This is a genomic window from Flavobacterium filum DSM 17961 (genome assembly GCF_000425465.1).
GTDB classification, from domain to species: domain Bacteria; phylum Bacteroidota; class Bacteroidia; order Flavobacteriales; family Flavobacteriaceae; genus Flavobacterium; species Flavobacterium filum.
In genome coordinates this window covers 57,672-173,014 of the sequence record NZ_AUDM01000008.1, presented here as the reverse complement: position 1 = coordinate 173,014, position 115,343 = coordinate 57,672, and the positions used below count along the sequence as shown (strand labels likewise).

At 31.7% G+C, this 115,343-nt stretch carries 106 protein-coding genes and 5 tRNA genes (2 of these 111 cut by a window edge); 36 read left to right on the top strand and 75 right to left on the bottom strand.

Going from position 1 to position 115,343, the window contains the following annotated elements:
- The 4 genes from htpG to H601_RS0106140 all read left to right on the top strand — a co-directional run.
- Positions 1-1,640: the 3' portion of a molecular chaperone HtpG gene (gene htpG, locus H601_RS0106155; RefSeq protein ID WP_026710689.1), read on the top strand. The gene continues 247 nt to the left of window position 1, outside the view; the window shows 1,640 of its 1,887 coding nt (coding positions 248-1,887); the start codon falls outside the window, past its left edge; it ends in the stop codon at positions 1,638-1,640.
- Between the two features lie 153 nt (positions 1,641-1,793).
- Complete coding sequence (locus tag H601_RS0106150) at positions 1,794-2,132, top strand: DUF2085 domain-containing protein (RefSeq protein ID WP_026710688.1); 339 nt, start codon at positions 1,794-1,796, stop codon at positions 2,130-2,132.
- 10 nt (positions 2,133-2,142) lie between these two features.
- Complete coding sequence (locus tag H601_RS0106145) at positions 2,143-2,364, top strand: hypothetical protein (protein WP_026710687.1); 222 nt, start codon at positions 2,143-2,145, stop codon at positions 2,362-2,364.
- Between the two features lie 141 nt (positions 2,365-2,505).
- Positions 2,506-2,895 (top strand): DUF2721 domain-containing protein, encoded by a 390-nt coding sequence (locus tag H601_RS0106140; RefSeq protein ID WP_026710686.1) that lies wholly within the window; start codon positions 2,506-2,508, stop codon positions 2,893-2,895.
- On the opposite strand, the gene H601_RS0106135 is transcribed toward H601_RS0106140, so the two are convergent.
- From H601_RS0106135 to H601_RS15350, 4 genes are read right to left on the bottom strand one after another with little or no spacing between them, the layout of a single operon-like run.
- Complete coding sequence (locus H601_RS0106135) at positions 2,892-3,854, bottom strand: sodium-dependent bicarbonate transport family permease (RefSeq protein ID WP_026710685.1); 963 nt, start codon at positions 3,852-3,854, stop codon at positions 2,892-2,894. The genes H601_RS0106140 and H601_RS0106135 overlap by 4 nt on opposite strands.
- Positions 3,851-4,900 (bottom strand): L-threonylcarbamoyladenylate synthase, encoded by a 1,050-nt coding sequence (locus H601_RS15355; RefSeq protein WP_051220677.1) that lies wholly within the window; start codon positions 4,898-4,900, stop codon positions 3,851-3,853. Before H601_RS15355 ends, H601_RS0106135 begins: the two co-directional genes overlap by 4 nt.
- On the bottom strand, positions 4,851-5,690 hold the full coding sequence (locus H601_RS0106125) for a DUF6671 family protein (protein ID WP_026710684.1): 840 nt from the start codon (positions 5,688-5,690) through the stop codon (positions 4,851-4,853). Before H601_RS0106125 ends, H601_RS15355 begins: the two co-directional genes overlap by 50 nt.
- A complete protein-coding gene (locus H601_RS15350) occupies positions 5,671-5,979 on the bottom strand; it encodes a hypothetical protein (RefSeq protein ID WP_035655604.1) in 309 nt (102 codons plus the stop codon). Before H601_RS15350 ends, H601_RS0106125 begins: the two co-directional genes overlap by 20 nt.
- 253 nt (positions 5,980-6,232) lie before the next feature.
- Between H601_RS15350 and H601_RS0106105 the strand changes: the two genes are divergently transcribed.
- Complete coding sequence (locus H601_RS0106105) at positions 6,233-7,147, top strand: LysR family transcriptional regulator (RefSeq protein WP_026710683.1); 915 nt, start codon at positions 6,233-6,235, stop codon at positions 7,145-7,147.
- Here H601_RS0106105 and H601_RS0106100 read toward each other — a convergent pair whose 3' ends face one another.
- The gene (locus H601_RS0106100) at positions 7,148-7,741 is read right to left on the bottom strand and encodes a murein L,D-transpeptidase catalytic domain-containing protein (RefSeq protein WP_026710682.1); all 594 of its coding nucleotides are present in this window, start codon (positions 7,739-7,741) and stop codon (positions 7,148-7,150) included.
- Positions 7,742-7,871: 130 nt separating this feature from the next.
- Here H601_RS0106100 and H601_RS0106095 point away from each other — a divergent pair, with 130 nt between their 5' ends.
- From H601_RS0106095 to H601_RS0106035, 13 genes are all read left to right on the top strand, one after another.
- Positions 7,872-8,771, top strand: a complete 900-nt coding sequence (locus H601_RS0106095; protein ID WP_026710681.1) for an EamA family transporter — start codon at positions 7,872-7,874, stop codon at positions 8,769-8,771.
- Between the two features lie 72 nt (positions 8,772-8,843).
- Positions 8,844-9,206 (top strand): DoxX family protein, encoded by a 363-nt coding sequence (locus H601_RS0106090; RefSeq protein WP_026710680.1) that lies wholly within the window; start codon positions 8,844-8,846, stop codon positions 9,204-9,206.
- Positions 9,207-9,223: 17 nt separating this feature from the next.
- Complete coding sequence (gene aqpZ / locus H601_RS0106085) at positions 9,224-9,934, top strand: aquaporin Z (RefSeq protein WP_026710679.1); 711 nt, start codon at positions 9,224-9,226, stop codon at positions 9,932-9,934.
- 66 nt (positions 9,935-10,000) lie between these two features.
- Entirely contained in the window at positions 10,001-10,603 is a 603-nt protein-coding gene (locus H601_RS0106080; protein WP_026710678.1) for an alpha-ketoglutarate-dependent dioxygenase AlkB family protein, read from the top strand.
- A gap of 3 nt (positions 10,604-10,606) precedes the next feature.
- On the top strand, positions 10,607-10,906 hold the full coding sequence (locus tag H601_RS0106075) for a hypothetical protein (RefSeq protein WP_026710677.1): 300 nt from the start codon (positions 10,607-10,609) through the stop codon (positions 10,904-10,906).
- A gap of 4 nt (positions 10,907-10,910) precedes the next feature.
- On the top strand, positions 10,911-11,450 hold the full coding sequence (locus H601_RS0106070) for a DUF1003 domain-containing protein (RefSeq protein WP_026710676.1): 540 nt from the start codon (positions 10,911-10,913) through the stop codon (positions 11,448-11,450).
- 21 nt (positions 11,451-11,471) lie between these two features.
- A complete protein-coding gene (locus tag H601_RS0106065; RefSeq protein ID WP_026710675.1) occupies positions 11,472-12,299 on the top strand; it encodes a sterol desaturase family protein in 828 nt (275 codons plus the stop codon).
- 96 nt (positions 12,300-12,395) lie between these two features.
- Complete coding sequence (locus tag H601_RS0106060; RefSeq protein WP_026710674.1) at positions 12,396-12,671, top strand: TIGR03643 family protein; 276 nt, start codon at positions 12,396-12,398, stop codon at positions 12,669-12,671.
- 68 nt (positions 12,672-12,739) lie between these two features.
- On the top strand, positions 12,740-13,018 hold the full coding sequence (locus H601_RS0106055; RefSeq protein WP_035655602.1) for a TIGR03643 family protein: 279 nt from the start codon (positions 12,740-12,742) through the stop codon (positions 13,016-13,018).
- Between the two features lie 62 nt (positions 13,019-13,080).
- Positions 13,081-14,469 (top strand): alpha/beta hydrolase family protein, encoded by a 1,389-nt coding sequence (locus H601_RS0106050; RefSeq protein ID WP_026710672.1) that lies wholly within the window; start codon positions 13,081-13,083, stop codon positions 14,467-14,469.
- A 104-nt stretch (positions 14,470-14,573) separates the two neighbouring features.
- Positions 14,574-16,433 (top strand): M61 family metallopeptidase, encoded by a 1,860-nt coding sequence (locus H601_RS0106045; protein WP_026710671.1) that lies wholly within the window; start codon positions 14,574-14,576, stop codon positions 16,431-16,433.
- A 234-nt stretch (positions 16,434-16,667) separates the two neighbouring features.
- Entirely contained in the window at positions 16,668-17,969 is a 1,302-nt protein-coding gene (locus tag H601_RS0106040) for a DUF819 family protein (protein ID WP_026710670.1), read from the top strand.
- Positions 17,970-17,992: 23 nt separating this feature from the next.
- Complete coding sequence (locus tag H601_RS0106035) at positions 17,993-18,706, top strand: DUF4369 domain-containing protein (protein ID WP_026710669.1); 714 nt, start codon at positions 17,993-17,995, stop codon at positions 18,704-18,706.
- 112 nt (positions 18,707-18,818) lie between these two features.
- Here H601_RS0106035 and H601_RS0106030 read toward each other — a convergent pair.
- The 6 genes from H601_RS0106030 to idi all read right to left on the bottom strand — a co-directional run bounded on the left by H601_RS0106030 (position 18,819) and on the right by idi (position 21,971).
- Positions 18,819-18,892: transfer RNA gene (locus H601_RS0106030), tRNA-Thr, on the bottom strand.
- A gap of 79 nt (positions 18,893-18,971) precedes the next feature.
- Positions 18,972-19,238, bottom strand: a complete 267-nt coding sequence (locus H601_RS0106025) for a hypothetical protein (RefSeq protein ID WP_026710668.1) — start codon at positions 19,236-19,238, stop codon at positions 18,972-18,974.
- A gap of 238 nt (positions 19,239-19,476) precedes the next feature.
- Positions 19,477-20,442, bottom strand: coding sequence for a type I phosphomannose isomerase catalytic subunit (locus H601_RS0106020; protein WP_026710667.1), 966 nt, complete (start codon positions 20,440-20,442; stop codon positions 19,477-19,479).
- 105 nt (positions 20,443-20,547) lie between these two features.
- Positions 20,548-21,000, bottom strand: a complete 453-nt coding sequence (locus tag H601_RS0106015) for a peroxiredoxin (protein WP_026710666.1) — start codon at positions 20,998-21,000, stop codon at positions 20,548-20,550.
- A gap of 1 nt (position 21,001) precedes the next feature.
- Positions 21,002-21,412, bottom strand: coding sequence for a 6-pyruvoyl trahydropterin synthase family protein (locus tag H601_RS0106010; RefSeq protein ID WP_026710665.1), 411 nt, complete (start codon positions 21,410-21,412; stop codon positions 21,002-21,004).
- 31 nt (positions 21,413-21,443) lie between these two features.
- Positions 21,444-21,971, bottom strand: a complete 528-nt coding sequence (idi, locus tag H601_RS0106005; RefSeq protein WP_026710664.1) for an isopentenyl-diphosphate Delta-isomerase — start codon at positions 21,969-21,971, stop codon at positions 21,444-21,446.
- Positions 21,972-22,244: 273 nt separating this feature from the next.
- On the opposite strand from idi, the gene H601_RS0106000 reads away from it, so the two are divergent.
- Complete coding sequence (locus H601_RS0106000) at positions 22,245-23,657, top strand: AAA family ATPase (RefSeq protein ID WP_026710663.1); 1,413 nt, start codon at positions 22,245-22,247, stop codon at positions 23,655-23,657.
- 49 nt (positions 23,658-23,706) lie between these two features.
- Here the strand turns inward: H601_RS0106000 and H601_RS0105995 are convergent, their stop codons facing one another.
- From H601_RS0105995 to H601_RS0105980, 4 genes are read right to left on the bottom strand one after another with little or no spacing between them, the layout of a single operon-like run.
- Positions 23,707-25,269, bottom strand: a complete 1,563-nt coding sequence (locus H601_RS0105995; RefSeq protein WP_026710662.1) for an NAD(P)/FAD-dependent oxidoreductase — start codon at positions 25,267-25,269, stop codon at positions 23,707-23,709.
- Between the two features lie 10 nt (positions 25,270-25,279).
- Positions 25,280-25,546: a type II toxin-antitoxin system RelE family toxin gene (locus H601_RS0105990; RefSeq protein WP_026710661.1), complete on the bottom strand. Its 267-nt coding sequence runs from the start codon at positions 25,544-25,546 to the stop codon at positions 25,280-25,282.
- On the bottom strand, positions 25,546-25,794 hold the full coding sequence (locus H601_RS0105985; protein WP_026710660.1) for a hypothetical protein: 249 nt from the start codon (positions 25,792-25,794) through the stop codon (positions 25,546-25,548). The genes H601_RS0105990 and H601_RS0105985 overlap by 1 nt, the downstream gene beginning before the upstream one ends.
- Positions 25,795-25,841: 47 nt before the next feature.
- Positions 25,842-26,894: a DUF2891 domain-containing protein gene (locus tag H601_RS0105980; protein ID WP_026710659.1), complete on the bottom strand. Its 1,053-nt coding sequence runs from the start codon at positions 26,892-26,894 to the stop codon at positions 25,842-25,844.
- Between the two features lie 28 nt (positions 26,895-26,922).
- Between H601_RS0105980 and H601_RS0105975 the strand changes: the two genes are divergently transcribed.
- Positions 26,923-27,159 carry a hypothetical protein gene (locus H601_RS0105975; protein WP_026710658.1) on the top strand — a complete coding sequence of 79 codons (237 nt, stop codon included), beginning with the start codon at positions 26,923-26,925 and terminating at the stop codon, positions 27,157-27,159.
- A 63-nt stretch (positions 27,160-27,222) separates the two neighbouring features.
- Here H601_RS0105975 and recQ read toward each other — a convergent pair whose 3' ends face one another.
- A complete protein-coding gene (gene recQ / locus H601_RS0105970) occupies positions 27,223-29,418 on the bottom strand; it encodes a DNA helicase RecQ (protein ID WP_026710657.1) in 2,196 nt (731 codons plus the stop codon).
- Positions 29,419-29,503: 85 nt separating this feature from the next.
- Between recQ and H601_RS0105965 the strand changes: the two genes are divergently transcribed.
- From H601_RS0105965 to lptB, 4 genes are all read left to right on the top strand, one after another.
- The gene (locus tag H601_RS0105965) at positions 29,504-30,469 is read left to right on the top strand and encodes a KpsF/GutQ family sugar-phosphate isomerase (RefSeq protein ID WP_026710656.1); all 966 of its coding nucleotides are present in this window, start codon (positions 29,504-29,506) and stop codon (positions 30,467-30,469) included.
- Entirely contained in the window at positions 30,469-31,284 is an 816-nt protein-coding gene (gene tatC, locus H601_RS0105960) for a twin-arginine translocase subunit TatC (protein WP_026710655.1), read from the top strand. Before H601_RS0105965 ends, tatC begins: the two co-directional genes overlap by 1 nt.
- Positions 31,285-31,290: 6 nt before the next feature.
- Positions 31,291-31,632, top strand: coding sequence for a carboxymuconolactone decarboxylase family protein (locus H601_RS0105955; protein WP_026710654.1), 342 nt, complete (start codon positions 31,291-31,293; stop codon positions 31,630-31,632).
- Positions 31,633-31,899: 267 nt separating this feature from the next.
- Positions 31,900-32,640 (top strand): LPS export ABC transporter ATP-binding protein, encoded by a 741-nt coding sequence (gene lptB / locus H601_RS0105950; RefSeq protein WP_026710653.1) that lies wholly within the window; start codon positions 31,900-31,902, stop codon positions 32,638-32,640.
- A 3-nt stretch (positions 32,641-32,643) separates the two neighbouring features.
- Here lptB and H601_RS0105945 read toward each other — a convergent pair whose 3' ends face one another.
- Together H601_RS0105945 and H601_RS0105940 are read right to left on the bottom strand one after the other, a co-directional pair.
- A complete protein-coding gene (locus H601_RS0105945) occupies positions 32,644-33,501 on the bottom strand; it encodes a glycoside hydrolase family 25 protein (protein WP_026710652.1) in 858 nt (285 codons plus the stop codon).
- A 21-nt stretch (positions 33,502-33,522) separates the two neighbouring features.
- Positions 33,523-34,254, bottom strand: coding sequence for a CDP-alcohol phosphatidyltransferase family protein (locus H601_RS0105940; protein ID WP_026710651.1), 732 nt, complete (start codon positions 34,252-34,254; stop codon positions 33,523-33,525).
- Positions 34,255-34,432: 178 nt separating this feature from the next.
- Between H601_RS0105940 and H601_RS0105935 the strand changes: the two genes are divergently transcribed.
- Together H601_RS0105935 and H601_RS0105930 are read left to right on the top strand one after the other, a co-directional pair.
- A complete protein-coding gene (locus tag H601_RS0105935) occupies positions 34,433-35,500 on the top strand; it encodes a putative type IX sorting system protein PorV2 (RefSeq protein WP_483788261.1) in 1,068 nt (355 codons plus the stop codon).
- Between the two features lie 4 nt (positions 35,501-35,504).
- A complete protein-coding gene (locus H601_RS0105930; RefSeq protein WP_026710649.1) occupies positions 35,505-36,644 on the top strand; it encodes a lipoprotein N-acyltransferase Lnb domain-containing protein in 1,140 nt (379 codons plus the stop codon).
- Here the strand turns inward: H601_RS0105930 and H601_RS0105925 are convergent.
- The 7 genes from H601_RS0105925 to H601_RS0105895 form a co-directional block, all read right to left on the bottom strand.
- Positions 36,612-38,006: a sugar transferase gene (locus H601_RS0105925; protein ID WP_026710648.1), complete on the bottom strand. Its 1,395-nt coding sequence runs from the start codon at positions 38,004-38,006 to the stop codon at positions 36,612-36,614. The two genes, H601_RS0105930 and H601_RS0105925, sit on opposite strands and share 33 nt — an antisense overlap.
- Before the next feature lie 62 nt (positions 38,007-38,068).
- Positions 38,069-39,079 (bottom strand): glycosyltransferase family 4 protein, encoded by a 1,011-nt coding sequence (locus H601_RS0105920; RefSeq protein WP_026710647.1) that lies wholly within the window; start codon positions 39,077-39,079, stop codon positions 38,069-38,071.
- Entirely contained in the window at positions 39,051-40,388 is a 1,338-nt protein-coding gene (locus tag H601_RS0105915; RefSeq protein ID WP_026710646.1) for an O-antigen ligase family protein, read from the bottom strand. The genes H601_RS0105920 and H601_RS0105915 overlap by 29 nt, the downstream gene beginning before the upstream one ends.
- Positions 40,389-40,410: 22 nt before the next feature.
- Positions 40,411-41,229 carry a class I SAM-dependent methyltransferase gene (locus tag H601_RS0105910; protein WP_026710645.1) on the bottom strand — a complete coding sequence of 273 codons (819 nt, stop codon included), beginning with the start codon at positions 41,227-41,229 and terminating at the stop codon, positions 40,411-40,413.
- A gap of 30 nt (positions 41,230-41,259) precedes the next feature.
- Positions 41,260-42,300 carry a glycosyltransferase gene (locus tag H601_RS0105905; protein ID WP_169628254.1) on the bottom strand — a complete coding sequence of 347 codons (1,041 nt, stop codon included), beginning with the start codon at positions 42,298-42,300 and terminating at the stop codon, positions 41,260-41,262.
- A 62-nt stretch (positions 42,301-42,362) separates the two neighbouring features.
- On the bottom strand, positions 42,363-43,403 hold the full coding sequence (locus tag H601_RS0105900) for a glycosyltransferase family 4 protein (protein ID WP_026710643.1): 1,041 nt from the start codon (positions 43,401-43,403) through the stop codon (positions 42,363-42,365).
- Between the two features lie 102 nt (positions 43,404-43,505).
- Positions 43,506-44,810, bottom strand: coding sequence for a glycosyltransferase family 2 protein (locus H601_RS0105895; RefSeq protein WP_245571618.1), 1,305 nt, complete (start codon positions 44,808-44,810; stop codon positions 43,506-43,508).
- Between the two features lie 281 nt (positions 44,811-45,091).
- Here H601_RS0105895 and H601_RS0105890 point away from each other — a divergent pair, with 281 nt between their 5' ends.
- The 4 genes from H601_RS0105890 to H601_RS15335 all read left to right on the top strand — a co-directional run bounded on the left by H601_RS0105890 (position 45,092) and on the right by H601_RS15335 (position 49,066).
- Positions 45,092-46,234: a hypothetical protein gene (locus H601_RS0105890; RefSeq protein ID WP_026710641.1), complete on the top strand. Its 1,143-nt coding sequence runs from the start codon at positions 45,092-45,094 to the stop codon at positions 46,232-46,234.
- Positions 46,235-46,247: 13 nt separating this feature from the next.
- A complete protein-coding gene (locus H601_RS16105; protein WP_051220675.1) occupies positions 46,248-47,213 on the top strand; it encodes a glycosyltransferase family 2 protein in 966 nt (321 codons plus the stop codon).
- A 714-nt stretch (positions 47,214-47,927) separates the two neighbouring features.
- A complete protein-coding gene (locus H601_RS16890; protein WP_051220674.1) occupies positions 47,928-48,425 on the top strand; it encodes an acyltransferase in 498 nt (165 codons plus the stop codon).
- 14 nt (positions 48,426-48,439) lie between these two features.
- Complete coding sequence (locus H601_RS15335) at positions 48,440-49,066, top strand: class I SAM-dependent methyltransferase (RefSeq protein ID WP_051220673.1); 627 nt, start codon at positions 48,440-48,442, stop codon at positions 49,064-49,066.
- Between the two features lie 8 nt (positions 49,067-49,074).
- Here H601_RS15335 and H601_RS16100 read toward each other — a convergent pair whose 3' ends face one another.
- The 45 genes from H601_RS16100 to H601_RS0105645 form a co-directional block, all read right to left on the bottom strand.
- On the bottom strand, positions 49,075-50,121 hold the full coding sequence (locus H601_RS16100; RefSeq protein ID WP_026710639.1) for an exostosin domain-containing protein: 1,047 nt from the start codon (positions 50,119-50,121) through the stop codon (positions 49,075-49,077).
- Positions 50,122-50,144: 23 nt separating this feature from the next.
- Positions 50,145-51,326: a glycosyltransferase family 4 protein gene (locus H601_RS0105860; RefSeq protein WP_026710638.1), complete on the bottom strand. Its 1,182-nt coding sequence runs from the start codon at positions 51,324-51,326 to the stop codon at positions 50,145-50,147.
- Positions 51,319-52,491, bottom strand: a complete 1,173-nt coding sequence (locus H601_RS0105855) for a glycosyltransferase family 4 protein (protein ID WP_026710637.1) — start codon at positions 52,489-52,491, stop codon at positions 51,319-51,321. Before H601_RS0105855 ends, H601_RS0105860 begins: the two co-directional genes overlap by 8 nt.
- The gene (locus H601_RS0105850) at positions 52,488-53,867 is read right to left on the bottom strand and encodes an asparagine synthase-related protein (RefSeq protein WP_026710636.1); all 1,380 of its coding nucleotides are present in this window, start codon (positions 53,865-53,867) and stop codon (positions 52,488-52,490) included. The genes H601_RS0105855 and H601_RS0105850 overlap by 4 nt, the downstream gene beginning before the upstream one ends.
- Before the next feature lie 11 nt (positions 53,868-53,878).
- Positions 53,879-54,997 carry a glycosyltransferase gene (locus H601_RS15325; protein ID WP_169628253.1) on the bottom strand — a complete coding sequence of 373 codons (1,119 nt, stop codon included), beginning with the start codon at positions 54,995-54,997 and terminating at the stop codon, positions 53,879-53,881.
- Between the two features lie 4 nt (positions 54,998-55,001).
- A complete protein-coding gene (gene asnB / locus H601_RS0105840; RefSeq protein ID WP_026710635.1) occupies positions 55,002-56,834 on the bottom strand; it encodes an asparagine synthase (glutamine-hydrolyzing) in 1,833 nt (610 codons plus the stop codon).
- The gene (locus H601_RS0105835; protein ID WP_026710634.1) at positions 56,834-57,583 is read right to left on the bottom strand and encodes a class I SAM-dependent methyltransferase; all 750 of its coding nucleotides are present in this window, start codon (positions 57,581-57,583) and stop codon (positions 56,834-56,836) included. Before H601_RS0105835 ends, asnB begins: the two co-directional genes overlap by 1 nt.
- A 27-nt stretch (positions 57,584-57,610) precedes the next feature.
- Positions 57,611-59,035: a lipopolysaccharide biosynthesis protein gene (locus H601_RS0105830; protein WP_026710633.1), complete on the bottom strand. Its 1,425-nt coding sequence runs from the start codon at positions 59,033-59,035 to the stop codon at positions 57,611-57,613.
- A gap of 12 nt (positions 59,036-59,047) precedes the next feature.
- Complete coding sequence (locus H601_RS0105825; RefSeq protein ID WP_026710632.1) at positions 59,048-60,271, bottom strand: glycosyltransferase; 1,224 nt, start codon at positions 60,269-60,271, stop codon at positions 59,048-59,050.
- Between the two features lies 1 nt (position 60,272).
- The gene (locus H601_RS16095) at positions 60,273-61,214 is read right to left on the bottom strand and encodes a glycosyltransferase family 2 protein (protein WP_026710631.1); all 942 of its coding nucleotides are present in this window, start codon (positions 61,212-61,214) and stop codon (positions 60,273-60,275) included.
- A complete protein-coding gene (locus tag H601_RS16090) occupies positions 61,207-62,178 on the bottom strand; it encodes a glycosyltransferase family 2 protein (RefSeq protein WP_026710630.1) in 972 nt (323 codons plus the stop codon). The genes H601_RS16095 and H601_RS16090 overlap by 8 nt, the downstream gene beginning before the upstream one ends.
- A complete protein-coding gene (locus H601_RS0105810) occupies positions 62,179-62,844 on the bottom strand; it encodes a class I SAM-dependent methyltransferase (RefSeq protein WP_026710629.1) in 666 nt (221 codons plus the stop codon).
- Positions 62,841-64,085 carry an ABC transporter ATP-binding protein gene (locus tag H601_RS0105805; protein WP_026710628.1) on the bottom strand — a complete coding sequence of 415 codons (1,245 nt, stop codon included), beginning with the start codon at positions 64,083-64,085 and terminating at the stop codon, positions 62,841-62,843. The genes H601_RS0105810 and H601_RS0105805 overlap by 4 nt, the downstream gene beginning before the upstream one ends.
- Positions 64,086-64,098: 13 nt before the next feature.
- Positions 64,099-64,965: an ABC transporter permease gene (locus H601_RS0105800; protein ID WP_026710627.1), complete on the bottom strand. Its 867-nt coding sequence runs from the start codon at positions 64,963-64,965 to the stop codon at positions 64,099-64,101.
- Positions 64,966-65,111: 146 nt separating this feature from the next.
- Positions 65,112-65,462, bottom strand: coding sequence for a hypothetical protein (locus H601_RS0105795; protein ID WP_026710626.1), 351 nt, complete (start codon positions 65,460-65,462; stop codon positions 65,112-65,114).
- A 230-nt stretch (positions 65,463-65,692) separates the two neighbouring features.
- A complete protein-coding gene (locus H601_RS0105790; RefSeq protein ID WP_026710625.1) occupies positions 65,693-66,004 on the bottom strand; it encodes a DUF3467 domain-containing protein in 312 nt (103 codons plus the stop codon).
- A gap of 4 nt (positions 66,005-66,008) precedes the next feature.
- The gene (rpoC, locus tag H601_RS0105785) at positions 66,009-70,316 is read right to left on the bottom strand and encodes a DNA-directed RNA polymerase subunit beta' (RefSeq protein WP_026710624.1); all 4,308 of its coding nucleotides are present in this window, start codon (positions 70,314-70,316) and stop codon (positions 66,009-66,011) included.
- Between the two features lie 81 nt (positions 70,317-70,397).
- The gene (rpoB, locus tag H601_RS0105780) at positions 70,398-74,210 is read right to left on the bottom strand and encodes a DNA-directed RNA polymerase subunit beta (RefSeq protein ID WP_026710623.1); all 3,813 of its coding nucleotides are present in this window, start codon (positions 74,208-74,210) and stop codon (positions 70,398-70,400) included.
- Positions 74,211-74,473: 263 nt separating this feature from the next.
- Complete coding sequence (gene rplL / locus H601_RS0105775) at positions 74,474-74,851, bottom strand: 50S ribosomal protein L7/L12 (protein ID WP_026710622.1); 378 nt, start codon at positions 74,849-74,851, stop codon at positions 74,474-74,476.
- 62 nt (positions 74,852-74,913) lie between these two features.
- Positions 74,914-75,429, bottom strand: coding sequence for a 50S ribosomal protein L10 (gene rplJ, locus H601_RS0105770; RefSeq protein ID WP_026710621.1), 516 nt, complete (start codon positions 75,427-75,429; stop codon positions 74,914-74,916).
- A gap of 22 nt (positions 75,430-75,451) precedes the next feature.
- Entirely contained in the window at positions 75,452-76,141 is a 690-nt protein-coding gene (gene rplA, locus H601_RS0105765; RefSeq protein WP_026710620.1) for a 50S ribosomal protein L1, read from the bottom strand.
- 13 nt (positions 76,142-76,154) lie between these two features.
- Positions 76,155-76,592 carry a 50S ribosomal protein L11 gene (gene rplK, locus H601_RS0105760; RefSeq protein WP_026710619.1) on the bottom strand — a complete coding sequence of 146 codons (438 nt, stop codon included), beginning with the start codon at positions 76,590-76,592 and terminating at the stop codon, positions 76,155-76,157.
- 65 nt (positions 76,593-76,657) lie between these two features.
- Entirely contained in the window at positions 76,658-77,209 is a 552-nt protein-coding gene (gene nusG / locus H601_RS0105755; RefSeq protein WP_026710618.1) for a transcription termination/antitermination protein NusG, read from the bottom strand.
- 7 nt (positions 77,210-77,216) lie between these two features.
- Entirely contained in the window at positions 77,217-77,414 is a 198-nt protein-coding gene (secE, locus tag H601_RS0105750) for a preprotein translocase subunit SecE (RefSeq protein WP_026710617.1), read from the bottom strand.
- 15 nt (positions 77,415-77,429) lie between these two features.
- Positions 77,430-77,500, bottom strand: a tRNA-Trp gene (locus tag H601_RS0105745).
- 54 nt (positions 77,501-77,554) lie between these two features.
- Positions 77,555-78,742, bottom strand: coding sequence for an elongation factor Tu (gene tuf / locus H601_RS0105740; protein ID WP_026710616.1), 1,188 nt, complete (start codon positions 78,740-78,742; stop codon positions 77,555-77,557).
- Positions 78,743-78,796: 54 nt separating this feature from the next.
- Positions 78,797-78,868, bottom strand: a tRNA-Thr gene (locus tag H601_RS0105735).
- 29 nt (positions 78,869-78,897) lie between these two features.
- Positions 78,898-78,978, bottom strand: a tRNA-Tyr gene (locus H601_RS0105730).
- 84 nt (positions 78,979-79,062) lie between these two features.
- Positions 79,063-79,136 (bottom strand) — tRNA-Thr (locus H601_RS0105725).
- A gap of 92 nt (positions 79,137-79,228) precedes the next feature.
- Positions 79,229-79,531, bottom strand: a complete 303-nt coding sequence (gene hpf / locus H601_RS0105720; RefSeq protein WP_026710615.1) for a ribosome hibernation-promoting factor, HPF/YfiA family — start codon at positions 79,529-79,531, stop codon at positions 79,229-79,231.
- A gap of 29 nt (positions 79,532-79,560) precedes the next feature.
- Positions 79,561-80,457: a tyrosine-type recombinase/integrase gene (locus H601_RS0105715; protein ID WP_026710614.1), complete on the bottom strand. Its 897-nt coding sequence runs from the start codon at positions 80,455-80,457 to the stop codon at positions 79,561-79,563.
- A 71-nt stretch (positions 80,458-80,528) separates the two neighbouring features.
- Complete coding sequence (gene rpsU / locus H601_RS0105710) at positions 80,529-80,723, bottom strand: 30S ribosomal protein S21 (protein WP_026710613.1); 195 nt, start codon at positions 80,721-80,723, stop codon at positions 80,529-80,531.
- A 73-nt stretch (positions 80,724-80,796) separates the two neighbouring features.
- Positions 80,797-81,966, bottom strand: coding sequence for an acyl-CoA dehydrogenase family protein (locus H601_RS0105705; RefSeq protein ID WP_026710612.1), 1,170 nt, complete (start codon positions 81,964-81,966; stop codon positions 80,797-80,799).
- A 31-nt stretch (positions 81,967-81,997) separates the two neighbouring features.
- On the bottom strand, positions 81,998-82,864 hold the full coding sequence (locus H601_RS0105700; protein WP_026710611.1) for a ComEA family DNA-binding protein: 867 nt from the start codon (positions 82,862-82,864) through the stop codon (positions 81,998-82,000).
- 16 nt (positions 82,865-82,880) lie between these two features.
- On the bottom strand, positions 82,881-84,377 hold the full coding sequence (locus H601_RS0105695; RefSeq protein WP_026710610.1) for an alanine/glycine:cation symporter family protein: 1,497 nt from the start codon (positions 84,375-84,377) through the stop codon (positions 82,881-82,883).
- A gap of 79 nt (positions 84,378-84,456) precedes the next feature.
- Entirely contained in the window at positions 84,457-84,678 is a 222-nt protein-coding gene (locus tag H601_RS0105690) for a PspC family transcriptional regulator (RefSeq protein WP_026710609.1), read from the bottom strand.
- 5 nt (positions 84,679-84,683) lie between these two features.
- Positions 84,684-85,064, bottom strand: a complete 381-nt coding sequence (locus H601_RS0105685; protein ID WP_026710608.1) for a hypothetical protein — start codon at positions 85,062-85,064, stop codon at positions 84,684-84,686.
- A 45-nt stretch (positions 85,065-85,109) separates the two neighbouring features.
- Positions 85,110-86,387, bottom strand: a complete 1,278-nt coding sequence (locus H601_RS0105680) for a DUF2851 family protein (RefSeq protein ID WP_026710607.1) — start codon at positions 86,385-86,387, stop codon at positions 85,110-85,112.
- Between the two features lie 79 nt (positions 86,388-86,466).
- Positions 86,467-87,828, bottom strand: a complete 1,362-nt coding sequence (locus tag H601_RS0105675) for a pyridoxal-phosphate dependent enzyme (protein ID WP_026710606.1) — start codon at positions 87,826-87,828, stop codon at positions 86,467-86,469.
- A gap of 37 nt (positions 87,829-87,865) precedes the next feature.
- On the bottom strand, positions 87,866-89,881 hold the full coding sequence (locus tag H601_RS0105670) for a putative porin (RefSeq protein WP_026710605.1): 2,016 nt from the start codon (positions 89,879-89,881) through the stop codon (positions 87,866-87,868).
- A 106-nt stretch (positions 89,882-89,987) separates the two neighbouring features.
- The gene (locus H601_RS16085) at positions 89,988-92,918 is read right to left on the bottom strand and encodes a S8 family serine peptidase (protein WP_051220671.1); all 2,931 of its coding nucleotides are present in this window, start codon (positions 92,916-92,918) and stop codon (positions 89,988-89,990) included.
- Between the two features lie 121 nt (positions 92,919-93,039).
- The gene (locus tag H601_RS0105660; RefSeq protein WP_026710604.1) at positions 93,040-93,894 is read right to left on the bottom strand and encodes a hypothetical protein; all 855 of its coding nucleotides are present in this window, start codon (positions 93,892-93,894) and stop codon (positions 93,040-93,042) included.
- 45 nt (positions 93,895-93,939) lie between these two features.
- On the bottom strand, positions 93,940-94,791 hold the full coding sequence (locus tag H601_RS0105655) for a hypothetical protein (RefSeq protein ID WP_026710603.1): 852 nt from the start codon (positions 94,789-94,791) through the stop codon (positions 93,940-93,942).
- Positions 94,792-94,803: 12 nt separating this feature from the next.
- Positions 94,804-96,492 (bottom strand): SusD/RagB family nutrient-binding outer membrane lipoprotein, encoded by a 1,689-nt coding sequence (locus H601_RS16080; RefSeq protein ID WP_169628252.1) that lies wholly within the window; start codon positions 96,490-96,492, stop codon positions 94,804-94,806.
- A gap of 12 nt (positions 96,493-96,504) precedes the next feature.
- Entirely contained in the window at positions 96,505-99,687 is a 3,183-nt protein-coding gene (locus tag H601_RS0105645; RefSeq protein ID WP_026710602.1) for a SusC/RagA family TonB-linked outer membrane protein, read from the bottom strand.
- Positions 99,688-99,877: 190 nt separating this feature from the next.
- On the opposite strand from H601_RS0105645, the gene H601_RS0105640 reads away from it, so the two are divergent.
- A complete protein-coding gene (locus tag H601_RS0105640; RefSeq protein WP_026710601.1) occupies positions 99,878-100,477 on the top strand; it encodes a ribonuclease HII in 600 nt (199 codons plus the stop codon).
- Here the strand turns inward: H601_RS0105640 and lipB are convergent.
- A complete protein-coding gene (gene lipB, locus H601_RS0105635) occupies positions 100,472-101,179 on the bottom strand; it encodes a lipoyl(octanoyl) transferase LipB (protein WP_026710600.1) in 708 nt (235 codons plus the stop codon). The genes H601_RS0105640 and lipB overlap by 6 nt on opposite strands.
- A gap of 160 nt (positions 101,180-101,339) precedes the next feature.
- On the opposite strand from lipB, the gene lysS reads away from it, so the two are divergent.
- From lysS to H601_RS0105620, 3 genes are all read left to right on the top strand, one after another.
- Positions 101,340-103,028, top strand: coding sequence for a lysine--tRNA ligase (gene lysS / locus H601_RS0105630; protein WP_026710599.1), 1,689 nt, complete (start codon positions 101,340-101,342; stop codon positions 103,026-103,028).
- A gap of 111 nt (positions 103,029-103,139) precedes the next feature.
- Positions 103,140-103,601 (top strand): hypothetical protein, encoded by a 462-nt coding sequence (locus H601_RS0105625; protein ID WP_026710598.1) that lies wholly within the window; start codon positions 103,140-103,142, stop codon positions 103,599-103,601.
- A gap of 80 nt (positions 103,602-103,681) precedes the next feature.
- Positions 103,682-104,053, top strand: coding sequence for a hypothetical protein (locus tag H601_RS0105620; protein ID WP_156900351.1), 372 nt, complete (start codon positions 103,682-103,684; stop codon positions 104,051-104,053).
- 33 nt (positions 104,054-104,086) lie between these two features.
- On the opposite strand, the gene hemL is transcribed toward H601_RS0105620, so the two are convergent.
- The 4 genes from hemL to H601_RS0105600 all read right to left on the bottom strand — a co-directional run bounded on the left by hemL (position 104,087) and on the right by H601_RS0105600 (position 109,041).
- On the bottom strand, positions 104,087-105,376 hold the full coding sequence (hemL, locus tag H601_RS0105615; protein WP_026710596.1) for a glutamate-1-semialdehyde 2,1-aminomutase: 1,290 nt from the start codon (positions 105,374-105,376) through the stop codon (positions 104,087-104,089).
- Positions 105,377-105,383: 7 nt separating this feature from the next.
- Positions 105,384-106,250 (bottom strand): glucosaminidase domain-containing protein, encoded by an 867-nt coding sequence (locus H601_RS0105610; protein WP_026710595.1) that lies wholly within the window; start codon positions 106,248-106,250, stop codon positions 105,384-105,386.
- The gene (locus H601_RS0105605) at positions 106,243-107,151 is read right to left on the bottom strand and encodes a 1-aminocyclopropane-1-carboxylate deaminase/D-cysteine desulfhydrase (RefSeq protein WP_051220669.1); all 909 of its coding nucleotides are present in this window, start codon (positions 107,149-107,151) and stop codon (positions 106,243-106,245) included. Before H601_RS0105605 ends, H601_RS0105610 begins: the two co-directional genes overlap by 8 nt.
- Before the next feature lie 66 nt (positions 107,152-107,217).
- The gene (locus H601_RS0105600; protein WP_026710593.1) at positions 107,218-109,041 is read right to left on the bottom strand and encodes a T9SS sorting signal type C domain-containing protein; all 1,824 of its coding nucleotides are present in this window, start codon (positions 109,039-109,041) and stop codon (positions 107,218-107,220) included.
- A 241-nt stretch (positions 109,042-109,282) separates the two neighbouring features.
- On the opposite strand from H601_RS0105600, the gene H601_RS0105595 reads away from it, so the two are divergent.
- Together H601_RS0105595 and H601_RS0105590 are read left to right on the top strand one after the other, a co-directional pair.
- Positions 109,283-113,782 (top strand): choice-of-anchor L domain-containing protein, encoded by a 4,500-nt coding sequence (locus tag H601_RS0105595; RefSeq protein WP_026710592.1) that lies wholly within the window; start codon positions 109,283-109,285, stop codon positions 113,780-113,782.
- Between the two features lie 174 nt (positions 113,783-113,956).
- Positions 113,957-115,343, top strand: partial view of a T9SS type A sorting domain-containing protein gene (locus H601_RS0105590; protein WP_026710591.1) — the 5' end (the start) only. The gene runs 3,278 nt beyond the window's last position; the window shows 1,387 of its 4,665 coding nt (coding positions 1-1,387); the start codon lies at positions 113,957-113,959; the stop codon falls past the right edge of the window.

Sequence of the window (115,343 nt, the reverse complement as noted above, 5' to 3'; positions counted from 1 at the left end):
CCGAAGAAGTGGAGAAATACATTAACCAAGTTGCTTTTTCAGGTGCCGAAGAATTTTTGGAAAAATATAAAGATTCTGCCAAAGATTCAGGCATTATTGGTCATTTTGGTTTAGGTTTTTATTCGGCTTTCATGGTAGCTTCCAAAGTGGAAATCATTACCAAATCGTATAAAGACAAACCGGCCGCTCATTGGACATGTGACGGAAGTCCTGAATTTACATTAGTTCCACATGACAAAACCGAAAGAGGAACAGAAATCATTCTTCACATTGCAGAAGATTCATTAGAGTTTTTAGAAGACTTTAAAATTCGTGAATTGTTGAAAAAATATAACAAATTCATGCCGGTGCCCATTAAATTTGGAACTAAAAAAGAAACGTTACCATTACCGGAAGGTTCTGCAGAAGATGCTAAACCGGAAGAAATTGAAGTTGACAACATCATCAACAACCCCACTCCGGCTTGGACAAAAGCTCCAACAGAATTAAAAGATGAAGATTACAAAGACTTCTATCGCGAATTGTATCCAATGCAATTTGAAGACCCGTTGTTCAGTATTCACTTAAACGTGGATTATCCGTTTAATTTGACAGGAATTTTATATTTCCCAAAAATGTCGGCCGATTTACAAATTCAAAAAGACAAAATTCAATTGTACCAAAATCAGGTTTTTGTAACCGATAATGTGGAAGGAATTGTTCCTGAATTTTTGGTAATGCTTCGTGGTGTAATTGATTCACCTGATATTCCGTTGAATGTGTCGCGTTCCTATTTGCAATCGGATGGTAATGTGAAAAAGATTTCCAACTACATCACTCGAAAAGTAGCCGATAAATTGAAATCATTATTCAACGAAAACCGTGAAGATTTTGAACAAAAATGGAACGACATCAAAATCGTTTTGGAATACGGAATGCTTTCGGAACCTAAATTCTATGAAAAAGCAGGCGATTTTGTGTTGTATCCCACCGTTGACGAGAAGTATTTCACCTTAACTGAGTTAAAGGATAAAATCAGTGCCAATCAAACCGATAAAAACGGAAAATTGGTGGTGTTATATGCTTCTAACAAAGAAGCACAACACAGTTACATCGACATTGCTAAAGAAAAAGGCTATGAAGTATTGTTGTTAGACAGCCCGATTGTATCGCATTTGATTCAAAAACTAGAAGCTGACAATGAAAACTTGACTTTTGTGCGTGTCGATTCGGATCACCTTGACAAATTGATTCAGAAAGAAGATACTCAGATTTCAAAATTATCGGAAGAAGAATCAACCAAATTGAAAACGGTTTTAGAAGAATTAGTACCAAAAGCAACTTATACCGTTCAACTAGAAGCAATGGACAGCAATGCCGCACCCTTCATGATTACCCAACCGGAATTCATGCGACGTATGAAAGAAATGAGTCAAACCGGCGGTGGCGGTATGTTTGGTATGGGTAATTTTCCGGAAATGTATAATTTAGTAGTGAATACTAATTCTAATTTAGCCACAACAATTTTATCAACCGAAGACAAATCAGCTCAAGAACATTTGGTAAAACAAGCGATGGACTTAGCCAAAATCTCGCAAGGATTATTGAAAGGCGAAGAATTGACAGCTTTTGTGAAGAGAAGTTTTGAGATGATTAAGTAAGAAAAAAGAATATAGAGAATAGAGAAAAGACCTGTGAGTGGAAACTTGCAGGTTTTTTTTGATCAAAGGCAAAAGCTTTTTGAATTTTTTAATGAATTATAAATACTTCATTGTTAATTGTAATTTTTATATATTAGCTAAAATTTATGCATTTTGAATACAAAAATACATTTAACCTATTGTCATCGAAAACCGGAACGTTCCTTTTTTTGGAAAGGAAAACAATTTCCTGTTTGTGCCAGATGTACCGGAATTCACATAGGTTATTTATCAATGCCAATTTTTTTATTTGGATTTTTAACGTTCAATTTTTGGATATCGATATTAATGATGATTCCTACTTATTTGGATGGTACAATTCAAGCAATTTACAACAGAGAAAGTAATAATTTCATTCGAGTTACCTCCGGATTTATTGCTGGTGTAGGCTCAATGTCATTAATTTCAATTGTTGGGAAAAAAATTGGCGATTACATTTTACTAATCATTTAAACTATATATTATGTCAGAAAATCAACAAAATCAATCAGATCAAAATCAAGACAAGTTAAACACCGGACTTACCGTTTTATCTTTTTGTATCCCACTTGCTGGAGCAATTATTTATTTTATGAAAAAGAAAGATGAACCAAAATCTGCTCAAACGGCTTGTTATGCAGCACTTATTGGTATGGGCGTATCTTTAGTATTAAATATTGCTTTACGCGTAATGGGAGGAGTATAATAGTACAATATTACCCAACCAAAATAAATGAAGTCATTGTCAAAGTATGTATTTTTGACAATGATTTTTTTTAAATTATTATTCTTTGAATTTTGAATAATGTTTAACAACTTTTGAACTTGAAACCTGAAACCAAAGAAAATGACCCTTACCATCGACACTCCAGCCCTACTTTTTTCTGCCACTTCTTTGATTTTATTGGCCTATACCAATCGGTTTTTGACCATTGCTCAGATTGTAAGAGGTTTAAAAAAGACATACGACGAAAAAGAGAACAAAAGCATCTTGATTGAAATTGCCAATTTAAATCTGAGATTAACGTTGATTCGCTATATGCAATTGGCCGGTGTGCTCAGCTTATTTCTTTCTGTTTTTGCGATGTTGATGCTCTTTTTTGAATACCAATTACCGGGCATTATTCTTTTCGGAGGAAGTTTACTGATGTTACTTATTTCCCTTGGCATTTCTTTTTGGGAAATTAGCATTTCTGTTAAAGCATTACGTGTTCATTTAAAGGATTTGGTGGATTAAAACGCTTCAATAACTACCAGATAAATTGGCATTCCAATTGTGATATTAAAAGGAAAAGTAACCGCTAAAGCCATCGGTACAAAAAGTCCGGGATTCGCTTTTGGAACAGCAATTTTCATGGCAGCGGGCACGGCTATATAAGAAGCACTTGCTGCTAAAACGGCAAACATAAATCGGTCACCAACTGAAGAGGTTACAAATCCACTCAAAATAGCAACTAAAGTACCATTAAACAAAGGAATTAAAATAGCGAACAAGGCTGTAAACCATCCGCCTTTTAGAAAGTCAGAGATCTTCTTTCCGCAGACGATTCCCATATCAAGAAGAAAAATAGCCAAAAAACCTTTGAAAATATCTGTTGTAAAAGGTTTAATGCCCATTGCTTCTTTATCACTGGCTAAAAATCCAATGAGTAAACTTCCGATGATTAAAAAAACACTACCATTTGAAAATGAATGCTTAACAATGGAAAATAAATTCCCGTTACACGATTCTTTTGAGCCAAACAAGCGAATTAAAATTACACCAATAATAATGGCTGGAGCTTCCATCAAAGCCATCACGGCTACCATGTGACCATTGAACGTAAGGTTTTGAATTTCTAAAAATGAAACTGCAGTTACAAACGTTACAGCACTAACAGAACCATAAGCAGCCGCAATTGCTCCAGAATTTTCAATAGATAATTTCTTTTTGAGAATGAAAAAAGTATAAAGCGGAATTAATATCGCAACAAAAATTCCGAAAAGTAAAGACCACAAAATTGAAACATTCAATTCGCTATGCACCAATTCCTGACCTCCCTTAAACCCTATAGAAAACAATAAATAAAGTGAAATAAATTTTGAGGAGTTCTGTGGAATTTCCAAATCGCTTTTGAACTTTACCGCCAAAACACCTAATACAAAAAACAATAATGCAGGGTTGGTTAAGTTTTCGATTAATAAATTTAGATTCATTCAGAAAAAATATTAGTTGATGTGTAATTCATTTCGCTCCAACAAGCTCTTGATAAGCGATCATTTATCGATTTCCCAATACCAGAATCCGGAAATTTTTGAGCTATAATAAGTTCTAAGCCCATTTCATCCAATTGATGCATGTGAGCGTATAAATTTTTAGCCGCCTCAAAAACATCTCCATTTTCTGATAAGTTCTTAGCAATGTATCGTGAATCTGGCAAATTTTCATTCCCAAAAATAAGTAAGCCAATTTTAGAACCCAGCATTTCATTTGCTCTTTTAAGAGGTTGCTCACTCATTATCATTTTTGTTTTTGGAGCATAATGTTTGTGCAACATTCCGGGAGCTTTGGGCTGATTTTCATCTACATTTAAAAGTTCTACTTCACCAACTACAGACTCAATCATCTCTTTAGAAATAACTCCTAATCGATATAAAATAACTTTTCCATTTTCAAAACCAACGATTGTTGATTCAATTCCTTTTTCGCACTCACCTCCATCCAATACAACGTTTAACTCTTTTTTAAAATAATTCGCCACATGTTGTGCAGAAGTTGGACTAATTGAACCAAAAGGATTTGCACTTGGTGCAGCCAAAGGAAAACCAACCCGTTTAATCAATTCTAAAGTCATTTTATGATTCGGCATTCTAACTGCTACCGTCTTTTTTCCGGCTGTAATACAATCTAAAATGGTGCTCTTTTTTTCTAAAATTAAAGTTAGCGGTCCAGGCCAAAATTTTTCTGCTAATGTATAAGCAATTGGCGGAATATTCTCAGCCACTTCTTCCATCGAATCAATTGAAGCAACATGTACAATCAACGGATTAAAAGCCGGTCGTTTTTTGATTTCGAAGATTTTTTTTACGGCATTTTCATTGTAAATGTTGGCCGCTAAACCATAAACAGTTTCAGTGGGAATAGCCACCGGATCACCTTTTTTTAAATACCAAGTTGCTTTAGCAAGTGATGTTGTTATTAATTTTTTTTCTTTAGGGATTGCAGTATTGGCAATATTCAGGAGATTCAAAATTTTTTCCATGTGGATATTCTTTTATGGTTGTGTGGGCACATTTTTTACATTCATATCGAAAAGCTAGTGTGGATGATGTAGGCGAATGACACCATTCGCAACGTAAACCTTTAATTACTTCTTCTACATCATAGCCGGGTGTTTGACAATTAGGACAAAATGAATTGATTTTTTCTAGTAGTTTTTCTGCTGCCTTTTTAATCACATTCATTCGTGTTGGATTACGATGGGCTCGCATATCTGTTTCCACAAATACACTCCCAAAATGACTCTTTAAAGCGAGAAAATGAGTCATCAAATGTTCCCAAGTGTCAATATCTTTAATAACAGTAGAAAAATTCTTTTCAGCATCTTTCAAGATTAAGCCGTGAGATGGAAACATAGCTTTTTTGGCAAATTCTTCCAAATTTCCCCATGAAGAAATGGTTTCTGCATTGAAATTTGTTTCTAAACTTATTTCACGAGCAACTATTTCTAAATTGTTTATTTTGTCAATTAAAACTAATAATTCATCATCAGCATGAGCGAGAAACAAGGTAGGATGAGGACCAAAAGAACCTTCAGAAGCAATACCTAAATCATAATCGTATTGATTCATTGCTCTAAGGCATTTATCTTTTACCGTTTCATAAGCCGATTTTTGCCGATTAATTTCTCCCGAAAACGTACCAAATTGATCTGAGTCAAAATCTGTTGGAACAAAAATTTGAACACCCAATTGTTCAACTATTGGTTCAATGACTTTCTCTTTTTGATGCTTTGTTGCAATGATTAATTTTCTATCTTGAAACCAATTCATTTTGTTGGTTTTTTGCTTTGCAAACCACTTCTACTTTAGCTGAAATAGAAATTGAGATTTCGTTTTTGTCCATGGCATTAAAAAAATGCTCAACATCCGCCATTGAATGTTTTAATTGAGAAATTCTAGTTTTGGAATGCGGTAAATCTTTTCCAAATCGTTCAGCAGCACTAAACAATTCTAATTCATGATAACTGATTTTGTATTTTACCAAATTCAATAAAACTGATTTAGCATCTTCAGGTAAAAAATTACCATTAATCAAATCGAATGTTAACTCCTTTTTCATATCAATTTACTTTTAGATTTAATTCTTTTAATAATAATAAGGTCACTAAAATCGCAATTCCGGTACTCATTTTAAATTCAATATTTTCATAATTTACAATTGTCAAACAGAAGCTTGTGAGTAACCAAACAAAACACAAAAACAACCAAAATTTGTAATATTTCTTAACCATGATTTTATTTTTTTGCAAAGTTTTAAAATTAATTCCATATATTTTTATTTATATTTGTAATGCAATGCATAAAAAATATTTATGAATTATACTTTACATCAATTGATTATCTTTTTGAAAATCGTAGAAACAAAAAGTATTACGAAAGCTTCAGAAGTATTACACCTCACTCAACCTGCTGTTTCCATTCAGTTGAAAAAATTTCAAGATCAATTTGACATTCCGCTAACAGAAGTAATTGGTCGTCAATTGTATGTTACCGATTTTGGTAAAGAAATTGCAGAAACCGCAGAAAAAATTGTACATCAAGTTCAAGAAATAAATTACAAAACATTAGCCTATAAAGGTCAGCTTTCCGGAAGGTTAAAAATTTCTGTAGTTTCAACCGGAAAATATGTAATTCCTTACTTTATTGCTGATTTTTTAAAAGAAAATAAAGCAGTTGAATTAGAATTAGATGTAACGAACAAAGCTAAAGTAATTGAAAGTTTGCAAAGTAATGAAGTTGACTTTGCTTTGGTTTCCTTACTACCAGATAATTTAGAAATTGATAAAATTGATTTGATGGAAAACAAATTATACTTTGTAGGAAATAATGAATTTATTTATTCCAATGAAAAAAATGATAAATCCATTCTTCAAGATATCCCGATTATTTACCGTGAAAAAGGTTCAGGCACTCGCCAAGTGATGGAAAGATTTTTGGAACACAATAAACTTCAATTGACTAAAAAAATGGAATTAACATCAAATGAAGCGGTGAAACAAGCTTTAATAGCCGGATTAGGATGTTCAATTATGCCGCTAATCGGTATCAAAAATGAATTAAACAATGGCGATTTACACATTATTCCCATCAAAGGTTTGCCACTAAAATCGACTTGGCAACTCATTTGGATGAAACAAAAAAATCTTTCTCCGGTTGCCAAAGCATTTACAAATTATTTGACAATTCACAAGAATCAAATCATTCAGGAGAAATTTTCATGGATGTAATTATTCCACAATCCACAACAATACCGGTTTTTCAACTTGTTTTAATTTTTCATCTAAAACAACCATAAATTCATCGGAAACGGCAGGACAGCCCCAACTCAACGGTGAATATCTCGGATAAATTTCTTCGTCTGAAACAGCAGACCATGAATGTAAAACTACTACTCTATTTACAGCATTATTGTTGGAATTTTCTAGACCATGTAACCAATATTTCACATTTATTCCCCACGAACTATAATCGCGTTTACCCACTTTAAATTTTCCTTTCATGGAACAATGACTGTTGAACTTATTGCTGAATTTCGTTTTTTTATATTTTTCTGGATTAACTTCAAAAACATCACAAGCCCCGTGGGTTACCAATTTTTGATGCATAATTTTTTTTGTTTTGAAATCATACACAAAAAATCGGTTTTTACCGGAATGGACACTCATGTCAATTAAAAAATAAAAATCCTCATTAAACTTGTTTTCTTGGCAAAAAATAAGTGCTTCTTTATGAACGGAATTATAATCTCTTTCATGCTCTATTGACTGAGAATAATTGCATTTGAGTAAAACAAAAAAAATGAGTAAAAAAGTATTATTCATGAAGAGTTTTTTTTATTAACACAAAAAACTATTAAATCGTATATTGAAAAGAATAAATCCAACTGACTTACTACTGATAACTGTTAACTGACAACTTTTAACTATCTTTGCCGGCTTTTAAAAATAAATTATGTTTGGAAATCGAGTATTGAAAGGAGTGTTTTTAGTTGGATTGGGTGCAACAAGTTATGGTATGCTGGCCACGTTTGTTAAATTGGCTTATCAGGAGAATTTTACCACCGCTGAAGTGACGACTGCACAATTTGTCTTAGGAATTTTGGGTGTATTACTTATTAATTCATTTCAACGAATTCAACATAAAAACATAGCTATAAAAGCAACCACCAAAAATATTTTTCAACTCATGCTTGCCGGGACTTCGCTAGGAATGACAAGTGTTTTTTATTATTTATGCGTCCGTTTTATTGATGTTTCTATTGCCATTGTTCTATTAATGCAAACCGTTTGGATGGGCGTTTTGTTGGAAATGATTTTAGATAAAAAACTCCCATCTACTCAAAAAATTATTTCAGTATTTATTGTATTAATAGGAACTGCTTTGGCAACGAACCTATTAAAAAACGAAATAGAATTGGATTGGCGTGGCATTTTTTGGGGAATGTTGGCCGCAACATCCTTCACAACAACAATGTTTACGGCTAATCGAGTTGCACTTGGTATTTCTTCCGCTCAACGTAGTTTATATATGTTATTGGGTGGAGCTTTGATTGTTTTTGGTTTTTCTTTAGCTACACAAAACACGCCTTTTAATTTTGATATTTTCTTAAAATGGGGAATTGTATTAGCTCTATTTGGTACGATAATTCCACCTATGTTATTGAATGCCGGTTTTCCTTTGACCGGAATTGGACTAGGTAGTATTGTATCTTCTTTAGAATTACCCGTTTCTGTTTTAATGGCCTATTTTTTACTGAATGAACAAGTAAATTCATGGCAATGGTTGGGTATAATCTTGATTATTGTAGCCATTATCATTATGAACATTAATTTAAAATTGAAAAAAAATTAATAGAATTATTTCTACATTGTTAATTTATTAACATTTTTTTTATAAATTCGTGGCAGTCATAACGATTGTTCTATGGATTTACCTTGGCATTTGTATTGTATGGCGGTTATTTACTTCATAGCCGGATGTAACCATTTTAGAAATCCTAAACTTTACATAAAAATTATTCCTGAATATTTTCCCAATCGAAAATTACTGAATATCCTTTCCGGTTTAATCGAAATTATTTTAGCGATTTTATTGTGTATTCCACAATTTACTTGCTATGCATCTTGGGGAATCATTTTACTTTTACTTGCTGTTTTTCCCGCCAATCTTAATATGTATCAACATAAAAAAGCTTCACTTGGTTTGCCAAAGTGGGTTTTGCTTTTGCGTTTACCTTTTCAATTGTTATTGATTTTTTGGGCTTATCTGTATACAACTATTCATTAATCTAACCTTACTATAACATGAAAAAACTATTTGCAGAATTTTTTGGAACCTATTGGTTGGTTTTTGGCGGATGCGGAAGTGCACTTTTTGCAGCCGGAATTCCAAATTTAGGTATTGGCTTTGCCGGAGTTTCACTAGCTTTCGGTTTGACTGTTTTAACAATGGCCTACGCTGTTGGACACATTTCGGGCGGACATTTTAATCCGGCAGTTTCGTTTGGACTTTGGGCCGGAGGAAGATTTGACGCTAAAGATTTGATTTCGTATATTATTTCTCAATGTATTGGTGCTTTGGCCGCTACAGCAACGCTTTATTTTATTTTAAATGGTCAAGATAATTTTCTAGGAATAGACAATACACAAGCAGGAGCTTTTGCCTCCAATGGATATGGAGCTTTTTCACCATCCGGTTATTCAATGAGTGCCGCTTTTGTAGCCGAATTTATTTTAACCATGTTTTTTCTTTTGGTTATTTTGGGGGCAACTGATAAATTCGCCAACGGAAAATTTGCCGGAATTGCCATTGGATTAGCCTTAACCTTGATTCATTTAATCAGTATTCCAATTACGAATACATCTGTAAATCCTGCACGTTCAACGTCGCAAGCTATTTTTACAGGTGGAGAACCGTTAATGCAGCTTTGGCTATTTTGGGCTGCTCCTATATTGGGTGCTATTGCAGCCGGAATTATTTATAAAAAAGTATTACAAAACCACGAAAACGAATAAATTTCAACCATAAGTATTCTTAAAAGCGATGGATTTTTCTATCGCTTTTTTTTTTAAATTTACAAAATGAACACACTTTTTTCAAAAGAAATTCTTCATTTCAATCTTCCTGATGCTGATATAACTTATTATCCGGGATTTTTTGATTTAGAAAAAGCAAACGAATTGTTTTTCAAACTCAAAACAGAAATTCCTTGGCAGCAAGATGATATTACCGTTTTCGGAAAAACCTATGCTCAACCGAGATTAACCGCTTTGTTTGGCAATGAAGGAAAACCATATTCCTATTCAAACATCGTCATGCATCCACACAAATGGAATCCATTGTTGATGTTTATAAAAAATGAACTGGAAGAAATTTGCCAAGAACAATTTACTACCGTTTTATTAAATTTATACCGAGACGGAAAAGACAGTAACGGTTGGCATTCTGATAATGAAAAAGAGTTAGGACAAAATCCGGTTATTGCATCTGTAAGTTTTGGTGCGGAACGAAGTTTTCATTTACAACATAATACCCTCAAAGAAGCTAAACTTAAAATTAATTTAGAACACGGAAGTTTATTGATAATGAAAGGAAAAACACAACATTTTTGGAAACATCAAATTCCGAAAACAGCCAAACCTATTGGAGAACGAATCAATCTAACCTTTCGAGTAATTAAATAAAAAATGGCAAATAATACCTCACAACACAATTTAGGAACAGCAGCAAATCTTCTTGGATTTTGTCTTTTTGTCATAACTTCGCTTCATATTTCTGATAAGATTGAATCAAAATTAATAAATCAACTCACTGCAATTATTGCCATTGTGTTGACAATTTCTTGTATTTTTTCATTTATATCAATACGTTCAAAAAAAGATAAAATTGAAGAAAAGCTAGAAACAATAGCCAATTATTTATTTTTAACTTCATTAATAGGTATTCTCATTATTATCCTATTAATTACCTTCAACCTAATTAACTAAAATCATGAGTAAAGATATTTCAAACCTTTTAGAAGCAGAGAAGGAACAATTAAAAAAACTGCAAAAAATAGTACAGAAGACAATTGATGATGAGAATTTAATTCTTGAAAATCTACTGCATCCGCCAACTGAAATCTTAAGTAAAGGTCAAAAAATTTCTGATAAAGTTGCCAATTTTGGTGGAAGTTGGATTTTCATCATTTCATTCATGAGCTTTTTAATAATTTGGATTATTATTAATTATTTCTTGCCAGAAAAAGACAAATTTGATCCTTATCCTTTTATTTTGATGAATCTTATTTTATCTTGTATAGCTGCACTCCAAGCTCCAATTATTATGATGAGTCAAAATAGAGTGGAAGAAAAAGACCGAAAAAGAAGTGAAAATGATTATATGATTAATTTAAAATCAGAAATTGAAGTTCGAGCGTTACATGATAAAATTGACTTACTTTTGGAAGAACAGATTAAATTGCTTTTTGAAAGTCAAGCCAAACAATTAGAATTGCTAAAATCAATAGAGCAAAAATTAAACGCAAAATAAACATTAAAAAAACAATACGTTTTGGAAACAATTATCAACTATTTCGAAACCATTCCTTCTCTTCATCGCGGATTAATTTTGGTTGGCGGAATAACTCTTTTTTGGCTTATTGAAAATGCTTTTCCGCTTTTCAAATTTAATTACAATAAAATCCAGCATGCAGGAATCAATATTTTTTTCACCATAACCACGATTGTAGTGAATTTTGTTATGGCATTTATATTGTTGTTAGCCGCCGATTTTTCTATTCAACAAAATTTTGGTTTACTGCAATGGTTGCCACAAATGAATATATGGATTTATACGCTTGTAGGATTGTTACTTTTGGATTTTATTGGGGCGTATTTGGTTCATTTAGTTGAACACAAAGTAACTTTTTTATGGCGTTTCCATCTCATTCACCATACCGATACATGGATTGACACCACTTCTGCCAACAGACATCATCCTGGCGAAAGTGTCGTTCGATTCCTTTTTACTGTTCTCGGTGTTTTGATTGTAGGAAGCCCAATGTGGATGGTTTTCCTTTATCAATCCTTATCCGTAGTGTTTTCGCAATTCAATCATGCCAATATTCCATTGCCCAAAAAACTAGATAAATTTTTGAGTTATTTTATCATTTCGCCTGATATGCACAAAGTTCATCATCATTACAAACTTCCCTATACTGATAGTAATTACGGAAATATTTTCTCGGTTTGGGATAGAATTTTTGGCACATATTCATATTTAGATAGAGAAAAAATCGTTTATGGAGTGGATACGCACATGGATCCAAAAGAAAACAATGCTCTTTCTAATTTGCTAAAAATTCCCTTTCAAAAATATCGTTCTCCTGAAAATGAATAAAAATTTTTAGGACAATGAAAAAGTGATTTATTTTTTTAGTAATATTGGTTAAAAATCTGAGAAACGTATCATAAATTAATTTGTGCTTTTGAACTAATGAAAAAAAGTAAAAGAGTAGAACTGACAAGCGAAGAAATCGATCGCGTTGTCAGTATGGCTCAAGAGGAAAGAAAACCTTTTGAAGTACTAAAAGTGGAATTCGGTATTTCTGAAAATGAAGTGACTGAAATAATGCGTAAAAGGCTTTCCAAAGATAATTTTGAACTTTGGAAAAAGAAAGTAACGGCAAGCAAACCCAAGCCTAAACCGATTGTAGATGATTTTGATGATGATTTAGACAGTAAATATTACATCAAAAATAAATTTGATTAAGTTTAATTTAACTCTTGTTCAGCAAGAGTTTTTTTATTTTATAATTTAATTTGTTTCAAATTTTAAGTATGAAGAACTTTTCTGATGAAGCGATAGACCGAATCATAGAAATGGCGTGGGAAGACAGAACTCCGTTTGAAGCCATTGCCTTTCAGTTCCAACTTTCTGAACAGGAAACAATTGAACTCATGCGGCGAGAAATGAAGCCCTCCAGTTTCAGAATGTGGCGTGAACGAGTACAAGGCAGAAAAACCAAACATTCCAAACTAAGAGAAGATGAAGTAGGTCGTTTTAAATGCACGCTACAAAGACAAATTACCCATAATAAAATTTCAAAAAGAAGATAAATTTTACACTCTTTTTAGGTTGATATTTTGTATATTTCGTGAAAATTTATAGCAACTTATTCATGAAAAATTTTTATTCATTTATTCTTTTTTTTGCTACTATCCTTTCCTATTCGCAAGAAGTTACCGGTGACTGGTATGGAAATTTATCAGCCATGGGAAGCGAAATAGGTTTCGTTTTTCAAATCACCAAAAACGGAGACACATTTAGCGGAACGATGAGTGTACCCCAACAAAATGCGAATGGAATTCCACTTTCTTCAGTAACGTTTAATGATAACACATTAATAATAAAATTTGATCCTGCGGGATTAAATTATAGTGGCAAACTAAACAATCGTCAAATCGATGGAACATTTTCTCAAAACGGCATGACCTTTCCTTTGGCTTTGACCCGAGAAAAACCGGAAGCTAAAAAAATAAATCGGCCACAAGAACCTAAAGCACCTTTTCCCTATGAATCGGAAGAGGTAACATTTGAAAACAGTTTAGAAAAAATTACGCTTGCCGGTACATTCACCTATCCAAAAACAAAAAACTTTCCCGTAGTAATTCTCATTTCCGGGAGTGGTCAACAAGACAGAAATGCAGAAATTTTTGGTCATAAACCCTTTTGGGTAATAGCCGATTATTTGTCTCGAAACGGAGTCGGCGTGTTGCGATTAGATGATCGTGGAGTCGGAAAATCCGGTGGCGATCCGAGTACCTCAACTAGTTTAAACTTCGCCTCTGATACTGAAGCGGCATTTCAGTTTTTGAAAAAAAATCCAATAGTTAATGCAAAGAAAATTGGGTTAATCGGACATAGCGAAGGAGGAATGATTGCTCCAATTGTTGCTGCCAAAAATCCATCATTTCAATTTATTGTTTTGTTGGCAGCCCCTGGCATTCCATGTGATGAATTGCTGTTAGAACAATCTTATCTTATCGGAAAATCATCCGGAATGAACGAAACTGAATTATTGGAAACCAAAAAAATCAATCAACAAATTTATACAGTTGTAAAAAGTGAGAAAAGTAATGACGTAGCTTTGGCTGAATTAGAAAGCATCTTTTTTGACATGTATAAAGATGATACTGCTTTTAATACCTTAGAAGAAAAAGACAAAAAAACAGTTGTTCAACAACAAATTAGTCCCTTACTCATACCGTGGTATCGTTATTTTATTCGATATCGTCCAGAGGTAAATTTGGAAAAAATTACCTGTCCGGTTTTGGTTTTAAACGGAGAAAAAGATCTTCAAGTTCCGCCACAAACCAATGTTGAAGGTATAAAAAAAGCGTTATTAAAAGCCAAAAACAAATCGGTAACCACAAAAGTATATCCTAATTTAAATCATTTATTTCAAGAATGTAAAACCGGAAGCGTTGAAGAATATGGCACAATAGAACAAACGTTTTCACCACAAGTTTTACAAGACATAAAAGACTGGATCATAAAGCTTCAATAACTAAAATCATATTCATTTCTTAAAACACTTTTTTATAAGGTGTTTTTTTTTGTTATTTGTAACAAAATAATTCACACGCTACTAATACAGCAAAAAAATAATTCATGAAAAAAACATTTTTCGCCCTAGTTCTTTCGAGCACCTTCTTTTTGATTGGAAATACTGAAGCTACTGCTCAAAACAAAAAAAACGAAGTAAAAGTTAGTTTAGATTTAGTCAACATTAATAATGATCGTGTTTCGGTAACGGTGATACCACCGGTTATTAAAACGAATGAAACAGTATTCTTTTTGCCCAAAATTATTCCGGGAACGTATTCAGAAGACGATTACGGAAGATATATTGATAATTTAAAAGCCTATGATGCTAAAGGAAATGAATTGGCTGTTGCAAAAATGGATGAAAATTCATGGTTGATTAAGGAGTCTAAAAAATTGGCAAAAGTGACCTATTTAGTCAATGATACGTATGATTCTGAATCAGGGACTCAATTTGGTCAAGGCGATATCTTTTCTCCAGCCGGAACAAACATTGCAGAGAATGACAATTTTGTGATTAATACGCATGCTTTTATTGGCTACTTTAAAGATTTAAAAGAATTATCTTATCATCTAACTATATCAAAACCGGCACATTTATATGGTGCCTCGGCTATGAATGATTTGGATAGTAGCAATACAGTTGATGTATTTACAGCTTCTCGTTATGCTGAAATAGTGGACAATCCGATTTTATACAGCAAAACACCAAGTGCTTCGTTTATGGTTGAAGACATGGAAGTGATTATTATTGTTCATTCTCCATCCGGACAATACAAAGCAGAAGATTTCAAGCCTATGATGGAAACAATGATGGCTGCTCAAAAGAAATTTTTAGGAAAAATCAATGCAAACAAAAAATATGCAATTCTATTATATCTTTCAGATTACGAAAAACAAGATGCAAAAGGATTTGGAGCTTTAGAACACAATACGTCAACAGTGGTTGTTTTTCCGGAAGCAATGCCGGCTGAACAATTGTCACAAAGCATGGTTGATGTGGTTTCGCACGAGTTTTTCCACATTGTTACACCTTTGAGTATTCATTCAAAAGAAATTCACTTTTTTGACTTTAATTCACCTAAAATGTCGCAACATTTATGGATGTATGAAGGAATCACAGAATATTTTGCCAATTTATTTCAAGTAAATCAAGGACTTATTGATGAAGATGAATTTTTTGAGAGAATGGCAGGTAAAATAACCAATTCAAAACGATATGATGACAACATGCCGTTTACCAAAATGAGTGCCGAAGTACTAAAAAAAGAATACAAAGATGCTTATTTGAATGTATATGAAAAAGGTGCTTTAATTGGCATGTGCTTAGACATTGAATTGCGTAAACTTAGTAACGGAAAATCAGGTATTTTGGATTTAATGGGTAAACTTTCAAAAGAATATGGTAGTTCAAAACCTTTTGAAGACAGTGAATTATTTGCAAAAATTGTAAGTTTAACCCATCCTGAAATTAAAACATTTTTAGACACTTATGTTTCGGGAAGTACTCCATTAAATTATGAAGATTATTTTGCCATTATGGGAGTTAGCAAAACCAAGAAACAAATTCCCGGAAATGTATTCTTAAAAGGGCAGTCACCCTACATTACTGTGAATCCAACTACCAAAGAAATCATTATTTTACCCGGAATTGAACTAAATGCATTCATGAAATCAATGCAGCTTCAAGGTGGTGATATTATTGTTTCCATAAACGATACCAACTATAATTTGGACAATATTTATGACATGATTGTAGGCAGCATGTCATGGCAAGAAAACGACCCGGTAACGTTTGTAGTAAAAAGAGAGAACAAAGAATTGACGTTAAAAGGAAAAGTGACTATTCCGATGGATGAAATTGATGGGTATCAATCTACAGATGAAACTAAAAAAGCACTACGTGATGCTTGGTTGAAAGGATAATACAAACAAAAACTTCTATATGAATCCCTGAATCGAAAGGTTCAGGGATTTTTTTTGATGAACACAGATTTACAAAATACAAGAAATAATGAGAAATATTGAATTTTACAAATTTCTACAATCTGTGTTCTTTCAATTCAATTTGAAATTTTAGGGTATCTTTTTAGCAAACTAACCCAAAAAAACAAGTTGAAATTTTCAAAAAATCCCTATTTTGCAACCAAATTGAAAAACATGAAGCAAGCACCTTATTTTACTGATGATACCATCGTTTTTGGATTATTACTATTCCTATTGGCATTTGTATTTTATACTGCCTCTATAAAAGAGGGTTTTTGGAAAAAGTTTTATGTTATTTTCCCTTCGTTATTAATGTGTTATTTGTTGCCTTCTATTTTCAGTTCATTAAACATTATTGCACCAGAGTGGATAGAAATTGGTGAAAACGGTGAAGAAATAACTAAAAAATCTTCTATCTATTTTGTTTCCAGTCGTTTTTTATTGCCGGCAGCGTTGGTTTTAATGACCTTAAGTATTGATTTAAAAGCCATGTTTAAATTGGGACCAAAAGCATTAATTATGTTTTTTACCGGAACCATAGGAGTAATCATTGGAGGACCAATTGCAATATTAATTGTTTCCATCTTCTCACCGGAAACAGTTGGCGGAGCTGATTTTGATGCCGTTTGGAGAGGTCTTTCTACCATAGCCGGAAGCTGGATTGGTGGTGGAGCTAATCAAGCTGCCATGTTGGAAGTTTTTAAATACAACCAAGAAAAATATGGTGCAATGGTTTTGGTTGATATTGTTGTGGCCAATATTTGGATGGCCTTTTTACTTTTTGGAATCGGACGAAAAGAAAAAATTGACCATTGGTTAAAAGCCGATAATAGTTCAATTGAAGAATTAAAAACAAAAGTTTCCAATTACGCTGCAAGTGTTTCGCGTAATCCAAGTTTAACTGATTTAATGATAATTTTAGGAATTGCTTTCACAGCGGTTGGCCTTTCACATTGGGGTAGTAATTCTATTTCTGATGCATTGAAAGCTAATTTTGAAGCAGTAAATGATCCTACAACATTTGTATCTACTTTTGGTGACCGTTTCTTTTGGATGGTTACATTTGCAACTTTTATCGGAATAGCACTTTCTTATACCAAACTTAAAGAATATGAAGGAGCCGGTGCAAGTAAGATTGGAAGTGTTTTTATTTACATTTTAGTCGCTTCTATCGGAATGAAAATGGACTTAGGTTCCGTTTTAAGCAATCCGGGATTGTTAATTGTTGGACTCATTTGGATGGCAATTCACGTAATTTTATTGATTATTGTAGCTAAAATAATTAAAGCTCCCTTTTTCTTCTTAGCTGTAGGAAGTAAAGCCAATATTGGTGGAGCTGCTTCTGCCCCAATTGTTGCCAGTGCATTTCATCCTTCTTTAGCTAGTGTTGGCGTTTTATTAGCCGTATTTGGCTATGTAATTGGAACGTATGGAGCATTATTATCCGCTTATTTAATGGAAATTGTAGCACCTTAAAACTTTAGAATTTATAAATTAACATGAAAAAACTAGTTGTATTACTCTCTGCAGTAGGAATTTTATTGGCCTGTCAAAACAAAGAAAACAAAGAAGGAAATTTACATCTTTCCGGAAATATCAAAGGATTAAAACAAGGTAAACTTTATATTCAAAAACTTCAAGATACAATTCTAACCGTTATTGATTCCATAGAATTTGATGGAAAATCAACCTTTGAAAGTCATTTAACAATTGAATCGCCTGAAATGTTGTATTTATTTTTGGATAGAGGACAAACCAATTCGATTGACAACAATTTAAGCATTTTTGCAGAACCCGGAAAAATGACTATCGACACAGATTTAGAATCTTTTTTTGCAAACGCAAAAATAAAAGGTTCAAAAAATCATGAATTATTTGAGCAATTTAAAAGCATCAATACTCGATTTAACAATCAACAATTAGAGTTGTTGGAACTTGAATTAAATGCCAAGAAAAACAACAATGCAAATCAAATGGACAGTATTCTAAAAGAAAAAGATAAAATTCTTAAACGAAAATATTTATACGCTATCAATTTCGCTTTGACGCAAAAAGACTATGAAGTGAGTCCGTATATTGCCCTTTCAGAATTTTATGATGCTCAATTAAAATATTTGGATACGATTCAAAAATCGGTTTCGCCAAAAGTAGCGAAATCCAAATATGGCAAAATGTTAGAAGATTTTATTGCAGAACGAAAAAAATCAGAATAAATGATATGTATTCATTTAATAAAAGAGAAAGCGATTTGTTTTCTCTTTTTTTATAAAATTTCAAATTAAAACAAAAAAAGGATAACCTTTCGATTATCCTTTTAAAAAATTGAGCCGATAGAGGGACTCGAACCCACGACCTGCTGATTACAAATCAGCTGCTCTAGCCAGCTGAGCTACACCGGCGTCTCAATGTGAGTGCAAATATAATTTTGAAAATGAATATTCCAAAACAAAAAAGCACTTTTTTTATCAAAAAATTCGATTAAAGTGCGTTAACTTTTTCAACTAACTGAATAGCAGCCGCTTCTAAATCTTTCTCTACTTGTTTTAAATGAGCTTTTCTGTTTTCTACTTTTTTGTCGTTTACTTTTACGATTAATGAATCAAAAGTAGCGATAGCCTCATCAATCAACGCATTTGATTGTTCTGTTGGCTTTCCGGTTGTAGTCATCTCATGGATATAAACTGCCTCAATAATATCTCCCATCACAAAGTTGATGTCCTTTTTCAGATTTTTAATACTTGCCATTTTTTATTTAATTTTAATTGCGGTGCAAAATTACACAAAATTTTATTAATTGACACAAATTACATGAATTAGCAGGAATTTTATACTTCACTAATTCGTGAGATTAGTGAAATTCGTGGCGAAATTGGATGAAAACTAATTGAGATATTTTGTTAGCCACTAATTACACGAATTTGCACGAATTAAAAATTTGACTAATTGGTGTAAATTATTGAAATTCGTGTTGAAAAAAATTAAACTAAACCGTAATTTCTAATAGTGTTGCTGTTCCTTTTATTACAAAAGTAGTCAGTACAGCCGGAAGTAAAATCGTATCACCGGTTTGATACGTATATTTTTCATCGTTCAAAAACAACTCAAAACTACCCTCTGTGCACATGAATACCATAAATGAATCATCGTTTTTTTCAATCAACAATTCACCATTTAGCGGAATAATATTGGTTTTAAAGAATGGGCAATCTACTAGTGAAGTGCTTTTGTTTTCAGTTGACTTGTATTCTTTTTTAGCAAAAGTTGTTTTATAATTGATTGCATCCAAAGCCAATTCTGTATGCAATTCGCGTTCGTTTCCATTAGCATCTACCCTATCCCAATCAAAAATTCGATACGTAATATCGCTGGTTTGTTGAATTTCGGCAATCACGATTCCGGCTCCAATAGCATGAATGGTTCCGGTTTCTAAAAAGAAAACATCTCCTTTTTTGACAGGAACTTCATTCAATAGTGAAATAAGCTTTTTATTTTCAATATGATGCAAATATTCCTCTCGAGAAGTATCTTCTTTAAAACCAACAATCAAACGGGCATTTTCATCCGCTTGCATGACATACCACATTTCAGTTTTACCAAACGAATTATGACGTGCTTTAGCCAATTCATCATTCGGATGCAACTGAATTGATAAATCCTCACGAGCATCCAAATATTTAAAGAGTAATGGAAACTGCTTTCCAAATCGAGCATAAACCGTTTTGCCAAGCATTTCTACCGGATACAAATCAATCAATTCATTTAAACTTTTTCCAAGGAAAATTCCATGATTTACTATACTAACATCGTTAGAAACCGTTGAAATTTCCCAACTTTCCCCAGTAATTTCAGAAGAAATTGGTTTATTCAAATAGGTTTTTAATTTGGTTCCACCCCAAATGCGTTCTTTTAGAATGGGTTCAAATTGAAAAGGATATAAATTCATTTGTATTATTTTGATGCAAAAGTAAACTTAATTAAATTGTAATGTCTTTTTATTCCTTGAATTGCAATTGTGATTCGTTAAAATACTTCAATATATAGACTAATGGAAAGATTATTTTTTCTTCAGCATTTCTAAAGCTTTTGTAATATGTGCTTTGGCCGTTACACTATCAAATATCATTTTTATAATTCCTTGCTCATTGATAACATAAGTTGATCTTCCGGGTAATAACCCAAAAAAATCATTTGGAACTCCAAAAAGATTTCTAATTTTTTTATTCGTATCAGAAAGCAAAATAAAAGGCAAATTAAATTTCTTTTTAAAACTCAAGTGAGACGCAGTGCTGTCAGAGCTTACACCTATAACTTCTGCCCCAAGTTCTTTAAAATCTTGATAACTATCCCTAAAACCACATGCTTGTGCGGTACATCCGGGTGTGTCATCTTTTGGATAAAAATACAGTACTATCCATTGTTTGCCAAGGTAATCCTGACTTTTAAACTCGTTGCCGTTTGTATCAACGGAAATGAAATTTGGTACTTTATCCCCTACTTTTAAAGCCATCTTAATTTCCTTTATAGGTGACAAAATTTCGTGGAGTTTCGTATAAAACCACCTCCAAATCAAGAGCATTTTTAATGTGCTTTCGCAACTTTTGCCAAATTACCACGGCAATATTTTCAGCCGTTGGATTCAAATCGGCAAAATCCGGAACATCCAAATTGAGATTTTTATGGTCAAACGCATTTTCAATGTGTTCCTTGATTAAATCGGACAGAATTTTTACATCCATCACAAAACCGGTTTCTTGATCAATTTCGCCGGTTACACTTACGATCAATTCATAATTGTGGCCGTGATAGTTGGGATTGTTGCATTTTCCAAAAACCAAATCGTTTTTTTCCATGGACCAGTCCTTTCTATACAATCGGTGAGCGGCATTAAAGTGTGCTTTTCTGGAAACGGTTACTTTCATGGTAAATGGGTTAATGGTGATGGGTAATTGGCTATAATTTATGTTCTTCAAGGAAATGATAAAACTCGTCAAAAATGATTTTAAACCAAACGGTGTAATTTTCCGATTGGGTTTGAATATCGTCTCTAATGGCTTCTATACTCATCCATTTCCAACTTTCTACCTCATCAAGATTGATGTTTGGTTTATTATTATAATAACCAATCATCACATGATCCAATTCATGTTCGGTTAAACCGTTGTCAAAAGGAGCTTTGTAGATAAAATGAAACAGTTCTTTCAATTCGGTTGAAAAACCCATTTCTTCCTGCAATCTTCGGGTTCCGGCTTGAATATTGGTCTCGCCTTCCCGCTGGTGGCTGCAACAGGTATTGGTCCACAATAATGGTGAATGGTATTTGTGATGAGCCCGTTGTTGCAACATCACTTCATTTTTATCATTCAAAATAAAGACGGAAAAAGCACGATGAAGCACAGCTTTTTCATGAGCTTCGAGTTTTTCCATTAACCCAATTTGCTCGTCGTTTTCGTTTACTAAAATTACTTTTTCTTCTGTCATAGCTGTTTTATAGCTCATCAAAGGTAAGAAAAAGTTCTTTTTTATTTTGATTTATATGGATTTGTGAAAAGTTTAACGGGTGTTGAATGCCCTAAAAAATTATATTTAAAAATAAAATAGAAACAGACAAAAACCCAATAAAATCAATATATAATTATATTTATAAATAGCTATAAGTATAAATAAAAAGAAAGTTATAGCTAAATATAAAATTATAAATAGCTATAAATAATAAATTTTATATATTTGTAGCTAGTTATAAAGTGTTAAAACATGATAATTGGAAGGGAAAGAGAAGTTGAGATACTTCAAAAAAAATTCACATCTGAAAAATCAGAATTTGTTGCTGTTTACGGAAGAAGAAGAGTCGGTAAAACCTTCTTAATTCGATCTTATTTTGAAAACAAATTCACTTTACAATTAACCGGATTAGCGAATGCCAACTTACAAGAGCAGTTAATCAATTTTCAAATTGCTATACAAGAGCAACATCCTTTTATAGCAGGCCAAAATGTTACTTCATGGATGGAAGCTTTTTTGCAAATAAAACAATGCATTGAACATTCTAAACAAAAGAAAAAAATAATTTTTATTGATGAATTGCCTTGGTTTGATACGCCAAAATCAAATTTTATAGCTGCTTTAGAACACTTTTGGAACAGTTGGGCATCAGCCAGAAAAGATATACTTTTAATTGTTTGTGGTTCGGCCGCTTCATGGATGATAAACAAACTCATCAACAACAAGAAAGGACTACACAATCGTGTGACACAACGCATCAAAATTGACCCTTTTACATTGAATGAATGCCAACAATTTGTACAAAAAAGAAAAATAAACTTATCTCAATACCAATTAATCCAACTTTATATGGTTTTAGGTGGAATTCCTTTTTATTGGGAAGCCATTGAAAAAGGCAAAAGTGCGGCTCAAATTATTGATGATTTATGTTTTTCAAAAAACGGTTTACTTCAAAATGAATTTGAAAAATTATATCAATCCTTATTTACAAAAGCTGAACGTCATGAATTAATTATTGAAGCTTTAGCTAAAAAAGGTCGAGGACTTACGAGAGAAGAACTCATTGAAGCTACAAAAATGAACAATGGAGGCACATTTACCACTTTATTAAACGAGTTAGAAGTTAGTGGCTTTTTACGAAAATATGTCCCTTTTGGTAAAAAATCAAGAAACAGTTTATACCAATTAACTGATTTTTTCTCTTTGTTTTATTTAAGATTCATGAAAAACATACAGCCATCAAACGAACAACAATGGCTAAAAATAATTGACAATCCGAAATACAGAGCTTGGAGTGGTTATGCATTTGAACAAGTTTGCCTTACTCATGTTTATCAAATTAAAAAGGCATTGGGAATAAACGGAATTGAATCGCATAATTATGCTTGGAAAAGCAAAGAATCTGATCAAGGAGCACAAATTGACCTCGTTATCGATAGAAGAGATGATGTTGTGACCGTTTGTGAAATGAAATTTTCCATCCATCCGTTTACGATTGATAAAAAATACGATGCTGAACTCCGCAATAAAATTGGAGTTTTTAAATATGAAACTAAAACCAGAAAAGCAGTTTATTTAACGCTCATTACCACTTTTGGTCTGACAGAAAATATGTATTCCGGAAACATTCAAAACGACCTAAATATGGCTGTATTATTCGAATAATACAATTTATAAATAGCTATAAGCATATTTAAATATAAGTTATAGCTAATTATAAACTCATACTTTCCTTTATTTTTAGGGCACATTTCTCTCCATCAATGGCAGCAGAAACAATTCCGCCAGCAAACCCTGCTCCTTCTCCACACGGATACAATCCTTTGATTTGAAGATGCTCTAGGGTTTGAGCATCACGTGGAATTCGAACCGGTGAAGATGTTCTGCTTTCGGGTGCGTGCAAAATGGCTTCATTGGTTAAATAACCTTTCATCGATTTGCCGAATTGTTGAAAACCTTCACGCATAATTTGAGTAAGAAATCCCGGAAAAACCTGACCCAGTTCCACCGATGTCGTTCCCGGTACATAAGATGTTTTTGGAATGGAAGCGGAAACTTTATTTTGCGTAAAATCAATCATTCGTTGAGCAGGAACTTTTTGCGTCTCTCCTGCCAAATGCCATGCTTTTTGTTCAATGGCTTTTTGAAATTCCATTCCGGCAAGAGGACCGAATTTAGCAAAAGGTTTAAAATCTTCTAGTTTCAATTCTACGACAATACCTGAATTGGCAGTGGCTTGATCTCTTTTGGAAGGCGACCAACCGTTCGTTACCACTTCACCCGGACTCGTGGCACACGGTGCAATCACTCCTCCCGGACACATACAAAACGAATACATGCCTCGACCGTTCACTTGCTTCACGATAGAATACGGAGCCGGTGGCAAATATTCTCCTCTAAAATCGCAACTGTACTGTATCGAATCAATTAATTCTTGTGGATGTTCTGCACGAACGCCTAACGCAAAAGGTTTGGCTTCGATGAGGATTTTTTTTCTATCTAATAATTCAAAAATATCACGAGCTGAATGTCCGGTTGCTAAAATGACTTTATTAGCGGAAATTGTTTCACCTTTTTGGGTTACAATTCCTTGAATTTCATTGTTTTTAATGACAAAATCGGTTACTCTGGTTTCAAACAAAACTTGTCCGCCACATTCGATGATTTTTTCACGAATATCTTGAATAATTTGAGGTAACTTATTGGTTCCTATATGCGGATGAGCTTCGACTAGAATATCCGGAGAAGCTCCAAATCCGACTAATAATTGTAAAATTCTATCCACATCACCACGTTTTTTGGAACGCGTGTACAATTTTCCATCGGAATAAGTTCCTGCTCCGCCTTCGCCAAAACAGTAATTAGAATCTTCGTTTACGATATGATCACGATTTATTGCCTTTAAATCACGACGACGACCACGAACATTTTTTCCCCGTTCGATAACAATAGGTTTTAAACCTAGTTCAATGAGCTGAAGAGCAGCGAAAAGTCCCGCAGGTCCGGCACCAATAACGATTACTTCTTTTTGATTGGAAACATTTGGGTAATTGGGCAATTCAATTTTTTGTTCAGTAAAAGATTCTCCTTGAAAGAAAATCATCAATTTCAAATTGATTTTGATTGCTTTTTGACGAGCATCAATCGAACGTTTAAGAATAGAAATATGCTGCACTTCTGATACTGAAGTCCGAATCATTTTTGCCACATGATCTTTGAGTAAAAAATCATTGGCAGCAACTTCGGGTGACACTTGAATAAGTAGTTCTTTGGGCATATAGAAATTATTAAGGGAAAAGTTTATAGATATCTTCTCGCTTTACAAATCTAGCAAATTGAATTATTTTTCCATCATAATAAAACCCCAAACGGTATTTTCCGATTCGTAAACGATAAGCTTCTGAGTGACCTTTCAATTTTTTTACTTGAAGTATATCTTCTAAACTGTGTGCATTTTTAAAACTAGAAATCTGATGAACTATTTCGTTTTTAACCTTCGCATCATTTAATTTCTGAATATCTTTTAAAAATTGTTTCAAATAAACAACTTCCATTATTGTAGTGCTTTAAAAATTTCATCCTCAGAAACAACATCTTCACGATCTGCTTCTTGCATCAATAACAACAATCCTAAATCTTCTTTCTCTTCATCTGACAATTTAGAAAAGCGTTCAAGCTCTTTATTTTTAATATATGTTTGAATAGCTTTCTCCATTAATGCTTTTACACTTATATCTTCAAAAACAGAAATAAATTTTAATTTAGTTAAAGTTTTTTGGTCTAAATCAATAAGCTTTCTCATGTTATATTTTTTTTTACAAATATATACAATATATACCAAACACAAAATTATTCTTTTTCCTCAAATGCTTTCAACACAAACGAAGCCAACCAATGCTCGCCTTCATAATTTCCATCTACTATAGAAGGAAGTGAAAAAGTAAGGTGTTTTTCTGCCAATGGTTTTAGATGAGAAAAGTGTTTTGGATACAATTTAATTATATGATAAAAATTCCAAGCACGACTAAAATTTAATCCGTCTAAATGCACCAAATGACCATCTGTTCTGTCGGAAACTCGGGCAACTTCCCAAGTGAAATCTTTCTTAAAAATGTTGTTATTAAACTTTTTTAACCAAGATAAAAATTCTTTTTCGGATAAAATTCTACTCATTATTCCGATTTCTTCCATGCATGGCGAAAGAAAATCGGTGCCGCTGGGCTCCCAATTTAACGGACAATTTTCATCTGATAAAAATAATCGTTTAGCATTTTCGATTATCAAATTTTGAAAATTATAATTGTTTGAATAAACCGCATAATCCCAAGCAAATGTGAGTCCGAATGCTGTGTTATTGTGCGTTCCTGCTCGAACAGGATAAAGCAACTTTGGAAGAAAATCATGATAACGTTGAACAATCAAATCAGACAATGGTTTGAGATTCTGTGCTAATTCTTTGGCAAAAGGTTCTTGACTAATTTCTAATTCTAATTGCAATTTTAATAACCAATTCCAACCATAGGTTCGTTCAAACGATTTTTCGTGATTTTTAGAAAAATAGGCAACTTCAACTTGAATGTTTTCTTTCGACAAATTGGTTTTTAACTTTTGAATAATTTCATTTTTATTAGCCAAATCAGGAAAATGATTTAGCAAATACATCAAGCTCCAATGACCATGCACAGACGAATGCCAATCGAAACAACCATAAAAAGCAGGATGCAATTGTGCGGGTGATTGAATTTCGGTAGCATTCAACAGCAATTGATTTAATTTATTTGGATATTCTTGTTGCAAACACTTTAGCGGAAGTGTAGCTAAATGATTGGCTTGTTGTAAAGAAAGTTGTTGAGCAATTATTCCATTAGAAAATAAAAGTAAGCCAAAGAAGAAGTTTTTCATAAAATGAATTTATTTTTGCACTAAAAAAATGTCAAGAAAGATAAAATTAATTTGGGATTTTAGAGGTCCGGCTTCGGCAAAAACGGCAGAACATCATGAAATTCATTTAAAAGAATTCATCATTGCAGAAAATCTTCCTTTAAACATTACCGGTTTTGAAGTATACAACGAAATGCAAGCCATTGCTTTTATGGTGGTAACCGATGAAAACATGATTGCTGTTCGCGATGCTTTGAAACCTCATCGAGGGGAATTGTACGAATAGTTCTCAGTCGCAGTTCACAGTCGCAGTTCACAGATTACTGTGACTGAAAACTGCGACTGAATACTAATTCGCCACTTCACTAATAAATTTAATTCGCATTAAACGAAGTTCTTCAATATCATAATCGCCATCAAATTCTTTTAGAGCATCTTCAATTTTATCAGTTTCGGAATCCATAAAATACTCATGAATTTCCTCTTGTTGATCATCATCTAAAATTTCATCTATCCAATACTTAATATTCAATTTAGTGCCGGAATAGACAATTTGTTCCATTTCTTTCAGAAGGGTATCCATCGTAAATCCTTTTGCTTTGGCTATATCTTCAAGCGAAAGTTTTCTATCAATATTTTGAATGATATACAATTTATTAGCAGAATTTGCTCCGGTAGATTTTACTACTAAATCATCAGGTCTAATGATATCGTTTTCTTCGACATATCGAGCAATCAATTCAATAAAAGGTTTACCATACTTCTTAGCTTTTCCTTCACCAACCCCATGCACATTACTTAATTCATCGAGAGAAATTGGATATTTCAAGGCCATATCTTCCAATGAAGGATCTTGAAAAACCACAAACGGAGGAACTCCTATTTTTTTAGCTTCTTTTTTACGTAAATCTTTGAGCATCGCCATCAATGCTTCATCTGCCGTTCCTGATGATTTTGAAGCCGTGATGATTGCTTCATCTTCTTCTTCACTGTATTCATGATCTTCTGTAACCGTGAATGAAGTTGGATTTTTTAAATATGCAATTCCTTCATCAGCAATTTTCAATATACCATACGTCTCAATATCTTTTTTCAACAATCCGGCCACTAAAACTTGGCGTATTAAAGCCATCCAGTAACGTTCATCTTTATCGCTACCGCATCCAAAAAAATCTTGCGTATCGGTACGATGAGCTTTGATAACTGCATTAATTTTACCCATTAAGGTAAATACGATTTCTTTTGACTTATATAAATGTTTAGTATCGCGAACTACTTCAAGTAGTTTTACAACATTATCTTTGGCTTCTGATTTTGGTTTAGGATTTCGAACATTATCATCCATATCGCCGCCTTCACCGGTTTCATTATCAAATTCTTCCCCAAAATAATGCAATAAAAATTTACGTCGGGACATAGAAGTTTCTGCATAAGCCACTACTTCTTGTAACAATGCAAAACCAATTTCTTGTTCTGCCACCGGCTTTCCGGACATAAATTTCTCTAATTTTTCTACATCTTTATAGGAATAATACGCCAAACAATGACCTTCTCCTCCATCTCTTCCGGCACGACCAGTTTCTTGATAATAACTTTCAAGTGATTTTGGAATATCATGATGAATTACAAAACGAACGTCCGGTTTATCAATTCCCATTCCGAAAGCAATTGTTGCCACAACGACCTCAACATCTTCCATTAAGAACATATCCTGGTGTTTAGCACGTGTTTTAGCATCTAAACCGGCATGATAAGGAACAGCACTAATACCGTTTACTTGAAGAACTTGTGAAATTTCTTCTACTTTTTTACGACTTAAACAGTAAATAATACCTGATTTCCCTTTGTTTTGTTTGATAAACTTAATGATATCCGTTTCAACATTTTTAGTTTTCGGACGTACTTCATAAAACAAATTCGGGCGATTGAAAGATGCTTTAAATGTTTTAGCATCTGACATATCCAGATTTTTTAAAATATCTTCTTGCACTTTAGGTGTAGCCGTTGCGGTTAAACCAATCACAGGAACATTACCTAAATGTTTGATGATATTTTTTAAATTTCGATATTCCGGACGAAAATCATGCCCCCATTCAGAGATACAGTGGGCTTCATCAATAGCAATAAAAGAAATAGAAACTGATTTGAGAAAATCGACATATTCTTCTTTTGCGAGTGATTCAGGAGCCACATATAGCAACTTTGTAATTCCGGAAGTAATATCTTTTTTTACTTGATTAATTTCTGTTTTAGTAAGTGATGAATTCAATACATGAGCAATTCCCTCCTCTGAGGAAACACTTCTGATAGCATCAACTTGATTTTTCATTAAAGCAATTAAAGGAGATACTACGATTGCCGTTCCATCTTGAATTAAAGCAGGGAGTTGGTAGCACATTGATTTTCCACCCCCGGTCGGCATGATTACAAAAGTATTTTCTTTGTTTAAAATACTGGTAATAACCTTTTCTTGGAGACCTTTGAACTGATCAAAGCCAAAATACTTTTTTAATTCCTTATGAATATCAATTTCGTTGGGATTCATTCTTATGTATGGGTATTTTATTTTAAATTTGCATCCATAAAGATACAACTTTCTTTTATTCGTACAAATTTAAATTTATTCTGTTTTGATAAACAACGAAAAAATTTTATCCATCGCCAGAGAAACCATTATAACAGAGAGCAAAGCCATCACACAAATGGCTGATTTGTTAACCGATGATTTTGCAAAATGTGTTCAATTGATTCATCAATCAAAAGGTCGATTAGTGGTTACCGGTATTGGGAAAAGTGCCATAATTGCTCAGAAAATCGTTGCCACGTTAAATTCTACCGGAACTCCATCTTTGTTTCTGCATGCTTCAGAGGCAGTTCATGGTGATTTAGGAATGGTTCAACCAGACGATATTGTTATTTGTATTTCTAAGAGCGGAAACAGTCCGGAAATTAAAATTCTAGTCCCAATTTTAAATCGGTTTGGTAATACGTTAATTGCTATGACCGGAAATTTAACTTCCTTTTTAGCTAAAAACGCTCAATTTGTTTTAGATACAACGGTTGAAAAAGAAGCTTGTCCGAATAATTTAGCCCCAACAAACAGCACTACAGCACAATTAGTAATGGGAGATTGTTTAGCGGTTTGTTTAATGGAATTAAAAGATTTCAAAAGTGAAGATTTTGCCAAATACCATCCTGGTGGTGCATTAGGCAAAAAATTATTACTTCGCGTAAAAGACATGTTGGATGAAACAAAAAAGCCAAGTGTTTCTCCAGAAAGCAACATTCAGTCTGTCATTTTTGAAATTTCAGAAAAGCGACTGGGTGTGACTGCTGTTGTTGAAGATGAAAAAATTATTGGAATTATTACCGATGGTGATATTAGAAGAATGTTGAGTAAAACAGAAACTATTACCGGAATTACCGCCAAAGATATTATGACTAAAAACCCTAAAATGGTTGAACCTAATAGCATGGTGGTTGAAGCTTTAAATATAATGGAAGACTTTTCTATTACGCAATTAATTGTTTCTGAAAACAACCATTATAAAGGAGTAATTCATTTACATGACATTTTAAAAGAAGGCATTGTATAATGGCAAAAAGCAATTTAAAAGAAATGTCATTTTTAGACCATCTGGAGGAACTGAGATGGTTATTAGTAAGAAGTACAATCGTGATACTGGTTTTGGCTACCGGATCTTTTTTTGTTAGCGATTTTATTTTTGACCACATCCTTTTTGGACCGAAAAGTCCGGATTTTATTACTTATCGTTTTTTTTGTGATATAACTCAATTTTTTGGATTTCAAGATTCATCTATTTGTGATGTAAAAATGCCATTCATTATTCAAAACACGGATATGGGCGGTCAGATATCCTTTTTAATTTGGACCTGTATTACAACCGGATTCATTATTGGTTTCCCGTTTATTTTATGGGAAGTTTGGAAATTTATCAGTCCGGCGTTGTATGAAAATGAAAAAAAATACGCCAAGTTATTTATTTTCGTTTCTTCATTGCTTTTCTTTATAGGTGTTTTATTTGGTTATTACATTATAACACCATTATCGGTTTACTTTTTTGGTTCCTTTAGTGCAAGTACTGAAATTGTAAATGAATTTAATTTAGATTCCTACACCGGAATGATAAAAACTTCAGTTATTGCCAGTGGTTTGTTATTTGAATTGCCGATAATCGTATATTTCTTAAGTAAATTAGGATTGATAACGCCAACATTTATGCGTAAATATCGAAAAATTGCGTTGATAATTGTGTTGATTTTATCTGCCATTATTACTCCTCCGGATGTAATTAGCCAAGTAATCGTTTCTATTCCGATTATGATTTTATATGAAATGAGCATTTTTATTAGTGCATTTGTGACCAAAAAACAAGAAGTAAAAAAATAACTCGCTATGTCAAATTTAGTACAAGAATTTAATGATTACCGTTCAAAAATGAACGAAAAACTGTTGGCTGATAACAATTTGGTCATCAAACGTATTTTTAATTTAGATACAAATGCCTACTCAGAAGGTGCTTTAGATGTAAAAACAAAAGAACTTTTAGGATTAGTTGCTTCTACTGTTTTAAGATGTGATGATTGTATAAAATATCATTTAGAAACCAGTTACAAACACGGCATAACCAGAGAAGAAATGATGGAAGCTATGGGAATTGCCACTTTGGTTGGCGGTACCATTGTAATTCCGCATTTACGAAGAGCGTATGAGTTTTGGGAAGCTTTAGAGAAATAATGTGTCAATTGGGCAATGAGCTAATGTTTCAATTGGGATAGTGCTAAATAAGTTGTTTTTAAGAAAGTATCTAAATTTCATTGACAAATTAAAGAATCACCAAATTGACAAATTGCCGAATTGGCAAATTGGCAAATTGGCAAATTGACACATTCCCAAATGTTAATCAAAAAATAATAAAATTTGAACTGAAAATAAAATTTCTATTTTTACACACTATTTTCTCATCTGTCACATTGACAAATCGACAAATTGACAAATTAAACTATGAAATTAAGAGCCGATAATATCGTTAAAACCTACAAAGGCAGAAGTGTTGTAAAAGGTGTTTCTGTAGAAGTAAATCAAGGAGAAATTGTAGGATTACTTGGTCCAAACGGAGCAGGTAAAACCACTTCTTTTTACATGATTGTTGGTTTAGTAAAACCAAATAGTGGTAAGATATATTTGGATGATATGGAAATTACCGATTTTCCTATGTACAAAAGAGCTCAAAACGGAATTGGTTATTTGGCTCAAGAAGCTTCTGTATTCAGAAAATTAAGTATTGAGGATAATATTTTAAGTGTTTTGCAATTGACAAAACTTTCTAAAGAAGAGCAAATTGCCAAAATGGAAAGTTTAATTGAAGAATTTAGTTTAGAACATATTAGAACCAATCGTGGTGATTTACTTTCAGGAGGAGAAAGACGTAGAACTGAAATAGCTCGAGCACTCGCAACCGACCCAAAATTTATATTGTTAGACGAACCATTTGCCGGAGTTGACCCCGTTGCAGTGGAAGACATTCAACGCATTGTGGCTCAATTGAAAAATAAAAACATTGGTATCTTAATCACCGACCACAATGTACAAGAAACCTTAGCTATTACAGATAAAACCTATTTAATGTTTGAAGGGGGTATCTTAAAAGCCGGTATTCCGGAAGAACTGGCCGAAGACGAAATGGTAAGAAAGGTATATTTAGGTCAAAACTTCGAATTAAGAAAAAAGAAATTAGAGTTTTAATTTTTACTTGATAAGCATATACTTCAACATTTTTGGGGTTCCGTTATAAATATTTAAATCTACATTTCCTTTGATACCGGGAACGGAGCCTTTTTCGGTGAACTGCCAAAACGTCCAATGAGGTTTGCATTCTTCTACAAAAAAATTGTAATTGGCAATCCAAAAAGTATATCCTTTAAATTCTTCTTCCAGAAAATCATTAAAATATTTTTCTCCGGAATAGATAATTGGTTTTATTTTGTAGTGTTCTTCTACTTTTTTTAACCAACGTTTTAACCCAACTTTCAAGCTGTCCATAGATTGCACTTTGGGTAAATTTTCAATATCTAAAACAGGCGGGAAATCTCCTTTCTTTAAGCGAACATGTTTGATAAAATTCTCCGCTTGTTGAATAGAATTTTCATTCGGACGATAATAATGATACGCTCCACAAATGAAATTTGCTGCTTTGGCATTTTTCCAATTTTCAAGAAAACGAGAATCAAATTTGTCTTTTCCGGCAGTTGCTCGTATAAAAACAAAATGCAATTGAAACGTATCTTCTACTATTTTTGCTTTTTCCCATTCAATTTGTCCTTGGTATTGTGAAACATCCAACCCAAAAACCATGTTTTCATGCCGTTTTAACACTTGAAAAATTCTAGCTTCTTCTACTTTTGTAGCTTTAGAATTTTCAATTTTATGTTTAGAACGAAAACTAAAATAATAAGCCAATGCATCCCGATAATGATAAGATGCTAAACCAATTGTAACAAGTAGTAAAAAAGAAATTAAAATAACAATCGCTTTACCTTTAAAAAAAGGTTTATGCTTTGTTGTTCTTCTTCTAGTTGAAGGTTTTCTTTTAGTTTGTTTTGCCATAGTGTGAGAAAAGCAAAACGTTTATGCTGCTATTTTATTTTGAATAACCGATAATGCTACATAACATAAAATGATGATTGGCAGAGCAATTATTTTTAAGAAAATCAGCAATAAAACCGTAATAATCAGAAAAATGATTTGAAACTTACTGTTTTGCCATGAAAAGTTTTTCATTTTGAGAGAAAACAAAGGAATTTCAGCATTCATCATATAAACACTCAACAAAGAAACGACTATTAAAAAATAGGTATTGGTTAAAAGTTTTGTTATAAATAAAACATCAGTAGTTTCAATTATAACGGGTAAACTTAGAATAAATAATGCATTTGCAGGAGTTGGCAATCCTATAAAAGAATCACTTTGACGGGTATCAATGTTAAATTTAGCCAATCGGAAACAGGCTCCTAAAGTGATGAAAAATCCAATTAAAGGGATAATGTGATTTAGTGGAAATAAATCGTCAAGCGTAGAAAGTCCTTGATTTTGATATTTAAAAATTAACTTAAACATTACAAAACCAGGCACAAATCCACTGGTTACCATATCAGCTAATGAATCTAACTGAACACCAAGTGGACTTTGAACTTTGAACATTCTGGCAAAAAATCCATCAAAAAAATCAAAAAATATTCCCAAACAAACAAAGAAAAAAGCCATAAAAAATTGGTCTCTTGCAACAAAAACTACGGCAATACAACCAGATAATAAATTAAGTAAAGTGATAAAATTGGGAATATTTGCTTTAATTTTCATAATTATTCTTTGAAAACAAAATTAATACAATAACTCGTAAACTAATACGTTTCTTAAATGATATTTTATAGCTTTTTAAAAGTTATGATATATTTAAAGAAAACATAAGAGCAAACAATTGAATTTTATCTATTTTTGAAAAAAAAAGAATTGTAGCTTTTTGAAAATTAAAATTGCTTTGACCAAAAACGTATTAATTATCCTTCTACTCCTATCGGGATTGGCAAACAGTCAAGCTGTACGCAAATATTCAAATGAATTTATGAATATTGGTGTTGATGCAGCGGCTTTAGGTATGTCTAATGCGGTGACTGCAAGCACAAATGATGTAAATTCCGGATATTGGAATCCTGCAGGCTTGATGGGACTTGAAGATAGTCAAGGTGCTTTAATGCACGCCAGTTATTTTGCTAATATTGCTCAATATGATTATGCTGCTTTTGCCAAACCTATTGATGACAGAAGTGCTTGGGGAATTTCACTTATTCGATTTGGAGTTGATGACATTTTGAACACAACACAACTAATTGACAGCGAAGGAAATATTGATTATAACCGAATTAGTAAATTTTCAACAGCCGATTATGGTGTTACTTTTTCGTATGCAAGAAGTTTACAAGTTCCCGGATGGCAGTATGGAGTAAATGCAAAAGTGATTAGACGAGTAATAGGAAAATTTGCCAATTCTTGGGGTTTTGGATTTGATGCCGGAATTCAATTTGAGAGAAATGATTGGAAAGTAGGTTTAATGGTCAGAGATATAACAACAACATATAACATTTGGAATATTGATGAGGATGAATTTGAAAAAATTTCCAATGCGATTCCGGGAGAAAACCAAGATTTGCCTGAAAGCACAGAAATTACTTTACCAAAAGCCCAATTGGGTATTTCGAGAAAATTTGAATACCGATATGATTATTCTATTTTAGCTGCTTTTAATTTAAACATGCAATTTGCACAAACAAATGACATTATTTCTACCTCAGCGGTTAGTATTGATCCGGCTTTAGGTTTTGAATTTGGATATACTGACATGGTTTTTTTGAGAGCTGGAGTTGGAAATTTTCAACAAGTTAGACAATTAGATGATTCTGAAAAAATTGGTTTTCAACCAAATATTGGAGTTGGTTTTAAATATAAAGGCATTCAAGTTGATTATGCCTTAACGGACATTGGAGACCAAAGTGTTGCTTTATACTCCAACATTTTTTCTGTTAAAGTTGATTTAGGTATTTTTAGATAAGCCAATGAAAACAAAAATACTTTACCTCTTTTTTTTGATGATTTCTTTGGTATCCAAAAGCCAAAATTATCCGTTGTCAGAGCAATCGAAAATTAGTGTTATTACTTGTGACAAAGGAGATGAATTACATTCTCTTTTTGGTCATACAGGCATACGGATTCAAGATCCGAACAGGAATATTGATACGGTTTTCAATTTTGGAATGTTTGATTTTAGCACGCCAAATTTTTATTTGAAATTCGTAAAAGGCGACCTTCAGTATTATGTTGATCAAGCTCCTTTTGAACATTTTTTATATGCCTATCGACTTGATAACAGGAGTGTTTATGAGCAAGAGTTAACATTATCACTTGAACAAAAGCAACAACTTTTTGACCAATTGACCAAGTCATTATATTCTGATGATAAATTTTATACCTATAAATTTATTGATAAAAACTGTACAACTATGGTTGTAGATCAACTCAATACAATTTATGGAGAAAATATTATTTTAAAGACCGATGAAAAAAACAGCAGTTATAGAAAGGTATTAAATCCATATATGGATAATTTATATTTTGAAAAACTTGGTATCAATATTATATTTGGTTTCCGAACAGATGAAGCAGCAGAGCAACTATTTTTACCCATAGAATTGTTTAACAGTTTACATAAAACAACCTTTCAAGGTAAAAAATTAGTTAATAAAGAAACCATACACTTTACAAGAGATTCTTCCATTAAAACCCAAAGTTGGTGGAATAAATCGTTGTTATTATATTTCGTTCTTGGATTAATTTTACTGTTAAGAAGTAAATGGGTTTTCTATGTTTATTTAACTATTGCCGGGTTGTTGGGTATTTTTTTATTAACTGTAGGATTTTATTCAGATCATAGAGAGGTTTTAATGAACTATAATGTTTTACTATTTAATCCGTTTCTTCTTTTTCTGATTTATTTCTATCGAAAAAAGAATAAAAAATGGTTGGAAATAACTGAAAAAATCCTGGTTGTCTGTCTTTTTACTTATATACTGTTTATGCTTAACAAAGCCCATTTAGGTATAATGGCTCCTTTTATCTTAACGCACATTTTGATTTTTATATTTTTTCACAGACGTTTTAGAAAATTATTGACCACGAAAAAAAAGTATAGTACTTAAGGTTTTTATCAAAATATTAAGGTCTAAAAAGACACTTCTGTGCTTAATATAGTATAAATCGTATTGAAGTTTGATAAGACTATCATCAATAGAATCACCATAGCTATAATTTACTTGTGCCCAACCGGTAAGCCCCGGTTTAAGTACGTGACGAGTTTGATAAAATGGCATAACTTCGGCAATTTTATTCACAAATACGGGTCTTTCTGGTCTTGGACCAATAACAGCCATGTCTCCTTTTAGAATATTATAAAATTGAGGAAACTCATCTAGTCTTGTTTTTCGCAAAAATTTTCCAAATGGAGTAATTCTTGCATCATTTGTGGTTGCAAAAACGGCACCTTGCGATTCTGCATTTTTAACCATTGTTCTGAACTTAAAAATTGAGAATTCTTTCCCATTTTTCCCTACCCTAATTTGTGTGTAAAACATTTTTCCTCTATTTCCACATAAATTTCCAATAAAAATTAAAGGAAAAATAACTATGCCAACACTCAAACCTAGAAGAGCGATTATTATTTCAAAAATACGCGTTGAAAGTAAATATAATTTGTTTTGATTACTTCTACTAAAAGGAAAATATTTATAAAAATCTCTTGAAACAAATTGAACCGGTATGCGTTGTGTTAATGATTCATAAACCTGCGTATATTCACGAATCACAAAACCATTTTCTAAAAGAAATAACAATTCATTATAAAGTGAAACAGTTATCTCATCAGTATTTTGCGTTGCAATTACAATTTCAGAAATAGAAACTTTACGAATAAATTTCCTTAAGTTTTCTAATTTTAATACCTTAACTGTCTTGTTTGCTATTTTATACTCTTTTGCATCATTAGGATTCACAACCGCGATAATGGAATAATGTGGATCAATACTTTTTAAACCAGCAATTAATTCATCTGCTTGTTGATTTTCACAAATTAATATTACTTTTTTCTGAAAACGCTGAGAAGCTAAAAATTTTTGATAAAAAATTCGCCATATAAGCAATGCAAAAAATATGGCTAGAAAAAAATATAAAATTTGTATACGATTATTAGGAAGAGCCGGTGTAAAATAAGGCGTTAATAAATAAGCCAAAACGGTAGTAACAGTAGTCAACACTATACTTCTGATAATTTGAAACTGATTACTTGCTATTTGCAAATTATACATTTCAAAAATAGTTCCAATAAAAATAATATAAATACCTAATAGTATTGTCCAATAGAAGTTTGAAGGAGTGATGTTAAAATAATCGAAATTAAACACTTCACCAACAATATATAAAGCAAAAACAACAAAAAGTACGTCAAAAACTCTTAAAAGAATTTTTCGTTCTGAAACTTCGAAGTGAATTTTCTTTTTACTTTGCATGTTGATTTATTGGCAGTTAAATTAAGCATGCAATTTAGCAATTTTAAAAAAACGTTAATACATTATTTTAAAATTTCTTTCCATTGGTTTTTAACAATTTCCCAATCAAATTGTTCAACCTTTTTTCGGGCCTTTAAAGTTAAATTAATGCCTAAACTAGGATTCTCAATTATGTTAACAATAGAATCGACCATCTGTTTTACATCATTACTTTCTACTAAAATCGCATCATTTTTATCATCTAATAAATATGGAATTCCTCCAACATTTGTGCTAATTACAGGTAAACCTAATGCCATTGCTTCCATTACGCTAATTGGCGTATTATCAACAAAAGTCGTATTAATGAATATATCATAATCGGTAGATTTTAAAATCCATTCGCTTTTTTTTAATGCACCTGTAATTTCGACTTCTATTTCATATTTTACAGATAAATCTCTTACGCTTTGTTCTGAAATTCCTTTAAATGGCCCAATCATACAAAAAGAAGCATTCGAATATTTTTCTTTCAAGCCAGCAAAAACTCTAAAAGCCATTTCTGGATTATAAATTTTTTCAAATGCCCTAACCCATAATATTTTTGGAAAAAAAACTTCTCTCTTTTTGAAATCATATTGCTTAATATCCAAATTATTAGGAATGTACTTTAATTTAGAAATTCCGGCATTCATAAATGAAGTATATAGATATTTAGAAGGAACACAATTACAAATCGAATTATTTAAAATAAAATTCATTGAATTGGGATTTGATGATAATCTGCTTGGTAAATTACCACCTCTTAAAATTAAAACATACTTAATCCTGAATAGCTTAGATAAAGAAGAAATAATAACAGCATACCAATAAGCAGAAGTACTATAAGTATCAATAAGAATAAAATCGATTCTCTTTACATTAAAAATTAATGTAAAAATCATATCGATTATTCTAAAAAATATATTTTTAACTGAAGATGTATAAATGACTTTAAAGCCCGATTGTTCGAGTAGAGGCCCTAATGTTTCAATTGAAGTAACATTAATTCCATGTTTAGATAATTTATTTCCTACGTATAATATGTTTTTCATCTTTAATTATTTTTAATAACGTAAGAGAATAAATAAATGCTGGAGCTGCAATTCTCATAGCAGCATGATTTAAAGTAAGAAACCAAAATGCAAGAAAACACAATAAAAACAAATGATTTTTATTATCGATATACAAAATTAAAGGTGTTGTTAGCAATAAAATCAAAGATAAAATTCCTAATGTTCCATGCTCACCTATCATTCTTGTAATTTCATTATGAGAAGCAACAGAAGCTTCATAAAATTCTTTTCTAAGAACTGTTCCAGATCCAACACCTCCACCTAAAAAAGGATTATTTAGAAACAAATCAATTTCTGTTCTGGATATTTTCTCTCTTCCTGATAATAAATCTGCTTTTTCTCTTCCTAAAGCATCTTGATTTAGGTATCTTTTTTCAATAAAACCTGAAGTAATAAATGTTGAATATGTCCAAACCAATAATAATCCAAAAGCTAATATGATAAAAAATTTATAGACTTTAAATCGACCTAAGCTATTTACTTTAAATGTTAATATTCCAATTAACAAAACCATCATTATAATTCCTGTGATTAAGCCTCCTCTGGAGAAAGTTATTAAACATCTGTAAGATAATAATAATGTTAAAATCAAATTAATAATTAGTTGTAATTTGGATTTAGAATTTAGTAGTACTCTTGATAAAAATATAAACATTCCAAGTCCAAGAATTGTTGCAACTTGATTAGGTCCGAAACCACCAGAAGTTGCAAATTGCGAACCTGTATGTTTAAAATAATCCTTTAAATTAGGTGTAAAAATAATGATGTAAACTAAAGTACTTAATATTGGTAAACCTATAAACAATAAAACTTCATATATTTTTTCAATTTTAATTTTATACATGTAACAATACAAGGAAGCCACTATTAAACATATAGGTCCTGAAAGATTAAAAAGAACCATTTGTCTGAACCTAGGATCATGACCAATATCTAACATTGCAACAAATAACCCAGGAATTAAGAGTAATGCAAAAGTCCAAATAGGGAATGCGTTTTTTGCAAAACCTTTAAAATATATTCCCAAAAGAAGAATAATAATTACAATATATTTAGTATGTTCATAAAAAAAGTAACCATACGTCATCCTTATAAGAATCTCAGATCCAACAAAATAAGCAGCTGCTTTTAAAGCTTCATCATTTGCGTTTTTATTTCTAAAAACCCAGATTAAAGCAATTATAAACGTTCCGAAACTATAAATTTTAGATAAAGAGGGTATAAAATAAAGAATTAATCCTATTAATAAATGAATTAAAATAAATTTGATATATTCTCTATTTTTCATGAACTCTAATTGCTAGACAGTTTCAATTAATGGATTTTTTCTTCATTTTCATTGTTAGATGCATGCAAGAAAACATTTTATTTAGACTATGTGATGATTCTTCCCAATCAGATAAATTCCATGCCTTTCCAATAGCATTTTTTTTACTTTTAGATATCGGTAATAATTTTATTACAAAAAACCATTTAATTTTTCCAATTACACCTCTTCTCTCAACAATATCAAATGAACTTTCAAAACTCTGAAACGTTTTTTTTGTAAAAGGCCATTCCCAGTCTTTATCTGATTGAAATGGTCTGTATAAAATTCTAACTAGTTTAACTGGTAAACTTGTTTCTAATGGATCATAACTAATAATCACACCGTCTTTTGCTAATTTCAAATTCAAACGATCAATTAGAAGATTAACATTTTGAAAATGATGCAATACTCCATAAGCGTAAATTATATCAAATTCACTGTCAGGGAAATCATCATCTGATAAAAAATCTACTGCTAATGCTTTTGCATTTGGTAGATGACTTAATTTTTTTGATAATTTTTCTATTGCTATATCACTTAAATCAATTCCAATATATTCTTTACTATTTTCTGCAATATATAATGACAAATTATTTCCTGAATAACAACCTAAATCTAACACTTTCTTTGTTGACAAATCAGCAAGCCACTCTTTATGTTTAGAATATACCATTTCTTGAATTCCAACTTCTTTACGAATTGAAGATAAAAGTCCACTCCTAAAAAAAGACCATATTTTAGTAGGTAAATTTTTCTTTTTAGAATTATAAAATTCTTTTTGATTTAAATTAATATCTAATATTTCTTCTTTTGTTTTCATAATTCAAGATGTGATCTTCGTTTGATTAGACTATAAAATATGCTTTTTTAATTTTTCTAAATATTTTTCAAATGTAAATTTTTCTGCTAATAAAAGTACTTCTTTTGATTTTTGAATAAGTACGTCTGGTTTTTCATTTATTGCATGTATAAAAGCCTCTTTATATTCACTATTTGAATTAATATCCCAAAGAAAACCATTTTTATCATTTACATAATGTGAAATACTACCTGCATTTGAAACGATTGGGATTACACCAAAACAAGCGGCTTCGGCAACAACTTTTGGAAAACCCTCTAAATCAGAAGGAAGTAAAATAAAATCAGACTTTTTTAAAAAATAATGTACTTTTTCACTATTTAAAAAGCCATGAAAGTAAACTTTATTATTTAAAAAAGATAAATGATTTTTATAATTTTCTAATTTTCTACCATCTCCAATAAAATGTACTTCTTTAATTAAATCTATTTGTATTTGTTTTAACGCTTCAATAATTCTAGGTATCCCTTTAACGTCTTCTAACCTTCCTACAAAACAAAATGTAAATGGCAAATTAAAATCTCTTTTAAGCATCAATTTTTTTCCGTCTTCAATGTTGAATGAAGTCAAACAAGGATTTTCAAATGAATAACAATGTGAAGGTTGTTTCTCCCAAAAACCATTAATTGTAACTTTAGTATGGGTCGCTTTTTTTAGCAACCATCTCTGAAAACCGTAAGAAAAAGAAGGTTTCTTTTGAGACCAATCGCCAGCATATTTATTCCACCAGATTTTATCTTTGTAAAAAAAAGACAAAAATAAAGCTGCAAGTGCCGGATGAGACGGAGCTCTGGTATGGATTACATCTGAATCAATAATTTCATTTTTTATAACTTTTAAAAAATTTGGATAAGATAATAGTATCTCGAAAATTGATTTTATATTTTTCCCACCAACTCTATTTAAAAGAATAAATTTAATTTTACTGCTGTTAATTTTCCGCATAGATAAATCATTCATTCTATCTTGCCTATCAAATCCAATCCAAACTATTTGATCAAATAAATGTTCTATAAATTCAATTTCTTTCACAACCGGCCCAAAACCATAATATGATTTTCCGTTAAAAAATAATGCCGTGTCTGAAACAATAGTTAATTTTTTTGCACACATTTATAAATAAACATTAAATTCTTAAAAAATTCCTCTTCGCCAAAATATTGATTTATAATTTTATGCATTTTTGATTTATCATATTCCTTTGCAAAAATTAAATTTATCCTTTCTACCCATGAATTTACATCAAAATTATCTATAAAAAATTCTGGATAATGAGGCTTTAGCATCTTAGAAATCTCTCCAGTATCAAAAGCCAAAAAAGGTAATTCATTATTCAAGTATTCAAGAAGCACTAATGGTCCGGTTTCTTTTAATGAAACCATTAACCCAAAATGAGCCATTTTAAGATAATCATTTACATCATCAACATCTTCCATCATGATTATTTTTTCTAAAGAAGTGTCTTTTCTTTCCTTTAATTGGTTGTAATAGACAAGATCTTGATTTTTCCCAATCAATAGTAAACTTTTTTTTAGTTTTTCAGCAATTTCAATTGCAAAAATATTGTTTTTGTTCTTTTTAAAATTGCCAACAAGTACCAATTCAAATATACTTTTATCCTTTTTAACACTATTTTTATTTGGATGTACTAGAATGATATTCTTTAACAAGAAAATCTCATGTTCTTTATTTTTCAATATTTTTGAATATTCATCAAACATAAAATTATCAACACATATCAAATATTTAGGTTTAAATAAATGTTTGAGTAAGAATTGTTCGAATTTATTCAACTTTTTTGAACTATGATTGTGAAAAATAATTTTTCCCTTGACATTAAAAATTATTGAAATTAACTTGATGTAAAAGTAAACATGCCTTAAATGACAATGAATAATTTGATAATTTTTAATTATTCTACTACATTCATACATTTTTTTGAAGCTCCATTTATTATATCTATGAAGTTGAAAAAAAGTATTCATTTCTTTTAACTCTTTTGAGAGCACTCCTCCCTCGCGTAAAAACAAACAAGATACCTCAACGTTGTTTTTATGAAGAGTATTGCAAATAGTAACATATACTTTTTCTGCACCACCAATTTTCAACTCATCAATTACTTGAAGTACTTTCATTCAATTATTTATAAATATTAATATTCAAAATTTCTTCATGATTTAAACTGAATTTTACTTTTTTATCTTCAAATATTAACAATAAAACTCTTTTTTTAAGCACTAATTTTCAATCAATTTCTCGCTTGCCAATTTCCATGAAGTAATAATTTGAAAAAGTACTAATGGCAAAAATATAGGTAATAATACAAAGGATACTATTTTCAAAAACCTATATTTTTTAAATTTATAAGGAACAAGAGAGGGTAGTATCGTTTTTAATATATATAATATCGTTAATTTATTTCCAAAATACTTTCTAGTTAAGTATAAAACACTAGGAACTGGTCTTGGTCCAAACAACTTTTTAGGTCGCCAACCATCCCAACTTCCCATTTGTCTAAGCCCACCCTCTGAAACTTTTAAATGAATTCTTTTAGCTTTAAAATTAGATATGTTTTTATACCCATTAAGATAGCAACGTAAACCAAACTCCCCATCACCCATTCTTTGTTTTTCAAATTTTAAATCAAAATAGCCAATTTTATCAAAAATTTCTTTTTTCAATAATACATTTCCTGTATCTAACTGTTCACTCCATCTAAAATAGCTATAGTGTTTAGGGATTTTAGCTCCAATTGTACTCAATGAAACTCCTGATGAAATATCAGCTTTAAAAAAATCTAACACTTTTAAATGTTCAGAAATCCAATTTTCTTCAACTCTTGAATCATCGTCATATAATAAAACTAAATCTCCTTTAGCATTTTTAATTGCATCATTTCTAGCTTTCCAAAGTGCTTTATCATGTTGATACCAATAGCGTAAATTTAAGTTTCTATCTTTATAAAAATCTTCTTTAAATGGCTCAGATTGATCAACTACAATAACTTCAAAATTTTTATAATCTTGAAGTTCCAAATCTTTAAGCACATCTTCTAAATAAGAATATCGATTTAATGTTGGTATAATTACAGTAACAAAAGGATTGCTTTTTATAAGTTCGCTTTCAAAATGATCGTATTTTTTATATTCAAATTGATTTTCAATATATTTTTCTTTTTTAATGCCAATTGTTTTAAAAAAACAAAACAATTCTTTAAATGGATTATGAAAGGTAATAATCCTTATCAATAAAACATATACTACCCAAGCATAGTGGAAATTTTTCCTTAAAAAAATATACTCATCAATTATGGGTAATTCATAGTCATCCCAAATATTAGTATCTTTCTTATATTCCAAATTTATAAAACCCGATTGAAAAGCTATCCATGCAACATCTCTCTCTTGAGAAATTTTATCTTTATAGCGTTTATCTATTTCTATTGAGACATTATTTTTTGAGAGTTGAGCAATACTAGGAAAATAACCATAATCTTTAACTGGCTTTAAATTAAAATACCAAATTGGTTGTATGTATTTCAAAAAATTAAAAATCACAAAAATTTAATAAAATTAGGTCGTAAAAAGAAAATTTCTTTATGTGGTAAAAATACAATAAAATTGATTGTAGTCTATTTATGATTTCAAAAAGTTTTTCAAGTATTGAAAATACGTATTAATATGTATTGAGTATCTTCAATATATTTCAAGTTGAATATCATTTTTAATATGAGAATAAACTTGGTGAACAATCCTAAAATTATATATTTGTAAAACAAATAAGCTATAATTAATCCCTTTGAAATTATAATCAAATTATTCGAATGAAAAAAACACTTGAATTTATAAAAGAGGAAAAAATTTTTAGCATTTTGTTTTTATTTACTTTCCTTATTTCATTAAGAAGCATCTTTTTGACATTAAGTGGAGATGAAATAACTTATTATCAAATTGCAGAAAACATATTAAAAGGAAAATATTATCAAACAGACTATCCATCATCTGTTGTTCCGATAATACCATTTATGATGGCTTTTTTTAAAATTGATTCTTATCCGTTATTAGGGTTTATTTTACATAAAATAACGCACATACTTTTAACTATTTTAGCACTTAGATATGTTTTTTTACTTTTAGTTAAACTGAATATTGAGAAAAAAATCATCTACTCATTATTATTACTTATCATAACTGCTTCTGGCTATATTTCAAGTCACTCATCTTTGTATCCTGAAGCAATTGTTATGTTTTCATTTTGGGGTTTTATGTATTACTTAAACGAACCGAAGAATATTCACAACTATAAAAGACTTTTTATTTTCTTGATAATTTTAATATTCACACGACATTTATTTGCAGTGTTAGGAGGGCTTTTATTGGTTTACTATTTTGACTTAATAAAAAATCCAAAAAAACAAGTAATAAAATTTATAGTTATTTCCATATTATTCTCAACACCTTTATTCCTTTGGATTAAATATGTTTATTTTGTTGAAAGTAGTAATCTTAGTGAAATTAGTTACTTTAATCGTTTTAAATCAGATGATAATATTTTACTATATAACATCAAATGTGGATTAGGTCTTGAACAGCATTATGAAGTTAAAAAAATAAATGGAGTGCCTGCTTTTATATCATTATTTATTCCTATCACCGGGATTAGAAATTATACTATTAGCATTATATTATTATTATTAATTTTTTGGGGTTATTACAAAAATTTAAAAATAGAATTAACAAAATACTTTTTAATTGCTTTCTGTCTTGTTTTTATTGGTCTAATATTAGCAGGGACTGGGTTTAGCAGATATTGGTTAGTTTTATTACCTATTATTTATCTTGGCTATTATTATGCTTTTTTAAAATTAAATTTGTCAAACATTTATTTTATTTATTTTTCACAAATAGTTTCGCTTTTATTAATTGTAAACGAAATTAGATTATCGTATTTAATTTTTTATAAATAATTACAGTATGCATATGCTCAAAAAATTATTAATCTACATGCCCGCATTTAATGAAGAAGAAACCATTTCAAATGTTATTAACTCTTTGAAGCAAAAAGACTTTAATTATTTCGAACAAATTGAAATATTAGTAGTCAATGATGGTAGTACAGATAAAACAGTTGAAGAAGCAAAAAAGAATGGTGCAACTGTTATAAGTCATATGAAGAACAAAGGTGTTGGTGAGGCGTTTCAAACAGCAATAAAATATGCCATTAAATCAAATGCTGACATTTTAGTAAGTATGGATGCTGACGGACAATTTGATGTGAATGAAATTGACCTTCTTTTAGAACCTTTATTGTCAGAAAAAGCAGATTTTTGCTTAGGAATCAGATTTTCTGACGGTAAGCCCGATAAAATGTCAAACATTAAGTTTTGGGGTAATAAACAAGTAAATAAGATTGTTAGTTTCGTTTCTAATACAAAAATACAAGATGCTTCCTGCGGTTTTAGAGCTTATTCTAGAGATACTTTGTTAAGTTTAAATTTAGATGGAAGTTTTACTTATACTCACGAAACCATCCTTGATTTATTAAACAAAGGATTTAAGGTAGAACAGGTTCCAATTACAGTGTTCTATTTTGACAATAGGATTTCTAGAGTAGCTAATAGCTTGATTCTTTATGCTACTAAAACTTCAGTTATTATATTCAAATCATTAAAAGATTATAAACCACTTCAATTCTTTTTATCGATTGCTTTATTTATTTTTCTGATAAGCTTATTCTTTGGCGGATGGGCATTAATTCATTGGATTATCAACGATACTTTAACGCCCTACAAGAGTTTTGGTATAATTGGGATTTCACTTTTAGGGATGAGTTTACTCGTGACTATTTTTTCTTTTTTAGCGGATATGCTAGGTCGAATTAGAAGAAATCAAGAAAAAATTTTATACTTTCTAAAACAAACTCATTTTGAAGATCCTAAAAAATAAAGAATTACAATCTCAAGTTTTAAAATATATTTTTATTAGTTTTTTTGGCTACAGTTTTGTATTCATATCGCTATATATTTTAGTTGACATTTTAAAAACGAACAAGTCGATTGCATTTATGATTGTCTATGGTGTTTTATATCTTATGCTTTATACGATTCAATTAAGATTGCTTTTTAAAACTTCACATAGCTACAGTAAGCTAATAAAATTCTGCTTAAGCTTAGTTTTTTTTTACTTTTTGGCAAATGTTTTATACAATACTTTCAATTATTTTGAAATTAACTATTTGATAAGTACTTTTATAACAGTTTTAATTTTAACACCTTTGCGTTTTATTATTTCAAAATTTTATGTTTACAAATAATGAAGAACTTCCCAAGCAATTTTAGATTAAAATACTCGAAGGTTTTTAACTTCATTTTAATTGTTGCTACCGGATTTAAATTCTTAGTAAAGTATTGTTTTTTTTTTAGTATCACTTAAAAATATGAATCATTTTAAAATAAATAAAACGCTTTTAGCCTTTTAAAAAAACGAACGAAATTATGAATAGTAGATTTGGACTTAAAAAAAATAATTTTTAAAAAGCATAGGTAATGCTGAAAGTGGTAATCATTGCAATTACTCTAATTTTCAGGAAAAATGTCACAGAACATATTGGTCTTACTAGTATTTCTACAAGACAATTAAAGCGTTGAAATTAAATAAATTATGAAAAATCATACCGCCACTTGGAACAAACTTTCACTTTCTTTTTTAAAAAAAGGAATAAAATTTATTTTACTTCACCTTTCAATGCAATTCTATATTCCACCTTTACTCCGAACTAAATTGTTAAAATTATATGGCATTAAATTTAAAAACCGTAAAACAGTCTTTATTGGGACTAGTGTATTGTTTGATAATTTAAAAAATGTTACAACTTCAATCGGTGACAATGTTTTTATTACTTCGGGGGTTAAAATAATAAATCATTTTCCAATCATTACTGCAGAAGGTGTTTCAGAATTCAGTACAGGAAATGTAGTTATTGAAGACAATGTATTTATAGGCATGAATGCCCTAGTAATAAAACCAATTACAATTGGTAAAGGTGCAGTAATTGGTGCTGGTGCTGTGGTAACTAAAGATGTTCCACCGGGAACTATTGTTGGTGGAAATCCAGCCAAAATTGTGGGTTATACCAATTCAAAAACATTAATAAATTAACAACTAGTATAATAATGACACAAATTGACCATTCAAAATTAAAAGCAACTCCACATCAAGAAGATTTTGCAGGTAAATATGAAAACAATGGTTTTATTGCCAAAACACTTGTTGAAAATTATTTTAAATCCGTAAAAAATTTATTACAAAAAACATCTTCAATTCAAAATGCTCACGAAATTGGTGCAGGAGAAGGAAGATCAACTTCTATTTTAAAAAAACTAGTAAAAAACATTTCAGCTTCTGAATTTGTTGAAGAATTAGTTAATAAGGCAAAAATAAATAATCCTGATATTACTATTTTTCAAGAAAGTGTTTATGAGTTACAGTCAGAAGAAAATAGTGTTGACTTAATTTTTCTTTTAGAAGTTTTAGAACATTTAGATTATCCGGAAAAAGCTCTTCAGGAAATTAAAAGAGTTAGTAAAAAATATTTAATTTTAGGTGTACCTAGAGAACCTCTCTGGTGTTTTTTGAATATGTGTAGGTTTAAATATTTAAAAGATTTTGGAAACACACCAGGACATTTAAACCATTGGTCAAAAAAGAAAATTATTAAACTGGTTGAAAAAGAGTTTGGTAAAGTAATTGCTGTTGAATCTCCACTTCCTTGGACTATACTTTTAGCAGTAAAAGATTAATTTAAAGTCTATAATTTTTCCAAAATTGCAGATACAGAAAGTTGATTTTTCCATAATCTCCTATTTGATTCTTGTAATCTGATAAAATCATTATTACTGATGTTCGCGTGAAAATCAGATACTATCGCTGCACAATTTTTCCTATGCTCCCATTCTACCCATACTACATGATTCTTCCAATCAATTTTATCCTCAAATGGCAAAATACAATCGGTATTGATGAATATTGGTATTTTTCCCATCATCAATGTTTCATATAACCTTACTGAAAAATTACCTGCCCCTCTTAAACAAAGTATATAATCAGAATCTTTTAGGTTATTATAATACTCAATTGTTGTATCTCGTCTTTCCTTTTCATTTTTTGCCCCTGCCCTGTAATGATTTCTATAGATAAAATTAGTTTTAATTTTAGAGGATTTTTCAAATGACCTTAATAAGCAAGCCCTTTCAAAAGCTGATGCGAATAACGGTTCAAAGTCATTTCGAAAAGGATTCTTTATTAATCTAAAACAATTTTCTTTGAAAAATTTTAATTTTTCAATTACATTTTTTCTAATATCAAAACTTGCATGGCCACAAAAGCCAATTACCGGAACTTCATTTTTTTGATTTGGAATTGGATCTTTTGATTTAAAAATAGTAACCCATTGATCTGAAAGAGAAAATGGAAAACTCATATTTTTTGAAGAAAGTTGTGACTTAAATCCTCCCATCCTGAAATAATAAATATTCGAAAAATCAGGAAAAGAAATACCCAAATCACCAACTATAATTCCGTAAGCTTTTATATTTAATCTTTTACAATCTGAATTAATATCAATTAGTTCATTTTGACTATTATGTTCAAAATACCAATTTATAGAATGAGGAATTAATACAAATCTGGCTTCTGAAATATTTGAGGTATATTCAACTGAATTGATAACATTCCATTTTCTTTTCAATTCATCATCATTACACCATCCTGATTCAGAAAAAAAAGGCCTAGTCAAAATAAAAATTGACAAACTATTCACAGTATTAAAATTGACATTTGGAATAAAAACTTTCAAAATTAATTAGTTTGTTTTTTAATTTATTTATTGTAAAAAGTTATGAAATTATTTATTTGTATTTCAAAATTAAAATTTTGTTCAACCCTTTGCCTTGCGTTATTTTTAATTATTTCACTTTCCTGAAATGATAACTTTACAATTTCATCAAGCTTATTTGCCAATTTCAAAGGACTTCTTTTAGGCACAATCCATCCTGTTTCACCATCAACAACATTCTCCTTTAATCCATCAGCATCACTAACTACACACAATAATTCCATTGATTGAGCCTCTAATGCAGCATTACAAAAACCTTCTTGATTACTATATTGAATAAATATATCATGCATGATAACTATTTTTGTCAATTCATCATGATCTACTTTACCATAAAAAGTTACATTATCAGAAATTCCTAGCTGTTGAGCTTGAAACAAAAGTCGCTCTTTTTCCAATCCATCTCCTATTATTGAATATTTAAAATGAATTCCTTTACTTTTTAATATTGATAAAGCTTCAAAAATATAATTATAACCTTTAATCCAATGAAGTCTTCCTATTGAAATGATTTTAGTTTCTTTATTATTTTTTAAGAAAGAATCATAATTATTATGAAACTTAACTACATCAATAAAAGGTGAAATCACATCAATTTTTTCTTCATGAATCCCATATTGAATTAAGTCACTTTTCATTCCTTTTGAAAGAACATGGTACTTTACTTCTTTTTTAAATAATTTTTGATAACAATTCTCGTTTTTTACCGGATAAACATACCAATCAAAACCTCTAAAACTGACAGCCATTTTAGCATTTATTGTCTGTGCTACATTTTCACGTTCCAAAGCCATAGTACCAAATCCAAAATGCAACCAATCCAATTTTTGATTCAGAAAATAGCGATTTAAAAAGATATTTTTGATGTTTTTAAAAAAACGCATCTTATCTTTTTTATTCAAAGAAAAAAGCAATATTACCCTTTTAAATTGTGTAAAAATGATGTATAAAAATATAAAAGCCTCTTTTATAAAACTAATAAAACTAAGCTTTGTTTTTAAATATACAACCGGACATAATTTGAAATCCTTTTTTTTTGGTGCGTTAGTAAACATTACTACTTCCATCCCTTTTTGCTGTAAACCTTTTATTTTTGAAATAAAGAAAGTTTCAGAGTAAGAGGGATGATTTGGCAATACGAGTCCGATTCGTTTTTTATTACTCATTTATAATTTCTTTGTAAAAATTAGAAAATGAATGCATCATCATTTCTGCTGAATGTTGATTTTCAATGGTAATTCTTGCATTTTTAACAATTTTTCTTTTTGCTTCATCGCTAAGTTTCATCGCATATTGAATTTTATCCACCATTTGATCAACATTTCTTACTTTGAAAATAAAGCCATTTTCATTATCCTTTATGACTTCGTTCATTCCACCACAATCTGATGAAATAACCAATGTACCTAATGCCATAGCTTCTAGAGCTACATTGGCTATTCCTTCTTCTACACTCGGCAAAAGTAAAATATCCGAAGATTGAATTTTTTGCTTTACGGATTCAAATTCCATTTTCTTTAAAAACGTAACTTCATTTTCTAAGTTTAATTGTTTTCGCTGAAACAATAGCTCTTCGTTTTCTTCTATACCAACAATTGTATAATGAAAAGAAACATTTTTATCTTTTAAAATTTTCAATCCATCAAGTGCTATATCATATCCTTTTTTCCAATGTCCTCTTCCAATTGATATAATTTGAAGTAAAGTATTATTTTTATTTTCTTCACGAAATGAAAAATTATTCAAATCTAATCCGCTATAAATAACTTTAGTTTTGTTTTCAGTTAAACCATACGCTAGAGCTTCCGTTTTAATAGCTTCAGAAACCGCATGAAAGCCATCCACCAAAGGAAAACATTTTTGATAAATTTCAACATATTCAGGATTGGCAATAGGGGTATAATTGACATGTGCTCCTCTCAAACTCACCACTAATTTGATGTCTAATTTTTTTACCCAAGTCCAATCTGAAATTGATTTTACCCATTGTATATGTATTATTTTCGGGCGTTGATAAAGAATTGGATAAAACTTCAAACGTGCGTTAAATGGACTTGTTTTTTTCTTTTTAATCCAATTATCTAAAACTTTTTTGTCTTTTGGTCGTTGAAGCCATAGCAAAAATGTGTAGAGTAAAACCGTGAAAACTTGACTAATTTTTCCTGAATAAGTCAGCACTGAAATTTGTTTTGGATAATGTAATGTTCCTCTTTTTCTTCCTGAAATAAAAAGTTTAAAATCTTCATTTGCTAATCCAATAATCAAGCGATCAATAAAGGTTGGCGGTGGTAGTTCACCACAATAAATCACAATTTTTTTTAACCGTTTCATTCTGAAATTTTAGTAAACAATGATAACGTCAGCAAGGTACTGATTACATGTGAATAACTCAAATGATTTTCGTTTATAAACCCATCATACATTTCTTCGACTAATTTTGGATCTAAAAATGCTTTAAATTTTTGGTTTTCAAACAACCATTTTCTCAGTTCGATTTCATTCTCATTACCTAAAAATTGATTTTCATAATTGTTTCTAACTTTATTTTTTACAACATAATCTTTTCTGATCTTTTGATAAACTCTATATGGAAAATTCCATGGAAAATAATTCCATTGATGACTATACAAATTAAACGGACGTTGATCTTGCCATGTTATTTTGGCTAATTGAGGATTTTGTTTTTTTAAGTAGGCAATTTGAATTTGTCGTTTTGCCAAAAATCGTTCTGGAACGGAACATATAAATTGTAACATTCTTTCATCATAATAAGGCAAGGTTATAGGCTTAACTTTTTCAAAAAAACTTAAATTACTTCCGGTCCATCTCGAAGCCCAATATAAACTTTTAAAAGCTCTTGTTTGTGCATTTGCTTCTTCAGAAATTGTTACTTCCTCCAACAATTTTTTAATTCTTTGGCGAAAATAAGAATAGAAATCTCCTTCTAAATCCCATGATTTCCACAACTTTTCTGCAAATTCAATTCCACTTTTCTTAATGACTTTTTTAATCATTATATCAACTTGTTCATCTATAGAAAGTTGAGAAGGCAAATCCATATTATCAAACAATACATCGCCCCAATGACCTAAACTAATCACTTCACCTAAACCGGCTAATTTATTCAAAACAGCTGCTTGTCTGGGATGAGTAAATTCTGTATAGCATTGATTTATTGAAGCGATTTCCTCTATATCTTTCCATAAATAACCTTTAGGAATTATCCATTTTTCGAATGGAAAATCACATACTTTTGCAATCTGTTCGGCATATTTTGTTTCGTTATGACCATTTTCAAATTCGTAACTATAGGCATGCACTTTTTTATTCAAATGCCTTAAAGCAGCAGCTTGAGTTCTACTATCTAATCCACCGGAAAGTGGCAAAATGACTTTTTTATCTTGCACTTGTTCATTAATAATTTTCTCAAACAAAACAGTAAATTCTTCCACAATTTGATCAAAAGGTCGTTCAAATGGTGAATAATGCCATTTAAAATAGTTTTCTTCTTTTATAATTGAATTCGAATCATCCGAAAGTGTATAATTGGTGGCTGGTCTAAGAGCTTTTTGATTTACAAAGTAGGTATCGTCATCAAGAAAAAAACCGGTAGCTGCAAAAATGCAAATGGCTTTATGATCAATTTCACTTTTCAAACCTACAAAATCAGTTTTTACGGGGATAATTGCCGTTTTAATCTCTTTCATTTCCTTTTTCTTTAAAATAATGACAAATAGGCTTTTTCATGCTTTACCACCTCATCTTGAATGGAATAATAAAGTGAAACTTCATTGATGAATTGTTTTCCCAAATGTACATTTTCTGATTGAGAATTAGAAAAAAACAATTCCAATTTATTTTTTAAATCTTCTGAATTTCCGGGTTTAAAAAGATGATTTGGGAAATTTTGCAACTGATCTTTGATACCTGAAATAGCAGAACCAATGACTACTTTACCATTAGCCATCGCTTCAAGCATCGCTACGGGAGAACCTTCTTTTCTGCCTTCATCTTTTGTTGGAAGAACAAAAATTTCGGCATGTTGCAGATAATCATTTACATTGTTTACTTTTCCGGAAAAAATAATTTTTTCAGTCATTGAAAGGTCTTTAACTTTCTTTTTTATTTCTTTTCCATATTCATTGGTATCATCACCAACCAACCATAGCTTCCATTGTGGAAACAAAGAATTAAGCTGACAAAATGCTTCAATCAATAGTTCTATACCTTTCACAGGAACAAAGTTAGCTACACAAATTACTATCCTTTCCGCATTAGTAGTATTCATTTGTTTTAAAATCTCTGAATTGGGAATTTCAGGTTGAAACTTTTTTGTGTTAACTCCTCTGGGAATTAATACTGTTTTAGTTGAAGTTGGATAAAATTCCTTCTTCATATCTGTGTTTTGAATTATAATTTTATCTGCAAACCAAGAACGTAGTTTCCAACTGTTTTTACTACTCCCACCCCAACTCATATTTTTCTTAGTAAAAATCCATTTTTTACCGGCCAATTTTACTGCAAAGGCTTCAGTGTAATTAGAACTGTAATGAAAACTATGAACAACATCCGGATTAATCTCTTTTATTTTTTGAGCTACTTTATAGCATGAAAGCAACATTTTCCATGTAGGTCGCTCTTTTGGTAAATAATCAAAAACATGAACAGGAATACTTGATTTTAGTACAGTTTCAAAAAATTCTCCTTTTTTATTTAAACAAAGTATATGAGGTTCAAAACGATTTGCATCTAATCCCAATGCCAAGTTAAGAAGAGCTTTACCACTTCCGGCAGTATCAAAGTTAGGTATAGTGAATAAAACGCAAATCTTTTTCATCATCTTAGCGTTTTATTGACTGATTTAAAGCATATAATGTAAACAAAGCCCATTTATTATCTTTTTGACCTGAAAGATGATTTTTCAACAAATGTTCAACTTCTTTTTTATCATAAAAAGTTGAAGTTGGAGCTAATAAATTGTCACTAAAAGTCTCCTTTAAATCCGTTTGAATCCAATTTCGCAAGGGAATAGAGAATCCTTTTTTTGCTTTTTCTGGTTCAATTGTTGGAAAATAGCTTATTAATTTCTTTTTCAATACATTTTTGTATTTATTTTTTCCAAAACTCAAAAGAGGATCTATTTGAAGAGAAGCCTCTATCATTTTCTTTTGTAAAAATGGCACTCTTACCTCTAAACTATTATCCATACTGGCTAAATCAACTTTTCGTAATGTTTTTTGCATCATACCATAGAACTCGGCTTTTTGCATAAGACGAGATAAATGTGATAAATTAGTTGAGTTTTCATATTGATAAACAGTCCAATCATCCGGTAAAATAACGTCATTCAAAACAGGGAAAATCTTATGAATCATTTCATTTTTGAATCGAGAATGTAGCCCTTCATGAGCTGATGAAAGCTGATTATAAACCACCAAACTATTGATGTTTTTGTTCCCTGAAATTACTTTATCTGTTCCATAAATCAGCTTTTTTAATAGCTTTGGAGAATTTTGAAAATGTCTGTTTTTTGCCAAACTCCAAAATCGTTCATATCCTAAAAACAATTCATCACCACCATCACCACTTAACGCTACAGTTACATTTCTTTTTGCTAAATTGGAAACCAAATAGGTTGGAATAATACTAAAATCTGCTAATGGTTCATGTATTGCAAGTGAAATTTTATCCCAATGAGATAAAACTTCATTTGCACTTAGCATCCATTCATGATGATTTGTTGATAATTTTTGGGCGAATAAAGCTGCCCTTTTTGATTCATCATGAACTAAACTATGTGAACCTATTGAAAACGTTGACAAATCAGGTTTTAGAGATTTTGCATGATGGCAGATTAATGGGGAATCAACACCACCAGACAAAAATGCTCCAAGCGGAACATCTGCCATGAGTTGATCTTTAACACAAGAATGTAGTGTATCTTCAATTAATTGTAATGCTTCCTTTTCATCGTTAATCAAATAAGATGTATCTGTTGAAAAAGTCCAATACTCCTGACTACTCTTTGAACCATTCTCTTGAAATGTAATAATTTCACCGGGTTTTACCTGAAATGTATTTTGGTATAAACCATAAGGTGCAGGAACAAAATGCTGTTGAAGATATAATTTTAAAACCTGATTATTAATCGATGTATTGGCAAAAGAAGGATGTTTTAGAATCTGGTCATATTGGCTTGAAGCAAATAATGTTTTGTTATCAAATCCATAAAACAATGGTTTTATTCCGGCAAAATCCCTAACCAAATGTGTTTCTTTTGTTTCTTGATTATAAATGGTTAAAGCAAACATCCCATCTAATGCCTTTATGGTTTTAAGCACACCCCATTCTTCAAGACAAGCACAAATTGTTTCCGTATCAGAATTACCCCTAAATGCCTTAAAATCAAGTTTACTTCTTAAATAAGAATGATTATAAATTTCGCCATTGAAAACAATAGCAAATTTGCTATTATGGCTCAACATAGGCTGATTTCCGGCTTCACTCAACTCAACAATGGCCAAACGATTAAATCCGAGCTGAACAGATGACTGATTATTCCAATAACCTTGAGCATCCGGTCCTCTTTTTAGAGATAGATTTAAAATATCAACAAAGCATTCTTTGCTAATTAATTGGTTTTGAAAAGAAATTTCGGCTAAAAATCCGCACATTATTTTTTGTAAATAGCAATTATGGAACTACTGTAAAATTTTGAAGGATGATTTCTGAGAAATGGATTTAATCTTTTAAATATAAACTTCACAACCCTTTTGATTATGTCTTGAATAAAATTTAGTTTCTGATGAACTGCATATTGAAATTCGCCAAAATAAGTAAGTTTAATTTCTTTTAAATTATTTCTCTTGGCAAAATCATTAAACGTTTTAAAATTCATACATTTTAAGTTATGAGCCTTTAAATTATCGTAATCCACTAAATATCCATACCATTTTCTTAACCATCGTTTATTCGGAATCATTATTAAGAGTGTTCCACCTGGTTTTAAATATTCACAATGTTTATCTAAAATTTGATTATAATCAGAAAAATGCTCAACAAATCCTAAAGAGATAACAATATCATATTGTTTTTCAATTTGATGATTAAATATATCTGTTTGAAGGACTTTATAATCATTAACATCAAAAATTTTCATGCATTCTTCAATTTTACTTACATCAGAATTATAATCTAAACAAGTAGGGACAAGGCTGAATTTATCACTTAAATAAGCTAAATATCTGCCAGGATATCCTCCAATTTCTAAAATAGTTTTTGGTGGATTTGCTCCATTTTGGGAAAGTAATATTTCCCAAAGTTGGTCATACTCTGAAACAATTCTACTAATTTTAACTTTAGAAGTTTGTGTTTTTTTATAATATTCTTCCCAGTATTCCTTTGAAGTTAATTTTGTATCCATTTATATAATTATGATTACGTGCTAAACTCAAATTAGTTTTTTTATATCCATTAAAATTGATTGATACTTAGCATTACTTAAAATTTTAAAATACAAAAATACTGAAAGTAGAAAAAGGAAAGACATTATTAACTTTAAAAATAAATAATCCGGTATTATAAAAGATAAAGCTGAGAAAATTACAGATAATACAACCAGAAATAATACATCCTTAAACGCATTAAAATTAGTAATATTAATTAATTTCAAAGCATCTTTCATCAATATTAAACTTCCAATCATTCTTACTATAACAAGAATCAAAGTAAAAATAAATAAGGATTTAAATTGTGCTCCAATAAAAATAGAAATCAAAAATATTGGAACAAAAATCCTTAAAAACAATAGACTTTTTCTAGGTTGCCCCATTGCATTAAACAATCCGTTTGTTGGACTTGTAATCGACTTTATCATTACAAAAAAAGCTAAAACTTGAAAAATGATTACTGAATCTAACCATTTTTCCCCATAAATAAATTGAATTAACAATTTTGCATTTATTAACATCAAAGTCATTACGGGTATAGTTATTATAGAAATTAAATCAATCATTTTTATATAATGATTTCTAACAATTTGAATATTATTATTATTTTTAGAAAATAGTGGAAGTGTAATATTATTTACTATTGGTTGAAAATAACCATTAAATAAATTTGAAAACTGATATGCAAGATTGTACACTCCTAGTGAAGCCATTCCAAAAAATTTACCTACAATAAAAGTATCCCCTTCATTAACTAATTTCCCCATAACTCTTTGACCAATAACATATTTTGTATAATCAAATATTTGAGACCAATATTTTCTTCCAAAATCTTTATTCGGTCTAAAACCTGATTTGTAAAGTAGCATTAAAGCCAAAAATGGAGATAAAATTGCATTAGGTAAAACCAAACTGTATATTCCAAATCCAAAATAAGCTAATAATACTTGACCAATATTGTTAAACGTTCCAAACAATGCTTGAATAAATAGCATTGGTTTATAATTTAATTCTTTCCGATAAATTCCGTTTGGTATGGACGCTATCATATTAAAAAAGAAACTAAATACCAACAATACTACAATATAAATAATCCTATCATCTTTATAAAAACTTGCCCAAATAGGAGATAAAGCTAATATAACAACACTTACAATAAAACTTAGAAAAATATTTAACCAAAAAGCTGAGTTAATAATTTTATTCCTATCCTCTTTGTTATAAAATATCACATATTCACTGATTCCACTGATTGCAAGTATTTGTATAAAACTTAATAAAACTGCAGAAATGGCAACAATTCCAAAATCTTCTTTATTCAATGTTCTTGCTAAATAAGCCATCACTGAAAAAGACACTAAAGCTCCCCAAACCCGTCGGATTATCATTAATTTTGCTGCTGTTCCGGCTTTTTTAGCTATAGTCATAATGAAATGATTCTAAAATAAATCGTCAAAAATAGTGATTAATTTCTCTCCTAAGATTTTTGAATCAAATCGTTCTTGAACAAACTCATGCCCTTTATCGCCCATTGATAATTGTAAGTTTTGATTATCAATTAATAAACAAATTTTACTAACAAACAAATTAATATCACTTTGGTCAATCAAAAATCCAGTTTTACCATCAATTAATCCAAATGGAATTCCACCAATATTTGAAACTACCACCGGTAATTTAAAAAATTGAGCTTCCTGAATTACTAAACCTTGTGTTTCTGCTCTTAGAGTTTCCTTTTCAACCGTTGCAGCCAATAAAAAAATTGAAGATTGAGCCATAATTTCAAAAACTTTATTTTGAGTCAAAAAGCCATGAAAAGTGATATGATTTTGTAAATTAAGTTGTTTTACCTTTTCTAATAAATCTTCTCTCATTGGTCCATCACCAATTATATCGAGATGAACATCATAATTACATCTAACTAATTCATTCAAAATTAAAATTGCATTGTCTGGTCCTTTTATCGGCATGAGTCTTCCACAAAAAACGATATGTTTGGGATTTATTTTTTTTTCAGTAATTTGAATTTTTTCTAAATAGTCCTTTCTAAACCCAACCGGTAGAATATGTAAATTGATAATTTCAGGATGAATTTTTTTTAAAATTATTTCTAAATAAGGAGAATTTACCGTAAAAGCATTGAAAAATCTAAAAACTTCTTTGTAGAATACTTTATATTCCTCTATTAAACTCGGCGTTAAATCAGACCCGTGAAAAGTCAAAACACATTTTTCATTCTTTAAAATATTTAACTTTTTTAGGTGAGCAATTTTTTTTCCATTGAATCCAAAATGGCAATGGATAATATCATATTTATTTTTCAGCAAAAAAACAGGTAAGTCATATAAAGCCTTCCATTTTTGTAGTGAAAAGGTAAATTTTGAAAAATCAATTTTAAAAAAATTGAATAGAATAAACCTCAAAAAATATAAGATTCCTTTGAGTTTACCAACTTCATTTTTAAAATGATAAAATGTTTTATCTTTTAAATTGTATTCTAAAAAAAGTGGATGCTTGACATCTTCATTTGGTTGATTGTAAGAAAAAATAGTAACATCGTATCCACGATCAATTAAATCAGTAATCTGATTCAGAATAAATGTCTCTGAAACTGATGGAAATGTAGTAACAATTACTAATATTTTTTTTCTTATTTGATACATCCTAATATAGAAACCGCTCTCCTTTTTTTAAATATTTGTACATGAATGTACCTATTACGACTTTAAAAACTTTCATAACATTAAATAATTCCCATTCAATTTTTAGTATTTTTATTAAAAAAAACAAGTAATCGTTACTTTTACTTCTTAATGTTAATCGTAAATAATGTTTATAAAAATTATTGATGTGACCAAGATATATATTTTTGAACCCTAATTCATATTTAGTTATTAACGTTAAATGTTTATATCTAGCTCTAAAAGCAGAATCAATTTCACTAAAATTGAGTTTATTCAATTCTTGCTTTAGGGAAGCTTCATGTTGAAAATAGTGTATTAATACTTTATCTAAATATTTAATTTTTGGTTGATTATACAACATTCTTAAATTAAAATCCCAATCATCTAAATTGGATATTTCATTATCAAACAGTTGCGTTTGTTTGTCTAAAAAAGATTTTCTCCACATTGGCCCACACACATAAAACGAAACAACTCCTGTAAAATAATCTTCTATAATATTATCGGATTGAATAGTGTTTATTGAAATGGTTTTTTTTGATTTATGATCAACTTTTTCTAATCGAGCTATTACAACATCATATTCATTTTCAAAATTTGAAATATAGGTTTCAAAAGCAAAAGGCATTAAAATATCATCACTATCAAAAAAATATACATAGTCACCCGTTGCAAGATTAAATCCAAAATTCCGGGATGGATTAGGCCCTTTATTTGATTTAATCGGTAAAACATGATATTGGAAACGATTATCTGACTTAAAATAAGATGGAATTTTAATTTCACTTTGGTCTGTAGAGTCCCCATCAACAATTATACACTCCCAATTGGTATACGTCTGATTTCGAATACTTTCTATCGTTTCTTTTATAATTTCAGCCCGATTGAAAGTTGGAATTATTATTGAGACTCGTTTATTCATTCCAATTAAAACTAAAATTTTTCCAACGCTTTTGAAAAGTAAAACTTGGAAATGTAATGGCTACTAATATTTTTCCAATAACAATCATTTCTAAACTTTTCATTATTCCATATTTGGTTAACGTTTGGAAATTGGTATTGATGATTTTTTTTGCCAAAGATGAATCATTATTTTGAATACTTAAAAAAAATAAATTAATGATTTGCTTATTCAAATAATCTAATAATATACTAGATTTAATTTGCTCAGCTCTTTTAAAATTTTCAGATAATATAAATAAACTTGAATTTTTATATTCGCTATTATAGCTAGTATTTTCGGATGTAATAGAATCAGTATGTTGCCGATATAGAAATAGATATTTAGACTTTATTTTAAATTTTGACTTTTCTAGATTAAAAAAAATTCGTGAGAAAAATTCAGCTTCTTGACCTCTTTTGATTGATGTATCGAATAATCTTTTTCCATTCAAAAAACTTTTTCGAAATAGTACAGATGGTGTCAAAATTTTAATCTTCCATTGAATAAAATCTTCAAACAAATGAATATCTGAATTAACCAATTCTATTGCTTCTTTTGTTTCCTTTTTACTGTTCCAAAAATAACCGGACGTAATAACCATTTCTAAATCCTCAGTGAACTCATTCAATTTAGTACTTAAAAAATCTTCCAACATAATATCATCACTATCAAACCACTGAATAAAATTACCAGAAGCTTTTTCAAATCCATAATTACGACAGGAGTTTGCTCCTTTTGGTAAATTTTCTGGACGTGAATAATACACAAAACGACTATCTTTCAGAATAAATTCTTGCACTATTTGAAAAACATTTTCAGTTGAATCATCATCAACTATTATACATTCCCAGTTTTCATAATTTTGAAAAAAAATACTATTAAGTGTTTCTCTCAAAAGGTGAATCCTGTTAAATGTTGGAAGTATAATTGAAACTTTATTCATTTAAATAGTACCTTTTTTGAGAACAATTGTATATCCTGTTTTTTGATATTGCTTAAATGCATAATTTTTTAAAACCAAAGTTATTTTTAGCCATAACTTTCCAATAATGTTTCTAGGATAAGGATAACTATTCGTTAAATTTTTTAATTCTTTAAAACGATAAATTTCTTCTACAACAGAATATTTATTAGAAACACAGCTTCTCGTTCTGTTATTGTTCTGCTTATTACACAAATAATTTTTATAAATAGCTGTAGGATAAGGTCTAATATGCGACAAATCATCATAAAAACCTTCCCAATACAATGGTGCAGAAATAATAAGATACCCCTCTGGCCTCAAACAACGATTCATTTCAACTAATGTATCATAAAAGATGTTGGGTTCTAAGTGCTCAACAACATGACTACAATGAATTACATCAAATAAATCATCTTCAAATGGTAATTTTGGCAATCTTCCTAGATAAACATTTTTATATTTTTGTTTTAATGATTCGACTGTTTGTTCGTTACCATCAAAAAGATAAAAATCATCTCTATTGCAAAAATTTGCAAAATCCCCATTTCCAGCACCAATATCTAATACTTTTTGATTGTTTTCAATGTAATTCTTAGCTAATGCAAAAAAAGGCTCTCTTTCGTGTGTTGCAAATTCTAAATTCATGTCATTTCCCAATTTGATTGATGAATTATCGGATAACCATTCTTAGTTGAAATTGGCCCACCTTCACTAATGGCTCCTTCTCTAACTAAAATCTTTAATGCGTTCTTATGTACATCAAAATTTACACCCTTTGAACCTAACCAAAGTGTAATAGTGTAGTTTCCTGCCACAACAGGTAAACTATCAATACTTCCTCTCAATTTATTAATTCCTTTGATTAGTTTAAATATTTTTCCAACATGACCGGAATATATTTGAAATATTGGTGTAGAATCAACATTTCTAAATCCTACAGAAAATTCAACTAAACGCTCAATTTCAGCATCTATTAATACCTCAAACTCAAATTTACTTCCCGTTTTAATTTCTGAGGTGATAAAAAACTCTTTAATTGATAAATCTTTAACTGATATGCTTTCATTATGATACCTTTTAGAAAACGATAATTCTTCACTTTCTAAATAACGGTCAACAACAGAATCTATTTGACCTTGATAAACTAATTGACCATTATGTAATAGTATTCCTCTTGAACATAAATTTTTGACCGCTGCCATATTATGGCTAACAAATAAAACAGTTCTTCCATCCGTTTTTGAAATATCTTGCATTTTCCCAATTGCTTTCTTTTGAAATTCTGCATCGCCAACAGCTAAAACCTCATCAACAACCAAAATCTCTGGTTCTAAATGGGCTGCCACTGCAAAAGCTAACCGAACCGTCATTCCGCTACTGTATCTTTTTACCGGTGTATCAATGTATCGCTCACATCCTGAAAATTCGATAATTTCATCAATCTTAGAAGAAATTTCTTTTTTTGTCATTCCTAAAATGGCACCATTCAAATAAATATTTTCTCTTCCGGTCATCTCAGGATGAAATCCTGTTCCCACTTCTAACAAACTAGCAATTCTACCTTTAGCTTTTATGCTACCTTTTGTTGGTGATGTTACACGAGATAAAATCTTTAACAAAGTAGATTTTCCGGCACCATTTTTTCCTATAACTCCAAGAACTTCCCCTCGTTTTACTTCAAAATTGATATCTTTTAATACCCACACATACTCACTTTCACCTTTTAAACTCCTATCATTTGTTTCTCCAATTTTTAGATATGGATCTTCTTTTCCTCTAACAAGATGCCACCACCGTTTTAAATCATGACTCAAGGTGCCTGTACCTATTTTGCCCAGTCTATATTGTTTAGAGAGATTTTCAACTTTTAAAATTACATCATCCATCTTTTAAATCGCATTAAATAACATCAATAAAACTCTTTTCTGTTTTATTAAAAACCATAACTCCCAAAACAAAAATCACAAAACTAAATACAAGCGAGTAAACTAAATTTAAAACATCAAATGATCCTGAGCCAAAAAAGGCATATTTAAAAAAATCCAAAAAACCAGTTAAGGGATTTAAATAAATTAAAAAATGAAATTTAGAATCGATTTTTTCTAAAACGAGTGATGTTGGATATACAATAGGAGACACATACATGAACAATGAAATACCAAAAGTAATTACAAAATTTAAATCTCTATATTTTACAGTTAATGATGAAATTAACATTCCAATTCCCATTGATATAAGAGCCAAAAAAATTAATATCAATGGTAATAAAAAGATATAAACAGTCGGATTAATATCATATCCTAAATAAATATAATAACACAATACAATCAAAAAAAATGAAAACTGTATTCCAAACTTCAATAGATTAGAAAACACCACTTTTAGAGGCATAATAATTCTGGGAAAATAAACCTTCCCAAAAATATTTTGATTAGCTGTAAAAGTCTCTGATATAGATTTTAAAGTATCTGAAAAATAAAACCAAATGATATTGCCGGCTAGTACAAACAAAAAATAAGGAACTCCGTCTGAAGGAATAGCTGCAATTTTACTAAAAATAACAAATTGAATAAGAGAAGTCAATAAAGGTTGAATAATAAACCAAAGCGGACCTAAAATAGTTTGTTTGTAAAACGTTATAACATCTCTTTTCACAAATAAAAATAAAAGATCTCTATAACGCCATATTTCTTTGACATTAAAATTAAAAAATGATTTTTTGGGTGTTATTTCAAATAACCAAATATCTTTTTCTAATGATTTCATTTTACTTTTTTTCAAAAGTATCGTTTTTTGAGAAAATAAGCTATAAAAACTTATTCACTTTTTGTGTAGATAACAAAAAAACCTTTGTTTTTACAAAGGTTTTTTTCGGGTTTCGAATAACTGAGTGTTTAGTTTTTTGACGGAAACTAAACAGTTGCGTTTACATAACCATCCGCTTTTTTTAAGATAGAACGAATTAAAATTGTTTTTGTAGAAAATCCTGATTTTAAATATTGCTCTTTTTTAGAAACTAAAGCAGAACGGTTTTGAGTGGTTGACTCATTTGATTTTGTCAAATTAACTTCTTGTTTTGCCCCAATGAACCAATTTGATATTTCAGCTGAAGAAACATTTTCTTCAGAATTTTTGATTAACTCCATTGCTTCTGATTCGTTTACTAACTCATTTGTTGAAGTTGTTTGAGCAGAAGCTCCAATAATACCGATGAACATTAAAAAGATAACTACTAAAAAATTTCTGTTAACTGTTGAATTCATTTTTATTATTTGGTTTTTGTTTTAATTCTGATGTAAAACTACCATGATGACATCCAAGAATGTCAATTTTTCGATAAGTAACCTGAAAATTCGATTAAAACACATCAACGTGAATTTAAAGAGAAGATAAGTGCATTTCATCGACCATCACTTTGATAGTAAAAGGTTGAAAAGCTTATAAATAAAAAAACTCCTTAATTTCTTAAGGAGTTTCTTATGATTATACTAAACTAAGCTTGCCCTGTAGGCCCAAAGTTCAAAGGAACTTGAGGTTGATCAGTATCCTTTATTTCACCGTGAGCTAACTCAAAACGGTGAATATTTTCACCAATTGCTTTTAACAATCGCTTAGCATGTTGTGGAGTTAAAATAATTCTCGATTTAACTTTTGCCTTGGGCACTCCCGGCATAAGCGTTACAAAATCAAGTACAAACTCAGAAGCTGAATGGTTGATAATCGCTAAATTAGAATAAATCCCTTCAGCTGTTTTTTCATCCAATTCAATATTGATTTGTCCGGGTTGTTGATTATTATCACTCATACTACTAATAATTATATTCTTCTTTTGCAGCCATCAATTCATTATAATCCTCTTTTGAACCTACAATGATGTTGTCATATTCTCTCATACCTGTTCCGGCTGGAATTCTATGACCTACAATTACATTCTCTTTAAGACCTTCTAATGAATCTACTTTACCTGCAACAGCAGCCTCATTTAATACTTTAGTTGTTTCTTGGAACGATGCCGCAGAAATAAATGATTTCGTTTGTAAAGATGCTCTTGTAATACCTTGAAGAACCGGAGTTGCAGTGGCCGTAATTACATCACGTGCTACAACAAGATTTTTATCCTCACGTTTTAACAATGAGTTTTCATCTCTCAATTCTCTTGGTGTAATCATCTGACCTGGTTTTAGGTTTTGAGAATCACCGGCATCTTCTACTACTTTCATACCAAATAATTTGTCATTTTCAACAATAAAATCTTTAGTATGAACCATTTGCTCTTCTAAGAATAAAGTATCTCCCGGATCCTCAACTCTTACTTTACGCATCATTTGACGAATAACTACCTCAAAATGCTTATCATTGATTTTTACCCCTTGTAAACGGTAAACCTCTTGAATTTCATTTACTAAATATTGTTGAACGGCAGATGGTCCTTGAATTCTCAAGATATCTTCAGGAGTAATTGCTCCATCAGATAAAGACATACCTGCTTTTACGAAGTCATTTTCCTGAACCAAAATTTGGTTAGATAATTTAACTAAGTATTTCTTCACCTCTCCAAATTTAGATTCAATGATGATTTCACGATTACCTCTTTTTATTTTACCAAAAGTAACTACACCATCAATTTCAGAAACAACTGCAGGATTTGAAGGATTACGTGCTTCTAAAAGCTCTGTAATTCTTGGAAGTCCTCCTGTAATATCTCCCGCTTTTGATGAACGTCTAGGAATTTTTACTAAAATTTTTCCGGCTTTAATTTTTTCTCCATCATCTACCATTAAGTGTGCACCAACAGGTAAGTTATAAGAGCGAATCAATTCACCATCTTTACCATAAATTAATAAAGTTGGAATTAATTTTTTATTTCTTCCTTCAGAGATAACTTTCTCTTGGAAACCGGTTTGCTCATCAATTTCTACTTGGAACGATTGTCCTTGCTCTAAATCTTCATAAGCAATTTTTCCGGTAAATTCAGAGATAATTACCCCATTATATGGATCCCATTTACAGATGGTTGTTCCTTTATCAACAACTTGACCATCTTTAACATAAATTGTAGAACCATATGGAATGTTATGCGTATTCAATACAATTCCTGTATTTTCATCTACTAATTTTAATTCTGTAGAACGAGAAATAACAATATCAATAGCATTTCCTTCTGCATCTTCACCTTTAACTGTTTTAAGGTCATCAATTTCTAATCTACCTTTGAAACGCGTTACGATACTTGATTCTTCTGACATACCACCAGCAACCCCTCCAACGTGGAATGTTCTCAAGGTTAACTGTGTTCCTGGTTCCCCAATTGATTGTGCAGCAATTACACCAACAGCTTCTCCTTTTTGGGTCATTCTTCCGGTAGCTAAGTTTCTACCATAACATTTTGCACAAATTCCTTTTGTAGCTTCACATGTTAATGGAGATCTAACTTCTACTTTTTCCAATGGTGAAACTTCAATAGCTTTTACAATTGATTCTGTTATCTCTTGACCGGCATGAACTAAAATTTCTAAATTTAACGGGTTAATCACATCTTGAAGTGCTACACGTCCTAAGATTCTTTCTCCTAACGTTTCAACAATTTCTTCATTCTTTTTCAAGGCTGAAACTTCAATTCCTCTTAACGTACCACAATCTTCAGTATTTACAATAACATCTTGAGAAACGTCATGTAATCTTCTGGTCAAATATCCGGCATCAGCCGTTTTTAACGCCGTATCGGCAAGACCTTTACGAGCACCGTGAGTAGAAATGAAGTATTCTAAAATCGATAAACCTTCTTTAAAGTTAGAAAGAATCGGGTTTTCAATAATTTCACCACCACCAGCAGTTGATTTTTTTGGCTTAGCCATCAAACCACGCATACCGGTTAACTGACGAATTTGCTCTTTAGAACCCCTTGCTCCAGAATCAAGCATCATATATACCGAGTTAAATCCTTGTTGATCTTCACGGATATTTTTCATGGCCAATTCTGTTAGCAACGCATTTTTAGATGTCCATACGTCAATAACTTGATTATATCGCTCATTGTTGGTAATCAATCCCATGTTATAATTCATGGTAATTGCTTCTACTTCTTCTCTCGCATCTGCAATTAATTCATCTTTTTGATGAGGAATAATAATATCACCTAAGCTGAAAGATAATCCACCACGGAAAGCAAACTTGTATCCCATGTCTTTCATGTTATCCAAGAAAGCAGCAGTTGTTGGAACATTGGTTACAGATAAAATTTTACCAATAATATCTCTCAATGATTTTTTAGTTAAAACCTCATTGATATAACCCGCAGCTTCAGGAACTACTTCATTAAACAATACTCTTCCTGCGGTAGTTTGAATTAATTTATAGACTAACTCACCATTTTCATTGAAATCTTTTGCTCTGATTTTCACTCGAGCATTCAATTCTAGTCTTCCTTCATTCAAAGCAATATTTACTTCTTCAGCAGAATAGAAGGTTAATCCTTCACCTAAAATTTTGTGTTCAGGAGTTGACAAACGTTCTTTGGTCATATAATAAAGACCTAAAACCATGTCTTGAGAAGGTACCGTAATTGGAGCACCATTTGCAGGATTCAATATATTATGAGAAGCCAACATCAATAATTGTGCTTCCAAAATAGCTTCTGGTCCTAATGGTAAATGTACTGCCATCTGGTCACCATCAAAATCCGCATTAAATGCCGTACATGTTAACGGGTGTAATTGAATTGCTTTTCCTTCAATTAATTTAGGTTGAAAAGCTTGAATACCTAAACGGTGAAGCGTAGGAGCACGATTCAACAATACAGGATGTCCTTTAATTACATTTTCTAAAATATCCCAAACAACCGGTTCTTTTTTATCAATGATTTTCTTAGCTGATTTCACCGTTTTAACGATACCACGTTCAATTAATTTACGGATAACGAAAGGTTTATACAATTCTGCCGCCATATCTTTTGGTAAACCACACTCATACATCTTCAATTCCGGTCCAACAACAATTACCGAACGAGCAGAATAATCTACACGTTTTCCTAATAAGTTTTGACGGAAACGACCTTGTTTACCTTTTAATGAATCCGATAATGATTTTAACGGACGATTTGATTCTGTTTTTACAGCTGAAGCTTTACGCGTGTTGTCAAACAATGAATCAACCGCTTCTTGTAACATACGTTTTTCGTTACGTAAGATAACTTCCGGAGCTTTAATCTCCATTAATCTTTTCAAACGGTTATTCCGGATGATTACACGACGGTATAAATCATTCAAATCAGAAGTAGCAAAACGTCCACCATCAAGCGGCACCAACGGACGTAATTCTGGTGGAATAACCGGAATTACTTTCAAAATCATCCATTCCGGACGATTTTCTCTGTTTTCATTCGCTTCACGGAAAGATTCTACCACTTGAAGACGTTTTAACGCTTCAGTTTTTCTTTGTTTAGATGTTTCATTATTAGCAGCATGACGCAAATCATAAGATAATTCATCTAAGTTTGTGCGGGCTAATAAATCCATGATACACTCAGCACCCATTTTGGCGATGAATTTATTTGGATCGTTATCATCTAAATATTGATTTTCCATTGGAAGCGTATCTAAAATATTTAAATACTCTTCTTCGGTTAAAAAGTCTAATCTTTCTAAAGGCTCACCTTCAGCATTTTTAGCAATACCTGCTTGAATTACTACATATCGTTCGTAGTAAATAATCATGTCTAATTTCTTAGAAGGTAAACCTAAAATGTAACCAATTTTGTTTGGTAAAGAACGGAAATACCATATGTGAGCAATCGGCACTACCAAATTGATGTGTCCAACTCTATCACGACGTACTTTCTTTTCAGTTACTTCAACACCACAACGGTCACAAACAATTCCTTTGTATCGGATACGTTTGTATTTTCCACAAGCACATTCATAATCCTTTACTGGACCAAAAATTCGCTCACAAAATAAACCATCACGTTCTGGTTTGTGGGTTCTATAATTGATTGTTTCCGGTTTTAAAACTTCACCTCTTGATTCAGCTAACATCGATTCAGGTGAGGCTAAACCAATGGTAATTTTGTTGAATCTTTTAACCGTATTTTTATCTTTATTATTTCTATTATTCATCATAGTCAATAAAATTTGTTTGTTTTGTTTCAAGTTTTAAGTTTCAGGCAACCAAACGGTAACCTGAAACTTGAAACAATACTATTATTCCTCTAAACGGATATCTAAACCAAGACCTTTTAATTCGTGCATTAAAACGTTGAATGATTCCGGTAAACCTGGTTCCGGCATTGGCTCTCCTTTTACGATAGCTTCATATGTTTTAGCTCTACCGATTACATCATCTGATTTAACCGTTAAAATTTCTCTCAAGGTACTTGAAGCTCCATAAGCCTCAAGAGCCCAAACCTCCATCTCTCCAAAACGCTGACCTCCAAATTGAGCTTTACCACCCAATGGCTGTTGTGTAATAAGTGAGTAAGGACCAATTGAACGTGCGTGCATTTTGTCATCAATCATGTGACCTAATTTAAGCATGTAAATCACCCCAACAGTAGCCGGTTGGTGGAAACGTTCTCCGGTTCCTCCATCGTATAAATAAGTATGTCCAAATCTTGGAATACCTGCTTTATCTGTTAGCTCATTAATTTGATCGATAGTAGCACCATCAAAAATTGGAGTGGCATATTTTTGACCTAAATTCATACCTGCCCATCCTAATACGGTCTCATAAATCTGACCAATATTCATACGAGAAGGTACCCCAAGAGGATTCAACACGATATCAACCGGCGTTCCGTCTTCTAAGAAAGGCATATCCTCATCTCTTACGATACGAGCAACAATACCTTTATTTCCGTGACGACCTGCCATTTTATCACCCACTTTCAATTTACGTTTCTTAGCAATGTAAACTTTGGCTAATTTTAAGATACCGGCTGGTAATTCATCTCCAACTGTAATGGTAAATTTCTCTCTTCTTAAAGCCCCTTGTAAATCGTTTAATTTGATTTTATAATTGTGAATCAAATCATTAACTAATACATTGGTTTCTTCATCAGCAACCCATTGACCTTTTGTTAAATGAGCAAAATCTTCTACTGCATTTAACATTTTTTGAGTGTATTTTTTACCTTTTGGTAAAACTTCCTCTCCAAGATCATTCATTACTCCTTGAGAAGTTTTTCCGTTTACGATGTTGAATAATTTATCAACTAATTTATCTTTTAACTCATTGAACTTCACTTCAAATTCCATTTCTAATGAAGCCAAATCATCTTTATCTTTTGTACGCTTACGTTTATCTTTAACGGCTCTTGCAAATAATTTTTTATCTAAAACAACACCGTGTAATGAAGGAGAAGCTTTTAACGAAGCGTCTTTAACATCACCAGCTTTGTCACCAAAGATGGCACGTAATAATTTTTCTTCCGGAGTTGGATCTGATTCTCCTTTTGGTGTAATCTTTCCGATAAGAATGTCGCCAGGTTTTACTTCAGCTCCAATTCTGATCATTCCGTTTTCATCCAAATCTTTAGTTGCTTCTTCAGAAACGTTAGGAATATCATTGGTTAATTCTTCATTACCTAATTTTGTATCTCTAACTTCCAATGAATAATCATCGATGTGGATAGATGTAAAAATATCATCACGAACTACTTTTTCAGAAATTACAATTGCATCCTCGAAGTTGTATCCTTTCCATGGCATGAACGCCACTTTTAAGTTTCTTCCGATGGCTAATTCTCCTTTTTGAGTAGCATATCCTTCACACAATACTTGACCTTTAGTAACTCTATCCCCTTTTCTAACAATTGGTTTTAGGTTGATACAAGTACTTTGATTTGTTTTTTGGAATTTGATTAATTGATATGTTTTTTCATCTGCATCAAAACTTACCATTCTCTCTTGTTCCGTTCTATCATATTTAATGGTAATTTTTTCTGCATCAACATATTCTACTACTCCATTTCCTTCGGCATTAATTAACACTCTAGAATCAGAAGCTACTTGACGCTCTAAACCGGTACCAACAATTGGAGATTCAGGACGTAACAATGGTACGGCCTGACGCATCATGTTTGATCCCATCAACGCACGGTTCGCATCATCGTGTTCCAAGAAAGGAATTAACGATGCAGAAATCGATGCAATTTGGTTTGGAGCAACGTCTGTATAATGAACAACATTTGGTTCAACTACCGGAAAATCGCCTTCTTCACGAGCAATAACTTTATCAGCAGTAATTTTACCGCTACCATCCATTTCAATGTTTGCCTGAGCAATCATTTTACCTTCTTCCTCTTCTGCACTTAAGTAAATTGGTTCCGATTTTAAATCAACCACACCATTCGTAACTTTACGGTAAGGAGTTTCGATGAATCCCATTCCATTTACTTTCGCATAAACCCCAAGTGAAGAAATCAAACCAATGTTTGGTCCCTCAGGCGTTTCAATCGGACAAAGACGTCCATAATGTGTATAGTGAACGTCACGCACCTCGAATCCAGCTCTTTCTCTCGAAAGACCACCAGGTCCAAGTGCAGACAATCTTCTTTTGTGTGTAATCTCAGCCAATGGATTAGTTTGATCCATAAATTGAGATAACTGGTTGGTTCCGAAGAAAGAGTTGATAACCGAAGATAATGTTTTAGCATTAATCAAATCGATTGGCGTAAACACCTCGTTATCTCTAACGTTCATTCTTTCGCGGATAGTTCTAGCCATACGAGCAAGACCTACACCAAATTGTGCTGAAAGTTGTTCTCCAACAGTTCTAACACGACGGTTTGATAAGTGATCAATATCATCAATCTCGGCTTTAGAGTTGATTAATTCGATCAAATATTTCACGATGGTGATAATATCCTCTTTGGTCAACACTTGTTTTTCCATTGGGATATCCAAACCTAATTTTTTGTTCATTCTATAACGACCAACTTCACCTAAGTTGTAACGTTGATCGGAGAAGAACAATTTATCGATAATACCACGAGCAGTTTCTTCATCAGGCGGTTCTGCATTACGCAACTGACGGTAGATGTGCTCAACGGCTTCTTTTTCTGAGTTGGTTGGATCTTTTTGTAACGTGTTGTGGATAATGGCGTAATCAGCTTGGTTATTATCCTCTTTGTGTAACAAAATAGATTTCACATTAGAATCGATGATTTCTTCCACATTATCTTTATCAATAATGGTATCACGATCTAAAATGATTTCGTTTCTTTCGATAGAAACTACTTCTCCTGTATCTTCATCTACGAAATCTTCATGCCAAGTGTTTAACACACGAGCCGCTAATTTACGTCCGATGTATTTTTTTAATCCTGTTTTAGATACTTTAATTTCCTCTGCAAGGTCAAATATTTCAAGAATATCCTTATCTCTTTCAAAACCAATTGCACGGAATAAAGTAGTTACAGGTAATTTTTTCTTTCTATCGATATACGCGTACATCACATTGTTGATATCGGTAGCAAATTCTATCCATGAACCTTTAAAAGGAATAACACGGGCAGAATATAATTTGGTTCCATTTGCATGGAAAGACTGTCCAAAGAATACACCAGGCGAACGGTGTAATTGTGAAACAACAACTCTTTCTGCACCATTAATTACGAAAGTTCCACTTGGAGTCATATATGGAATGGTTCCAAGGTAAACATCTTGTACAATTGTTTCAAAATCTTCGTGCTCCGGATCGGTACAATATAGTTTCAATCTAGCCTTTAGCGGAACACTATAGGTCAAACCTCTCTCAATACATTCTGATATAGAGTAACGAGGTGGGTCAACAAAATAATCTAAAAATTCGAGTACGAAATTGTTTCTGGTATCGGTAATTGGAAAATTTTCCATGAAGGTGTTGTATAGACCTTCGTTGCCTCTTTCATCTGATTTGGTTTCCAATTGGAAAAAATCTTGAAATGATTTCACCTGAATATCAAGAAAATCCGGATATTGAGGGATATTTTTAGTAGAGGCAAAATTCAATCTTTCAGTCTGATTTGTTATCATCAATGGACAAAATTTTGATTAAAAAAAAGTAATTTTTGTGTGATTACACTGTTTAAGTTATACTTTCTTTTTTAAAACCGATACATCTCTTAAAATAAATGGTATAATTCATTTAAATTTTTTCTTCGTATCGATCAAAAATTTTTTCGTATATTAAACTAATATGATAATAAAACTTGATTCTATTTTATTATACGAAAAATGGTTTAGGTCGTTGGAGGTTAATCCAAGACCTAAACCTAGTTTTTAAAACCTAAGTTAGCTTATTTAAGCTCAACTACAGCTCCAGCTTCTTCTAAAGATTTTTTAAGACCTTCAGCCTCATCTTTAGAAACTCCTTCTTTAACATTTGCAGGAGCAGCATCAACTAAATCTTTAGCTTCTTTAAGACCTAAACCTGTTAATTCTTTAACAGCTTTAACTACAGCTAATTTAGAAGCACCAGCATCTTTCAATACTACTGTGAATTCAGTTTGCTCTTCAGCAGCAGCAGTTTCACCACCACCTACAGCAGGACCAGCAACTACTGCAGCAGCAGCAGGCTCAATACCATACTCATCTTTTAAAATTGTTGCTAATTCGTTAACTTCTTTAACTGTTAAGTTAACTAATTGTTCTGCGAATTGTTTCAAATCTGCCATTTTTTCTATCGATTTAAATAGTTTGTAAAATATAATTTATTAAGTGCGTTCTCGCGGGGTTCTTATCTTTCCGATAAGGTTTTAACAATTCCTGCAATTTTACCTCCACCTGATTTAAGTGCAGATACAACATTTTTAGCAGGAGATTGAAGAATACCGATGATTTCTCCGATAACTTCTTCTTTTGATTTAAGAGCTACAAGTGCATCTAATTGGTTGTCACCAATAAATACAGCTTGATGAATATAAGCTCCTTTTAAGATTGGTTTATCTGATTTTTTACGGAATTCTTTAATGATTTTTGCAGGAGCATTTCCATTCTCTGCAATCATTATTGAAGTATTTCCTTTTAATATTGAAGGTAAATCTCCATAATCGTTTGAAGAAGCTTCCATTGCTTTTTCCAATAAAGTGTTTTTTACAACATTTAATTGGATTCCGGCTTTGAAACAAGCTCTTCTTAAATTAGAAGTGGTTTCAGCATTAAGATTAGAAATATCTGCAATGTAAACTACATTACTATCAGCCAACTGTGCAGTTAAATCTTCAATAACTCTTGATTTTTCTTCTCTAGTCATAATATACTTGTTTAACTACCAATTAAACTGCTTTAGGATCTAAAGCAATTGCAGGACTCATAGTACTAGACAAGTGAATAGACTTGATATAAGTACCTTTTGCTGCAGTTGGTTTCATTTTGATTAATGTTTGAATAATTTCGTGAGCATTATCTACAATCATGTCAGCATTGAAAGATACTCTTCCAATACCAGCGTGAACAATACCGGTTTTGTCAACTTTAAAGTCGATTTTACCTGCTTTCACTTCTTGAACAGCTTTTGCAACATCCATCGTTACCGTACCTGTTTTAGGGTTTGGCATTAAACCTCTAGGTCCTAAAACACGACCTAATGGACCTAATTTACCCATTACAGCAGGCATAGTGATGATTACATCAACATCTGTCCAACCATCTTTAATTTTTTGTAGATAATCATCTAAACCTACGTGGTCTGCACCAGCAGCTTTAGCTTCAGCTTCTTTATCTGGAGTAACAAGAGCTAGAACTCTAACATCTTTACCAGTTCCGTGTGGTAAAGCTACCACACCTCTTACCATTTGATTCGCTTTTCTAGGATCAACTCCTAATTTTACTGCGATATCAACAGACTCATCAAATTTTGCAGAAGCAACTTCTTTTAATAATGCAGAAGCATCTTTTAAAGAGTATAATTTGTTCTTCTCAATTTTTGCTGCAGCCTCTTTTTGCTTTTTTGTCAATTTTGCCATGTCTTTCTCTTAATTAAAAAGGAGCAGCTCCTGTTACAGTTATACCCATAGAACGTGCAGTACCGGCTATCATACTCATAGCAGACTCAATAGTAAATGCATTTAAATCTACCATTTTGTCTTCGGCAATTGTTCTAATTTGATCCCAAGTAACGCTAGCTACTTTTTTACGATTTGGTTGACCTGAACCTGACTTTAGCTTTGTTGCATCCAATAATTGGATAGCAGCTGGTGGAGTTTTTACAACAAAGTCAAATGATTTGTCTTTGTAAACAGTAATTTGTACTGGTAAAACTTTGCCGGGTTTATCTTGGGTTCTAGCATTAAACTGCTTACAGAATTCCATGATGTTAACCCCAGCAGCTCCCAAAGCAGGTCCAACCGGTGGCGAAGGATTCGCGGCACCTCCCTTAACTTGTAGTTTAACTACTTTACTAACTTCTTTAGCCATTGTGTTTTAAAAAATTTAGCACATCTCAATTGGAAGCAAGATGCGGTTTATAATAATGTAACAAATTATACTTTTTCAACTTGCACAAACCCTAACTCTAATGGTGTTTTTCTTCCGAAAATTTTAACCATTACTTCAAGTTTACGCTTTTCTTCATTGATTTTTTCAACAGTTCCATTGAATCCGTTAAAAGGTCCATCAATTACCTTGATTGTTTCACCAACAGTGAATGGAATATTTTGATTATCAGAAGTGATTGCTAATTCATCAACTTTACCTAACATTCTGTTTACTTCAGATGCTCTTAACGGAACAGGATCTCCACCTTTTACTTCACCTAAAAATCCAATTACACCCGTTATTGATTTTATAATATGAGGAATTTCTCCCATCAAATTAGCTTCAATCATAACATAACCAGGAAAGTAAACCTTTTCTTTTGAAATTTTCTTACCCTCTCTTACTTGAACAACTTTTTCAGTAGGCACAAGTACTTGAGCAATATAATCACCCAAATTAAGACGATTGATTTCAGTTTCGATATAAGATTTTACCTTATTTTCCTGACCACTTACAGCTCTTACAACATACCACTTTTTTAAACTACTATCAGCCATAACTGGTTTATCCTTTAATCAAATTAAAAAATCCTGATATTGCTTTTCTAAAAACTTCATCTACTCCCCATGTAGCTAATGCAAATACAACTGTAAAAACAGCTACAATAATTGTCAAACGTTGAACCTCTGACCATGGAGACCAAGTTACATTTGATTTTAATTCTTCGAAAGCTTCTGTTATGTAATTAACAACTTTTGTCATTATGATTTCATTTTGCACGGATGGAGAGATTCGAACTCCCATCAACGGTTTTGGAGACCGCTATTCTACCCTTGAACTACACCCGTTTGTTAAAAGCCAGCGGTATAATAAAATACCGACTGGCTTTTTAATTATTTAAATTATTCAACAATTTCAGTTACCTGACCAGCACCAACTGTTCTACCACCTTCACGGATAGCGAAACGTAATCCGATGTTAAGAGCGATTGGGCTTAATAAAGTTACATCAATAGTTAAGTTATCTCCAGGCATAACCATTTCAACTCCAGCTGGTAAAGAAATAGTACCAGTTACGTCAGTTGTTCTTACATAGAACTGTGGACGGTAGTTGTTGTGGAATGGCGTGTGACGACCACCTTCTTCTTTTTTCAAGATATACACCTCAGCTTTGAATTTAGCGTGTGGTTTTACTGAACCTGGCTTACAAATTACCATACCTCTACGGATATCAGCTTTGTCAATACCTCTCAATAAAAGACCTACGTTATCTCCAGCCTCACCTCTATCAAGGATTTTACGGAACATTTCAACCCCTGTAATTGTTGAAGTCAATTTATCTGCACCCATACCGATGATTTCAACTGGGTCTCCAGTATTAGCAACACCAGTTTCGATACGACCTGTAGCAACAGTTCCACGACCAGTAATTGTAAATACGTCTTCAACAGGCATCAAGAATGGTTTAGCGTTATCACGCACTGGCTCTTCGATCCATGCATCAACAGCTTCCATTAATTCCATGATTTTTTCAACCCATTTAGCATCTCCGTTTAATCCTCCTAAAGCAGAACCTTGGATAACTGGACCATTATCTCCATCATATTCATAGAAAGACAATAAATCTCTAATTTCCATTTCAACTAACTCTAAAAGCTCAGCATCATCAACCATGTCCACTTTATTCATGAATACAACGATTCTTGGAATACCTACCTGACGTCCTAAAAGGATGTGCTCACGTGTTTGTGGCATTGGACCATCTGTAGCAGCAACTACTAAGATAGCACCGTCCATTTGAGCAGCACCAGTAACCATGTTCTTAACGTAATCCGCGTGACCTGGACAGTCAACGTGAGCATAGTGACGGTTAGCTGTTTCATACTCAACGTGTGAAGTATTAATAGTAATACCTCTTTCTTTCTCCTCAGGAGCGTTATCAATTTGATCAAACGATTTTGCTTGACAGAAACCTTTTTCAGACAATACTTTAGTAATTGCTGCAGTTAATGTAGTTTTACCGTGATCCACGTGTCCAATTGTACCAATATTTAAGTGCGGTTTGGAACGATTAAAATTTTCTTTTGCCATTTTACTTAATTTTTAATCTTAGTTATATAATAGTGTTAAAATCTTACAATTTTGAGCCAATGACGGGATTTGAACCCGTGACCTCTTCCTTACCAAGGAAGCACTCTACCCCTGAGCTACACCGGCAGGAAATTTTAATTCATTTGTTTAAAATGTGGGGAGAGCAGGATTCGAACCTGCGAAGGTTTCCCAACGGATTTACAGTCCGTCCTCGTTGGCCGCTTGAGTATCTCCCCTCAATTTTTTAAACTTTTAATGAACATGGATGTTTTTTCAGAAACAAATTCTTACAAAACATTTTCAATAAATACTTTTCTTTGAGCCGATAGAGGGACTCGAACCCACGACCTGCTGATTACAAATCAGCTGCTCTAGCCAGCTGAGCTACACCGGCGTTACTCAATAAAAAAAGTCCGCTATTTCTAACGGACTGCAAATGTATAGATTTTATTTGTCAATCAAAACATTTTTGAAAAAAAATTTATTTTACAAATGTGTTCTGATTTTTTCTTTTCTTTTTAACAATAAACGCTCTAACGATTCTGCAGAAGAGTCAACTGCTTCTTCAAACGATTTACATTGTTTTTTTACCATAAAATCATCTCCGGGTACATGCATTTTTATTTCAACAATTTTATTTTCCTTTTCACTGGTAGATTCTACTTTTAAATACACATCAGCAACCACAACTTTGTCATAATATTTTTCTAACTTATCTAGTCTTATTTGAATAAAATCAATTAATTTTCTATCCACATTAAAGTTTACTGCATTAACATTTACCTTCATAATTTAATTTTTAAGTTAAACAAATTGAATTATTTTGAATTTCGAGGATGGGCTTCTAAATATATTTTTTTTAACTCAGCAAGGTTACTGTGCGTATATACCTGAGTAGAAGCTAAACTTGAATGTCCTAACAATTCTTTCACTGAATTCAAATCGGCTCCGTTGTTTAATAGATGCGTTGCAAACGTGTGACGCAAAATATGAGGGCTTTTTTTTACCTTCTCGGAGACATTACTAAAGTAGTGATTTATTAATCGATATACAAATGTATTATTTAATTTAACACCATTTTGTGTGACAAAAAGTGATTGTTCTGCGTTAATTAATTGAATTTTATTGCGTTGTAAAATATAACTCTCTAATTGATTTTTAACAATTGGCAACAATGGAACAATTCTTTCTTTGTTTCTTTTCCCGATTACTTTTAACAATGACTGTGAAAAATCAATTGATTGAACTGTTAAACTCAATAATTCTGCTCTTCTGATACCTGTTGTATAAAACAAATCAATAATTAATTTATCTCTACAACCCTCAAATCCATCAGGATATTGAATTTGATTCAACACTAAATCTACTTCTTTCTCAGAAAAAGGAATTTGCACTTTCTTTGGCGTTTTTAAAGCTTTATGTTTAAGAAGGGGACTTTTTTCTATTACTTTAATACGTAATAAAAATTTATAATATGATTTTAGAGAAGAAATCTTTCGATTAACAGATGTAGTTGACAAATTGTTATCAATTAATGAAACTATCCAACTTCTAATTTGTGGATAATCTACAAAATCTATTGAATCTTGTTCAAAATGAAGTTGGTTGAACGCTTCAAAATCTTCTAAATCTTTCATGTATGCTTTGACAGTATGCAAAGAATAGTTTTTCTGCATGTGTAGATAATCCTGAAAAGCATTTAAATTTGATTGCATAAAAAAAACGTTAGCATCAAAGTTACAAAACTTCTCTTACTAACGTTTTTAAATTGTATAAAAAATACTAATTACATCTCAACACTGTCTCTCAATGTTTGAATATATTGTGCTTTTTGAACTTGTGCTCTTCTAACAACAGATGGTTTAGTGAAAGCTTGACGTGCTCTTAACTGACGAACAGTTCCTGTTTTGTCAAATTTTCTTTTGTAACGTTTTAACGCTCTGTCGATATTTTCTCCGTCTTTAATTGGTATAATTAACATAATCTGGACACCTCCTCTCATTTAGTGGGTGCAAAAGTAATATTATTTTTTAATTATAAATTAAAAAACCAAATTATTTTACGGCAGGCTTATAATTCTGATTGTCGATTATCATCTTAGACAAAATCTCTTTTAAAATCTCAGATGTTCCTCCACCTATTGGTCCTAATCGACTATCTCTAAGCAAGCGAGCTAAAGGATATTCTTCCATGTAACCATAACCACCAAGCATTTGAAGACAACTATAAATTGTTTCATCAGCTACTTTAGTAGATTTTAACTTTGCCATTGTTGCTTCTTTAACGACATATTCACCGCGATTTAAGCGGTCAACTGCGGCATAATTAAAAACTTTACAATGTTCAACATCTGTAGCATGTTCAACTAATGTGTGGCGTAACGCTTGAAATTTACTGATTTTTGAACCAAAAGCTTCTCTTTGATCCATATATTCAATAGTATAATCAAGAGCGTATTCTGCTCTAGCATGAGCATTAACCGCCATGATCAATCGTTCCCAAGCAAAATGTTGCATGATATAGGGAAAACCTTTCCCTTCTTCACCCATCAAATTTTCCAATGGAATTTCAACATTATCAAATGAAATCTCAGCTGTATCGGATGCTCTCCATCCTAATTTATCAAGCTTAGTTGCGGCAATTCCGGAGGTTTTAGTATCTACTAAAAAAATACTTATTCCTTTATTACCCAATTCAGGTTGCGTTTTTGCTGCTACCACATAGTAATCTGCATACACACCATTCGTTATAAATGTTTTTGAACCATTTATAACATATTTATTATCCTTTTTTACTGCGGTAGTTCTCATGCCGGCAACATCACTTCCTCCGAAAGGCTCGGTAATACAAAGTGCACCAATTTTATCACCGGAAATACTAGCTGATAAATATTCTTGTTTAATGCGTTCGTCTCCTTCAGCATTTAAATGTGTCATAGCTAAATATGCATGGGCCCACATGGCTGCAGCAAAACCGGAAGATTTTATTTTTTGTAATTCTTCAAGAAAGATTACCGTATAGAATAAATCCAAGTTCATTCCTCCATACGCTTCAGGATAAACTAATCCAAAAAAGCCCATATCACCGAACTTTTTCCAAATAAAACGTTCAATGGTTCCTGTTTTCTCCCATTTTTCAATGTGTGGAACAACTTCTTTTTGCAAAAAATCTCTGAAAGTAGCTCTGAATAAAAGATGTTCTTCTGTAAAGTAATTTGAATTCATATTAAAAATTGGTTCTTAAAACAATTATTTTTTAGAATTCCAAATATAGGGCAATAAATTTTAATTTTTCAACAGGAAAACCATTAATTTTTGTTAAATCCTCAATATTTTGAATATCACCTTTCATACTTCTATAGGTGACAATCTCTTTTGCGATTGTATAATTAAAATAAGGAAATTTACTTAATTCTTTTATAGACAAATCGTTGATTTTTATTTTCTTAATTCCGGAAGTGGAAACTACAGCAAAACTTTTGTTTACATTTTCAATTACATCTGGATTCAAACCCCAAACGAAAGCTAATTGTTCCATTGATGCAAAACCGCCTAAAACCTCTCGCTGTTTAAGAATTCTCTCAGAAAGAGCCGGACCAATTCCGTAAACTTTGATTAGATCTTCTTGCGTAGCTAGATTAATATCTATTTTTGTTTTGGGTTTAACGTCAGAAATTTTATTTTCAAATTTAACATATTCCTTTTGGGGTTGATTTACCCAATCCGGAAACTTAAAATAAGGTGAAATTACTGCCAATAAACTATCTGAGACACCCGTTACTGATTGAAATTCTTTTGCTGAATTAACATATTTATTTTGTTTTCTGAAAGCAAATAAGCGATCCAATTCTTCAACTGACATTCCTAAACGATAACCTTTAACATCGGATATAAAATTCGGATTGAAAGGATAAATCGTTGGTTTAAATTCCTCTTTAACCTGTTTTAAACTATCAACATGGGATTGAAGTGCAAGCCATTGATGATCTTCTTTATCTTTTTGTGGTGTAGTATTTGAACTCCAAAAGAAATAAATGGCTTGCGTGAATATCATCACTAAAAGTAACAAAAAAATCCCTTTTCTTTGATTAAATGAATAAAGATAAAGGGATTTATTTTTCATTATTTTGCGATAAAAATTATTCGTATTTTTTAATTTCTCCTGATTTTAAACGTTTGAAGTAATCTTTCAAATCATTTTTAACTTCTGAAGATAGAAAATATAAACCAAGAATGTTTGGGAAAGCCATTCCCAAAATCATCATATCTGAAAAATCTATCACCGCACCTAAACTTGCCGATGACCCCAAAACTACAAAAACAAGGAATAATATCTTGTAAAGATTTTCCATTTTTTTTGTATTTCCGAAAAGATAGGTCCAAGCTTTCATTCCATAGTATGACCAAGAAATCATTGTTGAAAATGCAAATAATATGATGGCTACTAATAAAATGTATTTAAACCAAGGTAAAACACTACTAAAAGCTGCCGAAGTTAAAGCTGAGCCTGTTAACCCTTGTGTATCTTGAGCAAAACCGGAAAAAATCAACACCAATGCTGTCATGGTACAAACCACAATTGTATCGACAAAAGGCTCTAAAAGAGCCACAATTCCTTCACTTACCGGCTCATCCGTTTTTACCGCTGAGTGAGCAATTGCAGCTGATCCAACACCTGCTTCATTAGAAAAAGCAGCTCGTTGAAATCCGACTACTAAAACACCAATCACACCCCCTGTAATTCCATCAGCAGTAAAAGCACCGGCGAAAATTTGTGAAAATGCATCACCAACATGGCTTATGTTTACAAAAATGATTATTAAAGAAGTTATAACATAAATTCCCACCATGAATGGTACAATTTTATCGGTAACACTTGCAATTTTCTTAATTCCACCAATAATTACTATTCCAACAAAAAATGCTACAACTAAGCCATACCAAAATCCATTTCCAACGAAAACAGGAAACACATTGGCTAATTGAGCAAAAGATTGATTGGCTTGAAACATATTACCACCACCAAAAGACCCACCTACAGCTAGAATAGCAAAAACTACAGCCAAGACTTTACCCAAACCGGCATACCCTTTTTTACTTAATCCTTCAGAAAGGTAATACATTGGTCCACCGGAAACTTCACCTAAATCATTTAGTTTTCTATATTTTACACCTAAAGTACACTCTACAAACTTGGATGACATCCCTAAAAAACCGGCTAAAATCATCCAGAATGTTGCTCCTGCCCCACCAATTGAAATCGCCACGGCAACTCCGGCAATATTACCTAAACCAACCGTTCCGGATAAAGCAGTAACTAAAGCTTGAAAGTGAGAAACTTCACCCTCATCTCCAGGTTTATCATAATCACCTCGAATCAATTGAAAAGCATGTTTAAGTCCTTTTAAATTGATAAAACCCATATAAAGCGTAAAAAAAGTTGCTCCAACAACTAGCCAAAGAACAACCAACGGCATATCAAAACCTATAGATTCAAAAGGTCTATAAAAGAATACACTTGCCATAGCATCAACGGCAGGTTTTATGATATCATTGATTTTTTCATCCAAGCCTTTCTCTTGACTGAATGACACAATTGGAATTAAAATAGCTAGTAACGAAAATAACTTTTTCATGAAGTTAACTTAAAATTAATATTTGGATGAGCAAGATGCAAAAAAAAAGAATGTAAAAAAAGTTTACACTCTATTTTCTTTACAAATCGAATACGGAACTCCTTTTCGTATGAATCATGTCTTTTAATTTCAACCAAAAAGCAAGTGTGAGATACACCCCAAACCATAAACCTACGGTTACAAAAGAAATATAAATAAAGAACAATCGAACTTGTGTAGCTCTCATTCCCAATCGATCGGCTAATCGTGAAGAAACATGAAAGCCATGAAGTTCAAAAAAATGACGAATTTTATGAATCATATTTACTAATCAACTTGTTGTTTGGGTTTTAAAAACGGTGACGATTCTTCTTCTACATCTGTTATAAAATAACGCGAATCTCCCCACCAAGGAAATGCTTTATACCTTTCGATATATTGAAGTTTAACATATCTGCCTTGTAAATCTTCTAACTTTTGTAACACTTCCTCTTTTTTTGGTGATACTGAAAAAGAGAAAATTTGAGCTCCTGAAATACCTTGACTCAATTCCCCTTCCCATGTTTTGAAAACCATTCCTTTTCTACTAAATTTAATCAATTCGCCAGAGCGATACCCTTCAGAATAGGGTACAAAAAATATAAATACAAAATAGCCTAAAAAAAGTAATAAGAACAAAACGATTGACTTTACAAAAAAGCGTTTCATTTTTTGAAAAAAAGCCGTTGTTTTATTTTGTGCATCCATTTTGAATCATTTTGAGGTAAAGTTAATTAATTTTTGGCCAATTGCACAATTCAAACAGCTATTTGAGTTACAATATTCTTTCTTCAACTGCAAAACGGATTGGGATTGAAAACTATTGTTTATTGATAAACCGAATGACACAAATTTTTCTATTATGCTGTTTTTCTCAGCGGGAATTTCTGATGCTAATGCTATTAAATCATCCGAAAAAACATTCCCATTTGCATGAGCAAAAGTAAATTGTATAGGTAAAACACAATTCAAAATCAATAAATCTATAAACGATTTTGTGATTTTTTTTGCCTTTTTTGGATGAGGCTTATCAAATACATAATGTGCTTGCCAATAATCTGAAATTGAACAATCAAAAAATACATACATCTCTTTTACTGATTTTAATTCTATAATCGATTGAAAAAAATGAGTATGCGAAAAAACTAATTTTGCCAACTGAGCCAATCGAATAGTTGGAAAATTATCGGGTCGATGTTTAAAAAATTGAACTGGCAGACAAACTTGACCATTTAATTGATATTTATGTTTCAGATAATACCATCTTTTTTTCAAATCAAGAAAATAAACATCTTCCTTTTCTTCTTCTAATAATCCTGTAGCTCCAAAAAAAAGAGCTTCAATATTTTCAAGTGCATTACGCTCTTTTTTAATAATAGCATAAGGAATTTTTGAAGCCATTGTCAAAAATACTTCTCCATTGGTATTCAATCCGAAACTTTTGGCCAATAATTGAAAAAAAGTAGCTTCCCAATCAAAGACATTTTTTTGAAGTAGATATTCAACTTCGTTCGATTTTTTTTCCAGACGTTCAAAAAACAATCTTTCCATCCAATTTTGCAATGTGAATTCATCTATAAACTGAATTTCTTTCTCACAATTGATCCAAGTTTTAGGTTGCAATAATTGTTGATATTGATGCACAACTTGACTTGGTATATATCGTTTAAGTTCTAAAACCGGAATTGAAGCATTATTTTTTCTAAAAACTTCCATGTCATGTTCCCAAACAACATGAAGTATTACATTGTTATAGTTGTTATCATTTTCATGGTGATGCAGATACCAATCAGAAGATTTTAGATGAATTTCAATGTTTCCTGCCCATTTTTGACCATCAATAATAAGTTGAGCATTAAAAAAATCAGGTCCCTCTTGTTGTGTATAATAACCGGAATGTTGAATAATAACTTCCTGACCGGAAGTGGTATGGAGTTGGTTAAAATTAAATTTTTTGAATAACCAAACATAATGAAGGAATTGTTCTTTCATGGCGAATAAAATTGAAAATGGCTTATAACGAGGAGCTAAGATAAAAAAAATCCTTAACTTTTAGCTAAGGATTCATTTTTTAATTTATGTTACTAATAATATCGTGCTTGGTAATAATGTGGTGTTTACCGTTTTCCAACTCCACTAACACTGCATGATTGTCTTTGGTAATCAATTTTGAAACTTCATCAACCGGCGTAGAAGATTTTACGATAGGATAAGGTTTTCCCATAACACTTTTGATTGGTTTATCAGCGATATTTTTATCTTCTAAATAGCTTCTAAACAAATCAGACTCGTCAACTGAACCTACAAATCCGGTGGTATCGATAACCGGAATTTGAGAAATATTGTATTTTTTCATACGATCAATGGCATGTGAAACCAATTCCTCCGTTCTTACGATAACCAATGATTTATCTTTATGATTTTTAATTAAATCTATGGCTTTTGTAATCTCTTCATCTAAGAATCCTCGTTCTCTCATCCAATCATCATTGAACATTTTACCAACATAACGGCTACCCGAGTCATGAAATAATACCACAACAACATCTTCAGGTTTGAAATGCTCCTTCAATTGCAATACTCCTTTAATAGCTGAACCGGCAGAATTCCCAACAAATATACCTTCTTCCAAGGCTAATTTTCTTGTATAAACGGCAGCATCTTTATCGGTTACTTTTGTAAAACCATCAATCAATGAAAAGTCAACATTTTTGGGTAAAATATCTTCTCCAATTCCCTCAGTGATATAGGAATAAATTTCATTTTCGTCAAAAATTCCGGTTTCGTGGTATTTTTTAAATACTGAACCATAGGTATCTACTCCCCAAATCTTAACATTTGGATTGTGTTCTTTTAAATATTTTGCTACTCCAGAAATGGTACCTCCTGTTCCAACACCAACAACAAAATGGGTAACTTTCCCTTGCGTTTGTTCCCAAATTTCCGGACCGGTTTGCTCGTAATGTGCAATGGCATTTGATGGATTATCATATTGATTGACATACCACGAATTAGGAATTTCGGTACCTAATCGTTTGGAAACTGAATAATACGAACGAGGGTCATCCGGTTCAACATCAGTAGGACAAACAATTACTTTAGCTCCAACCGCACGAAGAATGTCCATTTTCTCTTTGGATTGCTTATCGGTAATTACACAAATTAATTTATATCCTTTTACGATTGCTCCTAATGCGAGCCCCATTCCGGTATTTCCCGAGGTTCCTTCGATGATGGTTCCGCCAGGTTGTAAACGTCCATCGGCTTCAGCATCTTCAATCATTTTGATGGCCATTCTATCTTTAACAGAATTTCCGGGATTGAACGTTTCTACTTTAGCCAAAACCAAACAGTTTAGCTCCGCAGTAAGTTTATTTATTCTAACCAAAGGAGTATTTCCTATGGTTTCAAGTATATTTTTTGCAAATTTCATGTTATATATTTTCTATTACAAAGATAGTGGTTTACTGTTATTGAAAAAAGTTCCATATGAGTCCGAATCGAACAATAAAATCTCTATATGGATAATTAGGAGCTGAGAAATAATCAAAACCTGTCATGGCCGAATTAAAATGCTCAGCTTTTAAATAGACTTGTGCTTGCTTGATTTTAGCATTTACAAAAAAATCAACCAAAGGAAAATCACCAATTGACGATTTATTTTGGACGTAGAAAGCAGATATTACAGGATTATAATCATCTGCATTATACGATGAAAAATAATTCACAACAAATCCGGTTTGTAGATAAAGTGCCTTTTTGAAAAAATGCTCAGAAATATAAAGAGAATGACGTAACGTTAATTCTGGAACGTTTAACACATTATCCTTTTGATCTACTTTTTGATATAAAATAGTGTTATCCATGGCTAATTTCCACCATTTAAACTCTTTTTGTGCTTTAAAACCAAGATAATTGATGGTATTACTGTATTGTTTTGGCGTAACCAATAATTGTTCTCCAGTTGAATCATCATTACTGAAATACAGATAATCATTTATGGTATTTAAATTTAAGGATAAATTTACCCATTGTGTGTTTAAAGCACCCTCAATATTGGTAATTTTTTCATTTTTAAAATTATTAAACCAATTATACTTTTCAAAATTGCTTTGAAACAATGTATAAGTATGATCTGGAATTCGGTTTAAATTTTGAAAACGAATTTGAATGGTATTTTTATCATTGATTCTATGAGCCAATTTTATATCTAATTCTGAAATGTCTTGATTGGTGATAGATTTTTTATACAATGCTTTTCCATTCCATTTATTTTTTTGAAAAAGATAAACTGTCCCAATCGAAAAAATATCATCATTAATACGATTGGGAATAGTTCCATTTTCATTAATAATTACACGATTATAAAAATAATTATAATTGAAATTTTCAACAAAAACACTGAGTTCACCTAATTGCTTATTTTCATAATTTACACCAATTTTATTAAAAAGTCGATTATATCGTAATTGATCATTGATATTGTTTAAAGCATAGGAACTTCCAAAACGTTGAATAAACAATGTTTCGTCAGGTGTAACTATTTCAGTTGCAATAGTGGCTTGATTATATTCATAAAATTTATGTTCATAATTAAATTGATGGTGAATAAACAGATTATTCATAGAATCTTCCTTATCAATTCTATATCTATGGTCAATAAAATAGCGATTCCCTTTTAAAAATGTTTTCGCATCATTCAAATAAACTTGTAAGCGAGGACGATTTCTGAATTCTTCATTCCCACTTGTAAAATCATCTATATTAAAAATTCCACCGTTTTCTCCATTTAAAATATCTTGAGCGGTAAAGTGAGCTTTCAATTCATACTGCTTCTGCTTTGTTTGATAATTAGTAGTAAATCTAAAATTACCGGAACTTGTTAATTGGTTGATATATTTACCGAGTGAACGAAGGCCTTTATAGGCTAACGAAAAATTTAAACGCTCACTTGTATTTAAGGTAATAAAAGCATTCAAACTTTGACCTTGTTCCATTACTGTTTTAAAATACAATTCAGTATGAGGAGTTGGAACATGATAATACTGAATATCGTTTGCATTTAAAAAATTAAAATGTTTTCCTCTCAGTCCAATTTCAGGGTATGATTGAAATTCATTTAAACTGAAATCTAAAGTGGTATAGGTTTGACCTTCATTTGCGAAAGGTAACAATCCAAAAATATCTTTCCGTAACAAGTTAAATTGATATTCTTTTTGGATAGTTAATGCTGTATCAACAAGTAAGGTATCCCTTTCTATCGTTATAATTTTATATTGATCAATTTTGGCTTTTGGAGCATTTTTATTTGACGTTGAAACAGAAGAACTATTTCGCTGTCCAATAGTATCATTTCTATAAGAAGATGATTTTTCTTCATTTGCCTTTTGTAAATCTTTAGCATCTAATCTCGATTTATCTAATCTGACTTGACTAAAAGAAGAAACAAAAAAGAAAAGAAAAAATATGTAACTGAAATATTTCATTCGATTGAAAAAACTTGCTTATAAATTTGCTGGACAAAGGTAGAATAATTACCATAAAAAAAACACCTCTTTTCAGAGGTGTTTAACAATTATTATGATAATTAAATTATTGTTTTACAATTTTAGAATTAAATTGTTTATTCCCTTGTGTCATTTTTAAGACATAAACACCAACAGGTAATGAATTTACATCAATTGATTGAGAAACATTACCAATTGAAGCATCAGCTTTTTGTTGTTTTAAAATTCTTCCTTGAATATCAAACATTTCGATAGTAACAATATCATTTGCATCAGATTCAAATGAAATATTTACAATGTTATTTGCAGGATTAGGCCACACAGATAAATTTTGGAAAGCAATATCTTTTGTACTTAAATTAGAAGCAATTTGTTTACAAACTTTAATACTCCATGAATTTAATGTACCACCATCACCATTCCAAGGGTCATTTACTTCTAAAGTCCATGTCCCATTTGGATTTTCTCCAATGAATTGTGAAAGAAGTTCAACAGGTTTAACTCTGCCGGAAATTGCAGGTGGTGTAGTACTACAAACAATATTTCCACCATTATCATCAAAAGTAGCATTTATATTATCTTCAGAACTACAGTTTTCCTGTAACAATGCAACTGCTGTACCTTGAGGGCTAATTAAAGTTAAAGTCATATCTTGAACCCAAGTATGTGTAATATTAATATCAACATCAATATCGTATAATGATGTAATTGAAGCATCATTAAAATTGATTGTTGAATTTACAACCGTATTAGCAACAGAAGCAATAGTAGCTACTGTATTATTAGTAACAGTATTACAAGATAGATTTACTGTAATAAAGAAAATAGGATTTGTGTAGGAACCTTGACCACATCTATTTGTAGGTCTAACTCTCCAAAAATATTGGGTATCTAATTGTAAACCTGCTGATATGAAAGAATTCGTTGAAACTATAGCCGACTCAACAATGTTAGTAAAACCTGAATTAGTTGAAATCTGAACTTCATAATTTTCTGCATTTACATCAGCATCCCATGTTAAATTAGCATAGATGGATTGATTGATTGCAGTATTATTTGGAGATTGATTAACAATTGGACTAAATACGGCACTATAAACTCTTAATTGTACAGTTACTTTTTCCTCTTCTAAACCATTGTTCCCAATAACATCAAAACTATATAAACCTGGTGCTACACCATTTAGATTGGATAAAGTTAAAGTAACATTTCCTGTAGCATTTACAGAAGTAGAATTAAACAAAGCGTTCACTCCAGCTGGTAAATTGGCAACACTTAAATTTGTTGGAATCGTACTGTTTGTAATGTATTGAAAATTATAAACGGCATTTTGAGTAGTACAAACTGTTTTTAATGGTTCAGATGTACGTATAGTAAATTTTGAATCAACACCAGTAACAACTAAAGCAAAATTTTGAGGCTCTTCTAATGTTCCTTTGTGTGTTATTGTAATCGTATAATCTCCATTTGCGTTATTTACTTGAATTTTTTCAAATGGGTCAACTATATTGTCTCCTGTTGTAGCTGCTAAAAATGGTTGAGCAGCAGTCAATTTCCATGGGAAGAAAGTTGAACTTCCATTAGTAACTCTAATATCAAGATCATTTACAAGAACTGGAGTAGCAAGATCTACCGTTCCTTCATTAATTGGCCCAGCAGGATCAGTCCAAGATATAGATGCCATTAACGGTGTTGTACCCCCTAATGCTTTTACATTAACTGTAATTGTTTCACCTGGATTCAATGTCAATTCACGAATAATAGAAGTAAGACCATTATTATTAATTGCATTTGCAGCAGCTTCACAATTCATTAATCCCCATCCAAATTGATAATCCGGACCAGCAGTACCTCCTGCTTCATCAGCAGTATGCAAAGTTAACCCCTTTACAGTAGAAGCTCTCATATAACTACCAAAAACATTATTATGGTGTTGTTGCAACAATAATAAACCACCAGCTACACCAGGAGAAGCCATTGATGTACCATCATAAGAAGCTCTTGAAGTATTTGAAGTACTAACAGGAGAAAGAACCGAAACACCTTTTGCTACAATATCCGGTTTGATTCTTGAATCATCAGAAGGCCCCCAATTACTAAAATCAGACATACTAACACTAGTAGCTGAAGTATAAGTTGTTACTTGATTTACAGCTCCAACGGTAATTCCATTTTTAGAAAGTTTTGTTCCTGATAATAAATCATATCCACCTTTATCATTTACTAAAGCATTACTTGCTCTGTCATTTCCTGCAGCAGTTACATATTGATAATAAGGATACATATTCATCACAATATCCCAGTTTTGAGAAGTCTGAATATAAGCTCCAAAATAATATTGTGGAATTTGAACATTTCCATTGTTGTCAAACAATCCAAAACCATAAGAGTGATTCGAAACTAATAATCCTTCTTCACATCTATCAATTACTTCTAAAATATCTGAATTCCAATCATGAGCCCAAACTGATGATTGATAAGCAACACCTCTATGTAATGCAGGATTTGTTCCACTTCCGCAAATTGTACCAGAAACGTGCGTTGAGTGAGCACTAAGTGTAGTAGCTCCATCTCTCTGAGTTACTCTTGAGTTTGCACCACCAAAATCATTATGGGTAGTTCTTACTGCACCACCATCCCAAACACCTGCAATCATATTTTGTCCATTAACATTTAGTCCTAATGTTCCTCCTGTATGAAGACGATTGGCTCTAATGGTAATACCTGCACCGGTGTTGTGTGTCATGTAATAAATTGGATAACCTTCACTAGTTACAAATTGTAATTCAGCAAAAGCTCCATCCTTTGTAGTGTAAGAGTGTGGCAATGCATTTCTAGACAAAAAATCTTGCATAAATAATTTTTCGTTTACAAAACGTTTTTTTAATTCTGCCTTAAATAACTCATTTTTAGCAAAATCATAAGAGGCAATAATTTTATTTCTTTCTTCTTTAGTTTGTGCATGTAAAACCAAAGAAAATACAAAAACAAAAAAGAAAAGTATTTTATTTTTCATAGTAAATTTAATTAAGATGGTAAATTTAAAACTTTTACATAAAAAACAAGATAAAATAAATATTTTTTAACAAAAAAAAATCCCATTCTTTCGAATGGGATTTAATATGATTAAGATAAAATTACAATTGAGTAACATCGTAAGAAACAACACCATCAACAGTAGTTTTAACGATTTGCAATACTTCAATAAAATCTCCTTCAGTGAAATCAGTGAAAGTACCAGCAAAAGTTTTAACAGAATTATCTGGATAACGCAACACATATCTGTAAGGCAATGAACCTAATTCAGACCCATAAGTCAAAGTGTAAGATTCAGCAGCAACAATATATGTACCATCAACAGCAGTATTTAAAATAGCACCATTTTCATAACGAGTTCCAGTAAATCCAGTACCTACTACAGTAAGTGAATTGTCAGGATTTAATCTTAATAAATAAAGATCTAAATCATTCTCCGCTTCTCCGTAAGGTCCTTTCCAATCAAATCTTACTTGTAAACGAGTAATATTTGCAGCAGGAGTTTCAGAATCACCGAAATCTAAAGAAAGCTCATTTGAATTTAATAAATAATGCGTACCTTCTTCTCCTACAGACAATAAAATTGCAGACAAGAAAAGTTTCATATTATTATTAAATGGCATTAAAACAGGAGCTTCACTAGCAGGAACTTCAATTTCGCCTGTAGCTGTAGTTTGTCCTGCAGGAATAGTTACAAATGAAGTAGTTTTAACTCCATTAGGTAAAATTGCAGTAGCTTCAACATCAACATCTCCTTCAAATGTTTGAGGAATCGTAGCTGTAAAAGAAATTGTTTGACCTGCAACAACAGAAGCCTCAGATGATGAAATAACACCTGTCAATGTTACAATATCATCATTTTGTTCTGGAGAACCAGAAATTCTATCATTTTGTTCACAGGATACAAACATTGAAGTTAGCACTGCGACATAAAAAATATTAATTATTTTTTTCATACTTAAGTTTGTTTTAACATCGATAAAAAATCGAATGGTTAAGGTTTACAATTTTTGTGCTTTGAAATTTTTAAATCCATACGTTCCAATTGCAACATCATGTTTTACAGAGAAATTTATTGTTCCCGTACATGAGAAAAAGAAACTAGCTGAACCATTTGTTCCAATTGTAGCTGTACCATAATTTGCAGGTAAACTGTAATAAGAAGGATCCCAAGCATTTTGTCTTTCAATAGTGGCAATACCTGAACCTAATTCTACAACAACTTCAATATTGAAGGCACTCGGGTGACCAAATGGATCTACCATAATAACTTTGTCATCACTAGAACCCGCAATTACTTCAAAAACATCAGTTTCATTTGCAAAAGCATCTTCTGTAAACTCATAAACACCAATAGCGTCAGCTTGAACGAAAGGACATGATACATATGTATTAAATTTGTATGCTTGTTTTACACCAACCTCACCCTGTGTATTAGGTGCAAGCTCATTAAATGTTGTTTTAACATTATTAGCATCAAACGTTTCTGCCCAAAAATCAAAACGATCACCAGGTAAAATTTCAGATAACTGTAAACCTAATGCAGTAGCAACTTCACCAGCAGAAACAGATAAATTGTAAGGGAATGAAGTAATAGACTCTAAAAGAGCATAATCACCAGCTATTCCACCAGAAACTCTTCTTACATACAAATCATATTTTACAACATTACCACTTGGGTTATTCAAAACACCTTCAAAAGTTGAAGTAGCAATTTGCGTTACGTCGATAACAGGTTTTGTCTTATCAATATAAACAAAAGCTCCAGCTACACGATCTGGTGTAGGAATTCTGCTTTCGTCCTCACAAGAGAACAAAGCAACAGTCATTAATAATAAAAAAATTCTTTTCATAATTTATTTTTTTTAGTTTAATACTAAGTTACCTGGATCCCAGAACACTCTCTTAGTTCTAGAATTAGCAGGTGAATTTGGATTATTTACTGTACTGTCAGATGGATACAAGGCAGTATAGAAATAATCAGTTGTAGAAGGATTTAAAGTAGGTTGCATATTACTTGGATAACCTGTTCTTCTATAGTTATTATAACACTCTAAACCGTTACCCCATGCAGCTACATAATACTCTTTTATTACAATCTCTAATTTTCTTGCATCGGTAGATGCGTCATAAGCAGTTAATACATAATTTACATAATTGTCAACAGCTGCAACAGTTGGAGCAGGTAGACCGGTTTTGAAATTAGCAACTGTATTTATAGACTTTCTAATACCAGATTCTAATAATGCTCTTGCATCACCACTAACACCAAGAGTTAATACAGCTTCAGCTTTAATAAAATCAACCCAAGAACTCATTAAAATTGGCATTACACCAGCTCCTAAGAAACCAGCAGTACCATTAGTTTGAACACTTTCTTGAACACCTTCATCATACTTTCCTCCAACTGGATAAACACCAGGAACAGATCTTTTTGCATTATCTGGTGGTAATCCAGAACCATCACCATGATCTCTACCCCAATAACCTGAAGTTGTAGCTACACAAAATGGCGCTAATACAGCTGGTTGATAAAATGAAGCAAAAGTAGCACTGTTATAGTGAGATGGACGTGATTGATAAGCACAGCCTAAAGTAAAGATTGTTTCACCAACAGTATTAGTATCTTGTCTGAAGAAGTAAAAAGGTCTCCTAGGATCTGCAACCGCTTTTTCTCCAACAACTGTCCACATAAAATAATTTCCAATATATGAACCACCTATAGTAGTAGCATTTTCATAGAAAGTATTATAATTAGGATGACGTGAATTAGGTAATGCTCTTGAAGTACCATATTTAAAAGAAAAATCTTCATCAACTGTATCAATTAAATCATTTTCTGCTAATAAAGTTGACATTTCAGTTGCAATATTTACACCCAAAGCTGTACCATTTAATCTAGCATTATTTAATAGCTTTAATTTTAATGTTTTTGCTACAGTTAACCATTTAGCTTGAGTTGATGAATTAACTCCACCACCTACACCATAATATAAATCTTGTTTAGGATAAATTAAAGCAGGTTGTGATAATAATGTAATTGCTTCATCTAATTCAGTTAAAGCACCTTTATAAACATCAGCACTGTTATCAAATTTAGGAGAAAGATTAGCATTACCCAAAAGAGCCTCAGAATAAGGAATATCACCGAAAACATCTGCTAAAGAAGACCATACATAAGCTTTAATTACCTTAGAAGCACCTAAATGATAATTTAATCCTAGTTCTGTAGCTTTTGGTTCCATCCCTTTAATATCATTAAGAATTCCATATCCAGAACCCCAAATACCATTAAAACTAACTTCTTGATAAGCATTATTATATGTTGTACCACCTGTCATCGCGGTTTGTCTTGTAACCTGTCTTGTAAAACCATTTACAGCATTTACATAGCCAGGTAAGCTTAACTGAATACTATTAAATACAAAGTTAGGATCCAATTGATCAGGAGAAGGAGAGTTAGGATCAACTAACAAATCTAACTCTGTTGTTTCACATGAAGCTAGAGAAAATATTCCAATAGCTACAAATAATTTTAAAAATTTATTTTTCATTTTCATAGAATTTTAGAAAGTTAAGTTAAGGTTGAAACCATAACGTTTTGCTGTTGGTCCGGTTAAGTAATCAAATCCTTGACCATTACCAACACCTAAACTTGATACTTCTGGGTCAAAATTAACATATTTTGGAAAATTGAAAGCTTTGAACCACAAGTTTTGACCAATAAAAGAAATTGAAATTTTACCAAAAGGAGTTCTCTCAATCATCTTTTTAGGGAAATTATACGATAATGAAACCTCTCTTAATCTTAAGTTTGTTGCATCAAAAATTGCTTGCTCATCAATAACAAAACCATTGTTTTCAAAGCCCCATTGTGCAGCTGGTATTTGAATATTATTAACGTTACCATTAGGCAATACACCAGGCAATACAAAAGTTTGAGAACGATCAAAATCAGTATCTTTTGTTAAACCTCTTGAAATCAAAGCAGAAGCAGTAGTTGAATACATATCACCGCCATGCGTATATTCAATTTGGAATTGTAATGAGAAATTTTTATAAGCGAATTCATTAATTAATGTTGATCTAAAATCCGCATTAGGGTCACCAATTTCAACTACATCATCAGTAGCTAAATAACTTCCGTTGTAATCAACAATTTTATTACCATTAGCATCTCTTGCTATAGCAGAACCATAAATCACGCCATAAGGTCTTCCTTCAACTGCAAAGTTACCAAGATTTGTAAATCCTGCAAAAGCTTGTCCAGCTGAATCAGAACCTAAGCTTTCAACGATATTTCTGTTAGTTGTGTACATACCGGTCATATCCCATTTAAAACCATCATCTGTTTTTGGTCTGATAATTTTAGCATTTAATGAAATTTCAACCCCTTTGTTAGAAATTTCAGAAATGTTATCAAATGTATTGGTAAAACCAGTTGATGGATCTAAATTTCTAACATACAATAAATCAAAAGAACGTTTATCATAAACAGATGCATCCAAAGTAAATCTTCTATCCCAAAACGTACTCTCGATACCAAATTCAACTTCTCTGTGCAACTCTGGCTTTAAATTCAAATTACCAAGCTGACTATCAATAGCTAAGAAATTCACCACACCACCATAAGGGCTGTTGAAGACATTAGTACCAGAAGATAAACCAATTCTCGTTTGATAAGGACTTGGGAAACCTGCTGATGTACCATATCCTAGTCTTAATTTCAAATAATTTAAAGCTTTGTTATTTTTCAATCCTGAAAATGCATCTGTAGGAACAAAAGAAATAGAAGCAGAAGGATAGAAAATAGAATTGTTAGCACTTTCTAATGTAGAAGCCCAATCATTTCTTCCTTGCATATTAAAGTATAAATATTTGTTGTAAGCTAATGTAAAACTTCCATACAATCCCACAACATTTTGAACCGATTTAAAACTATCGTTTACACGGTTTTCAAAGTTTTGATGATCCATAAAACCAAAAAGGAACTGTACAGTACTAGTAGTAGAAGTATAATTAAAAGCTTCTTGTCTTGGGTTGAAACCAACAGTACCATCTAAATTCCATTTAGAATTTTCACCACCCAATTGCTTATCAAAATTATAAGACAATGTGTGATCCCAAATAGTATTAATTCTGCTTGTAGTTCTCATAGAACCATCTGGACTTTGTGGCCCACCTTTATTTACTTTAAATTCTTGAACTTGATTGTAAGCATCATAACCTACTCTGTAAGAAATATTAGACCAACTGTTGATGTCATATAATGCAGTAACATTACCGGTCATACGTCTAACATCTTCTGTTTCTTCAACATTTTTCAACGTCCATCTAGGATTTTGAATATCTGTTCTGTAGTAAACAGATGAACCATCAATTGGATTTTGGTAAGGTACACCAAACAAATCAAAACTTCTTGGAACATATAATATGTTTGCAAAAGCTGAAACAGCACCTGCTAATGGATTAGAACCAAAACCTGCTGCAGTAGGAGGAGACACTTTATCAATTTTAGAATAATTTACAACAGAAGAAATTGTAAATTTATTACTCAATTTAGTTTGACCTCCCATGTTAAGGTTCATCCTTTGATAGTTATTGTTTTCTATAAAACCTTTATCATCAGTTCTACCAATACTTAAATTGTAATTTGTACTTTCAGAACGCCCTCCAACACTAACAGTTGTTGAATTAGCAGCACCTGTACTAAAGAATGGTTTTACGTTATTTTGAGGAGCATAAGCAACTCTAACACCTTGATATTCTGGAAAAATAGTGTCATAACCTGCAACACCAGAATACCAATGAGGGATAGTACCATCAGCAGCAATACCTTGCTGACCGGCAGTACCAAATCTTGGCCCCCAGTTTGAAAATGCAGGCGAATAGTTTTGATAAAAACCATTACCATAATTGTTTTGGTATTCAGGTAATTTAGAAATTTCAGTAGCAAAATAAGATTGAGTAACAGATACACTCATTTTGTTGTTAATTGCTTTTGAATTACCCGCTTTTGTTGTAACTAAGATTACACCATTTCTACCGGCAGAACCATACAAAGTAGTTGCAGATAAACCTTTCAAAACACTTACAGATTCAATTGTATTTGGATCCAAGTCTAAGAAACGGCTTGATGAAGTTGTTGCACCCGTTGTAAAACCTCTATCGTTGTTTGTATCAGAGTTAAAAGGAACCCCATCTACAACAAACAAAGGCTGGTTACTTAACGTAATAGAAGAATAACCACGTACAATGATGTTTGTACCAGAACCAGACAAACCACTTGTTTGTTGGATATTCACCCCTGGAGCTTTTCCAGTAAGTGCTCTAGCTACATCAGTTGATGGTTTTGCAGCAAAATCTTCATTAGAAATTGTAGTAACAGCATAACCAAGAGCTTTTTTCTCTTTTTTGATAGCCTGTCCGATTACTACCACCTCTCCTAATTGATTATCTTCTACTAAAGAAGCATTAACAACATTCGAGGCTCCAATCTTAATTGAAGACGCTTTGTAACCTACGAAAGAAATATCTAAAATTTCTCCCGCACTTGCTTTGATAGAAAATTTCCCATCAAAATCTGTTGATGTACCTCTGTTGGTACCTTTTACAACAACTGTTGCTCCTGGCAACGGCATACCGCTAGCATCAGTAACAGTACCTGTTACAGTTTTCTCTTGTGCGAACGAAAACTGCATTGAAAACGCTAGTAAAAGCGTAAAAATCCATTTGAACTTCGATCTCATATTAAATTTATTTGAGTTAGTTATTCCGCAAACTTCTTAATAATTTATTAAATAAACAAATATTACTTCGGAATAATATTATTTATTTGTGTTAAAAAAGTTGCAGACAGTTCGATGTTAAAGCACAAACTTATACTTTAGATGCAAAAAAATTGATTTGGTTGCGTGACCAAATAAAAAAATTCCAATTATGCTTTTACAAAAATTTTCTGATTATTTAATTGAATGTGGAACCGATGAAGCCGGAAGAGGTTGTTTAGCCGGTCCGGTTACAGCAGCGGCTGTCATTTTACCGGACAACTTTTTCTTAAAAGAATTAAATGATTCTAAACAACTTTCTGAAAAAACAAGAGAAAAGATTAGACCTATTATTGAAGCAGAAGCTATTGCTTTTCATTTTGAACACATCGAACCGGAAATAATTGACAAAATAAATATTTTGAACGCTTCTATTTTTGCCATGCAAGAAAGCATCAAAAAATTAAATCCTATACCTGAATATATAATTGTTGATGGTAATCGATTTAAACCAATAATGGACATTCCTTTTCAATGTATTGTTAAAGGTGATAGTAAATATAAAAGTATTGCCGCAGCGTCCGTCTTAGCTAAAACCTATCGTGATGATTATATGAATAATATTCATGAAGAATTTCCAATGTATCATTGGAATAAAAACAAAGGTTATCCAACAAAAGAACACCGAGAGGCTATTGCTAAATTTGGCATAACAAAATACCACCGCATTAGCTTTCGGTTATTGCCTGATCAATATACGTTAGATTTATGATTGTATCTTAAAAGTAGCTTCGAACAATTGTTCAAAATAAAATTGAATTTTTTCTTTTACTTCATTTTCATCAACATGTTGCACTCCTAATTCATTACGAAGTGTTGTAACAGCTTTCCCTTTTATGCCACAGGGAATGATATAATCAAAGTAAGACAAATCAACATTTACATTCAAAGCAAATCCATGCATGGTAACCCATCTTGAAGCTTTTACACCCATAGCACAAATTTTTCTGGCAAATGGAGTTCCAACATCAAACCATACCCCGGTTTCTCCAGGACTTCTTTCCGCTTTCAATCCATAATCGGCCAAAGTAAGAATGATGACTTCTTCTAGCAAACGCAAATACTTATGAATATCCGTAAAAAAATTTTCTAAATCTAAAATGGGATAACCAACTATTTGTCCGGGACCATGATACGTAATATCTCCGCCTCTATTAATTTTAAAAAACTCAGCTCCTTTTTCGGTAAGTTGTTTTTCATTTAACAATAAATTTGAAAAATCGCCACTTTTACCCAAAGTATAAACATGAGGATGTTCAACAAATAAAAAGTAATTCGGTGTTTCCAGAATACTATTTTCTCTTCTGTTTTGAATTTTTATATCCACAATTTCTTGAAACAACTCTTCTTGTAAATCCCAAGTTGCTTGATACGCTTTTTGATGCAAATCTTCAAGAATAATAGTTTTGTTCATATCTAATTTTAAAAAAAACAAAGATACAATTTAAAGAGCATATATATTAAGGTGTAATTTCGAAAAAAAACAAATCAAAATCTATTGAAATCGATTCTTATTTTGACTTTGACAGATATTTAAATAATAACTATCTTTGCCAGCTCAAATTTTGGACATTATGCAACTATCGGAACAAGAAATTATTCGTAGAGAAAAATTAGACCTTTTAAGACAAATGGACATTAATCCGTATCCTGCGGATTTATTTCCTGTTAATCATACTTCAAAAGACATTAAAACCAAATTTGAAGAAGGTAAAAAGGTAATTGTTGCTGGTAGAATAATGAGTTCCAGAATTCAAGGAAAAGCTTCTTTCGCTTCTTTGCAAGATAGCGAAGGGAGAATTCAATTGTATGTAAACAGAGATGAACTTTGTCCGGGCGAAAACAAAGACTTATACAACGAAGTTTTCAAAAAATTAATTGATTTAGGCGATTTTATTGGTGTTGAAGGCACACTTTTTACGACACAAGTTGGCGAAAAAACAGTAAAGGTTACAGATTTAAAATTGTTGAGTAAAACTCTGAAGCCATTACCTTTACCTAAAACTGATTCAGAAGGAAATATTTATGACGCATTTACAGATCCTGAACTCAGATACAGAATGCGTTATGTTGATTTAGTTGTGAATCCACAAGTAAAAGAAGTTTTCGTAAAAAGAACAAAATTGTTCAATGCTATGCGTAATTTCTTTAATGAAAAAGGATATTTTGAAGTGGAAACACCCATATTGCAATCTATTCCGGGGGGAGCAGCTGCCAGACCTTTTATAACACATCATAATAGCTTAGATATTCCATTATACATGCGAATTGCCAACGAACTATATTTAAAAAGATTAATTGTTGGTGGTTTTGATGGCGTTTATGAATTTTCAAAAAATTTCAGAAACGAAGGAATGGACAGAACCCATAATCCCGAATTTACAGCCATGGAAATTTATGTGGCGTATAAAGATTATAATTGGATGATGGAATTCACTGAAAATCTATTGGAATATTGTGCTGTTCAAGTAAATGGAACAACTGAGGCCACTTTTGGAGAGCATAAAGTAAATTTTAAAGCTCCCTATCCAAGAGTAACAATGACTGATGCCATTAAACAATTTACCGGTTTTGATATTTCCGGAAAAACGGAAGAAGAAATCAGAAAAGCAGCTATTGAAATGGGCATTCCTGTAGATGATTCTATGGGTAAAGGGAAGTTAATTGATGAAATTTTTGGTGCTAAATGTGAAGGAAATTTTATCCAACCAACATTTATCACTGATTATCCCAAAGAAATGAGTCCTTTGTGTAAAGAACACCGTTCAAACCCTGAATTGACCGAGCGTTTTGAATTAATGATTTGCGGCAAAGAAGTAGCTAATGCTTATTCTGAATTAAATGACCCCATTGACCAAAGAGAACGTTTTGAAAATCAATTAAAATTGGCTGATCGTGGAGATGACGAAGCGATGTTTATTGACAACGATTTTTTAAGAGCTTTAGAATACGGCATGCCACCAACTTCCGGATTAGGAATCGGAATGGATAGGTTAATCATGTTTTTAACGAATAATCAATCCATTCAGGAAGTTTTGTTTTTCCCTCAGATGCGTCCGGAGAAAAAACAAGTTGAATTAACAGATGATGAAAAAATAATTGCCAATCTTCTTAAAGAAAACAACAGTATAGCTTTATCAGAACTGAAAGAAAAAGCAGCGATGAGTGGAAAAAAATGGGATGCAGCAATGAAAGGTTTATCCAAACACAACCTCATTAAAGTACTGGTTGAAGGTGATTCAAAAACCGTAGAGCTTAAATAAAAAATAATTCAAAATCCCGAATATTCGGGATTTTTTGTTAAATAAAACATAAGAATTAAACCATTTGTAAAGAGACTTGTCTTATCATCAAAATCTTAAAATTTAATCATCATGAAAAATGTAGTTTTAACAACAGTATTATTACTTAACTTAGTTTGTTTTGCACAAGATGAAAAACCTAAAATGGAAGAAAGAAAAGCAAAAATGGAAAAGCTAGAATCGTTTACTCCTGAACAACAAGCTGAACTTCAATTGAAAAAAATGACTTTAGAATTAAGCTTGGATACAAAACAACAGGAACAATTAAAAAAAGTATTGCTTAATCAAGCCAAAAAAAGAGAAGCAACTCGAAATGAAATCAAATCAAAAAAAGAAAAAGGAGAAAACCTTTCAAAAGATGAACGTTTCGCAATGCAAAGTAAAATGCTGGATGAAAAATTAGCCTTAAAAGAAGAAATGAAAAAAATTCTTACTGCCGACCAATTTAAAAAATGGGAAGAGAACATCGAAAAACGTGAGGAAAGAAAAGAAAAATTTATGTCTAAAAGACAAAATGCTAAAAACAAGCAATAACATTTTTTGAATTAAAATTTTGTTTGTATTCCATTTTAACTTATATTCGCTCATTAACTAATAAAAAAGAGATAAATAGTATGAAAAAATTTGTTTCCATCTGTATATGTTTGTTTGCATTTTCATTGACTTCAAATGCACAAAGCACTTTAAAACCTGCTAATGTAAAACAAGAAAAGTCTGCTGAGGACATGAAAACTGCTAACATTAAAACAATCAGCGAAATTACATCTGTTATAAAAATTGATGAAAGTTTTAAAAATGATTTAATGACTTTGTTTACCATGCGTGATGAAGCCGTTATGAATGCTACAAATGACAATGATAGAGCTATGATTTATCAAAGATATGGAGAAAAGCTTTTAGCAGGTCTATCAGATGAGCAAAGAAGTACGTTAAAACAAAAACCGGAATTGTATCAAAGAATTACGGAATACAAACCTTCTAAATAACAACAAAAAATCCCGATTAATTCGGGATTTTTTTTATTTCATTTCTAACGAAACTTTATTTATTGCTTGTATTGTAAAATCTAAATCTTCATAGGTCAAAGCATCGGTAATAAACCATGTTTCATACGCAGAAGGTGCAATATAAATCCCTTCCTTCAATAAGCCGTGGAAAAATGTTTTAAACAATTGATTATCCCCTTTTTTTGCAGATTCAAAATCAATTACCGGTGCAGCATCAAAATGTACAGAAATCATTGACCCTATTCTATTGATTGTGAAATCTATATTGTTTTTTGTCAAAACTTCTCGCATTCCTTTTTCAAGATAAGCTGTTTTCTCTTCTAATCTTTTGAAAATTGATGCATCTTGATTTAACGAAGTCAACATAGCCAAACCAGCCGCCATTGCCAAAGGATTTCCAGACAAAGTTCCTGCTTGATATACAGGACCAAGAGGTGCCAAATAATTCATAATTTCATTTCTGGCAGCAAAAGCTCCAACTGGCAATCCACCACCAATAACTTTACCAAAACACACAATATCTGCATGTATGGAATATAACTCTTGAGCTCCACCTTTAGCTAATCGAAAACCGGTCATTACTTCATCAAAAATCAGTAATGCATTGTTTTGAGAACACAGTTTTTTTAATCCTTCTAAAAATCCCTCTTTGGGTGGAACGCATCCCATATTTCCGGCAACGGGCTCAATAATGACTGCCGCAATTTCATTTGAATTATTTGAAAAAAGATTTTTTACGCTTTCCAAATCATTATAAGTTGCAAGTAAGGTATCTTTTGCAGTGCCTTGTGTCACGCCTGGACTATTTGGTATTCCAAAAGTACTTGCTCCACTTCCCGCTTGAATCAAAAAAGAATCAGAATGACCATGATAACATCCGGCAAATTTGATAATTTTATCTTTTTTTGTAAATCCTCTTGCTAATCTAATGGCACTCATACAAGCTTCTGTACCGGAATTGACAAATCGAATTTTATCAATACCAGGCACCATTGAAATGGCTAATTCTGCAATTTTTGTTTCTAATTCAGTTGGCATACCAAACGAAGTTCCTAGTTTGGCTCTTTCTGTAATTGCTGTTATAACAGGTTCATACGCGTGGCCTAAAATCATTGGTCCCCAAGAATTGATATAATCAATTAAACGGTTATCGTCTTCATCGTATAGATAAGCTCCTTTTGCTTTTTTTACAAAAATGGGAGTCCCACCTACTCCTTTAAATGCCCTAACAGGCGAATTTACTCCACCAGGAATCACTTTTTCTGCTTCTGCAAAAAGCTGACTACTTCTTTGGTAATTCATGCTAATTTTATTTTAATATTAATTGTTGTCCGATTGAAAGTGAATCCGACTTAAGATTATTCTTTTTTCGAATTTCATCAACTGATAAGTTGAATTTTTTGGAAAGAGAATACAAGGTATCGCCTTGAACAACCGTGTATGATTTTTCATTTGAAACAGAAACAACTTCTTTTTTTTCTCTTTGATTAGATTTCCCGGTTACTTCTTCGTCATATTGATGTAAATTATAACGATCTATCAACCCAATTAATTTATCAGGATATTTTGGATCTGTTGCATAACCTGCGGCTTTTAAGCCTTTTGCCCAAGCAACATAATCCCCAGCAGGCAAGGTAAACAAAGATGCATATCTACTTCTGCTTGTCAAAAATAATGAATGATCTCTATACGATTCACTCGGATGTTGATATTTTCTAAAACATTCTTGTTCTGCATCATCGTCATGTGAAACACTTGGACCGCTCCATTCTTTATGACATTTTATACCGAAATGATTATTGGCTTGTTGACTCAGACGTCCTAATCCGGCACCGGATTCTAAAATTCCTTGAGCTAGGGTGATACTTGCAGGAATGCCATGCTGACGCATATTATCTTTTGCAATTTCCTTAAAATCATCAATATATTTCAGAACTACTTCAGTTGTAACTTTTACATTTGAAGTAGCTTCTAGTGTATGACTTTGTTTATTTGTAGTTTCATTTGATGAAGTGGGATTTGAAGTTGTATTTCGCGTTGATGTAGTCTTTACAGGTGCTTTTTTAACTGTTGTATTTTTCTTCGGAACTGATTTTGTGGTTCTTACCGTTGGTTTTGTTGTTGAACAAGCAACAATAAAAAGACTTAGCAATAAGAAAATAATCTTTTTAAACATTTGTTATAATTTTAGGCAATTTTAATTTTTCTAATTTTTGATTCAACCCTTCAATTCCTTGAAGACCTCCGGAATGAATGGCAAGTATCTTTGAATTAGCTGTAAAAAATTCTTTTTCAATTAAATCATATATTCCGTACATCATTTTACCGGTATAAACTGGATCTAACAAGACAGATGTTTGAACAAAAAAATCGTTCATAAATTCAATTAATTCACTATTGATCTTTGCATAACCTCCAAAATGATAGGCGTTATTCAACTCCCAATTATCCTTTGTAACCCATTTTTGTATTTCTCCATTTAAAAAGTCTCCTTTTAAAGAAGGAAAACCAATTATTCTTTGATTTACATGAGAAGAATAGATAATTCCGGAAATGGTTCCGCCCGTCCCAACACAGCAACAAATATAATCGAATTCAGCGTCATTTTCTGTTAAAATTTCCTTACAGCCTTTAACAGCTAAATCATTCGTTCCTCCTTCAGGAATGAGATAAAAAGCACCAAACTTCTGTCGTAAGTTTTCAATGTATTCCATCTCATGTCTATTTCTATATTCTTCTCGCGATTCAAAAACAAATTGCATACCATTTTGCTGAGCAAATGTCAACGTTGGATTTTCATTTATTTTTGACAACAACTCTTCACCTCTAATGACACCTATCGTTTGAAATCCGTACTTTTTTCCGACATAAGCAACAGCTGCAATATGATTGGAATATGCTCCGCCAAAGGTCAATAAAGCAGCATGGTTCTCCTCTTTCGCTTTTGATAAATTGTATTGTAACTTTCTATATTTATTTCCGGAAATAAATGGATGGATTAAATCTTCTCGTTTTATAAATAATTGAATATTATTTTTAAACGTTCCGATAAATTGATTTTGTATTATCCTTTCCATTTGACAAAAATAGCATAAAAAAAACAGCCTTCTAAGACTGTTTCCTTTTAACTGTAATAATCAATTTTATCTTTCTTGAAAAACAGATATTTTTTTATTTAATTCATTTTTGTCAGCAGTAATAACTTTCACAATATAAATACTTTCACTCAATCCGGCTGTTGAAAATTGATAATTTTCATTAGAACCCAATTTAGTTTTTCTGAAAATTCTTTTCCCGGTCAAATCATAAAGCCCCACTTCTTTTATATCCTGAGCATTTGGGTTATAGATAATCAAGTTTTGAATAGTATTATTTTGAACTACATCAAGTGAATTACCGTCGAATTTAGGATTGGATAAAGTTTCAGCCAAGAAAGTAATCTCATATCGTTCATTATGAACGCCTGGTTCTATCTGAAATTGATATTCAGCATTTTTAATATCATGATATATGTTAGTGTTTTTATCATACAAATACACATTCTCAGTCTCATTGAAATTCACAAAGTCAGCTACTGCAACTCTAAAAGTAGAAGCGGTATTGTTTTTAAATCCAACCGGAAAACGTTTTGTAATATCAAAACTAGTAGCAGATTGTACATATTCTTTATTATCCAAAACAAAATACATATCAAAAGGAAGATTTCCTCCATCATCTGCTGATTTTGCATCGGCTTTATCAAGCCCATCAATTGAAGTTGGTAAAAACACCATTGCAATTTGTCTAACTGCTTGTTCATTAAGAGAAGCATTCACTAAAATATGTGGAGCCGGAAGTTTACTCACTTGCGTATAATCAATTCCAGCTACGTTTGGAATGTGCTCATAAAAAGAATTATTTTCTTCACTGTTCGCCAAAGCATTTCGTTCAAATTGAGATTGATTAACTACACCTTCTCTTCTAAAAACTCTGTATGTATTTCGCATAAAAACAGAACCATTTGAAATTCCACGTACAAGAAACCCTTGTCCAACAGGACAAAATCTTCTTTGATACATATTCAAAGGAGTGCTAGCCAGTGTAGTTTGATTACCTGCTCCATCATAATTATAAAATGTTGCCGGTGTATATACACTAGATAAACCATTATATACACCATAACCGCCTCTGTACTGTGCAATTAAATGAGAGTTCACTGTCTTATCGTGCTCCCAAAAAAGTGCATTTCCATCTATTGCATTATTTAACGGATCTGTTAAAAATGCATTCAAGTCAATTGCAGAAGGATATGGATTACCCGTTAGTGTTGATTTTGCATTCATGACAAAAATCTCAATATTTCCATCATTTGGTTTTCCTCTGAAATCATAGCGTTGTGCACTCCCTGCATTATTTTGAACACCAAAAAGGGTTAATGAATTGTCCGTGCCGGATGTTCCTTTCATCGTAAATCCTTCTCCTGCATTAATTGGATCTGTTCTAGTTACAACCCAATCAGCATAAAATTCATTATTTAAAAAACGAAAGACCCATCTTGGAGCAATAGATAAAGAAGATGCAATTCCATCTAGAGCAGAATTTGATAAAATAACTGCAGGATTACTATTGATTATACTGGTAGGTCTATGAAATTGATTGATGGTAAAAGTTGAATTACCAGCTGTTGCAGATGAAGTTCCTACAGGAGAACACCAATAATTATATTGAAAATTATTTACCGTTCCTTCTTGAAAAATTGATAATGAGCCAAGCCCGGTATTATTGGAAGTAGTTCTTTTTTGAAGTACTTGACTTTCATCTCTTAGAAAAATATTACCATTTGAAGCAAGATTAATTTCTTCTGTTACCGTAACATATTGATTTTGAACGTAAACGTAACTTCCTGAACTAACAAAAAGCTGAGCATTCACATCTTGTACAGACAGCACAGAGCAGACAACAACGATAAAAAAGGCTAATTTTCTCATAATTAATTATTTGAACAAGAACAAATATAATTAAAAAATGAAAGTTAAGCCTAAAAAATAAGAGATAATTTTTTAACAAATTTCATCTTTTACAACAAAAAAACAAAACAATAATGTTATTTTTTTCTTACATTTTTTATATTTTTATGCATTTCATCGATTTTTTTACTCACTTTATCGATTTTAACATACATTTGAATCGTCAAAAATTAGTAAGAAAACCTAATTAAAAAATTTAGTCATGAAAAAAATGATTACTTTACCAAAAAACGAAAACAAAAACAGTAAACACAAATTTGTGTCATTAGTGATAATGCTATTAATGTTTGTAGTGGGAACTTCACAAACTGTTCACATCAACCCTTTAACAAATGGAGGATTTGAATCCGGGGCAACATTTGCAGCAAATGGCTGGTCTTCTACCACAGGAACAGCAACACAAAATCAATGGGTATGCTCAACTGGTGCAACAGCTGGATTTTCAGGAACTAGATGTGCATACATTACAAATAATACAGGAAGTACACCTCCTCCACACAGTTATACATTAAATGCTAACAGAAGAACTCATTTTTACAGAGATGTTACAAGTATAGTAAGCGGTGAAACTGACATTAGATTATCTTTTAACTGGATAGGTAGAGGTCAAAATGGTAATGACCGAATAAGAATATGGTTAACTCCTACATCTTACACGCCAACTTATGGAACAGCTGTAACTGCCACTGGTTCAACACCTACGGGAAGATTTTTATTGGCTCAATTGGAAAACCAAAGTAGTTGGACATCTGCTTCTTTTATCATTCCATCAAATTATGCCGGGCAAAATTTTAGACTTATTTTTGAGTGGATAAATAATGATTCAACTGGTAATCAACCTCCGGGTGCAATTGATAACATCTCTTTAACTTCTCAAATTGGCCCTTCAAACAATGATTGTTCAAATGCTACCGCATTAACTGTAAATCCTTCAACTACTTGCAGTGTCACTACATCTGGAACTACAATCGGAGCTACCCAGTCTCAAAGTGGTTGTACCGGAACGGCTGATGATGATGTATGGTATAGTTTTATAGCCACTTCTTCTAATCATGAAATAACTGTTTCGGCTGGAACAATTAATGATATTGTATTACAGGTTTTTAGTGGTAGTTGTGGCTCACTTTCAAGTGTAATATGTAGAGACGCAACTGCCGGATCAAGTACAGAAACAGCAACACTTTCTGGTTTAGTTGTTGGCCAAACATATTTTGTTCGTGTATATAGTTTTGCAAATAATTCAGGTATGGGTACATTTACGATATGTGCTACAACCTTACCAAACTCAGTGAATGACCATTGTTCTATTGCAACTCCACTTGATGTAAATACTGATACAAATTGTACACTTACAACATCAGGAACAACTGTTTATGCAGGACCATCTATTGCAGGTTGTACTGGTTCAGCTGATGATGATGTTTGGTACAGTTTTGTCGCTACTGCTCAAAGTCATTTGGTAACTGTTACACCTGGAACTCTTAATGATGCTGTTTTACAAGTTTTTAGTGGAACATGTGGAACCTTAAGCAGTCTTGCTTGTATCGATGCAACAGTTGGTTCAAGTCCTGAGGTAGCTTCATTAGGTGGTTTAACTATTGGTCAAACCTATTTTGTAAGGGTTTATAGTTACAATAATGGTTCTGGAAATGGTACGTTTACTATGTGTGTAACAACTCCAATTGTAGTTAACACATCTACAACTTCACACACCGTAGATCAATTGGTTAGAGAAGTTTTATTTGAAAATAGTTGTGTAAGCATTACCAATATTAATTCATCTACAGGTACTAATTATGGCGATGCAAATGGAATAGGGTACTTTGACAGAAATGGTGCTACATTCCCTTTTGATAATGGAATAGTATTAACCTCTGGAAATGCAAATTTTGCTGCTGGTCCAATTAATAACGCTACCAACTCTGTTGGAGGTAATGGCTGGTTAGGTGATACTGATGTTCAAGCTGTTATGTCTGCTGTTTCCGGCTCTCCTCAAACTGCTTTAAATGCGAGTTATATACAATTTGATTTTGTTCCATTTCAAAGTACCATTAGTTTTGACTTTTTATTTGCGTCAAATGAATATGGATTTTATCAATGTGATTTCTCAGATACGTTTATATTTCTTTTAACGAATTTAAATACCGGAGTGACTACAAACATAGCAGTTGTACCTTCTACTTCTACTCCAATATCTGTTGTAAGTATTAGAGATCAACTATACAATGGTGGTTGTAGTTCAGTTAATCAAAGTTATTTTGGCAATTATTTCTTGAGTAATCCTACTAGTGCTCCAATTAATTTTTATGGAGCAACTGTACCATTAACAGCTATTGGAAGTGTAGTTCCAGGACAAGCTTACAGAATAAAATTAGCGATTGCTGACCGATTAGATACTTTGCTTGATTCCGCAGTATTTATAAAAGGAAGCAGCTTTTCAATTGGAGATATTGCCTTAGGTGATAATTTATTTATCGATAACAATACAGCTTTATGCTATGGTGAAAGTGTTTTACTTGATCCTGAATTAGATGCAACTATATTCGATTTTATATGGTATCAAGATGAAGTAGAGATTTCAGGTGCAACAGGACCTACTTATAATGTAACTGAGTGGGGTGATTACAAAGTAAGAGCCTCAATTAAAGGTAACCCAGGTTGTTTTGTTGAAGATGAAGTAACGATTGAAATCTTCCCGGAAATAACCCCTTTGCAACCAAGAAATATTATAAAATGTAATTTTGGGGAACCATTTGATTTAACTGAAAATAGTCCAAGATTACATGCTCTATACCCATCTCCAATTTACGGTATTAGTTATTTTACAAATTTAACAAATGCTCATAACAATGTTAGCCCTATACCTGATCCTGAAAATTTTTCTGAAACATCCAATCCACAAATGATTTATGCTAGGGTTTACAATATTGAAAGAGGTTGTTATGGAATACGTTCCTTCCATGTAAGAAGACCTAAAACTTGGAATGGCTCAGTAAATACAGACTGGAATACTCCGAATAATTGGACCCCTATTGGTGTTCCAACAGACGAAGATTGTATTATTGTACATGCTACAGCAAACAATCCTATTATTAGTGGAACTAACTATGTTGGATATGGATTTAACATAGATGTAAGAGATAATGCAACATTAACCATCCAAGAGGGTAATCATTTGAAAATAATTGACCAAGTTGTCGTAAAACCAACCGGTACAATGGATTTTCAAAATAATGCAAGTTTAGTTCAGGTAAATGAAGCTACTAACACAGGAAATATTCGATACAACAGAAGTACATCAATTAGAAGAAGTGATTATGTATATTGGTCATCTCCAGTTCAAAATTTTCATCTAAACAATTTATCCCCTGGCACACCTACTTCAGCAAGATTCATGTGGAATCCTACAATAGCTAACTCAAATGGCGGATTTGGAAATTGGGCTAATGCAAATGAAACAATGGTGGCTTCAAAAGGATATATTGTAAGAGGTCCTAGTTCATTTAACAATACAACTGCTCAAACATTTACGGCAACATTTACAGGTGTTCCGAACAATGGAACTATTACTATTCCAGTTTCAAGAGGAAATAATACAGGTGCAGATTATGCCGGAACTAATGGAGTGATGATTACAAATATGGATGATAATTTCAATCTTATTGGAAATCCATATCCATCTGCCATTCGATTTACAGATTTTATGGCTGCAAACCCTGATTTAGAAGGTTCAATTAGAGTATGGACTCATGGAAGCTTACCAAGTAATGCAAACGGGAATCCTTTCTATGGAAGTTTCCAATATAATTATTCTTCAAACGATTATATTATTCATAATGGTACAGGAACAATTAGCGGACCTGCAACGTATGACGGTTATATCCCTGCAGGACAAAGCTTCTTTGTAGCCATGTTAGATGGACCTGCTACCACTGTTGATGTTACATTCAATAATAGTATGAGAGTAGAAAGTAATAATACACAATTTTATAAAAACAGTGCCACTTCTACTCCAAAGTTAGAGAATGACAAAAATAGAATTTGGTTAGATTTAGTTGCAGCTAATGGAAGTGTAAGTAGAACTCTAGTAGGCTATATTTTTGGGGCGACTAATGGAAAAGACAGAATGTTTGATGCTTACACAAAAGTTGATAATGCATTAGTACTATACTCACTTATTGAAAATGAAAAAGCTAGTATTCAAGGTAGAAAATGGCCATTTGATGTGAACGATGTTATTCCTCTAGGCTATAAAGTTTCAACTACAGGTAATTATACTATCGCAATTGCTTCTGTTGATGGATTCTTTAAAAATAATGGTCAAATCATATACCTGAAAGATAATTTCACGAATCAAATTCACAACCTAAATGAGGCACCTTACACATTCTCATCAAATATTGGAACTTTTGATAATCGCTTTGAAATTGTATTTAATAGTCAAGATTCAACTTTTGCATCAATTAATGAAGATTCACAAAAGGTAAATGTCAAAACAAATGATAAAGTGGAAGTGGAAAGTAAAAATGATGAGATTAAAACACTTTTGGTGTATGACATTTATGGAAGATTATTAAAAAAATATGAAAATGTAAATTCAAAAAGTGTTGATTTAAAAGGAATTGAAAAAATTAACCGTACACTTTTACTAAAAATCGAATTAAAAGACGGTACAATTACTTCGAAAAAAGTTATTTTTTAAATCAAAACAACGTAACCAAAAAAAGGGATGTTTTCACATCCCTTTTTTTGTATTTTAATTTTTTTCTTACAGCACACATGAAAATTTAAACATTTTATTAACATTTTGACAGTAATTCGTTAAATTTCAAAAAAAGTAAACTATTTTAGTAAATTAATTACTAAAACTACTAAAATGAAAAAAAGATATTGGGGGATCTTTTTTCCTTTTAAATGCATTCAATTTATTTTTTTAATTGTAACATTTATATCGAGCATTGAAACAAATGCACAATGTACAAACACATCCGCATGGGGTTCAGCAACTGCTCCTACAGCTAATGTTCCTGTTACCATTAGTACATGTAACTATCAAACAGAATACAGTACAATTTCATCCATAGTTTCAGGAAATACATATCAAGTTTCTAATTCTTGTGGAGGATACATTACCGTAAGATCAGGAAGTTACAATGGAACTGTAATTAGTCATGGTAATTCACCACACACATTTACCGCTACATCATCTGGAACATATTATGTTCATTACAACACAAATGCGGGGTGTGGTACAGCTACAAACTGTTGTACAACAACTATAACTTGTACTTCATGCTCCACTCCAACACCTCCAGCAAATGATTTATGCTCCAATGCTACTCCTTTACCATGCGGAACAACAAATCTAGCTGGAACAACTGTAAATACCACTAATATTGCCAATGTTTCAGGTTGTTCAATGTCCAATTATGGTGTTTGGTACACTTTTGTTGGAGATGGTCAACAAACTACAATTACAACTAATCCAGCCTTTGATATTAAACTATCCGTTTCAACAGGAACTTGCGGTTCAATGACCAATATTGCTTGTACAGATGCCGCTCCTGAAACTGCTACTTTTACAACTGTAAATGGTGTTACCTATTATGTTTATGTAGCTCATTGGCTAGCAGGAAGCACAACAACAGGTACATTTACCATCAGTAGAACTTGTAGTACAGCTCCAACACCTCCGGCTAATGACTTATGTTCAAATGCTACTGCTTTACCATGCGGAACAACAAATCTAGCCGGAACTACTGTAAATACGACAAATATTGCCAATGTTTCAGGCTGTTCGATGTCCAATTATGGTGTTTGGTACACTTTTGTTGGAGATGGTCAGCAAACTACAATCACAACAAACCCTGCCTTTGATATTAAATTATCCGTTTCAACAGGAACTTGCGGTTCAATGACCAATATTGCTTGTACAGATGCCGCTCCAGAAACTGCAACTTTTACAACTGTAAATGGTGTTACCTATTATGTTTATGTAGCTCATTGGTTAGCAGGAAGCACAACAACAGGTACATTTACCATCAGTAGAACTTGTACTGCAGCACCTCCTCCACTTTCTAATGACAACTGTGCAACAGCCATAAATGTTGCCGTAAATTCAAATTTGAGTTGTACTTCCACAACAAGCGGAACTACTGTTGGTGCAACTCAATCTCAAAGCGGTTGTTTAGGTACCGCAGATGATGATGTATGGTATAGTTTTGTAGCGACATCAACTATTCATAGTGTTACAGTAACACCTG

Bases quoted from the DNA above. Each gene is read 5' to 3' on its own strand.
- H601_RS16105 (WP_051220675.1), top strand. From the start codon at position 46,248: ATGCTCAAAAAATTATTAATCTACATGCCCGCATTTAATGAAGAAGAA.
- H601_RS0106035 (WP_026710669.1), top strand. From the start codon at position 17,993: ATGAAAAAACTAGTTGTATTACTCTCTGCAGTAGGAATTTTATTGGCC.
- idi (WP_026710664.1), bottom strand. From the start codon at position 21,971: ATGACAGAAGAAAAAGTAATTTTAGTAAACGAAAACGACGAGCAAATT.
- H601_RS0106070 (WP_026710676.1), top strand. From the start codon at position 10,911: ATGAGTAAAGATATTTCAAACCTTTTAGAAGCAGAGAAGGAACAATTA.
- H601_RS0106050 (WP_026710672.1), top strand. From the start codon at position 13,081: ATGAAAAATTTTTATTCATTTATTCTTTTTTTTGCTACTATCCTTTCC.
- H601_RS0105800 (WP_026710627.1), bottom strand. From the start codon at position 64,965: ATGAAATCATTAGAAAAAGATATTTGGTTATTTGAAATAACACCCAAA.
- H601_RS0106100 (WP_026710682.1), bottom strand. From the start codon at position 7,741: ATGAATAATACTTTTTTACTCATTTTTTTTGTTTTACTCAAATGCAAT.
- H601_RS0106000 (WP_026710663.1), top strand. From the start codon at position 22,245: ATGATAATTGGAAGGGAAAGAGAAGTTGAGATACTTCAAAAAAAATTC.
- rplJ (WP_026710621.1), bottom strand. From the start codon at position 75,429: ATGACTAGAGAAGAAAAATCAAGAGTTATTGAAGATTTAACTGCACAG.
- H601_RS0105595 (WP_026710592.1), top strand. From the start codon at position 109,283: ATGAAAAAAATGATTACTTTACCAAAAAACGAAAACAAAAACAGTAAA.
- rplA (WP_026710620.1), bottom strand. From the start codon at position 76,141: ATGGCAAAATTGACAAAAAAGCAAAAAGAGGCTGCAGCAAAAATTGAG.
- H601_RS0105975 (WP_026710658.1), top strand. From the start codon at position 26,923: ATGTCAAGAAAGATAAAATTAATTTGGGATTTTAGAGGTCCGGCTTCG.
- H601_RS0105690 (WP_026710609.1), bottom strand. From the start codon at position 84,678: ATGATTCATAAAATTCGTCATTTTTTTGAACTTCATGGCTTTCATGTT.
- H601_RS15350 (WP_035655604.1), bottom strand. From the start codon at position 5,979: ATGAAAAAGGAGTTAACATTCGATTTGATTAATGGTAATTTTTTACCT.
- recQ (WP_026710657.1), bottom strand. From the start codon at position 29,418: ATGAATCCCAACGAAATTGATATTCATAAGGAATTAAAAAAGTATTTT.
- H601_RS0106060 (WP_026710674.1), top strand. From the start codon at position 12,396: ATGAAAAAAAGTAAAAGAGTAGAACTGACAAGCGAAGAAATCGATCGC.
- H601_RS15335 (WP_051220673.1), top strand. From the start codon at position 48,440: ATGACACAAATTGACCATTCAAAATTAAAAGCAACTCCACATCAAGAA.
- H601_RS0105850 (WP_026710636.1), bottom strand. From the start codon at position 53,867: ATGAAAGAGATTAAAACGGCAATTATCCCCGTAAAAACTGATTTTGTA.
- H601_RS0105680 (WP_026710607.1), bottom strand. From the start codon at position 86,387: ATGAAAGAACAATTCCTTCATTATGTTTGGTTATTCAAAAAATTTAAT.
- lptB (WP_026710653.1), top strand. From the start codon at position 31,900: ATGAAATTAAGAGCCGATAATATCGTTAAAACCTACAAAGGCAGAAGT.
- H601_RS0105900 (WP_026710643.1), bottom strand. From the start codon at position 43,403: ATGAAAGTACTTCAAGTAATTGATGAGTTGAAAATTGGTGGTGCAGAA.
- H601_RS0105700 (WP_026710611.1), bottom strand. From the start codon at position 82,864: ATGAAAAATAAATCCCTTTATCTTTATTCATTTAATCAAAGAAAAGGG.
- H601_RS0105625 (WP_026710598.1), top strand. From the start codon at position 103,140: ATGAAAAATGTAGTTTTAACAACAGTATTATTACTTAACTTAGTTTGT.
- H601_RS0105640 (WP_026710601.1), top strand. From the start codon at position 99,878: ATGCTTTTACAAAAATTTTCTGATTATTTAATTGAATGTGGAACCGAT.
- H601_RS0105825 (WP_026710632.1), bottom strand. From the start codon at position 60,271: ATGTATCAAATAAGAAAAAAAATATTAGTAATTGTTACTACATTTCCA.
- H601_RS0105915 (WP_026710646.1), bottom strand. From the start codon at position 40,388: ATGAAAAATAGAGAATATATCAAATTTATTTTAATTCATTTATTAATA.
- H601_RS16095 (WP_026710631.1), bottom strand. From the start codon at position 61,214: ATGAATAAACGAGTCTCAATAATAATTCCAACTTTCAATCGGGCTGAA.
- H601_RS0106080 (WP_026710678.1), top strand. From the start codon at position 10,001: ATGAACACACTTTTTTCAAAAGAAATTCTTCATTTCAATCTTCCTGAT.
- H601_RS0105715 (WP_026710614.1), bottom strand. From the start codon at position 80,457: ATGCAATCAAATTTAAATGCTTTTCAGGATTATCTACACATGCAGAAA.
- H601_RS0105920 (WP_026710647.1), bottom strand. From the start codon at position 39,079: ATGAAAAACATATTATACGTAGGAAATAAATTATCTAAACATGGAATT.
- H601_RS0105610 (WP_026710595.1), bottom strand. From the start codon at position 106,250: ATGTTTAAAAAGATTATTTTCTTATTGCTAAGTCTTTTTATTGTTGCT.
- H601_RS0105655 (WP_026710603.1), bottom strand. From the start codon at position 94,791: ATGAAAAGAATTTTTTTATTATTAATGACTGTTGCTTTGTTCTCTTGT.
- H601_RS0105860 (WP_026710638.1), bottom strand. From the start codon at position 51,326: ATGAGTAATAAAAAACGAATCGGACTCGTATTGCCAAATCATCCCTCT.
- H601_RS0105620 (WP_156900351.1), top strand. From the start codon at position 103,682: ATGAAAAAATTTGTTTCCATCTGTATATGTTTGTTTGCATTTTCATTG.
- H601_RS0105795 (WP_026710626.1), bottom strand. From the start codon at position 65,462: ATGAATTCAACAGTTAACAGAAATTTTTTAGTAGTTATCTTTTTAATG.
- H601_RS0105605 (WP_051220669.1), bottom strand. From the start codon at position 107,151: ATGGAAAGGATAATACAAAATCAATTTATCGGAACGTTTAAAAATAAT.
- hemL (WP_026710596.1), bottom strand. From the start codon at position 105,376: ATGAATTACCAAAGAAGTAGTCAGCTTTTTGCAGAAGCAGAAAAAGTG.
- tatC (WP_026710655.1), top strand. From the start codon at position 30,469: ATGGCAAAAAGCAATTTAAAAGAAATGTCATTTTTAGACCATCTGGAG.
- H601_RS0105995 (WP_026710662.1), bottom strand. From the start codon at position 25,269: ATGCCCAAAGAACTACTTATTCAAGTGTCACCCGAAGTTGCTGCCAAT.
- H601_RS16890 (WP_051220674.1), top strand. From the start codon at position 47,928: ATGAAAAATCATACCGCCACTTGGAACAAACTTTCACTTTCTTTTTTA.
- H601_RS0106105 (WP_026710683.1), top strand. From the start codon at position 6,233: ATGAATTATACTTTACATCAATTGATTATCTTTTTGAAAATCGTAGAA.
- H601_RS0105940 (WP_026710651.1), bottom strand. From the start codon at position 34,254: ATGAAAATTAAAGCAAATATTCCCAATTTTATCACTTTACTTAATTTA.
- H601_RS15325 (WP_169628253.1), bottom strand. From the start codon at position 54,997: ATGAAAAAGATTTGCGTTTTATTCACTATACCTAACTTTGATACTGCC.
- H601_RS16085 (WP_051220671.1), bottom strand. From the start codon at position 92,918: ATGAAAAATAAAATACTTTTCTTTTTTGTTTTTGTATTTTCTTTGGTT.
- H601_RS0105930 (WP_026710649.1), top strand. From the start codon at position 35,505: ATGAAAACAAAAATACTTTACCTCTTTTTTTTGATGATTTCTTTGGTA.
- H601_RS0105990 (WP_026710661.1), bottom strand. From the start codon at position 25,546: ATGGAAGTTGTTTATTTGAAACAATTTTTAAAAGATATTCAGAAATTA.
- H601_RS0105985 (WP_026710660.1), bottom strand. From the start codon at position 25,794: ATGAGAAAGCTTATTGATTTAGACCAAAAAACTTTAACTAAATTAAAA.
- H601_RS0105705 (WP_026710612.1), bottom strand. From the start codon at position 81,966: ATGAATTCAAATTACTTTACAGAAGAACATCTTTTATTCAGAGCTACT.
- lipB (WP_026710600.1), bottom strand. From the start codon at position 101,179: ATGAACAAAACTATTATTCTTGAAGATTTGCATCAAAAAGCGTATCAA.
- H601_RS0105835 (WP_026710634.1), bottom strand. From the start codon at position 57,583: ATGGATACAAAATTAACTTCAAAGGAATACTGGGAAGAATATTATAAA.
- H601_RS16080 (WP_169628252.1), bottom strand. From the start codon at position 96,492: ATGAAAAATAAATTTTTAAAATTATTTGTAGCTATTGGAATATTTTCT.
- H601_RS0105925 (WP_026710648.1), bottom strand. From the start codon at position 38,006: ATGCAAAGTAAAAAGAAAATTCACTTCGAAGTTTCAGAACGAAAAATT.
- rpoB (WP_026710623.1), bottom strand. From the start codon at position 74,210: ATGATAACAAATCAGACTGAAAGATTGAATTTTGCCTCTACTAAAAAT.
- H601_RS0106135 (WP_026710685.1), bottom strand. From the start codon at position 3,854: ATGAATCTAAATTTATTAATCGAAAACTTAACCAACCCTGCATTATTG.
- H601_RS0105685 (WP_026710608.1), bottom strand. From the start codon at position 85,064: ATGAAACGCTTTTTTGTAAAGTCAATCGTTTTGTTCTTATTACTTTTT.
- H601_RS0105645 (WP_026710602.1), bottom strand. From the start codon at position 99,687: ATGAGATCGAAGTTCAAATGGATTTTTACGCTTTTACTAGCGTTTTCA.
- secE (WP_026710617.1), bottom strand. From the start codon at position 77,414: ATGACAAAAGTTGTTAATTACATAACAGAAGCTTTCGAAGAATTAAAA.
- H601_RS0106145 (WP_026710687.1), top strand. From the start codon at position 2,143: ATGTCAGAAAATCAACAAAATCAATCAGATCAAAATCAAGACAAGTTA.
- H601_RS0105980 (WP_026710659.1), bottom strand. From the start codon at position 26,894: ATGAAAAACTTCTTCTTTGGCTTACTTTTATTTTCTAATGGAATAATT.
- H601_RS0105790 (WP_026710625.1), bottom strand. From the start codon at position 66,004: ATGAGTGATAATAATCAACAACCCGGACAAATCAATATTGAATTGGAT.
- H601_RS16090 (WP_026710630.1), bottom strand. From the start codon at position 62,178: ATGAATAAAGTTTCAATTATACTTCCAACATTTAACAGGATTCACCTT.
- H601_RS0106095 (WP_026710681.1), top strand. From the start codon at position 7,872: ATGTTTGGAAATCGAGTATTGAAAGGAGTGTTTTTAGTTGGATTGGGT.
- H601_RS0105810 (WP_026710629.1), bottom strand. From the start codon at position 62,844: ATGAATTTAGAATTTGCAACACACGAAAGAGAGCCTTTTTTTGCATTA.
- H601_RS0105855 (WP_026710637.1), bottom strand. From the start codon at position 52,491: ATGAAACGGTTAAAAAAAATTGTGATTTATTGTGGTGAACTACCACCG.
- H601_RS0106125 (WP_026710684.1), bottom strand. From the start codon at position 5,690: ATGAATTGGTTTCAAGATAGAAAATTAATCATTGCAACAAAGCATCAA.
- asnB (WP_026710635.1), bottom strand. From the start codon at position 56,834: ATGTGCGGATTTTTAGCCGAAATTTCTTTTCAAAACCAATTAATTAGC.
- H601_RS0105600 (WP_026710593.1), bottom strand. From the start codon at position 109,041: ATGAGAAAATTAGCCTTTTTTATCGTTGTTGTCTGCTCTGTGCTGTCT.
- nusG (WP_026710618.1), bottom strand. From the start codon at position 77,209: ATGGCTGATAGTAGTTTAAAAAAGTGGTATGTTGTAAGAGCTGTAAGT.
- H601_RS0106015 (WP_026710666.1), bottom strand. From the start codon at position 21,000: ATGGCTTTAAAAGTAGGGGATAAAGTACCAAATTTCATTTCCGTTGAT.
- H601_RS0106045 (WP_026710671.1), top strand. From the start codon at position 14,574: ATGAAAAAAACATTTTTCGCCCTAGTTCTTTCGAGCACCTTCTTTTTG.
- H601_RS0106040 (WP_026710670.1), top strand. From the start codon at position 16,668: ATGAAGCAAGCACCTTATTTTACTGATGATACCATCGTTTTTGGATTA.
- H601_RS0106055 (WP_035655602.1), top strand. From the start codon at position 12,740: ATGAAGAACTTTTCTGATGAAGCGATAGACCGAATCATAGAAATGGCG.
- H601_RS0105910 (WP_026710645.1), bottom strand. From the start codon at position 41,229: ATGAAAACAAAAGAAGAAATATTAGATATTAATTTAAATCAAAAAGAA.
- H601_RS0106010 (WP_026710665.1), bottom strand. From the start codon at position 21,412: ATGAAAGTAACCGTTTCCAGAAAAGCACACTTTAATGCCGCTCACCGA.
- rplL (WP_026710622.1), bottom strand. From the start codon at position 74,851: ATGGCAGATTTGAAACAATTCGCAGAACAATTAGTTAACTTAACAGTT.
- H601_RS15355 (WP_051220677.1), bottom strand. From the start codon at position 4,900: ATGGAAAAAATTTTGAATCTCCTGAATATTGCCAATACTGCAATCCCT.
- H601_RS0105955 (WP_026710654.1), top strand. From the start codon at position 31,291: ATGTCAAATTTAGTACAAGAATTTAATGATTACCGTTCAAAAATGAAC.
- H601_RS0106025 (WP_026710668.1), bottom strand. From the start codon at position 19,238: ATGGCAAGTATTAAAAATCTGAAAAAGGACATCAACTTTGTGATGGGA.
- H601_RS0105670 (WP_026710605.1), bottom strand. From the start codon at position 89,881: ATGAAATATTTCAGTTACATATTTTTTCTTTTCTTTTTTGTTTCTTCT.
- H601_RS0106140 (WP_026710686.1), top strand. From the start codon at position 2,506: ATGACCCTTACCATCGACACTCCAGCCCTACTTTTTTCTGCCACTTCT.
- tuf (WP_026710616.1), bottom strand. From the start codon at position 78,742: ATGGCAAAAGAAAATTTTAATCGTTCCAAACCGCACTTAAATATTGGT.
- H601_RS0105675 (WP_026710606.1), bottom strand. From the start codon at position 87,828: ATGAAATTTGCAAAAAATATACTTGAAACCATAGGAAATACTCCTTTG.
- hpf (WP_026710615.1), bottom strand. From the start codon at position 79,531: ATGAAGGTAAATGTTAATGCAGTAAACTTTAATGTGGATAGAAAATTA.
- rpsU (WP_026710613.1), bottom strand. From the start codon at position 80,723: ATGTTAATTATACCAATTAAAGACGGAGAAAATATCGACAGAGCGTTA.
- H601_RS0106090 (WP_026710680.1), top strand. From the start codon at position 8,844: ATGGATTTACCTTGGCATTTGTATTGTATGGCGGTTATTTACTTCATA.
- aqpZ (WP_026710679.1), top strand. From the start codon at position 9,224: ATGAAAAAACTATTTGCAGAATTTTTTGGAACCTATTGGTTGGTTTTT.
- lysS (WP_026710599.1), top strand. From the start codon at position 101,340: ATGCAACTATCGGAACAAGAAATTATTCGTAGAGAAAAATTAGACCTT.
- H601_RS0105945 (WP_026710652.1), bottom strand. From the start codon at position 33,501: ATGGCAAAACAAACTAAAAGAAAACCTTCAACTAGAAGAAGAACAACA.
- rplK (WP_026710619.1), bottom strand. From the start codon at position 76,592: ATGGCTAAAGAAGTTAGTAAAGTAGTTAAACTACAAGTTAAGGGAGGT.
- H601_RS0105890 (WP_026710641.1), top strand. From the start codon at position 45,092: ATGAAAAAAACACTTGAATTTATAAAAGAGGAAAAAATTTTTAGCATT.
- H601_RS0106075 (WP_026710677.1), top strand. From the start codon at position 10,607: ATGGCAAATAATACCTCACAACACAATTTAGGAACAGCAGCAAATCTT.
- rpoC (WP_026710624.1), bottom strand. From the start codon at position 70,316: ATGATGAATAATAGAAATAATAAAGATAAAAATACGGTTAAAAGATTC.
- H601_RS0105660 (WP_026710604.1), bottom strand. From the start codon at position 93,894: ATGAAAAAAATAATTAATATTTTTTATGTCGCAGTGCTAACTTCAATG.
- H601_RS0105830 (WP_026710633.1), bottom strand. From the start codon at position 59,035: ATGACTATAGCTAAAAAAGCCGGAACAGCAGCAAAATTAATGATAATC.
- H601_RS0105695 (WP_026710610.1), bottom strand. From the start codon at position 84,377: ATGAAAAAGTTATTTTCGTTACTAGCTATTTTAATTCCAATTGTGTCA.
- H601_RS0105805 (WP_026710628.1), bottom strand. From the start codon at position 64,085: ATGGATGATGTAATTTTAAAAGTTGAAAATCTCTCTAAACAATATAGA.